This window comes from Mesorhizobium sp. BR1-1-4 (genome assembly GCF_020165375.1).
In the GTDB taxonomy this organism is placed as follows: Bacteria; Pseudomonadota; Alphaproteobacteria; order Rhizobiales; family Rhizobiaceae; genus Mesorhizobium; species Mesorhizobium australicum.
Genome location: NZ_JAIUIB010000002.1, coordinates 229,265 through 344,607, shown reverse-complemented (window position 1 = coordinate 344,607; position 115,343 = coordinate 229,265). Strand labels below are relative to the sequence as shown.

102 protein-coding genes, 1 tRNA gene and 6 pseudogenes (1 of these 109 cut by a window edge) are annotated in these 115,343 nt (G+C 61.0%); 55 read left to right on the top strand and 54 right to left on the bottom strand.

Features of this window, described 5'->3' with window-relative positions:
- Positions 1-245: the 5' portion of an Lrp/AsnC family transcriptional regulator gene (locus LB571_RS04855; RefSeq protein ID WP_224593022.1), read on the bottom strand. It extends 214 nt beyond the left edge of the window; the window shows 245 of its 459 coding nt (coding positions 1-245); the start codon lies at positions 243-245; its stop codon lies off the left edge, out of view.
- 171 nt (positions 246-416) lie between these two features.
- Here LB571_RS04855 and LB571_RS04850 point away from each other — a divergent pair, with 171 nt between their 5' ends.
- Together LB571_RS04850 and LB571_RS04845 are read left to right on the top strand one after the other, a co-directional pair.
- Complete coding sequence (locus LB571_RS04850) at positions 417-1,151, top strand: AzlC family ABC transporter permease (protein ID WP_224592595.1); 735 nt, start codon at positions 417-419, stop codon at positions 1,149-1,151.
- Entirely contained in the window at positions 1,148-1,447 is a 300-nt protein-coding gene (locus LB571_RS04845) for an AzlD family protein (protein WP_224592592.1), read from the top strand. Before LB571_RS04850 ends, LB571_RS04845 begins: the two co-directional genes overlap by 4 nt.
- Before the next feature lie 54 nt (positions 1,448-1,501).
- On the opposite strand, the gene LB571_RS04840 is transcribed toward LB571_RS04845, so the two are convergent.
- On the bottom strand, positions 1,502-2,137 hold the full coding sequence (locus tag LB571_RS04840) for an FMN-dependent NADH-azoreductase (RefSeq protein WP_015316231.1): 636 nt from the start codon (positions 2,135-2,137) through the stop codon (positions 1,502-1,504).
- Between the two features lie 107 nt (positions 2,138-2,244).
- Here LB571_RS04840 and LB571_RS04835 point away from each other — a divergent pair, with 107 nt between their 5' ends.
- Positions 2,245-3,207, top strand: coding sequence for a LysR family transcriptional regulator (locus tag LB571_RS04835; protein ID WP_015316232.1), 963 nt, complete (start codon positions 2,245-2,247; stop codon positions 3,205-3,207).
- A 383-nt stretch (positions 3,208-3,590) separates the two neighbouring features.
- On the opposite strand, the gene LB571_RS04830 is transcribed toward LB571_RS04835, so the two are convergent.
- The 3 genes from LB571_RS04830 to LB571_RS04820 all read right to left on the bottom strand — a co-directional run bounded on the left by LB571_RS04830 (position 3,591) and on the right by LB571_RS04820 (position 8,568).
- Entirely contained in the window at positions 3,591-4,205 is a 615-nt protein-coding gene (locus tag LB571_RS04830; RefSeq protein WP_015316234.1) for a TetR/AcrR family transcriptional regulator, read from the bottom strand.
- Positions 4,206-4,345: 140 nt separating this feature from the next.
- Positions 4,346-7,456, bottom strand: coding sequence for an efflux RND transporter permease subunit (locus LB571_RS04825; RefSeq protein ID WP_140665892.1), 3,111 nt, complete (start codon positions 7,454-7,456; stop codon positions 4,346-4,348).
- Positions 7,456-8,568 carry an efflux RND transporter periplasmic adaptor subunit gene (locus LB571_RS04820; protein WP_140617807.1) on the bottom strand — a complete coding sequence of 371 codons (1,113 nt, stop codon included), beginning with the start codon at positions 8,566-8,568 and terminating at the stop codon, positions 7,456-7,458. Before LB571_RS04820 ends, LB571_RS04825 begins: the two co-directional genes overlap by 1 nt.
- Before the next feature lie 85 nt (positions 8,569-8,653).
- On the opposite strand from LB571_RS04820, the gene LB571_RS04815 reads away from it, so the two are divergent.
- Together LB571_RS04815 and fabF are read left to right on the top strand one after the other, a co-directional pair.
- Positions 8,654-9,232 carry a TetR/AcrR family transcriptional regulator gene (locus LB571_RS04815; RefSeq protein WP_224593020.1) on the top strand — a complete coding sequence of 193 codons (579 nt, stop codon included), beginning with the start codon at positions 8,654-8,656 and terminating at the stop codon, positions 9,230-9,232.
- Between the two features lie 35 nt (positions 9,233-9,267).
- Positions 9,268-10,536, top strand: coding sequence for a beta-ketoacyl-ACP synthase II (fabF, locus tag LB571_RS04810; protein WP_224592589.1), 1,269 nt, complete (start codon positions 9,268-9,270; stop codon positions 10,534-10,536).
- A gap of 122 nt (positions 10,537-10,658) precedes the next feature.
- Here the strand turns inward: fabF and LB571_RS04805 are convergent, their stop codons facing one another.
- Positions 10,659-11,252 (bottom strand): TetR/AcrR family transcriptional regulator, encoded by a 594-nt coding sequence (locus LB571_RS04805; protein WP_224592586.1) that lies wholly within the window; start codon positions 11,250-11,252, stop codon positions 10,659-10,661.
- A gap of 66 nt (positions 11,253-11,318) precedes the next feature.
- On the opposite strand from LB571_RS04805, the gene LB571_RS04800 reads away from it, so the two are divergent.
- Positions 11,319-11,744 (top strand): VOC family protein, encoded by a 426-nt coding sequence (locus tag LB571_RS04800; RefSeq protein ID WP_140823280.1) that lies wholly within the window; start codon positions 11,319-11,321, stop codon positions 11,742-11,744.
- 9 nt (positions 11,745-11,753) lie between these two features.
- Here LB571_RS04800 and LB571_RS04795 read toward each other — a convergent pair whose 3' ends face one another.
- Positions 11,754-12,704 (bottom strand): S1C family serine protease, encoded by a 951-nt coding sequence (locus LB571_RS04795; RefSeq protein ID WP_140727075.1) that lies wholly within the window; start codon positions 12,702-12,704, stop codon positions 11,754-11,756.
- 166 nt (positions 12,705-12,870) lie between these two features.
- On the opposite strand from LB571_RS04795, the gene LB571_RS04790 reads away from it, so the two are divergent.
- Complete coding sequence (locus tag LB571_RS04790) at positions 12,871-13,743, top strand: S1C family serine protease (RefSeq protein ID WP_140713825.1); 873 nt, start codon at positions 12,871-12,873, stop codon at positions 13,741-13,743.
- 8 nt (positions 13,744-13,751) lie between these two features.
- A complete protein-coding gene (locus LB571_RS04785) occupies positions 13,752-14,438 on the top strand; it encodes a response regulator transcription factor (RefSeq protein ID WP_224592583.1) in 687 nt (228 codons plus the stop codon).
- Positions 14,439-14,682: 244 nt separating this feature from the next.
- Here LB571_RS04785 and LB571_RS04780 read toward each other — a convergent pair whose 3' ends face one another.
- Positions 14,683-14,949: a type II toxin-antitoxin system VapB family antitoxin gene (locus LB571_RS04780; protein ID WP_224592581.1), complete on the bottom strand. Its 267-nt coding sequence runs from the start codon at positions 14,947-14,949 to the stop codon at positions 14,683-14,685.
- Positions 14,950-15,128: 179 nt separating this feature from the next.
- On the opposite strand from LB571_RS04780, the gene LB571_RS04775 reads away from it, so the two are divergent.
- Positions 15,129-15,995, top strand: coding sequence for an SDR family oxidoreductase (locus LB571_RS04775; RefSeq protein ID WP_140665917.1), 867 nt, complete (start codon positions 15,129-15,131; stop codon positions 15,993-15,995).
- A 439-nt stretch (positions 15,996-16,434) separates the two neighbouring features.
- Here LB571_RS04775 and LB571_RS04770 read toward each other — a convergent pair whose 3' ends face one another.
- Complete coding sequence (locus tag LB571_RS04770) at positions 16,435-18,453, bottom strand: OmpA family protein (protein WP_224592578.1); 2,019 nt, start codon at positions 18,451-18,453, stop codon at positions 16,435-16,437.
- Between the two features lie 197 nt (positions 18,454-18,650).
- On the opposite strand from LB571_RS04770, the gene LB571_RS04765 reads away from it, so the two are divergent.
- Both LB571_RS04765 and LB571_RS04760 read left to right on the top strand, forming a co-directional pair.
- Complete coding sequence (locus LB571_RS04765) at positions 18,651-19,097, top strand: YcgN family cysteine cluster protein (protein ID WP_224593016.1); 447 nt, start codon at positions 18,651-18,653, stop codon at positions 19,095-19,097.
- 262 nt (positions 19,098-19,359) lie between these two features.
- On the top strand, positions 19,360-19,716 hold the full coding sequence (locus LB571_RS04760) for a hypothetical protein (protein WP_015316248.1): 357 nt from the start codon (positions 19,360-19,362) through the stop codon (positions 19,714-19,716).
- 170 nt (positions 19,717-19,886) lie between these two features.
- Here the strand turns inward: LB571_RS04760 and LB571_RS04755 are convergent, their stop codons facing one another.
- On the bottom strand, positions 19,887-20,597 hold the full coding sequence (locus LB571_RS04755) for an SIMPL domain-containing protein (RefSeq protein WP_140617816.1): 711 nt from the start codon (positions 20,595-20,597) through the stop codon (positions 19,887-19,889).
- Positions 20,598-20,732: 135 nt separating this feature from the next.
- Between LB571_RS04755 and LB571_RS04750 the strand changes: the two genes are divergently transcribed.
- Positions 20,733-20,808, top strand: a tRNA-Ile gene (locus LB571_RS04750).
- A 191-nt stretch (positions 20,809-20,999) separates the two neighbouring features.
- Here the strand turns inward: LB571_RS04750 and LB571_RS04745 are convergent.
- Positions 21,000-21,440 (bottom strand): annotated as a pseudogene (locus tag LB571_RS04745) (tyrosine-type recombinase/integrase); the annotation flags it as partial.
- A gap of 579 nt (positions 21,441-22,019) precedes the next feature.
- Positions 22,020-22,265, bottom strand: a complete 246-nt coding sequence (locus LB571_RS04740) for a hypothetical protein (RefSeq protein WP_015316530.1) — start codon at positions 22,263-22,265, stop codon at positions 22,020-22,022.
- Between the two features lie 290 nt (positions 22,266-22,555).
- Between LB571_RS04740 and LB571_RS04735 the strand changes: the two genes are divergently transcribed.
- Together LB571_RS04735 and galE are read left to right on the top strand one after the other, a co-directional pair.
- Complete coding sequence (locus LB571_RS04735; RefSeq protein ID WP_015316531.1) at positions 22,556-23,530, top strand: UDP-glucuronic acid decarboxylase family protein; 975 nt, start codon at positions 22,556-22,558, stop codon at positions 23,528-23,530.
- Entirely contained in the window at positions 23,527-24,501 is a 975-nt protein-coding gene (gene galE, locus LB571_RS04730) for a UDP-glucose 4-epimerase GalE (protein ID WP_224592575.1), read from the top strand. Before LB571_RS04735 ends, galE begins: the two co-directional genes overlap by 4 nt.
- Before the next feature lie 20 nt (positions 24,502-24,521).
- On the opposite strand, the gene LB571_RS04725 is transcribed toward galE, so the two are convergent.
- From LB571_RS04725 to LB571_RS04675, 11 genes are all read right to left on the bottom strand, one after another.
- Positions 24,522-25,742 (bottom strand): glycosyltransferase family 4 protein, encoded by a 1,221-nt coding sequence (locus LB571_RS04725; RefSeq protein ID WP_015316533.1) that lies wholly within the window; start codon positions 25,740-25,742, stop codon positions 24,522-24,524.
- Positions 25,743-25,757: 15 nt separating this feature from the next.
- Positions 25,758-26,498 (bottom strand): class I SAM-dependent methyltransferase, encoded by a 741-nt coding sequence (locus LB571_RS04720; protein ID WP_141906172.1) that lies wholly within the window; start codon positions 26,496-26,498, stop codon positions 25,758-25,760.
- The gene (locus tag LB571_RS04715; RefSeq protein WP_224592573.1) at positions 26,416-27,795 is read right to left on the bottom strand and encodes a glycosyltransferase family 2 protein; all 1,380 of its coding nucleotides are present in this window, start codon (positions 27,793-27,795) and stop codon (positions 26,416-26,418) included. Before LB571_RS04715 ends, LB571_RS04720 begins: the two co-directional genes overlap by 83 nt.
- Positions 27,792-29,015: a glycosyltransferase family 2 protein gene (locus LB571_RS04710; protein ID WP_015316535.1), complete on the bottom strand. Its 1,224-nt coding sequence runs from the start codon at positions 29,013-29,015 to the stop codon at positions 27,792-27,794. Before LB571_RS04710 ends, LB571_RS04715 begins: the two co-directional genes overlap by 4 nt.
- 4 nt (positions 29,016-29,019) lie before the next feature.
- Positions 29,020-30,810: an ABC transporter ATP-binding protein gene (locus LB571_RS04705; RefSeq protein WP_224592569.1), complete on the bottom strand. Its 1,791-nt coding sequence runs from the start codon at positions 30,808-30,810 to the stop codon at positions 29,020-29,022.
- On the bottom strand, positions 30,807-31,802 hold the full coding sequence (locus tag LB571_RS04700; RefSeq protein ID WP_015316537.1) for a glycosyltransferase family 2 protein: 996 nt from the start codon (positions 31,800-31,802) through the stop codon (positions 30,807-30,809). Before LB571_RS04700 ends, LB571_RS04705 begins: the two co-directional genes overlap by 4 nt.
- A gap of 951 nt (positions 31,803-32,753) precedes the next feature.
- Entirely contained in the window at positions 32,754-33,881 is a 1,128-nt protein-coding gene (gene pqqE / locus LB571_RS04695; protein WP_224592565.1) for a pyrroloquinoline quinone biosynthesis protein PqqE, read from the bottom strand.
- Positions 33,878-34,174 (bottom strand): pyrroloquinoline quinone biosynthesis peptide chaperone PqqD, encoded by a 297-nt coding sequence (gene pqqD, locus LB571_RS04690; protein WP_015316539.1) that lies wholly within the window; start codon positions 34,172-34,174, stop codon positions 33,878-33,880. Before pqqD ends, pqqE begins: the two co-directional genes overlap by 4 nt.
- Complete coding sequence (gene pqqC / locus LB571_RS04685; RefSeq protein WP_015316540.1) at positions 34,171-34,929, bottom strand: pyrroloquinoline-quinone synthase PqqC; 759 nt, start codon at positions 34,927-34,929, stop codon at positions 34,171-34,173. Before pqqC ends, pqqD begins: the two co-directional genes overlap by 4 nt.
- Positions 34,926-35,864 (bottom strand): pyrroloquinoline quinone biosynthesis protein PqqB, encoded by a 939-nt coding sequence (gene pqqB / locus LB571_RS04680; protein WP_224592562.1) that lies wholly within the window; start codon positions 35,862-35,864, stop codon positions 34,926-34,928. Before pqqB ends, pqqC begins: the two co-directional genes overlap by 4 nt.
- 115 nt (positions 35,865-35,979) lie before the next feature.
- On the bottom strand, positions 35,980-36,075 hold the full coding sequence (locus LB571_RS04675) for a pyrroloquinoline quinone precursor peptide PqqA (RefSeq protein ID WP_140620309.1): 96 nt from the start codon (positions 36,073-36,075) through the stop codon (positions 35,980-35,982).
- 741 nt (positions 36,076-36,816) lie between these two features.
- On the opposite strand from LB571_RS04675, the gene LB571_RS04670 reads away from it, so the two are divergent.
- The 4 genes from LB571_RS04670 to LB571_RS04655 are packed head-to-tail and all read left to right on the top strand — an operon-like array spanning position 36,817 to position 40,512.
- Positions 36,817-38,037: an ABC transporter substrate-binding protein gene (locus LB571_RS04670; RefSeq protein WP_015316542.1), complete on the top strand. Its 1,221-nt coding sequence runs from the start codon at positions 36,817-36,819 to the stop codon at positions 38,035-38,037.
- On the top strand, positions 38,025-38,987 hold the full coding sequence (locus LB571_RS04665) for a PQQ-dependent catabolism-associated beta-propeller protein (RefSeq protein WP_224592561.1): 963 nt from the start codon (positions 38,025-38,027) through the stop codon (positions 38,985-38,987). The genes LB571_RS04670 and LB571_RS04665 overlap by 13 nt, the downstream gene beginning before the upstream one ends.
- A complete protein-coding gene (locus LB571_RS04660) occupies positions 38,984-39,709 on the top strand; it encodes an ATP-binding cassette domain-containing protein (RefSeq protein ID WP_015316544.1) in 726 nt (241 codons plus the stop codon). The genes LB571_RS04665 and LB571_RS04660 overlap by 4 nt, the downstream gene beginning before the upstream one ends.
- Positions 39,706-40,512: an ABC transporter permease gene (locus LB571_RS04655; RefSeq protein WP_015316545.1), complete on the top strand. Its 807-nt coding sequence runs from the start codon at positions 39,706-39,708 to the stop codon at positions 40,510-40,512. Before LB571_RS04660 ends, LB571_RS04655 begins: the two co-directional genes overlap by 4 nt.
- Here LB571_RS04655 and LB571_RS04650 read toward each other — a convergent pair whose 3' ends face one another.
- On the bottom strand, positions 40,513-41,238 hold the full coding sequence (locus LB571_RS04650) for a cytochrome c oxidase assembly protein (protein WP_224592558.1): 726 nt from the start codon (positions 41,236-41,238) through the stop codon (positions 40,513-40,515). It abuts the gene before it with no gap.
- 428 nt (positions 41,239-41,666) lie between these two features.
- Between LB571_RS04650 and LB571_RS04645 the strand changes: the two genes are divergently transcribed.
- The 10 genes from LB571_RS04645 to LB571_RS04595 all read left to right on the top strand — a co-directional run bounded on the left by LB571_RS04645 (position 41,667) and on the right by LB571_RS04595 (position 51,517).
- Positions 41,667-41,813, top strand: a complete 147-nt coding sequence (locus LB571_RS04645) for a hypothetical protein (protein ID WP_015316546.1) — start codon at positions 41,667-41,669, stop codon at positions 41,811-41,813.
- A gap of 564 nt (positions 41,814-42,377) precedes the next feature.
- Positions 42,378-42,749 (top strand): hypothetical protein, encoded by a 372-nt coding sequence (locus LB571_RS04640; protein WP_224592555.1) that lies wholly within the window; start codon positions 42,378-42,380, stop codon positions 42,747-42,749.
- Between the two features lie 658 nt (positions 42,750-43,407).
- A complete protein-coding gene (locus tag LB571_RS04630) occupies positions 43,408-44,283 on the top strand; it encodes an amino acid ABC transporter permease (RefSeq protein ID WP_015316548.1) in 876 nt (291 codons plus the stop codon).
- Positions 44,283-45,044 (top strand): amino acid ABC transporter ATP-binding protein, encoded by a 762-nt coding sequence (locus LB571_RS04625; protein WP_224592551.1) that lies wholly within the window; start codon positions 44,283-44,285, stop codon positions 45,042-45,044. The genes LB571_RS04630 and LB571_RS04625 overlap by 1 nt, the downstream gene beginning before the upstream one ends.
- 56 nt (positions 45,045-45,100) lie before the next feature.
- On the top strand, positions 45,101-45,898 hold the full coding sequence (locus LB571_RS04620) for an ABC transporter substrate-binding protein (RefSeq protein ID WP_224588117.1): 798 nt from the start codon (positions 45,101-45,103) through the stop codon (positions 45,896-45,898).
- 234 nt (positions 45,899-46,132) lie between these two features.
- Positions 46,133-46,912, top strand: coding sequence for a polysaccharide deacetylase family protein (locus LB571_RS04615; RefSeq protein ID WP_224592548.1), 780 nt, complete (start codon positions 46,133-46,135; stop codon positions 46,910-46,912).
- The gene (locus LB571_RS04610) at positions 46,909-47,802 is read left to right on the top strand and encodes a polysaccharide deacetylase family protein (RefSeq protein WP_224588284.1); all 894 of its coding nucleotides are present in this window, start codon (positions 46,909-46,911) and stop codon (positions 47,800-47,802) included. Before LB571_RS04615 ends, LB571_RS04610 begins: the two co-directional genes overlap by 4 nt.
- Positions 47,795-49,156: an MmgE/PrpD family protein gene (locus LB571_RS04605; protein WP_224592544.1), complete on the top strand. Its 1,362-nt coding sequence runs from the start codon at positions 47,795-47,797 to the stop codon at positions 49,154-49,156. Before LB571_RS04610 ends, LB571_RS04605 begins: the two co-directional genes overlap by 8 nt.
- Before the next feature lie 7 nt (positions 49,157-49,163).
- Positions 49,164-50,552 carry an argininosuccinate lyase gene (argH, locus tag LB571_RS04600; RefSeq protein ID WP_224592542.1) on the top strand — a complete coding sequence of 463 codons (1,389 nt, stop codon included), beginning with the start codon at positions 49,164-49,166 and terminating at the stop codon, positions 50,550-50,552.
- Positions 50,553-50,611: 59 nt separating this feature from the next.
- A complete protein-coding gene (locus LB571_RS04595; RefSeq protein ID WP_411908852.1) occupies positions 50,612-51,517 on the top strand; it encodes a LysR substrate-binding domain-containing protein in 906 nt (301 codons plus the stop codon).
- Positions 51,518-52,634: 1,117 nt separating this feature from the next.
- On the opposite strand, the gene LB571_RS04590 is transcribed toward LB571_RS04595, so the two are convergent.
- Together LB571_RS04590 and LB571_RS04585 are read right to left on the bottom strand one after the other, a co-directional pair.
- A complete protein-coding gene (locus LB571_RS04590) occupies positions 52,635-52,886 on the bottom strand; it encodes a hypothetical protein (protein WP_224592540.1) in 252 nt (83 codons plus the stop codon).
- Positions 52,883-53,212: a hypothetical protein gene (locus LB571_RS04585; protein WP_224592538.1), complete on the bottom strand. Its 330-nt coding sequence runs from the start codon at positions 53,210-53,212 to the stop codon at positions 52,883-52,885. The genes LB571_RS04590 and LB571_RS04585 overlap by 4 nt, the downstream gene beginning before the upstream one ends.
- Before the next feature lie 453 nt (positions 53,213-53,665).
- Between LB571_RS04585 and LB571_RS04580 the strand changes: the two genes are divergently transcribed.
- Positions 53,666-53,980 carry an N-acetylmuramidase domain-containing protein gene (locus LB571_RS04580; protein ID WP_224592535.1) on the top strand — a complete coding sequence of 105 codons (315 nt, stop codon included), beginning with the start codon at positions 53,666-53,668 and terminating at the stop codon, positions 53,978-53,980.
- 436 nt (positions 53,981-54,416) lie between these two features.
- Positions 54,417-54,518, top strand: coding sequence for a hypothetical protein (locus LB571_RS04575; protein ID WP_015316558.1), 102 nt, complete (start codon positions 54,417-54,419; stop codon positions 54,516-54,518).
- A gap of 336 nt (positions 54,519-54,854) precedes the next feature.
- On the opposite strand, the gene LB571_RS04570 is transcribed toward LB571_RS04575, so the two are convergent.
- A complete protein-coding gene (locus LB571_RS04570; protein ID WP_224593009.1) occupies positions 54,855-55,238 on the bottom strand; it encodes a hypothetical protein in 384 nt (127 codons plus the stop codon).
- 184 nt (positions 55,239-55,422) lie between these two features.
- Here LB571_RS04570 and LB571_RS04565 point away from each other — a divergent pair, with 184 nt between their 5' ends.
- The 3 genes from LB571_RS04565 to LB571_RS04555 all read left to right on the top strand — a co-directional run bounded on the left by LB571_RS04565 (position 55,423) and on the right by LB571_RS04555 (position 57,428).
- The gene (locus LB571_RS04565) at positions 55,423-55,608 is read left to right on the top strand and encodes a hypothetical protein (RefSeq protein WP_224592532.1); all 186 of its coding nucleotides are present in this window, start codon (positions 55,423-55,425) and stop codon (positions 55,606-55,608) included.
- Between the two features lie 80 nt (positions 55,609-55,688).
- Entirely contained in the window at positions 55,689-55,937 is a 249-nt protein-coding gene (locus LB571_RS04560) for a hypothetical protein (RefSeq protein ID WP_224592530.1), read from the top strand.
- Positions 55,938-56,708: 771 nt separating this feature from the next.
- Positions 56,709-57,428, top strand: coding sequence for an SOS response-associated peptidase (locus LB571_RS04555; RefSeq protein WP_224592528.1), 720 nt, complete (start codon positions 56,709-56,711; stop codon positions 57,426-57,428).
- A gap of 244 nt (positions 57,429-57,672) precedes the next feature.
- Here LB571_RS04555 and LB571_RS04550 read toward each other — a convergent pair whose 3' ends face one another.
- The 4 genes from LB571_RS04550 to LB571_RS04535 all read right to left on the bottom strand — a co-directional run bounded on the left by LB571_RS04550 (position 57,673) and on the right by LB571_RS04535 (position 60,884).
- A complete protein-coding gene (locus tag LB571_RS04550; protein ID WP_224592526.1) occupies positions 57,673-57,834 on the bottom strand; it encodes a hypothetical protein in 162 nt (53 codons plus the stop codon).
- A 57-nt stretch (positions 57,835-57,891) separates the two neighbouring features.
- Positions 57,892-58,317 (bottom strand): hypothetical protein, encoded by a 426-nt coding sequence (locus tag LB571_RS04545; RefSeq protein WP_224528718.1) that lies wholly within the window; start codon positions 58,315-58,317, stop codon positions 57,892-57,894.
- Between the two features lie 141 nt (positions 58,318-58,458).
- Entirely contained in the window at positions 58,459-59,322 is an 864-nt protein-coding gene (locus LB571_RS04540; protein ID WP_015316564.1) for a plasmid partitioning protein RepB C-terminal domain-containing protein, read from the bottom strand.
- A complete protein-coding gene (locus tag LB571_RS04535) occupies positions 59,319-60,884 on the bottom strand; it encodes a recombinase family protein (protein ID WP_224592524.1) in 1,566 nt (521 codons plus the stop codon). The genes LB571_RS04540 and LB571_RS04535 overlap by 4 nt, the downstream gene beginning before the upstream one ends.
- Before the next feature lie 226 nt (positions 60,885-61,110).
- On the opposite strand from LB571_RS04535, the gene LB571_RS04530 reads away from it, so the two are divergent.
- Both LB571_RS04530 and LB571_RS04525 read left to right on the top strand, forming a co-directional pair.
- Positions 61,111-61,428 (top strand): YMGG-like glycine zipper-containing protein, encoded by a 318-nt coding sequence (locus tag LB571_RS04530; RefSeq protein ID WP_015316566.1) that lies wholly within the window; start codon positions 61,111-61,113, stop codon positions 61,426-61,428.
- 605 nt (positions 61,429-62,033) lie between these two features.
- Positions 62,034-62,447, top strand: a complete 414-nt coding sequence (locus tag LB571_RS04525) for a hypothetical protein (RefSeq protein ID WP_224592522.1) — start codon at positions 62,034-62,036, stop codon at positions 62,445-62,447.
- On the opposite strand, the pseudogene LB571_RS04520 reads toward LB571_RS04525, so the two are convergent.
- A pseudogene (locus LB571_RS04520) lies at positions 62,419-62,562 on the bottom strand (integrase); the annotation flags it as partial. The gene LB571_RS04525 and the pseudogene LB571_RS04520 overlap by 29 nt on opposite strands.
- Before the next feature lie 94 nt (positions 62,563-62,656).
- Here LB571_RS04520 and LB571_RS04515 point away from each other — a divergent pair.
- Both LB571_RS04515 and LB571_RS04510 read left to right on the top strand, forming a co-directional pair.
- A complete protein-coding gene (locus LB571_RS04515) occupies positions 62,657-63,058 on the top strand; it encodes an MbcA/ParS/Xre antitoxin family protein (protein WP_224592518.1) in 402 nt (133 codons plus the stop codon).
- Positions 63,055-63,573, top strand: a complete 519-nt coding sequence (locus LB571_RS04510) for an RES family NAD+ phosphorylase (RefSeq protein WP_015316568.1) — start codon at positions 63,055-63,057, stop codon at positions 63,571-63,573. The genes LB571_RS04515 and LB571_RS04510 overlap by 4 nt, the downstream gene beginning before the upstream one ends.
- A gap of 41 nt (positions 63,574-63,614) precedes the next feature.
- Here the strand turns inward: LB571_RS04510 and LB571_RS04505 are convergent.
- Positions 63,615-64,135 (bottom strand): annotated as a pseudogene (locus tag LB571_RS04505) (tyrosine-type recombinase/integrase); the annotation flags it as partial.
- Positions 64,136-64,193: 58 nt separating this feature from the next.
- Here LB571_RS04505 and LB571_RS04500 point away from each other — a divergent pair.
- Complete coding sequence (locus LB571_RS04500) at positions 64,194-64,439, top strand: TMEM175 family protein (RefSeq protein ID WP_224592515.1); 246 nt, start codon at positions 64,194-64,196, stop codon at positions 64,437-64,439.
- Positions 64,439-64,777, top strand: a complete 339-nt coding sequence (locus LB571_RS04495; protein WP_224592513.1) for a hypothetical protein — start codon at positions 64,439-64,441, stop codon at positions 64,775-64,777. The genes LB571_RS04500 and LB571_RS04495 overlap by 1 nt, the downstream gene beginning before the upstream one ends.
- Positions 64,778-65,379: 602 nt before the next feature.
- Here the strand turns inward: LB571_RS04495 and LB571_RS04490 are convergent.
- From LB571_RS04490 to LB571_RS04465, 6 genes are all read right to left on the bottom strand, one after another.
- A complete protein-coding gene (locus LB571_RS04490) occupies positions 65,380-66,852 on the bottom strand; it encodes a protein adenylyltransferase SelO (protein ID WP_224593006.1) in 1,473 nt (490 codons plus the stop codon).
- 537 nt (positions 66,853-67,389) lie between these two features.
- The gene (locus LB571_RS04485; protein WP_224592510.1) at positions 67,390-69,180 is read right to left on the bottom strand and encodes an ABC transporter ATP-binding protein; all 1,791 of its coding nucleotides are present in this window, start codon (positions 69,178-69,180) and stop codon (positions 67,390-67,392) included.
- Complete coding sequence (locus LB571_RS04480) at positions 69,152-70,405, bottom strand: beta-glucosidase (protein ID WP_224592508.1); 1,254 nt, start codon at positions 70,403-70,405, stop codon at positions 69,152-69,154. Before LB571_RS04480 ends, LB571_RS04485 begins: the two co-directional genes overlap by 29 nt.
- Complete coding sequence (locus tag LB571_RS04475; RefSeq protein ID WP_041163363.1) at positions 70,365-72,554, bottom strand: sugar nucleotide-binding protein; 2,190 nt, start codon at positions 72,552-72,554, stop codon at positions 70,365-70,367. Before LB571_RS04475 ends, LB571_RS04480 begins: the two co-directional genes overlap by 41 nt.
- A gap of 15 nt (positions 72,555-72,569) precedes the next feature.
- Positions 72,570-73,730, bottom strand: coding sequence for a UDP-galactopyranose mutase (glf, locus tag LB571_RS04470; protein WP_224592506.1), 1,161 nt, complete (start codon positions 73,728-73,730; stop codon positions 72,570-72,572).
- Entirely contained in the window at positions 73,723-74,916 is a 1,194-nt protein-coding gene (locus LB571_RS04465; RefSeq protein ID WP_224592504.1) for a glycosyltransferase family 1 protein, read from the bottom strand. The genes glf and LB571_RS04465 overlap by 8 nt, the downstream gene beginning before the upstream one ends.
- Positions 74,917-75,636: 720 nt before the next feature.
- On the opposite strand from LB571_RS04465, the pseudogene LB571_RS04460 reads away from it, so the two are divergent.
- Together LB571_RS04460 and LB571_RS04455 are read left to right on the top strand one after the other, a co-directional pair.
- A pseudogene (locus LB571_RS04460) lies at positions 75,637-76,096 on the top strand (transposase); the annotation flags it as partial.
- 283 nt (positions 76,097-76,379) lie between these two features.
- The gene (locus LB571_RS04455; protein WP_224592502.1) at positions 76,380-77,996 is read left to right on the top strand and encodes a hypothetical protein; all 1,617 of its coding nucleotides are present in this window, start codon (positions 76,380-76,382) and stop codon (positions 77,994-77,996) included.
- A 159-nt stretch (positions 77,997-78,155) separates the two neighbouring features.
- Here LB571_RS04455 and LB571_RS04450 read toward each other — a convergent pair whose 3' ends face one another.
- From LB571_RS04450 to LB571_RS04430, 5 genes and pseudogenes are all read right to left on the bottom strand, one after another.
- The gene (locus tag LB571_RS04450) at positions 78,156-78,350 is read right to left on the bottom strand and encodes a hypothetical protein (protein ID WP_224592500.1); all 195 of its coding nucleotides are present in this window, start codon (positions 78,348-78,350) and stop codon (positions 78,156-78,158) included.
- A 97-nt stretch (positions 78,351-78,447) separates the two neighbouring features.
- A complete protein-coding gene (locus tag LB571_RS04445) occupies positions 78,448-79,074 on the bottom strand; it encodes a hypothetical protein (protein WP_224593058.1) in 627 nt (208 codons plus the stop codon).
- 11 nt (positions 79,075-79,085) lie between these two features.
- A pseudogene (locus LB571_RS28945) lies at positions 79,086-79,184 on the bottom strand (hypothetical protein); the annotation flags it as partial.
- 27 nt (positions 79,185-79,211) lie between these two features.
- Positions 79,212-79,640 carry a hypothetical protein gene (locus tag LB571_RS04435; protein WP_224593056.1) on the bottom strand — a complete coding sequence of 143 codons (429 nt, stop codon included), beginning with the start codon at positions 79,638-79,640 and terminating at the stop codon, positions 79,212-79,214.
- Between the two features lie 53 nt (positions 79,641-79,693).
- A pseudogene (locus LB571_RS04430) lies at positions 79,694-80,038 on the bottom strand (DUF2243 domain-containing protein); the annotation flags it as partial.
- A 308-nt stretch (positions 80,039-80,346) separates the two neighbouring features.
- Between LB571_RS04430 and ctaD the strand changes: the two are divergent.
- A complete protein-coding gene (gene ctaD / locus LB571_RS04425; protein ID WP_224592499.1) occupies positions 80,347-82,005 on the top strand; it encodes a cytochrome c oxidase subunit I in 1,659 nt (552 codons plus the stop codon).
- A gap of 89 nt (positions 82,006-82,094) precedes the next feature.
- Here ctaD and sdhD read toward each other — a convergent pair whose 3' ends face one another.
- On the bottom strand, positions 82,095-82,484 hold the full coding sequence (gene sdhD / locus LB571_RS04420) for a succinate dehydrogenase, hydrophobic membrane anchor protein (protein WP_224592495.1): 390 nt from the start codon (positions 82,482-82,484) through the stop codon (positions 82,095-82,097).
- Between the two features lie 461 nt (positions 82,485-82,945).
- Here sdhD and LB571_RS04415 point away from each other — a divergent pair, with 461 nt between their 5' ends.
- Positions 82,946-83,170: a hypothetical protein gene (locus LB571_RS04415; RefSeq protein WP_224592493.1), complete on the top strand. Its 225-nt coding sequence runs from the start codon at positions 82,946-82,948 to the stop codon at positions 83,168-83,170.
- Between the two features lie 188 nt (positions 83,171-83,358).
- Here LB571_RS04415 and LB571_RS04410 read toward each other — a convergent pair whose 3' ends face one another.
- The 8 genes from LB571_RS04410 to LB571_RS04375 form a co-directional block, all read right to left on the bottom strand.
- Positions 83,359-83,907 carry a hypothetical protein gene (locus LB571_RS04410; protein ID WP_224592490.1) on the bottom strand — a complete coding sequence of 183 codons (549 nt, stop codon included), beginning with the start codon at positions 83,905-83,907 and terminating at the stop codon, positions 83,359-83,361.
- A 9-nt stretch (positions 83,908-83,916) separates the two neighbouring features.
- Entirely contained in the window at positions 83,917-85,092 is a 1,176-nt protein-coding gene (locus LB571_RS04405; protein WP_224587813.1) for a zinc-dependent alcohol dehydrogenase, read from the bottom strand.
- Positions 85,093-85,922: 830 nt separating this feature from the next.
- The gene (locus tag LB571_RS04400; protein ID WP_224592487.1) at positions 85,923-86,909 is read right to left on the bottom strand and encodes an ABC transporter permease; all 987 of its coding nucleotides are present in this window, start codon (positions 86,907-86,909) and stop codon (positions 85,923-85,925) included.
- 3 nt (positions 86,910-86,912) lie between these two features.
- Positions 86,913-87,908, bottom strand: coding sequence for an ABC transporter permease (locus LB571_RS04395; protein ID WP_411961426.1), 996 nt, complete (start codon positions 87,906-87,908; stop codon positions 86,913-86,915).
- A gap of 5 nt (positions 87,909-87,913) precedes the next feature.
- Positions 87,914-89,461, bottom strand: coding sequence for a sugar ABC transporter ATP-binding protein (locus tag LB571_RS04390; protein ID WP_015316587.1), 1,548 nt, complete (start codon positions 89,459-89,461; stop codon positions 87,914-87,916).
- A 60-nt stretch (positions 89,462-89,521) separates the two neighbouring features.
- A complete protein-coding gene (locus tag LB571_RS04385) occupies positions 89,522-90,502 on the bottom strand; it encodes an ABC transporter substrate-binding protein (protein WP_224592484.1) in 981 nt (326 codons plus the stop codon).
- 100 nt (positions 90,503-90,602) lie between these two features.
- On the bottom strand, positions 90,603-92,222 hold the full coding sequence (locus LB571_RS04380) for a GMC family oxidoreductase (RefSeq protein WP_224592481.1): 1,620 nt from the start codon (positions 92,220-92,222) through the stop codon (positions 90,603-90,605).
- On the bottom strand, positions 92,219-92,941 hold the full coding sequence (locus LB571_RS04375; protein ID WP_224592478.1) for an FCD domain-containing protein: 723 nt from the start codon (positions 92,939-92,941) through the stop codon (positions 92,219-92,221). Before LB571_RS04375 ends, LB571_RS04380 begins: the two co-directional genes overlap by 4 nt.
- 214 nt (positions 92,942-93,155) lie before the next feature.
- Here LB571_RS04375 and LB571_RS04370 point away from each other — a divergent pair, with 214 nt between their 5' ends.
- The gene (locus LB571_RS04370) at positions 93,156-94,259 is read left to right on the top strand and encodes a mandelate racemase/muconate lactonizing enzyme family protein (RefSeq protein WP_224592475.1); all 1,104 of its coding nucleotides are present in this window, start codon (positions 93,156-93,158) and stop codon (positions 94,257-94,259) included.
- Between the two features lie 367 nt (positions 94,260-94,626).
- Positions 94,627-94,788: a hypothetical protein gene (locus tag LB571_RS04365; RefSeq protein ID WP_224587825.1), complete on the top strand. Its 162-nt coding sequence runs from the start codon at positions 94,627-94,629 to the stop codon at positions 94,786-94,788.
- Positions 94,789-95,026: 238 nt separating this feature from the next.
- On the opposite strand, the gene LB571_RS04360 is transcribed toward LB571_RS04365, so the two are convergent.
- Entirely contained in the window at positions 95,027-95,245 is a 219-nt protein-coding gene (locus LB571_RS04360; RefSeq protein ID WP_224592472.1) for a hypothetical protein, read from the bottom strand.
- Between the two features lie 1,010 nt (positions 95,246-96,255).
- On the opposite strand from LB571_RS04360, the gene LB571_RS04355 reads away from it, so the two are divergent.
- From LB571_RS04355 to LB571_RS04315, 10 genes are all read left to right on the top strand, one after another.
- Positions 96,256-96,927: a response regulator transcription factor gene (locus tag LB571_RS04355; RefSeq protein WP_224592469.1), complete on the top strand. Its 672-nt coding sequence runs from the start codon at positions 96,256-96,258 to the stop codon at positions 96,925-96,927.
- Positions 96,928-96,934: 7 nt separating this feature from the next.
- On the top strand, positions 96,935-98,287 hold the full coding sequence (locus tag LB571_RS04350) for a sensor histidine kinase (protein WP_224592466.1): 1,353 nt from the start codon (positions 96,935-96,937) through the stop codon (positions 98,285-98,287).
- Positions 98,288-98,527: 240 nt separating this feature from the next.
- On the top strand, positions 98,528-98,794 hold the full coding sequence (locus LB571_RS04345) for a hypothetical protein (protein WP_224592463.1): 267 nt from the start codon (positions 98,528-98,530) through the stop codon (positions 98,792-98,794).
- A gap of 100 nt (positions 98,795-98,894) precedes the next feature.
- Positions 98,895-99,254, top strand: coding sequence for a hypothetical protein (locus LB571_RS04340; RefSeq protein ID WP_224592460.1), 360 nt, complete (start codon positions 98,895-98,897; stop codon positions 99,252-99,254).
- The gene (locus LB571_RS04335) at positions 99,247-107,301 is read left to right on the top strand and encodes a beta strand repeat-containing protein (RefSeq protein ID WP_224592458.1); all 8,055 of its coding nucleotides are present in this window, start codon (positions 99,247-99,249) and stop codon (positions 107,299-107,301) included. The genes LB571_RS04340 and LB571_RS04335 overlap by 8 nt, the downstream gene beginning before the upstream one ends.
- A 154-nt stretch (positions 107,302-107,455) precedes the next feature.
- Positions 107,456-109,615, top strand: coding sequence for a type I secretion system permease/ATPase (locus LB571_RS04330; RefSeq protein WP_224592456.1), 2,160 nt, complete (start codon positions 107,456-107,458; stop codon positions 109,613-109,615).
- Positions 109,612-111,141 (top strand): HlyD family type I secretion periplasmic adaptor subunit, encoded by a 1,530-nt coding sequence (locus tag LB571_RS04325; protein WP_224592455.1) that lies wholly within the window; start codon positions 109,612-109,614, stop codon positions 111,139-111,141. Before LB571_RS04330 ends, LB571_RS04325 begins: the two co-directional genes overlap by 4 nt.
- A gap of 39 nt (positions 111,142-111,180) precedes the next feature.
- A complete protein-coding gene (locus LB571_RS28940) occupies positions 111,181-111,645 on the top strand; it encodes an Ig-like domain-containing protein (protein WP_411961425.1) in 465 nt (154 codons plus the stop codon).
- A gap of 691 nt (positions 111,646-112,336) precedes the next feature.
- Positions 112,337-114,121, top strand: a complete 1,785-nt coding sequence (locus LB571_RS04320; protein ID WP_224592453.1) for a hypothetical protein — start codon at positions 112,337-112,339, stop codon at positions 114,119-114,121.
- A complete protein-coding gene (locus LB571_RS04315; protein WP_224592451.1) occupies positions 114,118-114,879 on the top strand; it encodes an AAA family ATPase in 762 nt (253 codons plus the stop codon). The genes LB571_RS04320 and LB571_RS04315 overlap by 4 nt, the downstream gene beginning before the upstream one ends.
- Positions 114,880-115,343: the final 464 nt, after the last annotated feature.

Below are 115,343 nucleotides of genomic sequence, written 5' to 3'. Positions count from 1 at the left end.
TCGATCGTGTCCTCGTCCTGTGCCTCCAGCCAGATGCGGGTGAAGAAGGTGAGGCCCTTGCCGATGCTGGCCGGATTGATCACGGCGACATAGCGGTCGATGATACCGGCTTCCTCCAGGAGCTTGACGCGCCGCAGGCAAGGCGAGGGCGACAGGCCGACCTCATTGGCCAGATCATTATTGGCCATGCGGCCGTCTCGCTGCAACGCCCGCAGGATGCGTTTGTCGATGTCGTCGAGCTTCATGGCGTTGAATTCCATTTTCCTGCGGCTTCGTAACAGTGAATGCCAAAATCTGACGAAAGACAACAATCTTCGCAACCAAATTGCGGAGAGCTGTAGGTATGTTTTGCCCCTGACATCACGGGATTTTCAAACGCAGGGCAGGGCGGCTGTGGGGCCGCCCAATGGCAGGGTATGAGCATTTCACAGGCAGTCGAGACGGTCGGCAATGGTTCGGGATCGGAGTTTCGCCGTGGCGTGGCATCCTGCGCGCCGGTGCTGCTCGGCACCATCCCCTATGCGCTGGTGCTTGGCGCCCAGGCCGTGCAGAAAGGGCTGAGCACGGTCGAGTTGTCCATGATGACGGGGCTGAACTTCGCCGGCGGCTCGGAATTCGCGGCGGTCCAGCTGTGGACGTCGCCGCCGCACATCCTGCTCATCGTCGCCATCACCTTCCTGGTCAACAGCCGCCATCTGCTGATGGGAGCGGCGCTCGCGCCGTTCCTGCGCGACCTGCCGCGGCGCAAGGTGTTTCCGGCGCTGTTCTTCCTATGCGACGAAAGCTGGGCGCTGGGCCTGGCCGACGCCAAACAGCGCGCCGCCGCCGGTGTCGTACCGGCCTTCAGCCCGCGCTATTACATGGGTGCCGCGCTGGCGATGTATCTGACCTGGGTAGCCTTCACCACGCTGGGCGCCTTGCTCGGCCCGATGCTGGGCCATGTCGAGACCTACGGTTTCGACATGGCGTTTCCGGCCGTCTTCCTGGTGCTGATGCGCGGCATGTGGAAGGGCGTCGCGGCGGCGCGGCCCTGGCTTGTCAGCCTGGCCGTCGCGGCACTGGTCTATCTCTTCATTCCGGGTGCCTGGTACGTCGCGGCGGGCGCGATGTCGGGGCTGGCCGCGGCCTGGCTGATGGCGGGTGATGCATGATCGACATGGTAACCGTCCTCACCATCGTGCTGATGGCCGGCGTCACCTATCTGACGCGGATCGGCGGCTATGTCGTGCTGCGCAACCGCGTGCTCAGTCCCCGCGCCACGGCGGTGATGGAGGCAGCACCCGGCTGCGTGCTGATCTCTGTCATCGCGCCGGCCTTCGTGTCGCGCAATCCCGCCGATCTCGCGGCATTGGCCATCACCTTGGTCGCCGCGACACGGCTTTCCATGCTGCCAACCGTGCTGATCGGGGTCGCTTCGGCCAGCCTGTTGAGGCATCTGATCGGCTAGAACGAAAAAAGCAGGCGCGAACGCCTGCCTTTGACAAACCATGGACCGAGAGTCTTACGCTGCAGCCGCGACATCACGGCTGGCGGCAACCAATGCATCGACCGTGGCCGTAGCCTTGGCGAGCGCGGCATCCACCGCGTCAGGCCCCTTGGAGACGCCCTCGATGCGGATGACGTCGACATCGGTCATGCCGATAAAACCGAGCACGCTGCGCAGGTAGGGGACGGCGTGATCGAACTGCACGGCCGCACCTTCGGAATAGATGCCGCCGGAGGCCAGCACGATGTAGACCTTCTTGCCGGTGACGAGACCCTTGGGGCCGTTCTCGCCATAGGCAAAGCTCTTGCCGGAGCGGGCGACGTGATCGACCCAGGACTTCAACGTCGAGGAGATGTTGAAGTTGATGAAGCCGGTGGCCAGGATCACCGTGTCGGCGGCGAACAACTCGTCAAGCACGACATCGGAAACGCCGACCACTTCGGCCTGGCGCGGGGTGCGGGCATCGGCCGGCGTGTAGATGCCGGTCGCATAGTCGGCATCGATATGCGGCAGCGGGTTGGCGACGAGGTCGCGCACGACCAGCGTGTTCGACGGGTCGGCTGCGAGAAGCTTCTGGGCGAACTCGGTGGCGATGCGGGTCGAGTGCGAGGCAGCGCCGCGCGGGCTCGAGGTGACGAGAAGAATGGACATAGCGGGTCTCTCCAGTGGGATGAATTGTCCCGCCATATATGGGGCATCGACCAATCAGATAAACTGGTATATTTTCGATACGATCCATCCATAAAGTAGATACAACGATGCAGCCCAACCCGACCCTCGACCAGCTCCAAATCCTTGTCGCCGTTGCCGATACCGGCAGTTTCTCGGCAGCCGGCCGCAAGCTCAACCGCGCGCAATCCGTCATCAGCTACGGTATCGCCAATCTCGAGGCGCAGCTCGGGCTGAAGCTTTTCGAGCGCGAGGGCACGCGCGAGCCGCAACTGACCGAGATCGGCCGGGCGATGCTGGAAGACGCGCGGCGCATGATTGGCGTGCTGCAGCGCATGCGCTCGCGCGTCGACGGGCACCATCACGGGCTGGAGGCCGAGGTGGCGCTGGCGGTGGACGTATCATTGCCTTCCCCCGTGCTGGTGCGGGTGCTCAAGGCATTCGAGGCGCGGTTTCCGACCGTGATGCTGCGCCTGTATATCGGCACGCTCGGTCTCATCCCCGATCTTGTCGTCAGCGGACAGGCCGATCTCGGCATTGGCGGCCTGCTGGGCGATGTCGACGTGCATCTCGTGCGCATCGGCTTCATGTCGCTGGTGCCGGCGGCAGCGCCCAATCATCCGCTGGCCCTGCTGCCGAAGCCGGTGGCGCTCGAGGATGTGCGCGAGCATACGCAGCTTGTCGTGATCGACCAGTCCGAGCGCACCAAGGGACGCGATTACGGCGTCTTCGCCTACCGCACGTGGCGACTGACCGACATGCGCACCAAGCACATACTGATGCGTGAGGGGCTCGGCTGGGGCGGGCTGCCGCGCTGGCTGATCGCCGACGACCTGGCCAGCGGCCGCCTGGTGGAACTCGACCTCGAACCCTACAAGGAAGTGAGTTCGCCCCTGTTTGCCATGCACCGCAACGATCGCAGTCCAAAGCCGGCGGCGGCCTGGCTGATCGACCGGTTCAAGCGCGGGCTCGGCTGCTTCAACGAGTTCGAGCCGGGCGAGGTGCCCGAAGAGGAGCCGGACACCGACGGTGATGCGAACGCCGGCGGCTGAATCCTGGAACTCAGCCGAAAATCATTCGATCTGCGTCACCCCGGAAACCACGAGCTGCGCCGTACGGGCGGTCAATTTTCCGCATTTGCGCAGTGTCGGTTTTTCATAGGTCCTTTTCATGTGTCCATCCCAAATGTGAGCCCGCAAGGTGGGTGAGCCAGCCATAACGGGATTGGACGGTTTCGGTTGCCTCGCCATTGCATTCTCCGCTGCGTACAAGGACACGATCACCTGCCTTTCGGAGACTGTTGGGGAACTCCACGCTTCACAGCCGGTCGCGATAATGTCCTTCCACTTTGCTGGGCGTCGCGAAACCAATGTGTCGACCTCCATCTTCTGGTCGCCTTCCATCGCCAAGCCCTGCCGGACCAACGGCACGCGCCTCAGTCGGACTTTCCCAGACCTTTCAGGATAAAGCGAATCTGCTCGCGCAGGCCAGCTTCGTCATCTTCGCCGTGTCGAAGGCGGTGCTCGATCAGAATCGGGTGGAAAAACGGCGTGAAGGCGGTCTTGACCGCGCGCGCTGCTTCCACTGGATCTTCGACCTTGAATTCCCGTGTTTGGATGCCCTCGCGGATAATCGCTTCGAGGATCGTTACCACCCGCTCGGTATGCGCCTTGATGATCGCGCAGTTGTTTTGCATGGCGGCGACAACCATCTCGTGCATGCGCCTTTCCTTGACCAGTGTGGTCTTGCTGTGATGGTGCATCGCGGTCAGGAGTTGGTCGAGTTTCTCCGGGGCCGGCGCGCTCGTGCATGCGATCGCAGAGGCGATCCCGGCGACCTCGTTGACGACCCGCCCGCAGACGGACTCGATGATCGCACCCTTGGAGGGGAAGAAACGATAGACGTTTGCCGTGCTCATGCCGAGTTCGGAGGCGATATCAGCCACCGATGTCTTATGGGTGCCGAGGCGGCGAAACTGCTCGTCCGCCACAGCCAGGATGCGCGCGCGCATCTCGTCGGGAGCAGTTCGTGTTCGAACTGGACGGTTCATGCATGTCTCCAGAATTGATGAAGCGAACCGGCCGGACTTGCGTGGACGATCGTCTGTAAGCGGCAAGTTCGTGCCGTTGGCCTGTGTCCAGGCAGAGCCAACGGGCAGGAATTCGAACCGTCTCCTGCGACAACGGAGCCCTACTCGGCCGCCATTGCTGCCGGCACTTCCGGTTCCTCCGTTGAATTCTCCTGGACCTCATCCGTGGCCGGCTTGATCCGGAACCACGCTACGTAGAGTGCAGGGAGGAACAGCAGGATCAGCACCGTGCCGGCAGCCGTGCCGCCGATCAGCGTGAACGCCATCGATCCCCAGAAGACGGAGTGCGTGAGGGGGATGAAAGCCAGAACGGCGGCAAGTGCGGTCAGGATCACCGGCCTTGTGCGTTGCACCGTGGCCTCGATGACCGCCTGATAGTCGTCAAGACCGGCGGCACGGTTCTCCTTGATCTGTTCGGTCAGGATCAGCGTATTGCGCATCAGGATACCTGCCAGGCCTATCAGGCCAAGGATGGCGTTGAATCCGAAAGGCTGGTTGAAGGCCAGCAACATCGGTACGACGCCAACGAGACCGAGAGGTGCCGTCAGCATGACCATCGCCATCGTCGAGAAGGATCGCACCTGCAGTATGATGACGATCAGCATGGCGGCGAGCATGGCCGGAAAGACCTTGCCCAGCGCTGTGTTGGCCTTGGTTGCCTCCTCGATCGATCCACCCATTTCGATGCGATAGCCGGCAGGCAGGGATTGAATCAGCGGCTGAAGGGCCGTCATGATCTGCTTGGAAACCTCTGGAGGCTGGGTCGCCTCATTGATGTCCGAGCGGATCGTGATGACGGGTGTGCGATCGCGACGTTTCAGGATCGGTTCTTCCAGACGAACTTCGGAGTGACCGATCTGGTCGAGTGGAATCTGGCGGCCCTCCCGGCTCATCAGCGAGAAATCCGCCAGACGCGATGGATCCAGTCGCTCGCCGCCGGCGCTGCGGGCCACGATGGGGACGTTGCGGATGTCCTCGCGGACCTGCGTGACCGGGATGCCGGTGAGGAGGAACTGGAGCTGCTGGGCCACTTCCGCCGGCGACAGGCCGATAAGGTTCAATCGGTCCTGATCCGGGATGAAGCGCAGTACCGGCGTGCGATTGCCCCAGTCGCGATTGGCCTGCCGCACGTCCGGTACGCCGCGCATGATGTCGAGGGCTTTTTCGGAGATGATGTACAATTGCCGCGGGTCTGGCCCCATGACCCGGAACTCGACCGGGAACGGCGTGTAAGGTCCGAACACGAGTTGCGTAACGCGGATGTTCGCTTCAGGGGCAAGCCCTGTCGCAACCGCTTCACGGAGCCTGTGCTTCAAGGCCTCGCGCGCGTCCGCGTCCGGTGTCAGGACGACGATCTTGGCGAAGGCGGGATCAGGCAATTCGGGCGCCATGGCGAAGAAGAAGCGGGGAGCGCCCTGACCGACATAGCTCGTGACGATCTTGGCCTCGGGCTGGCCGCCAAGCCAGTGTTCCAGTTTCTCGACCGTGGCGGTCGTCGTCTCGATGCTGGTGCCCTCCGGCAGGCGAACCTCGACCAGCACTTCGGGACGGTCGGATGTCGGGAAGAACTGCTGCTTGAGACCGCTCATGCCGACAACCGAAAGCGCGAAGACGATGCCGACGGCAGCGCAGGTCACGAACTTGTGGCGCACGGCAAAGGTGATGAGCCGGCGGAGGCGCCGATAGTTCGGTGTGTCGTATATGGCGTGAACGCCGCCTTCGACCGGTTTGATCGCGGGCAGCATCTTGACGCCCATATAAGGGGTGAAGAAAACCGCGACGACCCAGGAGACGATGAGGGCGAACCCCACGACCCAGAAGATGTTGCCGGCGTATTCGCCGGCCGTCGAGCGCGCGAAGCCCACCGGCAGGAACCCCGCGATCGTCACCAGCGTGCCCGACAGCATCGGCGCCGCGGTGTGGCTCCATGCATAGGCCGCCGCCTTGATGCGATCCATGCCCTCTTCCATTTTCACCACCATCACCTCGATGGCGATGATGGCGTCGTCGACGAGGAGGCCCAGCGCCAGGATGAGGGCACCAAGCGTGATGCGGTCGAAGAACCGGCCGGTTTCCAGCATGATGAGAAACACGACGGCGAGCGTCAGCGGGACGGCGGCCGCCACGACGATGCCGACGCGCCAGCCGAGGCTGAGCAGGCTCACCAGCAGCACCACGCCAAGCGCCATCGCGAATTTGATCATGAACTCGTTGACCGACGAGCCGATGTTGACGGCCTGATCGCTCACTTTGGCCAGCGTCATTCCGAGAGGCAGCGTCTGTGCGATCGCTGCTGACCTCTCCTCCAGTGCCTTGCCGAGTTCAAGACCATTCCAGCCCTCCTGCATCACCGCCGCGAGCATGATGGTCGGCTCACCCTGGTGACGGATGACGTAGGTGGCAGGATCCTCGTAGCCGCGCCGGACCACGGCGATGTCGGAGAGCTTCAACGTCCGTCCCGCGGCGACGATCGGCGTGTCGGCGATCGTCTGGACACTGTCATAGGCGCCGTCGACGCGGATGAAGACCTGCGGCCCCTCTGTGTCGATCGAGCCCGCCGGTGTGACGGTGTTCTGCCGCTGCAGGGCAGCGACGATATCCTGCGCCGACACGCCGAGGGTTGCCAGCTTGGCATAGGAAAACTCGACGAATATCTGTTCGGGACGTTCGCCGAGGATGTTGATCTTCTTGACGCCGGGCACATGCAGAAGGTCCTGGCGAATGGTCTCGGCCTGCCTGGCGAGTTCCCGCATGGGCAAGCCCTTCGCCTTAAGGGCGTAAAGAGCGAAACTCACATCGGAATATTCGTCGTTGACAAAGGGGCCGAGCACGCCGGGCGGCAGGTTGCGGGCTTCATCCCCGAGCTTCTTGCGGGCCTGGTAAAATTCCTCCTGCACGCTGGATGGCGGTGTGCTGTCCTTCAGTGTGACCGTCAAATAGGCATAGCCTGGCCGTGTCGTCGTCTCCACACGGTCGTACCAGGTCAACTCCTGAAGTCGCTTCTCCAACGGTTCGGCGACGAGGTCCTGCATCTCGCGCGCCGTCGCGCCCGGCCATACGGTCGTGACCGTCAGGGTCTTGATGGTGAAGTTGGGATCCTCCGCACGTCCAAGCATGAGGAAAGCGTAGGCGCCGGCGGCGACGAGCAGAATGATGAAGAAAAGGGTGACGGCTCGCTCGCGAACGGCGATCGCGGAAAAATTGAGGCTCATCAGTTGCTCCTGTTTTCAGAGGCAGTCCTGACGCGAGCGCCTTCCTGCAGGAGATGAGCACCGAGCGAAACGATCGAATCGCCCGAGCTCAGCCCGGAGATCACGGCGGTTTCGCTGGTTACACGAACAAGCTTGACGGGCCGAAAGTGTACGGTCGAGGTTGCGCCGTCCAAACTCCAAACGCCGGTCTTCTGACCGTCGTCCAGCACGGCTCCGAGCGGCACCTGGACTTCCGTTTGACTTGCCTGGCTTGCAAGCCGGATGGTTACCGTCGCGCCAAGCGGTGCTGCCGCGGCCTCACCATCGAGCACATAACGGGCCTCATAGGTACGAGTCTGGGGATCGGCAGCGTCCGACAACTGCCGGAGATGCGCCGTAAAATGCCGCCCATCGCCTCCATACAAGCCCGCCTCGGCTACCGAGCCGATCGCCGGCCGGATCGTTTCGGGAAGCGTGACCACCGCCTCACGGGGGCCGGCGTTCGCGATCCGAACCACGGTCTGTCCCGCGGCGACAACCTGTCCTGGCTCCCCAAGCGTTTCGACGACGGTTCCGTCGGCGTTCGCGTCCAGGACGGAATAGGCCGCCTCGTTTTCCGCGACCTTCGCTTCCGCTTCGGTGGCGGCAAGCTGTGCCGTCGCGGTATCGAGTGCTGCCTTCGCCTGCTCGTAACGCTGCGGGGTTGCGGCCAACTCCTTCTTGACCAGAACCGCATAGCGCTTTTCGTCCGCACTGGTCTGAACCAGGACAGCGCGCGCAGCCGCGACAGCGTTGCGCTTGGCGGTGAGGGCAAGGGCAAGATCGGTATCATCGATCCGCAGCAGCGGTTGGCCCGCCTTGACCTGTTCGCCGACATTTACAAGGCGCTCGATGATCTTGCCGGGTACGCGAAACCCAAGATTGCTCTGCACCCTCGCGGCAATTGTACCCGTGAAGCCGCGTTCGGATCCTGTCACCGCCACTGCCGTCACGAGTCTGACGATCGGTGCTTCCTGCCTCGGGTCAGCCACGACGGCGGCTGCCTGTGTGCGAATGGGAAGCGTGACGAATGCAGCCACCCCAAACCCCGCGACCAGAACGCTCCCCAGCCCAATAATGAGTTTCTTTTTCATGCCCATCGCCTTCTGTGAAAATAAATTGCATTCGTACTCTATAACTGATATAGATTATGAACGCAATCAAAAAAGGAGACGAATGATGCGTGTGACTCGCAGCCAAGCTGAGCAGAACCGGCAAACCGTGATCGATGTAGCGAGCCGGCTTTTTCGGGAGCGCGGATTCGATGGCATCGGCGTCAAGGATTTGATGGAGGGCGCCGGGCTGACCCAAGGCGGGTTCTACAAGCAGTTCGCGTCCAAGGACGACTTGGTCGCGCAGGCGTCCAGACGGGCATTGGAAAGCGCTGCGAACCGATGGTCGACGGCGGCCGCGGCGAGCCCTGAGGATCCGCTTGGCGCCGTGATCGACTTCTATCTCAGCACGGGGCATCGCGAGGAAAGGATGGACGGCTGCCCGGTGGTTGCGCTTGGCTCGGATGCCGCCAGGCAAGGCGCCGAGGTGAAGGCATCATTTGAGGCCGGCATCCGAGAATACCTCGAGATGCTGGGCTCATGGGTTGGCGAGGCGGACGGCGATGCGCCCGGCGGTAGAGCCATGGCCGTTCTCTCGACAATGGTCGGCGCGGTCGTCCTCTCGCGCGCCGTCAATGATCCCGATCTCGCGAAGGCTTTTCTGAGTGCCGCCACCGCTCAGGTTCGCAAAGCCGTCGCGGCTTGAAAGCCGCACGCGCTGGCCAAGTGATAGGAGAATAGATGCGACGGATCGTTGTTACGGGCATGGGAGCGGTCACGCCGCTCGCGGCCAATGTCGAAGCGTCATGGTCGCGCCTGCTGGCCGGCCGTTCGGGGCTTCGAAAGCTTCCGGACGACATGGTGCGAGACCTGCCGGCGAAGGTCGGTGGAATGGTTCCTTCCTTGCTGGAAGACCCCGAAGTTGGCTTCGATCCAGACATCGTCCTGGCGCCGAAGGACCAGCGCAAGGCCGACCGCTTCATTGTCTTTGCGCTGGCGGCTGCGGAAGAGGCGGTTGCCCAGGCCAGGTGGAACCCGGTCTCGGACGATGACAGGACCCGCACCGCGACGATCATCGCGTCGGGTGTCGGAGGATTTCCCGCGATAACCGAAGCGGTGCGAACCGTCGACCTGCGCGGTGTTCGGCGTCTCTCACCGTTCACGGTGCCGTCGTTCCTGGTGAACATGGCGGCGGGACAGATTTCGATCCGATATGGGTTCAAGGGTCCGCTCGGCGCTCCGGTGACGGCCTGCGCGGCCGGCATCCAGGCGATCGGCGATGCGGCGCGTCTTATCCGCGCCAACGAGGCCGACATCGCGGTCTGCGGCGGAACGGAAGCCTGCATCAATACGGTCAGCCTCGGCGGCTTTGCCGCGGCACGCTCTCTTTCTACATCCTTCAATCATCGTCCTGAGGAGGCCTCCCGCCCGTTCGACATGTCGCGCGACGGCTTCGTCATGGGCGAAGGCGCCGGCATCCTGGTCATCGAGGCATTGAGCCACGCGCTTGCGCGCGGCGCCAAACCGCTTGCCGAACTGGCCGGCTACGGCACGACGGCGGACGCTTATCACATCACCTCCGGCCCCGAGGATGGCGACGGTGCGCGCCGGGCCATGGAGATCGCGATTGCCCAAGCCGGTATTTCGGCACGGGAGGTCCGCCACCTCAACGCGCACGCGACCTCCACGCCAGTCGGCGACTTGGGGGAAATCGCCGCGATCAAAAGGGTCTTCGGAGAAGATTTCGGCATAGCCGTCAGCGCAACGAAGTCGGCGACCGGCCACCTGCTTGGCGCCGCCGGCGGGCTTGGGGCGATCTTCACGGTCCTGGCGCTCAGGGACCAGGTCGCACCGCCAACCCTCAATCTGAGCGCCCCCGATCCGGCAAGCGACGGGATCGACTTCGTCGCAAACCACGCCCGGCCGATGGAGATGGATTACGCGATTTCCAATGGCTTCGGCTTTGGCGGCGTGAACGCCAGCGCATTGTTCCGGCGCTGGACGGACTAGCCGCGGCTTGCGGCAATCGTGATGTCCTGGTCGGGCAGTGGCAGCCGGCGACAAGTTTACGCATGGCGACATCGTCGCCCCGCACCCGGGCGATGACTGCGCGATACATTCGCGGGGGCACTTCAGGCGCGCGACAGTCCGTCTATCAGCGCCGTCAGCACGGCACGGTAATCTTCGCCCGACGCACCGGCGTCGATGGCGAGCGCCGCGCGGTCGAAGGCGGCGGCAAGCAGCGCGGTCAGCGCTTCGGGCGGCAATCTTTTCATCGACTGCGTCCGCATCGCCGCGACAAGACCCTCGCGCAGCGAGCGGTTGCCGTGGCGGTTGTCGATCGTGTCCATGGCGGCGCGGCCGAGCACGGCGGGGCCGTCGAGCAGCAAGAGCCTCGTGCGGCCGGGCGCGCGCATGGCCGTGAGATAGGCATCGGAACCGGCAATCAGCGCATCGCGAGCGTTGAGCGAAGGCGGGGAGGCGCGGTCAATCTCTCGCGCCACCGCCGCGGCTTCCTGTTCGACCACGGCGGCGAAAAGCGCCTGCTTGTCGGCGAAATGGTGGTAGAGCGCGCCGCGCGTCACGCCAGCGGCGGCAACGATCTCCGGTGTGCCGGTCTCGGCATAGGATTTTTCCGTGAACAGTTTGCGCGCCGCCGCGATCAGGTCGGCGCGCGTTGTCTCGGTGCGATCGCGGTTGGAACGACGCGCGGATTCCTGTTGCATACATGCAGCCTGTATGTTAATTCAATTTACATGCAGACTGTATGTTAGTTGACGGGAGAAGGAAAGATGAAGACGACGAGCTACTATCCGGTGCTGATGACCGGCGATGTCGCCGGCACGGCGGCCTTCTATGTCAGGCATTTCGGTTTCCGGCCGTTGTTTGAGAGCGACTGGTACGTGCATCTGCGGTCGGTGGACAACAAGCGCGTCAATCTCGGCATCGTTCAGGGCGACCACGAGACGATCCCCGAGGAGGGGCGGGGGCGGACTTCCGGGCTGCTGATCAATTTCGAGGTCCGCGATCCCGATGCGATCCATGACCGGATCCTTGCTGCCGGCCTGCCTATCCTGCGAACGCTGCGTGACGAGCCTTTCGGCCAGCGCCATTTCATCACCAAGGATCCCAACGGCGTGCTGATCGACGTCATCAAGCCGATCCCGCCCAGCAAAGAGTTCCTGGCGCAGTATGCGCAAGGCGCCGCGGGGGCTTGAACGGCAGCCTCAGCCCGCCCGTGCCACCGGGGTCACCGTCACCTGGCTGACGCCGGTGCGGCGCACCACGGTGCACAGCGTCTCGCGGCCGATGCGCTCGGCGTCGAGCATGCGCACGAGGTCGTCGACGCCGGTCACCGGGCGGGCGTCGATGGCGGCGATGATGTCGCCTTCCCTGAGACCCGCCCTGGCCGCCGGGCCGTCCTTCTCGACGCTGCGCAGCCGTACCGCCGTGCTGGTCGAGACCTGCGACAAGAGTGCCGCGCGCCGGGGCAGGTTTACCGTGTCGGCGGAGACGCCAATGAAGGCGCGGCGCACGCGGCCGAAGCGGATGATCTCCGAAATGACAAAGTTCGCGGTGTTGGAGGCGACGGCGAAGGCGATGCCTTGCGCGCCATGGATCATGGCGGTGTTGACGCCGATCACCTCGCCGGCCGACGAGACCAGCGGACCACCTGAATTGCCGGGGTTGAGCGCGGCGTCGGTCTGGATGACGTCGTCGATCAGCCTGCCGGTCGAAGCTCGCATCGAGCGGCCGAGCGCCGAGACGACGCCGGAGGTGACGGTCCATTCGAAGCCCAGCGGATTGCCGATGGCAATCGCGATCTGGCCGCGCCGCAGCCGCTTGGAATCGCCCAGCGGCGCCACGTCGGCGAAGCTGCCGTCAGCGCGCACCAGGGCGATGTCGGTGTCGGGGTCGCGGCCGAGCACGCGGCCTTCGCTCGAGGCGCCGTCCGGCATCGAGACGCGTACCGTCCTGGCGTCACCCACGACATGGAAATTGGTGACGACCAACCCGTCAGGCGCGATGACGAAGCCCGAGCCGTGGCCGCCCGGCCCCCCGATGCGCTCGATGCGGCAGACAGCCGGGCCGATGCGGTCGACCGCGTCGGCAACCGTCGTCGAATAGGCGTCGAGCAATGTCTCGTCCGGTTGGAATTTTGGCGCGGCGAGGGCCATGGGGGCTCCGTGTTTTCAGGCTTGATCGTGACTATATGTGCGGAGCGGCCGGAACCGCCGCGACCTGACCAGATGGCCAGTCGAACCCGCAACTAGCCGTCAGGCGAGTACCTCCTGGCGTACTGCCGAGCGATATCTGGGGCATGAGAAAACCCAGGAGATCATCATGAGCGACTTCAATCTGAATGCATTTTCCGATGCCATTGCCGATATCGCCGACAAGGCGACGCCGGCAACGGCAAGCTTCGCCACGCATCATCACCGCACGGCGAGCGCCTTCCACTGGGGCGACGGCTATTTCGTCACCGCCGAGGAAGCCGTCGAGGCCGGCGAGGAGATCGAACTGACACTGGCCTCCGGCGAGACGGCGAAGGCCGAACTGGTCGGCCGCGATCCTTCGACGGGCGTCGCCCTGCTGAAGCCCGCGGATGCGGCCACCGCGCCTGTCCTCGATAGAGCCAGCCCCGTTCGGCCAGGCAATATCGCCATAGCTGTCGGCAGCAGCCAGGGCTCGGTGCTGGCCGTGTCGGGCTCGGTCGGCGAAGTCGGCCCGGCCTGGCGCTCGATGCGCGGCGGCACCATCGACCGGCGCATCAACCTGGCTGTCGGTGCCGGCGGCCGCTTCGAGGGTGGCCCGGTGCTGGACGCCAAGGGCGCGCTGATCGGCATGCTTCTGTTCGGCCCGCGTGGCCGCGCGCTGGTCATGCCCTATGAGACGATCGAACGCGCGGTGGCGACGCTGCGCGAAAAGGGTCATGTCGCACGTGGTTACCTCGGCGCCGGCCTGCATCCGGTACGCGACCGCGACGCGCGTGGCGCAATGGTGATGAGCCTCGACGACAATGGCCCGGCCAAGGCCGCTGGCCTCTCGCTCGGCGACATCATCGTGGCGTGGAACGGCGAGGCTGTGCATGGTCCGCGAGATCTGATCCGCCGGCTCGGGCCCGACAGCGCCGGTGCTTCGGTGAAGCTGGGTGTCGTGCGCGGCGGCGAACAGCGCGACGTCGTGCTGACGATCGGCGAAAAGCCGCTGAGCTGAGAGGACGGATGGAAAGCGACACGCTGATAAGGCCTGACGTGGCGCGCGGCGAACGCCAGCTCGTGGTGCTGATCGCACTACGCGATGCCGTGCGTGCCGAGCGCTTGTCGACTTCGCTTGCCATGGCCGACGATCTGCTGCCGGTCGTGGCCGGCGGCGGGGTCGCCGATGTCGCCATCGTCGATGACGCCGTCGCCAACAGCGCGGCCTCTGTCGATCGAGCCGGCGTCGGCGGCAGCACGACCCCAAAGGTACTGCTTTCGGACCGCGCGGGCCGGCCGCAAGGCCAGGTTTTTGCGGTGCTGCCGTTGGCCGCGGATGCAGCTTTGATCGCCGCTGCCGTCAGGCTGGCCGCCGCCGGCTACCGGGTGTCCGGCGAAGGGCGTTCGATGCCGGATAGGCATGAGGATTTCGACTGCGGTGATGCGGCCAATGGGGATGGAAGCCATAGCGGGTTGTTCGGCGAGGAAACGGTCGACGATGGCGCCGCCACCCGGCCAGCGCTGTCGCCGCGCGAGGCGGAAGTGCTGGCGCTGCTGGCCGAAGGGGCGCCCAACAAGGTGATCGCGCGGCGGCTCAACATCTCCGTCCACACGGCGAAGTTCCATGTCGCCGCGATCCTGATCAAGCTCGGTGCCGCCAATCGTACGGACGCCATCGCGATCGCGATGCGGCAGGGGCTGGTTCTGGTTTAGGAGTGGATGTCGGGCAAGTCTGACGATTATCTTCAGAGATTGGCGCTGCCCCTCATCCGCCTACCGGCACCTTCTCCCCGTATAGTGACAGGGAGAAGGGAGTTGCCGCGACCTCGGCGCTCCTCCTACAAAAGTGATGATTGGCGAAGGCCGCGATGAGAGCGTCTTTCTCCCCGTCACTATACGGGGAGAAATGCCCGGCAGGGCAATGAGGGGCGGCGCGACAGTGCGGACGAAGTATCCATCATCTGCTCGGTATTTCGAGTTCATCGTAACCGAGTACTTCGTCTTCGGTCATTGGGTGGTCCCGATGAGGTATCCGGCCTGCTTGCTCTGAAATTTCCATCAGCGTCGCGATCAGGTCAGACTCGTTTTGCTGAGAAGTCAGGTTTTCGCGAGCAGTTTCGTTTTCGAGGCTCTGCCGGATCGCTTCGGTCACCGGCACACCACGGCTCTTGGCAAGTTCTCGGGCCAACCGCTCCACTTCGACATTCTTGATGAACAAAGCCATTTGGTGATCTGCCATCCGGTATGGAATCATACGCCAAATCGGTTTCGGCGCCACGTCGTTTGCAGCCGACAAGGCACGGTACCCTCCGCTACGTCACCATCGCGTCGCACCACAAGCTCTTGTATCCCGCTCTGGCGCGCGCAAGGATCGCGACACAAGACAATCCAGGCGGAGGAAAAATGTCGCTCAAGGGAAAGACGCTGTTCATCTCCGGCGGGTCACGTGGCATCGGGCTGGCGATCGCGCTGCGCGCCGCGCGCGACGGCGCCAATGTGACGATCGCCGCCAAGACGGCGGAGCCGCATCCGAAGCTGCCGGGAACGATCTACAGCGCCGCTGAAGAGATCGAGCAGGCCGGCGGCAAGGCACTGCCGGTGCTATGCGACATCCGCGAGGAAGCGCAGGTGGCCGAGGCGGTCGGCAGAACCGTCGAGAAATTCGGCGGCATCGATATCTGCGTCAACAATGCCAGCGCCATCCAGCTTACCGGCACGCTGGAAACCGACATGAAGCGCTACGATCTGATGCATCAGATCAACACGCGCGGCACCTTCCTCGTGTCCAAAATGTGCATTCCACACCTGAAGTTGGCGAAGAACCCTCACATCCTGAATCTGGCGCCGCCGCTCGACATGAAGGCCAAATGGTTCAAGAACCATGTCGCCTACACCATGGCCAAGTTCGGCATGTCGATGTGCACGCTGGGCATGAGCGCGGAATTCGCCAGGGATGGCATCGCGGTCAATTCGCTGTGGCCGATCTCGACCATCGACACGGCCGCGGTACGCAACCTTCTGGGCGGAGCGACGGTCGCGGCGATGAGCCGGTCGCCGGACATCATGGCCGATGCCGCGCACGCGATCTTCATGCGGCCGTCGCGCGAGGCATCAGGCAATTTCTACATCGACGAAGAGGTGCTGCGCGCCGAGGGCGTCAGCGATTTCTCGGTCTATGCGCCTGACGCAACCGGACCGCTGGCCGGAGATTTTTTTGTGCCGGATGAGGTGTTTGCCAGGACGGACAGCAAGATCAGGAACATCTACTGAAGGGGATCCTGCCGCCGCCGCTTGCTTTCAAAAAGGACTCGACGTCGAACGGCTCCGGTTCACCTGACTGGTCGCCCGACGAAGCCGCTCAAGCCTCTGATCGCCGGTTTCTTCCGTAGGCATCAATTCGCCTCGTCCCGTTGAGCGCGTATTTCGGCCGGCAGGCACCGTTTGCTAGGTGGATCTGAAAGCAAAAAACCCCGCCGGAGAGGGCCGGCGGGGCTCAATGCGTCCCGCTGGAGTCGGGACGGGGCAGGGAACGCCCAGTCAGGAATCTGGGGTGCGAAGCCCGGTGATTCAATGAGCCGGCTCCAAGGCCTGTACAATTCTTGTTGACCCGGGCCGTGCCGTCGGCAGTTCGTCCCATCCCGGTTGATCGGGATGGGACCTTGTTGCCGACCTGATTCCAAAAATCACTGCAAGTGGCTGGAAAAGCAGGTCAGTTGTTGCTCGCCACCGGCGCCACGAGCGAGGTGATGCGGCGGATGGCGACGCGCCGGTTCTCGCGGTTGGGCGCCGAGGTGTCGACCTTCAGGTACTCCTCGCCATAGCCCTGTGTCGTCAGGTTCTCGGGCGGGATGCCGAAGGCGTTGGTCAGCGCTTCGGCGACCGCTTCGGCGCGACGGTCCGACAGAGCAAGGTTTGCCTCGGGCGTGCCGACGGCGTCGGTGTGGCCCTCGATCAGGAAGGTCTCGGCCGGGTTCTTTTTCAACAGCTTCTCCATGGCGTCGGCGACACCCTGGAGCTTCTGTACCTCGGTGTCGGAGATCGAGGACGAGCCGAATTCGAAGTTCAGCGTGTCGAGGTCGATCCGCCGTGCAATGTCACGCACGCGGGCCGAACGCTTGACCTCGTTGATCGAATACAGACGCTGCACTTTCTCCACCGGCGGCTGTTCGAGGAAGGTGTAGTAGTCGTCGGGGCTTTCGACATCTTCGGAATCGAGGATGTAGTCCCGGCGCGGGATGGTCAGCCGCATCGGCGGCAGGTCATCGCCGGGATCGCGCCAGTCATCTTCGTCCTGGTAGCTGCGCTCGTCGACATAGCTCAGCACATATTCGCGACCGTCGGGCGCGATGCGCGACCGCTGCAGGATGTCGCCGTAGCGGTTGCGTATGGTGACGATCCGGAAGCCATTGTCGCGCTCGACCGTCTCGCGCGTGCGGCCTTGCGGCAGGTCCTCGTAGTAGACATCCTTGGCGCCGCGGGTCAGGCGCGGGCGATCGTTGCTCTGGACGAACGTCTGGTCGTTGAACTGGACGATCACCCGGTCGCCGATTTCCTTGAGCACGTCGACGCCCTTGGGCCGGCGGCGGTCACGGATGTCCTCGTCAGGCGCGCGCTCGAGCCGCTTGCCCTTCTCCTGCGTCACCGGGACGATTTTTTCCGTCTTGATCGCCTCCTGGGCGGCCCTGTCGTCGGTTGGAGGCGGACCCTGATCCACCGGCGCCACTACCGGCTTCCGGCCCTGGTCACCGCCCTGCTGGGCGTTCTGCCCACCATTCTGCTGCCCGCCGTTCTGCTGTTCGCCATTCTGGTTGGCGGGCTGGGTGGCTGGGTTCCCGCCGTCCTGGCCGTTCTCGCCGCGACCCTTGCGCCTGGCATCCTTCTGGCTGTCGAGGATGGGGGCGGCATTCTTGTCGGCGGGGGCTTCGCCCTGAACCGGGTTTTCGCCCTCGACAGGCGCGGCCTTCCCATTGGTAGCGGCCCCACCGGTGGCGGGCTGCTCTCCCGTCGCCGGCTGTTCGCCGGTGGTGGGCTGCCTACCGGTCTGCGGCTGTTCGCCGGTCGCGGGCTGCTCGCCATTCGCCGGCTGTTCGCCAGCCGGTTTCCTGCCGTGCTTTTTCGTCTTGTCCAGGGATTGCTCGCCCTGGGCGGGAACCTGCTCGCCGGCGGGAGGGGATTCAACCTTCGGCGTCGCTTCGCCGGCAGGAGCCTGCTTCGGTGTCGGAGCGGTCTCCGGCACGGCGGCCGGTGCCTCTTTCTGCTGGTCCAGCTTGTGTTTCCTGCCAGGCTTGGTCGGCTGGTTGTCGTTGGCAGGCGCGGCCTCGCCGGCGGGCGCCTGCTCGATCTGCTGCTGCTGGTCGCGCTTCTTCCTGCGCGGCTGCTGCTCGTCGGTTGCGGGCGCGGCCTCGCCGGCGGGCGCCTGTTCGGTCTGCTGCTGCTGGTCGCGCTTCTTCCTGCGCGGCTGCTGCTCTTCAGCCGCGGGGGCGGGCTGCTGCGCGGCCGGAGCGGTCTCGGTCTGCTGTTGCTGCTCGTGCTTCTTCTTGCGCGGCTGTTCCTCGTCGCCCTGTCCCTGGTCGGTGGGGGTGTCCTGCGCCAGGATGATCAGCGGTGTCCCCCCGCGTTGCATGGGGCCGAACGCGGCTGTCCCCTGAAGCGGGGACGCGCCTAACGGCGCGGATGCCATCAACAGGCCAAGGGCTGTGCCTGCCAGAATCCGTGGTTGGCGTTTCATCGAAATTCTCCTTGTGGGGTCCCATCCTTGCCGAAACCGCTTTTAACGAAATTGGTTCCAGCTGCCCATCGTTAGCGGCCGTACAGGGCTATTGGCCGACCTTTTGAAGGCAACTTCATGTCATTCGGCCCCCTTGCAGCCTCATTCCGGCTGTCGCCGCGCTTGACCTTGGCGGCGGCTGGGGCCACATGCCGGAAATGGAAACCCCGTTCTGGAAGACCAAGACGCTGGAAGAGATGAGCCCCACCGAGTGGGAATCGCTCTGCGACGGCTGCGGCAAGTGCTGCCTGTCCAAGCTCGAGGACGAGGACACCGGTGAAATCTACTGGACCAGCGTCGGCTGCCGGCTGTTCGACGCCGAGAGCTGCCGCTGTGCGGACTATGCCAACCGGCTGGCGCGCGTTCCCGACTGCGTCGGCCTGACGCCGCAGAATGTGCGCACCATCAGCTGGCTGCCCAGCACCTGCGCCTACCGGCTGGTGGCCGAGGGCCGCGACCTCTACTGGTGGCATCGGTTGGTTTCCGGCAGTGCCAAGACCGTGCACGAGGCCGGCATTTCCATGCGCGGCCGGGTCAAGGCGAGCGAGACCGACCTGGCCGAGCCGGAAGACTATTTTGACTTTATGCTCGACGACGAGCCCTGACGCGCGCGGTAGACCGTCAGGAGTTGCCTGTCGGGAACCCTGCGAGGGCAAGGCGCCTGACGCGATATTGTAGAATGCCGGCAAGGATTTGGCCGGTAAGGGATTTGGCCGGCGAGAGATTTGAAAGGCCGGCGCCTTGCCGTGTGGCGCCACATGAACCGCGGATGAACGGGCAGTTCGTAAATAGTTCAGACAGGCCGGTGCATTCTCCCGCCATCGGTTTCACGAGGAGGGCGCAAGCCCGCAACAAGGAGAGAGAACCATGTACACCACCATCAAGACGGCAGCGCTTTCGGCTCTGGTCGGCCTCGGCACGCTGGCGGCCATCCCCGCCCATGCCGACAGCCTCTATCTTGGCTTCGGCAACAACCAGGATCCGCGCTTCGGCGTCTATGCCGGCGACGACGGCTATCGCCACCGCCGGGACGAGCGCCGCGACGATTGGCGCCGTGGCTGCTCGCCGGATCGCGCCCTCGACAAGGCGGAGCGCATGGGGCTGCACCGTGCCCGCATCGTCGATGTCAACCGCCGCGTGGTCAAGGTGATGGGCCGTCAGTACGGCGACCGCGTCGTCATCGTGTTCGCCAACGAGCGCGGTTGCCCGGTCATCAACCGCTGAGAATCTCAGGCGTGGACCTTCTGTGAAGGTCTGGAGCCCCTTTCCCTAGGGAAAAAAGAAGTGGCCCGAAACCCCGCGGGAGCGATTCCGCGGGGTTTTTAATGCCCGCGGCGGTCTCTCTTGAGCAGGTCCGTGGCCAAGCAATGCTCGGCCACGGCGTCCAGCGCCGCCTACTTCAGTTCGAAGGTAACGGTGACCTGGACATTGTAGGCGTTCTCGCCGGCCTGTACCGGCGCTGCGCCGGCCGCGGCGTCGAATGCCTTGGCGTTGATCGGCATCGGCGCCGGCCTGATGTTCTGATCGGTGATCTCGAGCACACGGCCCAGGCTGACCCCGGCCGCCTCGGCCAGCGTCCTGGCCTTGGCCATGGCGTCGGCGACAGCTTTCTTTCGGGCCTCTGTGACGGTGGCCGCCGGATTGTCATTGGTGAAGGCGATGCCGCCGCCTTGGTTGACGCCGAGCGACACCGCCTTGTCGAGGATCTCGCCTGTCTTGTCGACGTCGCGCACGCGCACCGAGAGCGTGTTGGTCACCTGATAGGCGACGAGTTCGGCCTCCTGGCTGCCGTCCGGCTTGTTGGTGTAGTTGTAGCGGGGGTTGATCTGGATGCCCGCGGTCTGCAGGTCGCGATCCTTGATGCCGGCGGCCTTCATCGCGGCAATCACGGCGGCCATGGCATCATTGTTGGCGTCGAGTGCGGCACGCGCCGTCTTGGCTTCGCGCATGACGCTGAGCGTCAGCACCGCCAGATCGGGGGCCACGGTTGCTTCGCCCTCGCCGGACACGATGATGCGGGGCGGGGTCGGCAGATCGGTGGCTCCAGCCATCGCCGGAAAAGCGATTGCAGCGGCGAGCGCGAGGGGCAAAAGATGTCTGGTCATGAAAATCTCCTTGGTCTGCGATCAAGTCGCAGGGGGGCGCGTAGAGCGCGATTATGGGTTGATTTGGGCGATCTGCGAAAGCCCGCCGGGAAAGCCTTGTGCCGCGATGCGAAAAACATTAATCCAGCCCGCGTGGGGCCTGTAGCTCAATGGTTAGAGCCGGCGGCTCATAACCGCTTGGTTGGGGGTTCGAGTCCCTCCGGGCCCACCATTATCTTTGTTTTTCAATGGCTTACGGGTAGGTTCGCCAACGGGTTCGCCAGAAGGTTCGCCAAGCATCGGCCTGCGGGTCACCAGCCGCACGACGCGATCCATGCCCTGAACCGCCAGACGAACCTGCGATGCCTCGCGTGAGTAGAGCTCGGCATGATCGATGTCGTCGTGGCCCAGCACATCCATGAGCTGCCTGGTCGAGGCCTCGGCCTCGGCGAGATAGACGCCGAGCGACTTTCGCAGTCCATGCAGCGTCAGCCCTTTCGCAAGCCCTGCAAGCTTGCACCAGTGCGCCATGCTCCCGGTCAGGGACTTGGAGGAGAAGGGCTGGCCATAAGCGGTCACCAGGACGGTTTCGCCGCGCTTGTCGGCGGCCCCAAGAATCTCGCCCAGCATGGGCGTGATCGGTACGAAAAGCCGCTTGCCACCGGTCCGGTTCTTGTTCTTTGCCTGGACGATGTCGAAGCCGTCGAAATGACGCTCCTGGCCATCGATCATGACCTTGCGCGTCACCCTCTGGTCCCACCGTAGATCGGCGACATCGCCGCGACGATTGCCCAGCCAGAGCGCGAGCCCGTAACAGGTGCGCGCAGCCGTCCCCAGCGGCCAGCGCTGCTCAAACTTCTGCATCGCTTCGTGAGGCCAAGCCTTCCAGCCCGTGTAGGCAGGACGCCACTCGACCGCCGCGGTAGGATCGATTGCAATCCAGTCCAGTCGCATCGCGACATAGACGAGCTTGCGTATCGCGACGAGCAGATGCTTGGCCTTGTGTGGTGTCGCGATAAAGTGCCCCAGAAGCTCTTCGACGTGGACCCGCCGCAGGTTTTTAACGGGCACGTCGCGCCATGTCAGCGGATGGTCCGGGACCACCCGCAGACCCAGAAATTCCTCGATCAGGCGGCTGTTCTTGAATTTCGTGCTGTCATCATGGGCGAGCCACTTGACCGACGCCTTCAATCTCTTTTCGGCTGCTCCGAATGTTCCTGGCAAGGCCGCACCCGGCATTGTGACAACCGGGGCTTTTCGAATGTTGCGACCCTCGACAGCAGCCCGATAGGCTTCCTTGAAACCTCTCTCGTTGGGGGCAGGCAGCGGCACCAGGCGGCCATTGGCGCGGTAGCGCCAGCGCGTCTTCCCATGACGATCCTTATAGGAGGACACACCTGGGTGTTTGTCTTTAAGACGCTGTTCCATTGCAGAACCAGACTATTACCCTCGATGATTCCCTTGCAAGAGAAAGTCGACGACATTGTCGTCATCGTCGCCGGGCAGATCCGCGAACGCAGCCTCCAGTTTAAGGCGATCCCAGATCACACGACTGTCGATTTTCTTTGGCTTGGGCATGCGCCTGTCTAAGACCATCTGGTCGAACTTTGTTACTCCAACGCCGACGTAGCGGGCAGCTTCATCCCGCGACAGGCCACGTGGAGGGTAGGAGAGGGTGTCGCTTTTCATCACCTTGATCCGCTAATCAGCTATCCGAACGCGTGGCACTTTCTGTGAATATCGCGTTCGAAATAGCAGGGGCCCCATAAAGGGGAAGCCCGATGTCCGGCTTTGATTGCGGAAGGGCTACCCTGGCGTGCAAATAGGACGCTCGAGCCGCCTGTGAGCGGTGATCGCAGCCCTGGTCCATCGAGAACAATGTCTTGCCCGTAACGTAAATTGAAAGCAGGCCGGTGGCGTATGGCCCTGCGTCAGTTTAATATATTAGTCCTGCCTAAGATTAGCCGGAGACCCTGAAGATGCAGCAGGCGAAACAAATCTTGGTGACAGGCGGCGCAGGTTTCCTGGGATCATTTTTGTGCGAGCGGCTCCTTGCTGAGGGCCATCAGGTAGTTTGCGCAGATAACTTCTTCACAGGAAGCCGCAGAAACGTCTCTCATCTCCTCGATGACCGATCGTTCGAGATTATTCGTCATGACGTGACGTTTCCACTCTACGTAGAGGTTGACGAAATATACAATCTCGCCTGTCCGGCGAGCCCCGTCCACTATCAGTCCGACCCCGTCCAGACGACCAAAACCAGCGTTCATGGCGCGATCAATATGCTCGGACTGGCCAAGCGGGTTCGCGCACACATTCTGCAGGCGTCCACCTCCGAAGTCTATGGCGACCCGGAGGTTCATCCGCAGTTGGAAGACTATTGGGGCAGAGTGAACCCGATTGGCCCTCGTTCCTGCTATGACGAAGGCAAGCGATGTGCCGAGACCCTGTTTTTCGACTATTGGCGACAGCACAAGCTGAAGATCAAGGTAGCCCGTATTTTCAATACCTACGGTCCAAGGATGCGTCCCGACGACGGTCGTGTCGTTTCCAATTTCATCGTGCAGGCGCTGCAAAACAAACCGATTACGGTCTACGGCACTGGCCAGCAGACGCGTTCATTCTGCTACGTCGAGGACCTCATCGACGGTCTGGTACGTCTTATGCAGACGGCCGACGATATCACCGGTCCTGTCAATCTCGGCAACCCGGCGGAATTCACGATGCTCGAACTCGCAAATCTGGTGATCGAACTTACCGGAAGCCGATCGAAGATCAGATTTTCGCCGCTACCGGTCGACGATCCAAAGCAGCGGCAGCCCGATATCCGATATGCTTCCCGCGAACTCAAATGGAAGCCAAGAACTGCATTGCGTGCTGGCCTTGCCAAGACCATTGCGTATTTCGAGGACGTGGTTTCATCTGGGCACATTCGGCCCGCCGCAGCCGAATGAAGACGGTCCTGGTAACTGGCGGGGCCGGCTACATCGGGTCGCACTGCTGCAAGGCATTCGCGGAATCCGGATGGTCGGTTGTTGCCTTTGACAACCTTTCGCGCGGCTGGCGCGACGCGGTGAAATGGGGACCGTTGATCGAAGGCGATATTTCCGACGCGGCGGCTGTGGCGGCCGCCCTGGACCAGTATCGGCCGGACGCCGTGGCGCATTTCGCTGCCTACGCTTACGTTGGCGAGTCAGTCGAGCGGCCCGAACTTTACTACCGAAACAATAGTTTCGGCACCCTGGTCCTGCTCGAGGAAATGCTGAAAGCCGGTCTGGACAAGCTGATCTTTTCGAGCACCTGTGCAACTTACGGGATCCCGACGCGGTCGCCGATAGACGAGACGCATCGACAGTCGCCCATCAATCCCTATGGCTGGTCCAAATTCATCATAGAAAGGATGATCGAGGATATCTCACTTGCTCATGGTCTCAACGCGGTCGTGCTTCGGTATTTCAATGCAGCCGGATGCGACCCCGACGGCGAAATCGGAGAAAAGCATGAACCGGAAACACATGTCATTCCGCTCGCCATAGAGGCGGCAGTGAGGCCGGGCCGCATTTTTAGAATCAACGGCACCGATTTTGACACCCGCGACGGAACCGCCGTGAGGGACTACATCCACGTTGTCGATCTCGCGCGCGCCCACGTCCTGGCAGGGGAGAAGCTTCTCCGCGACAAGGGCGTCCACGTCTACAACCTCGGAACCGGAGTGGGTACAACGGTGAACGAACTGGTCGATGCCGTCAGCCGGGCTTCGGGAATGCGGGTTCCGCTGGTTTACGGGCCGCGCAGACCAGGGGACCCGCCGGGGCTTGTTGCTGAGGCCGGCAAGGCCAAGCGGGAACTCGGTTGGGCGGCCGAGCAATCCGCCATCGACAGGATCGTCGAGACGGCACTGGCTTGGTATCGCAGTCGATTGTAACAGATATTGCGCAAGTGACGCTACCGCGCGGTCAGCAAGCGATCGAGAGCGCCAGCCACCGCGCCGAGCGAGAAACTTCCCTCTATCCGCTTTCGCGCCGCCTGTCCGAGGCGGTCTCGCATGGTTGGATCGTCCTTAAGTTTCTTCAGCGCGTGTGCAATTTCCGCCGACTCGTCCCTTCGAACAATGAGGCCGCCGGATGCCTCGCCGTCTGCCAAGATGTCGGGTAGGCCCTGTGCGTCGGTAGCAACGATCGGAAGGCCGCAGGCCATCGCCTCCAACGGTGCGACGGGCATACCTTCGGTGCGGGACGCAGTGACATAGGCATCCGCCGCCGAAAGCCAACGCCGTATCAAGGACCGGTCCGTGGTATAGTCGCAAAGCCATCTCACATTCGGCAGTGCGGCCTCTCTCAGCAGCCTGGCAAAAACGTCTCGGTCCTGCCCCGAGCCTATGATGACCAGTTCGGACGAAGCATCACCGGAAAAGAAGGACCATGCTTTCAGGAGCACATCCAGCCCCTTACGGCGAACGTCGATGCGTCCGTGGTTGACGACGACGAAATTCCCGCGCGCCAGACAGAGGTCTTGCCGCGCCTGCTGACGTTCGATCGCTGTCCACTCGCTGGAATCGATGGGGTTGGCAATATTCGCTACCTTGAGGGCTATACGCGGGTAAGCTTTGGCGAGGCGTTCACGCTCCGCAGCCGATGCGACGATTAGGCCGCTGCAGGCACGGAGAGATGCCTGCCTGGCAATTGCCTCTATCCAGGAGAGCGTCCGGTCGCCGCCCTGGAACGTTGCATAGAGCGGAATGCGGTTACGGACTGCCAGCCAGGCAAGCGCATCAAACCGGGTATATTCGTATTCCTGAACGAGAATTGCATCACACTGGGATCGGGCGAGCACCTCCCGGAACGCCGGGAGCGGCGTCGCGGACCAGCGCCGCAGACTGTGACCCGCTGCGGAGTGACCTTGACGCGCGCGCGCGCCGGGAACGACCCAGATCGGCGCGCCCGTGCCGGCATGGTAGTGGCATTCTATCTGCGAGGCATGCTCGGAAGCGCACACAATGACCGGCCTGTGGCCGGCCAGTTGCAGGGCGGAGACGTAACCGAACAGCCAGCCGCCGGTCATCTGTTCGACGAAATCCTTAAGCCGCAATCCTATCGGATCGAGGAATTCCTCCACGACGTCGCCCCATGGAAAGAGGGCGATGACGAGGGAAGCGCGGCGGCCCATCAAATGCCCCAAAATTCATTTACGCCAGGAAAAAGCCGTCTCCGTGCCGCGTGTCGAGCGGTGGTGCAGCACGTAGCCGACAGCCGTGATCGGCGCCGCAAGGGCGTAAAGTATCTTGCGGCGACGGCGTCCCAGACGAGAAAATGCGACGTCGTGAAAGAGTGCCGTCACCGGGTTGATAAATGTGGCGCGGCGTTCCGGCGCACGGTCGAAGAGCGCTGCGAGTTCGGGATCCCAATAGCCGCGACGAACGTGACCCCATTCCTGCATCAGTTCGCTTTCATGCGGGCAATAGGGCTTCATGACGCGAAAATACGGGTAATGCCACTCCGCATGCGGCGTCGAGACAAGAACATACCCGCCTGGGCGCACGACCCTCAAGGCCTCTTGTGCGGCACTACGGTCATCCTCAATGTGTTCAAGCACGTCGAAGAGCGTCGCCACGTCGAAACTGTCGTTCGCGAAGGGGAGGTCACAGGCATCGCCGCAGACGAAGGTCGACTTCGCCCAATCTGGCTGGTGGTTGCCCAACTCGGGATCGAGATCGAGGTTAACGACTTCAGCGTTCGGATAGAGGATACTTGCCATCCCGCTGCGCCCGCCTCCAATTTCGAGTATCCGGCCGGGCCCGTCGATCGCCGCGGGCGCGACGCGATGAATTGCGCGCATCTTCTCACGGTAGAAAAGGCCGTCCGTCAGAGCGTTTGGAAAGGGATTTCGAGACAGGAATTGTCCGAGCGGCGCCTTGCGGATCATCGATTTTCTTCCTCAACCAATTTGATGTTCGCCGTTTTCGCCAGCCGAAACGGACGAGGAATTGAAGACCAGCCAGCCAGCCTTCGACTTCTGCCGCGAGGATACTGGTCCTGCCGGGGGGGCCTTCGAAAAGCGCCTTGACGAATGTTCTCAAGAAATATGCGGGCAGCTGCTTCCAGATGCGATCGATGTTTCCGCGATTGCCAAAATTGTCATATTGCGTGACAAGAGCTGCGACGTGGCCCTTCATGTAGGCTCTTATTTGCCGTCGGAAGCCCGGCCAATCGCGGCGATGATGATGGAAGACAACGGCGCGAGGTTCATACAGGCAAGTCCCTCCTGCGGCCAGCAGCCGGTACCATAGCTCCGAATCTTCGGAACATCCGGCAGCACCGGCGCCGAGGCGCTCGTCGAACGAGCCTACCCGATCGAAGGCCGATCGCCGGAAGGCCATGTTGGCCCCGGCGCCGATTTTCCAAACATGCGCTCCGCTTGGCCGGGTCTCTTCGAAGAAGCGGTGGTCGAAGAGAAGCGGCACGAAGGTGGACCCAAAACCGCCCATGTCGAACTGGAAACGGCGTTGGGCGATCGTATCGAGCCGGGCTGGCAGCACCAAGCCGGTCAGTGCCTCGATGTCCCGTTCTTCGAAGGCGCGCGCGATTTCGGCAGTCCAGCCAGGATGAACCTCGACGTCGTCATCCGTGAACGCGATGATGTCTTGACGGCTTTCCCGGATGCCGGCGGATCGGGCAACACTCAATCCGGGCCGCGGCTCATGAACGAAACGGACCTCAGGAAAGCCGACACATACCGGCCGAGCGTTGCCGTCGCGGGAGTTATCAACGACGATGACTTCGCCCGGGGCGCTGCGTTGCCTTGCAACGCTTTGAAGGCACTCCGCCAGGGCGGGGCCGCGGTCGCGCGTGCAAATTACGACTGAGATGTGCTGGGCCGACGCTGAAGACGCAGTTGCAAGTTCATCAAGGCGGTCGACAAGGTCGTCGGCCCCGAGCGCCGCCGTCAAACAGAGCGCGGACTTTGGCGATCCTTCATAGGTCGCCCGCAAGGGGGCGCCCAGCGGGATGTTGCGGGCAGCCAATTGTGCTGCCGAAAACTCCGCCGCGAACTGCCGCAGACTTGCCTCGCTGTAGGGCAATTCGTCAGGCAAGGACGCTCGCATTCCCAGCGGCAAGTCCTTCCACCAGAAGATCGATAGCGAAGGGGTATCTCCCACATCGGGGTCCGCACAGGCGGAGCCGAGATCGATTTGCCTGACACGGAAGGCCTCGCCATTCACCGGTTTTGCTCCCGGATTCTCTGCACGCGGATACGTGAGCGATCATATTCGCCTGCCAGGCCGCAGATTCCACCCCACAACTCTGCAATGCCGAAACGAAAATCACGACCTTGAAGCTTGCGCGCGGCCCGTGCCAGCGCTTTCAGCCGATCGAAAAACCACCAGCAAACCATGGCACGGTGACGTGCCCTGAGCTCTCCGTCGGTCCGACGGCTTTTGACAAGAAAGGCCATCATACCAAGTCCCCATGTCCAATATTGCCGTCTCAATTGGTCGATCGTCTCGCGATGCTCGTGGTAAACGGCATACTCCGGTTCATAGATCATGGGCCGGCCTGAACGCAGCACGCGATAGAAAATGTCGAGATCGCCACCGCCAGGCAGCGGTGCTCCGGTATCGAGCGCTTCGTCGAAGCCGCCCAGCGATACCAGCAGCGTGCGGTCGAAAGCCATGTTGCAGCCGGCGCCGAGAATACCAGACCCTACCGGGTGCAGCGCATTATCGAATCGGGTGTTGTGGAATTCGTTGCGCCTGAAGCCGCGGCCAAATCCGCCCCTTCGTTCGAAAAAGATCTGCGCCTCGGTGTCCAGGCGAAGCGGCAGCACCAAACCCGTAAAGCCACCGGCACCCGGATTATCCCGGCAGGCTTTGGCAAGCCCGTCAAGCCAGTTGCGGTCGACGACCACGTCATCGTCCAGATAGGCAATCAAGCTGCCCGTGACCGAGCGAAGAGCGGCGTTTCGTGCAAAATCAAGCCCGGGCCTCGGTTCGAACACGTAACGAACGTCCTCGAAGCGCTCGACTGCTTCGCGTGTGGCTGAATCCACAGACGCATTGTCCACCACGACGACTTCGACGCTCGGAAAAGCGGTTGTGCGTCGGACGCTGTCGAGCGAACCCAGCAACCTCGAAAGACGTTCGGCGCGGTCTTTCGTACATATCGCGACGGAGAGGCTCGGCAGGGGCGATTGCCCAACCGGTCTTAGCCGCAGCAATTCCTTATCCATCTTCGCAACCAGGATGCGATCGGCAAAACGTTCATCGGCAACGGATTTCTGTCGCTCCGCCGACAGGATCGCTGCGGAGGCGAGCGCGATCATCTCAAAGCCGACAAGCCGGCCCTGCCAGCGGGCAATGAGACCAACGCCATCGTGCTCTGGCGCAAGCTCAATCGGGGCCAGCGGAATTGACAGTTCGACGTCGACGATCTTGTAGCCCATCGCCTTAGTTCGCACCCATGGCAACACGACCGAGCTGAAACTCGTGAAGTCTTGAAAAATGGCCCGCCCGCTTCAGGAGTTGATCCGGCGGACCAATCTCGATCACCCGTCCTTTCGACATCACGATGATCTGGTCAGCGGCCTGGACGGTGGACAGGCGATGCGCAATGACAACCACGGTGCGATTGTGCGAGTATTGCTCGAGGGCGATCTGGAACGCCTGTTCCGTCTCACCGTCGAGCGCATTCGTGGCTTCGTCCAAAAGGAGAATGTCGGGATTGCGAAGTATGGTCCGGGCCAGCGCGATCCGCTGCCTCTGGCCCCCCGACACGCGCATTCCCTGGTCGCCGATCTGCGTCTCGTAGCCCTCCGGAAGCGAACGGATGAAATCGTCCGCCTTCGCAATGCGGGCCGCTTGGCGCAGTTCGTGCTCACCGGCGTCGAAATCGCCGTAAGCGATGTTGGCCGCGATGGTATCGTTGAACAGGTATACCTCCTGAGACATCAGCGACAGCCGCTTGCGCCAACTGCGCAACTCGAAACCTAAGAGCGGGATACCGTCGGCGAGGACTTCCCCCGACGTCGGGTCCATGAAGCGAAAGAGCAGGGCCATGAGGGTGGATTTGCCGGCACCCGACTCGCCAACGATTGCTGTGGTCTTGCCGGCGGGGATACTGAAGGAGACATCCTGTAGCGCCAAAGGCTGATCGGGCGCATACCGAAAGCAGACATCGCGAAATTCGACGGCCGTCTTGAGGGCGGGCGCCGGCAGATAGCCTTGGCTGAGAAACGGCGTTTGCGTTGTGCGCAGGAACTCGTCCACATCCTCAATCGCGCCCGCAAGCCCGTCCAGCGCAATCTTCGACTGCAGCAATTCCCGTGTGGGAGCCTGGAGACGATAAAGCAGCGACAGGAAAGCGGCGAGAGCCGCGATTCCTATGCTTGCTGATTCCGCAATGAGAACCAGTGCACCGATCAGGATCGTGATCGAGATCTCCGAGACAGGCCCGGGGGTCGCCCAAAGCATGTCGAGCCTCAACAGACGACGCCTTACCCTGTCCGATGTCTGAACGAACCGGTCATGCTCGTAGGATTCCTGTGCGAAGGCACGGATCAATTGCAATGAATTGATGCTTTCCCACATCCTGAGGCCGAACTGCTTGTTTTCCTCGACGACGGCCTTGCCGGTCTCGTCAGCGCGTCGCGTTGCCAGACGAATGGCCATTGCTCCGAAAAGCAGGAAAATCATCGAAAAAAAGGTCAATCGGACTGAGATCAATAGCATCAAGAGAACGAAGACGACGAAGGTACAAAGGCAGATCATCAACCGGTAGGCCAGGCTCAGCCCTTGGCTGACCTTCCAGGTATTGTTGGCAATTGTCGTGATGATGTCCGTTCGCCTGTTCTCGACACGGTAGTCGATGCACGAACTTATCGTCTGATCGAAAACCCTGGATCGCAACCGGTGCGCGACGAGGCCGTCAATGTATCTGGTTACCCAGGTGTTGATGAGATGGACCGCGTTTTTGAGGACGATGCTGACGCAAAGCGCTCCGACCAGGAAGGCGGTCAGGTGTTGATGCGGGATGGGTGACAAGATCCTGTCAAACACCGGCTGCCATCTGCCGGGCTGAGGCGGCGAGGCTCCGAGGCTCTGCAGCAGGGGAATGAACAGGACGAGACCCGTACCTTCCAGAACCGCTGCGATCAGTCCAAGTCCCACCACGGTCGGCCCAGCCCAGGCTGGCGCCGCCGCCAGGCGAAAGAGCCGCCGCAATCGCGCGACCAGACTCACCAGATGCCCTCTGCGTAGGGGGGCTGGAACTCGGCGTTTTTGTTTCGGCTCCTTTTCACTCGGATTTTGACCCACCGAGGCACCAGTCGGGCTCGGCAGTAGATGTCCACCATTCTTGGCAGGCGAGAAATCGCCGTCCCTGGCTCCATCAGGAAGAGTTTCTTCATCAGGCCATACGCTGCCGAAAGCCGCCCGCAGATCAAGGCCCTTACGGCGAGCCAATGCAGCATGTCGATCAGATGATCGTCGAGATCGTCCCCGAACTGCGGGTACTTCTGGCGAAACTCGGCAAGGACAATTTCACAAGAACGAAGCATCTGCATGACATCGCTCGACATGTTGGCGTTCGTCATCCGGTAACCCACGAGGTACTGAGGGACGACGCGAAACTCGTAACTTTCGGCTATTCTGAGGCACATCAGCAGGTCCTCGCAGCCTTGTGCGTTCCTGGCCCTCAAGGAAGGGTCGAAGCCTCCCGCTCGCTCGAACGCGGCGCGTCGGACCAGCATTGAACTTCCGTTGCCAACAAAGTTCGTCCTGCACATGCGTTGGAGCACGCGACCCTCGGCATCGGGCCGGTTATGCAATGAGAATACCCGGCCGTCGCCGTCTATATCGGCGAACCAGCAATATGCCAGGCCTGCGGAAGAGCCGCCTTGCTGTAAGGTGCACATCTGAAGCGCGATTTTGGATGGGGCCCAAAGATCGTCGGCGTCCACAAACGCCAGGAACTCCGCATCGGTGGAAGCAACTCCACGATTGCGCGCATTCGCAACGCCGCCGTTCGACTGCCTTATCAGGCGGATACGGCTATCCTGTTCAGCATAGGAGGCCACAATCGAGGCAGAAGGGTCCGTCGACCCGTCGTCGACGACGACAATGTCCAGCGCCTGGTAGTGTTGCCCGCAGATGCTGTTCAGGGTCGCGCGAATCGTTCGTTCCGCATTGAACATCGGCACCACGACGCCCACCGTGGCATTGTCTTTGATCATGGGCCTCTGTTGTCTCCGCAAAAAGTTGGCTAGACAGGCAACCGGCGCCCGGCGAGCCTCTCCGCGACACGCACCCCCCGGCCTCGATGGCTCTGCCGACTACGCCGTCGTGCGGGAACCTGGAAGTGTGAGTCACGGCGGCATGCTGCACTGCAACACAAAATTACACCGCAATGCGCAATATTGCTAATTTAATCATCTCTAAAGTCCGGTTTGCAGGATCAGATTTTCTTACGGCCCGAAACAGCGCTTGAACCGCCAGCGCGCGCCGTTACCGTGAACGCCGCCGTCCGGCGCGGCGTCCCGCCCACCGCTAAGCTGAGATTGGCTGTTCAAGAGGCGGGCGTCTTACTACGCAGCCTTTAATCTGACCGGGATCCTGATGAGGTACTGGCGCGTCTTCACGAACCAACCTCAGCGACCGACATAAAGCTCCGACCTGCCTTGCGACGCCAATGCGCGACGGGGAAGAGATCGGCACGGCTGCAATGAGAGACAGGACTCACCCGCAGCCGCACTCAAGCCGCGACGGTTAGCCGAGAGAGGAGGAGAGGGCGCTACTGGTTATGTGCCTATCCTGCGGGCGAAGGCGATCGCCATAGCATTGTGGCTGTGTGGACTGGCGTCATTCGAATAGACGAGTAGGGTTCGCCATGGCACCGCATCAAGCAAACCCGCCGCGTGGCCATCGTTTCTGCGCGAGAAACGCGTGCGCCAGGGGGCAGCGAGGTGCGGGGCCTGCACCTAGGAGAGAGAAGGCTCGAGCCGGCCAAGCTGTCCGCGTGGCTAGAAGCGCGGAGACATCTGAGAGCACTGCATTCGCCCGAACGAGCCGAACCATCGGATGGCGACCATCCACCCCCGGATGACGGTGATCCTGGCGTCGCCCTGCGTGACCCTATGAAGGACCGGCGTTGGTTCACATCGAGTTCCTGAGATCGTTCCGCGGACCTATGTCACGCAAATGTCATTCACGATTCCTATCCGGCGATAGATGAAACCTTCGTCCCCTGCGGCATTGGCGACGTTGCGCCGGGTTTCATCGACCAGCGCAGCCATGCGCGCGTGTGCCTCCGACTTGATGCAGACCGGATCTGTCGCAGCGGCATCGCCGACAATCGCCAACGCCTGACATCTGCAGCCGCCCCAATCGATCTCACGCCGCTCGCAGCTTCGGCATGGCTCCTGCATCCATTCGGTGCCGCGAAAGGCATTGAATGCGGGTGACGCGGCCCAGATGTCGGCCAGCGGTTTCGCTCCAAAACGTTCGAAGCGAAGCGAAGGAATCGTCTGCGCGGCGTGGCACGGCAATACAGTACCGTCCGGGGTAACCACTAACGCGTCGCGCGCCCAACCGCCCATGCATGGCTTGGGATATGTGGCGAAATAATCCGGCGTGACAAAATCGATGTTCATAATGCCGGCGAGCCTTTCGCGCGCGGCTGCGACGATGTCCGCCTGCCGGTCTATCGCGCCACATTCGGGCATCAGCATATCGCGATTGGCCAGCGCCCAGCCGGCATACTGCACGTTGGCGATCTCGAGCCGGTCGGCGCCCAAGGAAAGAGCCAGATCGATGAATTCGGGTACCTCCTCGATGTTGTGACGATGGATCGGTGCGTTGATGGTGAGTGGCAGCCCGGCCGCGCGGGCGCGGTGTGCCGTCTTCAGCTTCTTTTCGTGGCTGCCGCTGTGGTTGGCGACACGGTCGGTGGTCGGCTGACGGGCACCCTGAAAGCTCAGTTGCAGGTGGTCGAGACCGGCTTCGGCAAAGGCTTCGATACGGCCTTCGGCAATGCCAACACCAGCGGTGATGAGGTTGGTGTAGATACCGCGCGACGAAAGCGCGGCGATCAGTTGCTCAAGGTCGCGGCGAAGCGTCGGCTCGCCGCCAGACAGGTGCACCTGGAGAACGCCCAGATCGGCGGCCTGCGAGAACAGATCGAGCCAGGTCCGCGTGTCGAGCTCCCGATTGGCCTTCAGCAATTCGAGCGGATTGGAGCAGTAAGGGCATTGCAGCGGACAGCGATGCGTCAGTTCCGCCAACATGCCGATCGGAGGCAGGAGAGGCTCGGTCATAGTTTCACCAGAAGGTTGTCCGACCATTCCTGCAGGAAGGCGATGACGTCGGCCGCTACCGCATCCTGACCGGCGTCATAGTCGGCCGCAAGGTCGGCGATGATGTGGCCGACCGTGGATCTCCCGTCGCAGCGGCGCAAGATGTCGAGGCTGACCTCGTCCGGCCAGAAGACTTTCTCCGGCGAAAGCACGGCGAAGGCGCGCCGCACAGGGTCGTACTGGATTCGGACATGCTTCGGCAGTGACGGCGCCGATCGCAACGACACGATGGCTCTTTCGCGCAGTCCCGTCATGAGGCCGCCTTCGGGCGGAAGGCGCCGGGCGGTATGTTTCCAGGCGCGCCATAGGCATGTTGAAGTGCGTCGAGCATCGCCCACAATATGTCGCATTTGAACACCAGCGCATCGATCGCCTGCTGCTGACGTTCGGCCGTGTCGGCATGTTCTAGCACGTAGGCGAGCGCGAAGTCCGCGTCGCGTGATGCCTGTTCGGGCCGCCAGCTGAAATAGGCCAGCGTGTCTTGCGTAATGTAGTCGTATCTGGCCAGCATCGCCGGCACTCGTTCGCCGATGATGCGGGGTGAGAACATCTCCGTGAGTGACGATGCGACCGCCTCGAGCAGCGTACGGTTGGTGCAGAAGGAAAGGTAGGCGCCCACCGCGAAACGGGTCGCCGGCAGCGCCAGACGCTCGCTCCTGACCGCTTCGGCGTCGAGCCCCAGTGCGGTGGCCAGATGCAGCCAGCGCGCGATGCCGCCGCTCCAGCCGTCGTCGCCGTCATGATCCTCGATGCGTTTGCGCCACGCGGCGCGAAACGCCGGATCTTCGGCACGCGCCAGGATCATGGCGTCCTTGCGCGGAATGACGGCCTGGTAGCAATAACGGTTGAGCGCCCAGGCCTGCATTTCGGCTTTCGACAGAGCGCCACTGGTCATACTGTGATGGAAAGGATGTCGGTTGTGATAACGTTCTTCACCGACCTGCCGCAGCACGGCTTCGAACTCGCTCCTGGACAGGCCATCTTTCGCAGCCTCGTGGAAATCGCTCAAAATTCCATCTCCATCCCATCGCTGGCGACTTCCCAACCAGCCACTCTGACCGCCGCGTGTTCGGCGGAATTCTCGTCGAGAATAGGATTGGTGTTGTTGATATGGACGAAGATACGACGGCCGATTTTTACATCGGCTAAGCCAGCAATCGAGCCCTCCTCTCCAGAGATTGCGATGTGCCCCATGCGCGCGCCGGTTTTCTGGCCGACACGGGCAATAATCATCTCGTCGTCCGTGTAGACGGTGCCGTCGAACAGCAGGCAGGCGGCATCAGCAACACGAGTGCGCAGGGCGGCATCGATGCGCGCGCAGCCCGGAATGTAGAAGATGGCGCCGCACCTGCCGGTCGCAGTGATGCGGACTCCGATTGTGTCACCCCTGTCGGAACTGAAATCGGCGCTGGGATCGGCCTTTTGCTCGAGGTAGAGCGCGATCTTCCCAGGTACGGGAAAGCTGTCGACCACAACGCCAGTTTCGCGGCCATACGCGTCGCGGATCGCCAGTTCGCCCGTTGGCCCCAGCAGGCGCCGGGATACGATCGACGGATCGAGAACGTTGAAAATCGAATTCGCCTCCAGCGTCTCCAGCACCTGTGCTGTTCCATAGATTGCGAACGGCTGTCGTTCACGCAGGCTGAGCAGGCCGGCGACATGGTCCACGTCGGCGTTGGTCAGCACCACGGCGCGGATAGGCGTCGAGCGCGGCGGCGCATCGGCTGGCGGCTGCAGTTCAGGCGTTTGCGCAATCTGCTGGCGAATGTCGGGCGACGCATTGAAGAGAACCCAGCCTGCCCCGTCACCCGACACGGCAATGGATGATTGGGTTCGTGGACGAACGCCGGGCATCCCGCTGCGAGCCGCCCAGCTCAAACGATAATTGCAATTCCACTGCGGAAAGCCGCCTCCCGCCGCCGATCCGATGATCTTCACGAGCATACCATCGCTCCGAAGCCCTATGGAACTAGCAGGACGTTCTCAAAAGCAACCGCGTCCAATTTTCCTACGGACAAGGCATTGCATGCCGCCGTTGAAGGGCACATGCAATTGCAGCCTACTTCTTGGGCGGATTTTCTGCGGGCAGGTATCGCGAAATCTCTAAACCGGCGGCGACCTGACACATGGTCGGTTTCTTCCAGATCTTCTTCATCGCGTTCTCCTCTTGCGCCAGCCGAACGGGCCGGTCACGCTATCGATGCCATTACCTGAAAATGGGCACTCTTGGAGGCTACAACGTGTTGCAGCTTCAGTTGTTCCTTCATCACCAGCCCGGTTTTCGAATGAACCCAGCCTTAACTTTCCTCGAACAGGCGTGAAATGTCGAGCCGCAACCGGTAATCCGATCGTCAAATATGAATGCGGTCACGCCTCGTGCGTTCATAGTGATGCATGCCAAAGGCCCGAGCTAGTCGGGCGGCTGGCGCATCGGTCCCCGCCAAAGAATCGCGCAATGCGCGTGTCAAAGCTTCAGGCCGGGTGGCCAGATTTCAAGCGCGCCGTAATCGCGCGTTGCCACCGTGTCGTAGTGACCGGTCAAAAGCACCGTCGACCGACCGGTGCCGAGAAGGAGCATCGCCACGCTTCATGATCGTTCCTGATAGAGTTGAAACGCTTGCAAAGCTAGACCAGCTGGGCGCTGGCCCGCCGGTAGCCGCAAGCAAGAAGCGGTGAGAGCAGGCGTGCCGCTCAGGGGGCCGGCTGCGACTTGGGAAAGAGCGCGGCCAAGGAACGATCGGAATTTCCAGCAGTTGGAGTCGGGGTCGGTCCTCCCTCTACCGGTCCAAGGCATGGAGCCCGCCCCAAATGCGGAAATGGGGCGGGCTCACTTTGTTGGAATCCAGGAACATTCCTTTGTCCAAAATATTAGGGTCGCTTCCATCCTGGAGCGCACATGCCGATTTTTGACGTCCCACTTGGCTTGCCCGCCTTGGGCCGAATGAGGCTGGCGCTGACGTTTCTCGTGCTGCTCGCTTTGGTCGCGCCCGGGCTTGGCGAGCCCCAGACGATGGTGATCGGCTATCTCGGCGAACAGCGCAAACCGCCTCTACCGCTCGGGCCACTGGACGAGGTCGTCACCGACGACGGCCTGCAAGGTGCCCGGCTCGGCATCGCCGACAATGCCAGCACCGGCCGCTTTCTCGGTCAGCAATTCCGGTTGCAGGAAATCACCCTCAAGCCCGGCGAGATGCCAGCCGAAGCGGTCAAGGAATTCGCGGCCGCCGGCATCAACTTCCTCATCGCCGATCTCGATGCCGCCCGTTTGCTGCAGGCGAGCGACGCTCCAGGCGCCGAGAGGATGACGCTGTTCAACAGTCGCGCTCCTGACGAGCGGCTCCGCCAGGAGGATTGCCGCAAGAACGTGCTACACACCATTCCGAGCCGCGCGATGCTCGCTGACGGGCTGGCGCAATATCTCGTCTGGAAGCGCTGGCAGCACTGGTTCCTGCTGGTCGGGGCGCATCCCGAGGACCGGGCGATGGCGGTCGCCTTTCGACGCGCGGCGACGCGTTTCGGAGCAGAGATCACCATCGACCAGCCCTGGACGTTCAGGCCGGCCAACGGGCGCGCCGACACAGGACATGTCACGCTGCAGACCGAGATTCCCGCTGCCACGCAGGTCAGCGACTATGATGTGCTCGTCGTTGCCGACGAGGCGGACGAGTTTGGCGCCTATCTCGAAGGCCGAACCGCATTTCCGCGGCCGGTCGCCGGGACGCAGGGTCTCGTCGCGACCGGCTGGAGCGCGGTCAACGAAGAGTGGGGTGCCACGCAACTCCAGGATCGCTTCCACAAGCAGGCCGGGCGCTGGATGCTGCCCAGCGACTACGCCGCCTGGCTCGCCGTGCGAAGCATCGGCGAGGCGGCAACGCGCCTGCACAGCCTCGATCCGATTGCGATCGGAAAGTATCTCCGCAGCAACGATTTCCTGCTCGCCGGATTCAAAGGACAGGGGCTGAGTTTCCGTCCGTGGAACGGCCAGATGCGCCAGCCTGTCCTGATCGCGGGCCCTCGGCTGCTCGTCTCCAACTCGCCACAGCCCGGTTTCCTGCACCAGCGAACGCCACTCGATACTCTGGGGATCGATCTGGAGGAGAGCACATGCAAGTTCTGATTGATCTTATCCTTGCAATGTTGATTCTCGTTCCTCCCGCCTCGGCTGAGACGATCTACGTCTCCAATGAACAGGACAACACCGTCGCGGTCGTCGACGGGGTGGCCATGACCCTGCAGACAACCATCGATGTCGGGCGGCGTCCGCGCGGGATGGCGCTTTCGATCGACAAGAAGACGCTATTCGTTGCCGAAGGCGACGACAACCGCATCGATGTGATCGATCTCGCCAAACGGCAGGTGGTTGGTCGGTTGCCTTCGGGCGCCGATCCGGAATTCTTCGTTGTCCATCCGGACGGCAAGCGGCTCTTCGTGGCCAATGAAAATGACAATCTGGTTTCGGTCGTCGATATCGCGGCAGGTAAGGTCACAGGCACCATCGACGTCGGCGTGGAACCAGAAGGCATGGCAGTCAGCGCCGATGGCCGCACGGTCGCCTGCACTTCGGAGACGACGAGCATGGTTCATCTCATCGATGCCGGCACACTCGAGCTCATCGACAATCTGCTGGTCGACACGCGGCCGCGCGCGGCGGCGTTTTCGCCGGACGACAAGCAATTGTGGGTGTCGTCCGAAATCCGGGGCACCGTCGCCGTCTTCGATACCGCTACACGCGCTGAAACTGGCAAGATCGAATTCGAGGTGCCGGGTATCCGGCGCGAGGGGGTGCAAGCGGTTGGCATTGAGATGTCGCGCGACGGCACGACCGCCTATGTGGCGCTCGGCCCGGCCAACAGGGTTGCAGAGGTCGACACCAAGACGCTGGCGGTGCGGCGCCTCTATCTCGTCGGCCAGCGTCCGTGGCATGTAGCGCTATCGGACGACCAGAAGCGTCTGATCAGCGCCAACGGCAACTCGGGCGACATCTCCTTCATCAACCTTCACGATCAGGAGGTGGTGAGATCACTGCCGGTGGGGCGCGGTCCGTGGGGCGTCGTGATTGGCCCATGAACGCCCTGTCAGTCGAGGATCTAGGTCACAGTTTCGGAAGCCGGCGGGTTCTCCAGGGCGTCTCGTTCGCGGTGGCTGAAGGCAGGATGTGTATCCTGCTTGGACGCAACGGCGCCGGCAAGACGACCTTGTTCTCGCTGATCACCGGTCTCTACCACGCGCGCGTAGGATCAGTGCAGGTCTTCGGCCAAGCCATGAATGCCAATCCTTCCGCCGCGCTCGCGCAAATGGGCGTCGTCTTTCAATTGCCGACTCTCGACCTCGATCTGACGGCCGGCGAGAACCTGCGATACCATGCGGCCCTGCATGGGCTTCCCACGGAGCTGAGCAAGGAGCGCTCCAGGGAGGAACTCAGCCGCCTGGAGGTGCTGGACAGGATCGACGATCCCGCCCGCGCGCTGTCCGGCGGCCAGCGCCGGCGCGTGGAGATCGCACGGGCGCTGATGCATGGTCCGCGCCTGCTGCTGCTCGACGAGCCTACCACCGGGCTCGACGTGCCAGGACGGCGCGCGCTTGAACAGCATATGAGAAAGCTTTGCCGAGAGCGTCGCATTGCCGTTCTGTGGGCAACGCATTTCCTCGAAGAGGTGGCGGCCGACGATGATGTCGTGGTGCTGGATCAGGGCAGGGTATGCTGGGCCGGCGGCGCGGATCGCATCGCGCCCGAGCTTAATGTCGAAACCATCGCGGGGGCATTCGCCGTGCTGACGGGCTCGCCATGAAAGTCCACCACGCATTGCGCGCGCTCGACGGCATCTTGCGGCGGGAGATGTTGCGAACGCTTCGGCAGCGCGGCCGGCTGCTCTCGGCGATCATACGGCCTTTGGTCTGGCTCGCCATCTTCGCCGCCGGCTTCCGCTCGGTGCTTGGCCTGTCAATCACGCCGCCCTATCAGACCTACGTGCTCTACGAGGTCTATGTCGTCCCCGGGCTGGCGGCCATGATGCTGCTCTTCCATGCCATGGCAAGCTCGCTGGCGATGGTCTACGACCGTGAGATGGGCAGCATGCGCCTGTTGCTGACGGCGCCGCTTCCACGCTGGTATCTGCTTGCCGCGCGGCTGCTGGCGAGCGTCATCGTCGGTCTGCCGCTGGTCTATCTGTTCTTGCTGATCGCGCGTTATTGGGACGTGCGCCCGCCGTTTCTAGGCTACCTCGCCGTGTTTCCGGCGCTGGTCCTGTCAGGCCTGATGCTGGGCGCGTTCGGGTTGCTGGTATCGTCCGTTTCGACGCAGATGGAGAACTTCGCCGGCGTGATGAACTTCGTCATCTTCCCGACGTTCTTCGCCTCGACGGCGCTTTATCCGATATGGCGGCTCGCCGAGGCGGGGCCGGTGCTGGCTACGATCGCCGCATGGAACCCGTTCAGTTCGGCGGTCGAACTGATACGCTTCACGCTCTATCTGCGCTTCGATCCCGTTTCCGCCCTTGTCGTTCTCGCCTGCCTCGTCGTGTTTTTCCTGGCGGCAGTGGTCGGCTACGACCCCGGCCGCGGCCTGTGGTCCCGGCGCGGCGGCGAGGGCTGATCATTTCAGGGCGTAGAGGTAGGCAGCGATATCACGCGCCTGCTGCTCTGTGATCCCCGTCGATGGCATTGCCGTGTGCGGATTGATCTCCCTGGCCGCTCGTATCCAGCGGATCAGGTTCTCCGGATTGTTCGCCAGCACGCCGGCGATAAAGACCCGGTCGGCAAGGCTGGAATCGAGGCGCGGACCAACCTGGCCTTGTGCCCCCGGCACGCCGGGGATCGTATGGCATCCAGAGCAGCCGTTCGCGATCATGATCGGAATGGCGCGCGCTTCCAAGCCGCCGGTCGCCATGTCCGATTCGTGGCGACCACGATCGCGCCGGTCGGACCACAAGGTCGGACCGGTGTGCAGTGACGTGAAGAAGAGATGCATGACCGCGCTGCCATAGGCCTGCTGGCGGCCGGAACGCGGCAGAATCCCCCACCAGAACAGCAGGGCTGTGCCGAGGAAGCTCGCATGCTGGGCGTAGTGCAGCACGCCCTGCTGAAGCGCTGCCTCGAACAGGACGGGAACGTGCCAGATCCAGATCGCGATACCGTGGATGACGGTTGCGTTGAGGGGGCGGCTGGCCACGGTCCAGATCGCCTGGAGAATCCTGCCGTGCGTGAGCCTTCCCGTCCCTCGGCGAAGTGCGGCCGGCAATGCCCATATCAGGACCGCGCCGGGGCAGGCGGCGACAAGGAGCGGCGCCGCTACCGCCATCAGCAGTTCATGCTCGATCATGTGGGCCGATGATGCCGACTTCGCTTTGCCGCCCTCCGGTCATGGCGGCGACAACCGACGCGATGCCCGTCTCGGGAAAATAGACATGCTCGATCGGCTGATACGCGATCTCCCAGCCGGGCTTTGAGGGCCATTTCGACGTGATGCATCGATGGCCATAAAAGCCCAAAATCCTCAGGAGTCGGGGTCTTCAAGACATGGTTGCGAAGCGTGGATTGCCGCCCTAACGGGCAAGAGCACGTACTTTTATCGTCGGCTGCACCCGCATAAACGGCGGCCGATGGCAGAGCCTGCCCGCCATTGACGCGCTTAGCAAACGATGACGCATAAAGTTCCCAACGGCTCGTTAAGGAAGGAGAGACCACGACATACAGGCTAACGGATCGTGAATGAACGAACCGGATTGGCGTCGGTTAACAGGTGCTTCCATGAGGGACCACATTTTGTTCGCGACCGCCTTCGCTTTGCTGATCTCGTTCTCGGTCAGCGTTGCCCTCGTTTCGTGGGCGGCGCCGATCACCGCGCAAGCCATTTCGCTCGACGTGCAGAAGTACATCGACGGGTGGCAATTGTGATCGCTATGATCGCTGGACCGGAATGACCGTCCTGGCCATGCTGGAAAACCCGCCCGGCGTCAGCCGAGACGAGCTCTCTCCGTTCCAGTGCTTTGATTGGGCAATCGACAGATGTCGAACTCCACAGCGCGGGGAATGTTCCTGCGGTTGCACAGGCCGGCGTGGCGACCCAGCATCGCCAGCAAAGCGATCCATTAAAAGGCAACGGCACAGCCCGAAAGGGACCTGAGGCCAACAGGAGCGCTTAGGGCCAATTGCAATTTCTGTGCGAATCGCCTCTATTTCTTCAAGGACCAATCGCAACGCAGTTTGCTGAATTCATGGTCCCTATCCTTGATGGCGACCGGCGTGTACCCCGCCCCCCAACCCGGCGTCGGTCGCCTACTCTCAGGGCAGCTCCAAATGTTAGCTAAGTTTCGAACGCGCTGCTCCTGGTCACGGGCAGAAGTTACGGAGTGGCCATTAACGCAGGTTAATGCGTCAAGTTGGTGACGGGCGAGGGTTTGTAGTTGGTGCTTCCGATCCACTCTTCGGCAGCTTCGTCGGACACGCGGAGAGAAGCATATGAGACACAAGCGTCCCCTGATCTCAGCCTTTGATTTCGACGTCATAAAAAACGCTCTGAAAGTCATAATCGCAGCGGGCGACATCCCCGAATGCGAATGGGACAAGCAAGCTCGCAACCTCGCGAAAACTTTTTCGGGCACCAAAGCAGATGAGACAATGATCAGATTTCTGCTTGAGACCTGTCGGACGACCAACGCGTCCGAAGAGGAGCGTCTTGCCACGCTTGCGCCTGGTGCTCACGTCGAAGGCGGGCGGCGCAATATTCAGCGTTCACGCGAACTGCTTGCCCGTAGCGGTCATCCTTTGTGCAAAGGAGAAGCCGAGCGTACGGGCCCAGATGGCTCGAAACGCGAAGTTCTTTCCGATTAGATCATCAGGCGTGTTGGAACGCCCACGACCTATGACTCTCTTCGTCGGTGGCGATGTCCACAACCATGTACTTTGCTCGGAGAACCCATGCCAACAGCCGAGAATGAACACGCGTGGGCTGACATCGGCACGTAAATGCGGCGTCTGGCCAGCAGCCGACCGGTGCGGCTCTTCAGAGACTTGGCAGGAGGTAGACTTGCACACTTCGCGGCGCGGCTTGGCGCCCACCGATTAGCCGGGACAACAAGATGGCGCCTTTCCCGATCTTTTTCGCAGAGGAAGTCTTTCGCTTTCGGCGATGTCGCTTAGAAAGCCAACCACTATCTTCGCCTGCTCCGACGTACAGGCATAGAAGCGCTGTTTACTTTCGGTGCGGGATCGGACGATTCCGAGTTTGGCCATGCCGCTCAATGCTGTGAAAGGGCGGCCTGTGTCCCGCCCACCAGAGAAAGTAGGTCCGACACGGATTTCTTACCATTCATCAGGTGAACGACGATCAACAATCGCTGCACGTTCGCGGCCGTACGAGCCGCAACGGATTTATGCAAATCCATCATAAATCGCATGCTCATATCTCGTTTGCGGCGATCGTGGTCGCATGGTTACGCTTGGGCATCAAAACAAAAACGAGGCGATTGAGCCTCGGGGAACCTTCATCATGCGCGAAATTGGGAGCGCTGAACCGGCACATTTCGTGATCGTGCCGCGACGCAAGACTGGGACGAAAATCCTGGGTCTCCTTGTCATTGTCCTGCTTGCAATGCTCGTCAGGGCTTTCTGGGTCGGCGACATTGCCTGGAGTTATGTCAGCACCAACCTGTTTTCGCCAAGCGTGCTCAAGGGCGTCGTCAACTCCATTATCATGACATTCTGCGCCATGGCGCTGGGCATCGTGCTAGGCGTGGTGGCCGCCGTTATGCGCATGTCGGACAATCCGGTGCTGAGGAATGTCTCGATAGGCTACGTCTGGCTCTTCCGCGGCACGCCGGCGCTTCTGCAACTGCTGCTGTGGTTCAACCTCGCGCTGATTTTTCCCACGATCGGAATTCCGGGACTGTTCTCGTTTCGAACCGTCGACATCATGACGCCCTTCGTCGCCGCGTTCCTTGGGCTGGGCATCCAGCAAGGCGCCTATACCGCCGAGGTGGTCCGCGCCGGCATTCTGGCCGTGGACAAGGGCCAGACCGAGGCCGGCCTTTCAATTGGTATGACGCCTCTACGCGCTATGCTGAGGATCGTCCTGCCGCAGGCCATGCGCGTTATCGTTCCGCCTATCGGCAACGAAACCATCGGCATGGTCAAGCTCACGTCGCTCGCCAGCGTCATCCAATATTCCGAGTTGCTGAGAAGCGTCGAGGACGTCTACTACGTCAACTCTCGCGTCATCGAACTGCTGATTGTCGCCGCCATCTGGTACATGGTCGTCGTCACTGTACTGTCCATTGGCCAGATCTTCGTAGAGCGCTACTTTTCGAAAGGCTGGGGCGGCCACGGTCAGCCCGCCGGCCAACCTCTCACCGAGGAGGCGGCGTGATGGACGCGCTGATCACGGTTGTCGGTCTGCAGAAATATTTCGGTTCTTTCCATGTCCTGCAAGACATCGACTTTGCAATTGCCAAGGGCGAGGTCGTCTGCATCATCGGCCCATCCGGCTCTGGCAAGAGCACCTTTCTGCGCTGCATCAACCAGCTTGAAAAGATCGATGCTGGATATGTCGCCATCGAGGGCGAAATCGTGGGCTACCGCCGTGATGGGAACAAACTCCATCCGTTGAGCCAAAGCGAGATCGCCCGCCAGCGGCAGTCCGTGGGCATGGTGTTCCAGCGTTTCCATCTTTTCCCGCACAAGACGGTGCTGCAAAACATCGTCGAAGGGCCGGTGGGAGTGCAGAAACGCCCCAAGAGGGATTGCATCGATGAAGCCAAGACCCTGCTCAACCGCGTCGGGCTTTCCCTCAAGGCCGATGCTTACCCGGGCGAATTGTCGGGAGGCCAGCAGCAGCGTGTGGCGATCGCTCGCTCACTCGCGATGAAGCCGAAAGCGATGCTGTTCGACGAGCCCACCTCGGCGCTCGATCCGGAGCTGGTCGGCGAGGTGCTGAGCGTGATGAAGGAGCTTGCGGCGTCCGGCACCACTATGATCGTCGTCACGCATGAACTGGGCTTCTGCCGCGAGGTGGCCGACCGTGTGCTGTTCATGGACGCCGGTCGCATCGTCGACTGCGGGACACCCGCCGAGATTCTCGAAAATCCACGAAATCCCAGAGTGAAGAATTTCATCTCTGCGGTGCTTTGAAAAACAACCTTCAGGAGGAAAAAGCCATGAAATTCATACGCATTGCCGTTTCGGCGATGGCCTTGGTCGCGGCCGGTGCTGCGCACGCCGACACCAAGCTTAACCTTGTCAACCAGGGTGAACTGCGCGTCCTGACGAACCCGATCTACCCGCCCATGGAATTCGTCAATCCCGATCAGGGCACGCTGGATGGCTTCGACGTAGACCTGATCAACGCCATTGGCAAAAAGCTCAACCTTAACGTGCTTTTCGTCACCTCCGCATTCCAGGAGCTGCAGAGCGGGCTCCAGACCGGGCGCGGCGATATGATCATCTCCGGCATGAGCGACAACGTGAAGCGCCAAGCCAGCATGGACTTCGTCGACTACATAACGAGTGGCCCAATCCTCTTCACGATGAAGGCCAACGCCGCCCAATATAAGGAAACGACGGATTTCTGCGGCAAGACCGTCGCCGGCAGCCGTTCGACCTCCTTCGGCGAAAACGTCACCGGCTGGAGCGACGCCAACTGCGTGGCCAAGGGTAAGCCTGCGATCAAGTTCGAGGGAACGGCCGATTCCAACGCCGCCCGTCTCGGCATGAAGCAGGGCCGCTACGACGCCGTGGTGCAGGGCATCGAAACGATTGCCTACCAGATCCGCCTCGAGCCGGACACCTATCAACTCGTCGGCGAACCCCTGCTCAGCAACGATACCTTCGGCATGGGCTTCAAAAAGGACAATACCAGCCTTCGCGATGCCGTGGCCGGCGCATTAGACGAACTGATCAAGGACGGCTCTTACGACGCCATGCTCAAGAAGTGGGGCTTGGTGCACAACGCGGTGCCGAAGGCCGTCATCAACGGCGTGAAGTAAGCACCGAGGCGCACCTAAATCTCCTCACTTCGCGATTTGACCGGTCATCCGGCCGGAGCGGAGAGCTTTTGTCTTTCACAATCCGCGCCCGGCTTTGCCGGGCGCGGATGAATCCCCAAACAGAATGACCACGCCATGCCGCAGTCGCCTCTTATCATCGGTTCGCTTTGGCCAGCCGGAAGACAATCCGCAGTCGGTCTCGCTTTCGACGTCGATGGGCCGACGGGAGACGCGATGCTCGACGGATCGCTGCTTTGCAACCCGCGCTATTTCACGCAGGGCGCCTATGGCCCATGGCGCGCGCTGCCGAGATTACTCGACCTGCTCGCGGCCTATGACCTCAGGGCCACCTTCTTTATCCCAACCTGGGTTGTGGAGCACTGGACCGACCGGTGCGAGCGCATCGTGGCCGGCGGGCACGAAGTTGGCTATCACGGTCACCGCCACGAGGTGTTCATTGACCTCACGGCGGAGCAGCAACTGGACGTGATGGCGCGGTCGCGCCGGATTTTTCGCGACCGGCTCGGCGTGACCCCTATCGGGTTCAGAACACCATCGGGCGATTGGAGCCACGAAACGGTGGCGCTTCTCCAGGATTTCGGCGTCATCTACTCGAGTTCCATGCGCGGCGACGACCGCCCCTACTTCCATCCTTCCGATGAGGGTCCCGGGCTCGTTGAAGTCCCGGCGCGCTGGGACATCGACGACTACACCGCGCTTGCCTACACGGAGAGGCCGGATTTCCCCGTCGGGCTTGACCGGATTGCAGACTATCGCGTCGTGGAGCGCAACTGGTGCGCGGAGTTCGAAGGCTATCACCGCGAAGGGCTGTGCTGGACGACGATCCTGCATCCGAAGGTATGCGCCAAGCCAGGGCGGCTTTCCATTCTCGAAGGCCTGTTCAAGGTGATCGCCAGCAAAGGCGACAGCGTCTGGACGGCCCGTCTCGGCGACATCGCCCATTGGTGGATTGAACGCTGGTCCGAGGCCGACAATCGAAAGCCGACGCCATGACCACGCCACAGCCTACAATCTGGCCCAAGGGCAAAAACTGCGCCGTGATGATCGCGGTGCCGTTCGACGACGGAGCCGACGCGATAGCCGCCGCTCCCGATCTTGCCAACAGATCGAAGAGCCTGTCGGTCTGGCAATTCGGCGCAACCCGTGGCGTCGAACGGCTTTGCCGGACATTCGCCACATCGAGCGTCAAGGCAAGCTGGTTCCTGGACGCCCAAACGGCGGATCGCCATGGCGACCTGGTGCGTCGGATCGCCTATGCGGGGCACGAGATCGCAAGCAGCGGTCTTGCCTTCGATCGCTACGATGCGCTCACGCCTGCCCGGTCGCTCGACAGCCTCAAGCGCTCGAGGGACGCACTGGAAACGCTGGCGGGGAGGCACACAACCGGGTTTCGCCTGCCGCAGGGCAATTGGCCCCCAGGGTTCGACAGACTTCTGATGGAAGCGGGCTACAGTTGGTCGGCCAGCCTCAATGGCGACGACGTGCCCTACACTCATCCGTCCGGCCTTGTGGCAATTCCGGTTCACATCGAGCTGGAAGACCGGCCCTATTTCCAGTTCAATTTCGCGCCCGCCTTTCCGAAGGGGCAGGGCCGGATACCCGACTACGAAGGCGTCCTTCACAACTGGGTCGCCGAGTTCGACGCATATCGCCGCTTCGGCCTCTGCTACGTTATCCAGCTTCGACCGGAATGGAGCGGAACACCTGGGCGCATCTCGCTTGTCGAGGACCTGCTGCGTCACATCCTCAGCTTCGACGATGTGTGGCTGGCGACTGGCGCCGAGATAGCGGAGCGCCAGAAGGCGCTTGGCTCGACCGTCGCGAATGATCATCCGATCCAGGTCTTCGACGCCTACCGCAAGGAGCAGGGCGTCGATGACTGAAACCATTCTGACTGCACTTGCCGACAAACTCGCTGCCACGGACTTTTCGGACTTTCCTGAAAACACGGTGCGAAAAGCCAAGCTCCATATCCTGGACACGGTGGGCGTTTCGATCGCGGGCGCGACATCCCTCGAGACGAAGCTCGCGGTCGACGCACTTGGGTTGAAGGGCGACATAGGAGAGGCGAGCGCCTGGGGACTGCCGCTCAAGACCGACGCCCGCACCGCCGCCTTTATCAACGGCGTGTCCGCGCATGCCTTCGAACTGGACGACTCCGGCGGCTGCGACCACTCCGGCGCCGTCGTCCTGCCGGCCGTCATCGCAGCACTCGAGACGACCGGACGGGCGGTGGACGGTCGCCTGTTCCTCAAATCGGTGCTGCTTGGGTATGAGGTGGGACGCCGCGTCCTGGAGGCCTGCGGCGGCTATGAAACCCACAACGGCAAAGGCTGGCATTCTACTGGCACCTGCGGGACCTTCGGCGCTGCGGCGGCCGTGGCGACACTGTTGGGGCTGGATCGAGACGGCATAGCCTCGGCGCTAGGCTGCGCGCTCTCCTATTCGGGCGGGACCTGGGCCTTCATCCATGATGGCGGCCCTGCCAAGAAGCTTCACGCCGGCCGTGCCGCGGAGGGCGGCTACGTTTCGGCCCGGCTCGCTCGGTCCGGTTTTCGCGGGCCAATTTCGGCTTTCAACGATGTTTGGGGCGGATTTTTCCGAACCTTCGGTGACGTGCGGGCGGCGCCGGAAGAGCTCAGTCGCGATTTCGGCCAGAACTGGCGGCTCAACCGCTGCTCAATCAAACCGCACGCGACGTGCCGCGGCACGCATTCAGCCATCGACGCCATCGATTTGATGCTCGGGGACAACGGGCTGGCGAGTTCGGATGTCGCTTCGGTCTCCGTCGAGATGAGCGGCTTCCAGTTCGGCATGTGCGGCCACAAGACTGTAACCTCGCGAGCGCAGGCGCAGATGAGCCTGCCTTATGCGGTCGCGGCGCGGCTGCATTACGGCAAGGTCTCGTTGGCCGAGCTCGAGGAGAAAGCCTGGCGTGATCCAGCGATCGGCAAATGGCTGGACCGTGTGACGGTTCGCGTCGACCAGGCGATGCGCGATGAGGAAGAGCCGTCCGTGCACATCCGTACCCCTGATGGGAGCGCGTTCTCGGCGAAGGTGGAAGATCCGCTCGGCGGACCGCTCAATCCGCTGAGCGATGAACGCATCATTGCCAAATACACCGACCTTGCCGGGGCAGTGCTGCCGGAAACTCGGATTGCCGCGCTCCGCGATGAGATCCTCGGCATCGATGCCGTCGCCGATGTCCGCCCTTTCACCAACCTGCTCCAACCGTGAGATGACAATGTCCGCACTTTCGAACGCAACATGGTCGCCCCTCTTCAAGGAGGCAGTCTCGACCGACTTTCGCGACTTTCACGAATGCCTCGACCAGGACAAGCGCATCGCCATCTATGACGTCGCCGCCTCCAAGGTTCATGCCCGGATGCTAATGCGCGCAGGCGTCCTGACGCCCACGGACCACGATGCCATCCAGGTCGGTCTCGACACGATCGCTGGGGAAATCGGATCCGGTGCTTTTGCGTGGAGGAAGGAGCTCGAGGACGTCCACATGAACGTCGAAAGCCGCCTGACGGCGCTGGTCGGCGACGCCGGCAAGAAGCTTCACACCGCCCGCTCGCGCAATGACCAGGTCGCGACGGATATTCGCCTTTATGCACGAGCCGAACTCGCAGCGCTCGGCCTTGAGTTGCAGGCGCTTATCCTCGCCTTCGTCGATCTCGCGGAACCCCATGCGGCTACGATCATGCCGGGCTTCACCCACCTTCAGATCGCGCAACCGGTTACGTTCGGCCATCACTTGATGGCTTATGCGGAGATGTTCAGCCGCGATGTCGAGCGCATTGGCCAGGCGCGCGAGCGCCTCAACGTGTCACCGCTGGGCGCCGCGGCGCTCGCGGGAACAAGCTATCCCATTGATCCTGATTTCAGCGCGCAGCAACTCGGTTTTTCGCGCGCCTTCCGCAATTCGCTCGACGCGGTGTCCGATCGCGATTACGTGGTTGATATCTGCTCGGCCGGGGCAGTCATCATGGGCCACCTGTCGCGCTTTGCCGAGGAGGTCATCCTGTGGTGTACGCCAATGGTCGATTTCATTGAGCTCGGCGATCAGTTCTGCACCGGCTCGTCGATCATGCCGCAGAAGCGCAATCCTGATCTTGCCGAGCTTGTCCGTGGCAAGGCCGCGCGTGTTATCGGCAACCTGACGACGTCGGTGGCCCTGATGAAATCTCAGCCTCTCGCCTTCAACAAGGACCAGCAGGAATCCAAGCCGCCGCTGACCGATACGTTGGAGAATGTGCGTGGCGCGGTTACCGTCACGACGCAGATGCTGCCGACGATTAAGGTCAAGGCCGCCAACATGCGCGCGGCTGCGGAAAAAGGCTATTCGACGGCGACAGACCTCGCAGATTATCTCGTGCGCGCCGGCATGCCCTTCCGGGATGCCCACCATGCGGTGGCCGCGATCGTGGGCGCGGCACGAGACCAGGGTTACGCTACACTTTCCGCGATGCCGCTTGCTGCCATGCAGGCTTTTGCTCCCATTATCTCGGAGGACGTGGTGGATGCCCTGACGACGGAAGGCTCCGTTGCCAGCCGCAACCATCGCGGCGGCACCGCACCCGTGCAGGTTCGCCGCGCCGCGGCCGAACTGCGGGTCATGCTCGGGTAATTAGGCGAGCTATTTACCTACGCGAGAACGCCTGTTTAATGACGGGTCCATCGCGGAGAATGGTTTTGAAACTGGCGTTCCAACAGAATCGGTTGCCGCCGCTGCAGACATTGCAGACCTTTTCCGTCGTCGCGGAAACCGGAAGCTTCACGCTGGCTGCCTCCGAGCTCAATCTCAGCCAGAGCGCCATCAGCCGCCAAATACAGCAGCTCGAGCATTACTTCGGCTGCAGCCTGTTCCAGCGCCACACGCGCAAAGTGGTGCTGACGGAGCAAGGAGAGGCGATCGTTCCCATCGTCAACGGATTGCTTATCTCGCTGCGCAACTCCTTCGAGGCAACACGGACCAGGGGGCGGTCGCTCACGGTGCGCATGCCGCCGACCTTCGCCCGGCGCTGGCTTCTACCTCGACTGACGGACCTTCATGGTCGCCATCCGGGTCTGAACATCACGATCGACACTGCCTGGTTCGCCCGCCCGACCTTCGGGACCGGCGACATCGACCTGCTGGTCCTCTATGGCAACGGCCATTGGCCGGGCATGCATGTCGAATTGCTTTTGCCCGAAAAACTGACCCCGATGTGCTCGCCCTCGTTTGCCACCTCGCTTGGCAACCCAGCGCGGATCGAAAGCCTGGCCGACTGCGTGCTGCTGCACTCCAATGCGCGACAGAGCGACTGGACGCTGTGGCTGCAGGCCGAGGGCGCCTATGACCTGACGGCGGTGCGCAACCAGATATTCGACACCCAGGATTTCGCGATGACGGCAGCGGCAAGCGGTTATGGCGTCACGATGGGCGACATGCATCTTGCACGACAGGATCTGGAAAGTGGCACGCTTGTCACCCCCTTTCGGCGCATCATCGAAAGCGGCTATGGCTACTACGCGATCTGCCCGGCGCGAGAGGACGCCAAAGCACGCGTGTCCGACCTGCTAAACTGGTTGGTAAGGGAGCGGCCAACGTAAAATCCCTGCAGCATCGGTGCGGCACTGCCGGCCCCGCTCTTGTCCGCGGCGTTGATGAGATCGTCGACCGCGCGCGTCGAGGCGCCCCCGGTACCGAACATGGGACGGGAGCGACCCACCGGCGTCACCTATGTCTATGCGCCGGACCGAACGGCGGAGCGACCGGTCGCTCATCTGGGCCGGAACCCTGCAGGTCGACGGAGATGGTGGCTGTGTCGCCATCTATGACGGACGCGACCCCAGCGATCCGAATCCGGCTTTAGGCCGATCAAGTTCGATAGATTGACATCGGGCATATCACCGCCGCGCTGCATGACGAACTGCGCGGTCAGTGCGGCGACTGCGGCAACCGTCCAGAGGACCAGCCGTTTCGGCGCGCCTGCCAGCAGACGCGCCCGCCGCCGCTGTGCGCCTTGCCGCTTGCGCCATTGTTTGGATTGATTGTCGTAGCGAGATCGATCCATAGCAGTCCCCGACGCCGACCACCCTGGCCAAGTGCTGTCGATCATGGGCTCCCATTGCAATAGAAGTCGTCGACGAACCGGCCGGTGGCCTTGTCCCGGCACCGCCACATTAGCGCATAGTTCTGTTCATAGAATTGATCCCAGGCCACGCCGTAGGCCGTGCGAGGTGGGCGGTAATATCCCCCGCCGTAGCCGTTGTTGGCCGCAACAGCAACGGCCGCGCTATTCCAGTCGCTACGCATTGTCGGCCTCTACAAGCCGCATGCACTTGTCCGCCGTCGCCCCGCGGCGGACTAGCAGGGCCGCTACTCTGCTTCGATATTGTTCGTCCGTGGAGGCCAATGTATGGCACAAGGCCACGGTATTCATTGCCGTGAGATCGCCATCAGATACAACAGGAGTGGTTGAGCAACCGGCCAGAAACAGCGCGGTGCTCGCAAGAGCTTGCAGTCTTTTCATTTGATTTTCCCCCACGTAAAATAATGGGGAAACTACGTCCCAGGAGTCCAGAGCTTGTTTTCTTCTGCTCAAGCATTGAATGCATAACCATTCGGTGCGCAACCAAATATCAACATCCGCGTCGGGGGCGCATGTCACGCCGAGCGGGCTCAATACCACAGGCGAAGCAGCCATCACCAATGCGGACTGGAAGCTTATTGTACGGGCGTGGGCTTAAAGTGGTAGCCGACAAAATCATCAATAGGTCCCGTTAAGGCGTCGGCCTCTTGTCGAATTTTCTCATCATCCCAGTTCCACCAAGCAATGGCCAGCATCTTGGCAATGATCTCATTGGGGAAGCGGTATCGGATGATCTCGGCGGGCGTTCCCCCAACGATGGCATAGGGCGGGACATTCTTGACCACAGTCGCATGCGCAGCGACGACGGCACCGTCGCCGATAGTCACTCCAGGTAGAATGAGTGCTCTTCTGCCGACCAGACATCGTTGCCGATCTTGATGCCGCCCTTGCCGCCATGTCCTCCAGGGTTAGGCTTTCCAAGCATTTTTTCATGGATGTAGCAGGTCGTCGCGCAATCTGTTGGATGATTGCCGCTGCACACGAAGACCGTTTCATCGGCAATTGAACAGAATGACCCAATGCGGAAGGGGGCGTCTGGTTCGCACCCAAAAATCTTTCTGCCGTCCTCGATCCCGCCAGTCCAACGCCCGACTTCAGCATGCTTCGGCAATGGATGGCGTCTCTTCCGCAGCCAGATAGTCAATCTTGACATCAGTGGTGTTCTTTCGCCCTGAAAACCCACCTCATCGTTTTACCTGTCCTCACAGAATGGTCTCAGATCATGACAAAATATTTCGTTGACGCAAATGCGCGTACACAGGCGCCTTCGACGGTGCGGAGCCGCCGCCTGATGCCGTTGACGTTTCTTCAGCGCAGACGACGCACGCCAGACATGGGACGGTACATCATGGAGTGCCGTGCCGGCAGTGCACCAAACAGTACCGAAATCCACTGTCCAGGCCCGCATCATCGACGCCGGAAAGATGGGTGACGCATAAGCGGCACTGACGGCGAACCCGGTCTATTTCGCCCGCTGGTTCGCGCCGGACCACCCATCCGTCTATTGCGACGATCCCGACGCGTTGGCCTCGTCCAGGCCCTGGGCCTCGACCCGTCCGTCATTCTCGCGCCCTAAGCAATCCCACACTCCACCGAGGGAAACACCATGGAGCCCAATTTCAGGGGCGCTGCCAAGCGCCTTGACGAATTTAATTTGCCCAAGCTCGGCGCAACCATCGGAGTAGGAGAGGACGAAATTCATGCTGTCCTAGACGTTGAAACACGCGGTCAAGGGTTCGATAGCCAGGGGCGGCCCATCATCCTTTTCGAGCCGCACGTCTTCTATCGCAATCTGGCACCGGGCGCGCGTTTCTTGGCGGTAAAGCAGGGGCTGGCGTATCCCAAATGGGGTGACAAGCCATATCCGGCCGACAGCATACCCCAACTCGAATTCGAACACGTGCTGGGTTGGAATGATTGAAACGAAACCCAAGACGTCTATGCGTGAGCGCGGCGCCTACCAACATTCCATATCTTGGGCCGAGCAAGGCTGTAGAAAGAAGGCCGAGCAGAGCCGGAACCACAAACACGACCACATTTACATAGTTCATTTCCGCGCCCGTCTGCTCGCGTGCGGACGCTACCCGTGACCTTTCATTCTAGCAAGGGCGCCGCAAACACCGAAGACAATGCCCCGTCGCCGAAAGGTGGCGGGCTTTTTTGCTTTTCGCTGGAACAGCCTAATCGAATGCAAGTTTGGGCCGACGCAGCGCACTCCAACGTTCCTTCGCGCTGCTGGCCAAGGGCAAACTTGGTCGGCCCGCGCTTTTCTGCCGAGGGGCGCGGGCTTCTGGTTGACAACACTCGCTTGCGCAAGGCAATTTCGCCGCCGAGGGTAAAGCGAGGGGAACACCCACATGAAGAAGACCTATTATAAGCCTGTTCTCACCAAGCGTGAACGTCTCTCGGCAGTCACGGCGATCGGCCCCGGCCCTTCCGTGCCGGTACTAAAAGAATAGATCAGCTTGCCCCGAACAGGGCATGCTTGCTGTTGACAGACAGCACGGACGCAAGGCACTTTCCCTCCCGAGGGTAAAGCGAGGAGCACCACTGTGAAGAAGACATACGAAAAGCCAGAACTGAAAAAGCGCGAGCGCCTGGGCAGCATCGCAGCCCAGGTGGTCATCGTATCCGGCCTGAGCAAGACGTGATCTGCGCGATGAAAACTTACGAGAAGCCCGTTCTGACCAAGCGCGAAGGACTTTCGTTTGTAACGGCTGGCCCCGGTCCATCGGTACCGCCGCCACCGCCACCGGTCCCCTGAGATCAGCCGAATGTGTTCAAGACCCGCTGGCTCACGCCGGCGGGTTTTTCTCATTCCGCTTTGGAAGTTCGATCACCTTCGCCTCAGGATCCGGCTCCAGCGGTTCATGACCAGGCCGTTCATGCCAGAAGACTTGCCGCAGATCGCGTTGATCGACCCGCTGACCGCAGTGCGGGCAGTTGTAGTAGTGAAGATGCTCTTCAATGTGCTGCCCTCCATGCAGTTTGCCGGGAACCGGAGGGCCAAGGTCAGATAGCTTTGTCATGCGGGTGGCAACATCCGGCCGTGCTAAATGTTCCGGAATTATTTTAGCTAAAGCTGATTGAATCGTGGTTGCGGAACAATCGCGGGGAGATCGGGTGCCGCAGTATCGGGTTGAGGTCATGGCCGCCGGATCGGCTATGTCATCGAGCATAGTCACAGCACAGTTGCCTTTCAAAGCGGCGGAGGCACAGGTTGGCGATGCCTGTCACGTTCCGGCGCCAGGAAGAAAACTGGCTACGTGTCACGGAGTTGAAGGGCGAGAAGCGGACCTTCGCTTACATTGTTCGGATGAGGGCCACATGAGCACACGCGGCACCAATTTCCTCGACCGGTGAATGGCAGAGCATCTGCCGAATGCGATCACGGACGATCCGATCGCGGCGAGCGACCTCGCCAACGAGGCGATGCGAGCGGCCGAGCGCGACGGCATCGACCCGGCGGAGATCGCCGACGAAGTCGGCAGCGCCTTCGAAGTCATTCTGGAGGCGATGCAGCACCGCGATGCCAGCTTGGCCGATTGACGATAGGGCTTGCCAACTATTCAAAGAAGGGGAATATAATCCTCCCTGTTGCGGCGAACCCCCTAAAACGGAGTTTGCCAATGGCTAGGTCCAAACCATCGAAACAGCTTTCCCAGGCTGAAATCGAGCGCTTTCTCATGGCGGCGGAAGCGCTGCACAAAAGCATCATAAAGCCGTTTATATCGCCAAACTGCGACCATTACCGCGCGACGCGCACCCTGCATGATGCGCTGTTGAAGTCCGTGCGGGAAGTGACGGGGAAGGAAGTCGAGTTCATCCAGTGGAATACCACCGGGCCTGTGCGGCCTGCGCCTTCCTCAAGCGATTGATGTGGACGGCCCAGTTGCCGGGGGTGTGCTTGGCCTGGGGCCGGCAACCGAGGAGATCACCCCTAAGCCGATGAAGCGCTAACGGGCTCGGCGCAGTCGGCGACACAGCCTGTGATAGATTGGCGAGCTATGAAGGTCTCGGGCTGCGTGCGTGAATAGCAGGACGACAAAAAGAACCACCACTGCGGATGCGAACCCGGTAACGAGAGCCATCCGCGCAAACGTCGCTGACGTCGGGATGTTCCTTACGAATCAGTAAGTCGTTGATCCGTGCAAAGGCGGCTAACCATCGGGGCCGGCTGCGAACGGCACATTTGCAGCCCGGTGGGCCTCCACCACCGAAACTAAAGGCCCGCTGCCCGCTCACCAGTAGGCAGAGGGTTTTACTAGCCACTGTATGTCCCGCCGCCACCTCGCTTTAAGCCTCACACCAGCGCCGCGCGCGACCATCTGGCCTTTGTCAAGCAATTGATGTGGGCGGCCCGGCTGCCGGGGGTATACTTAGGGCTTTGGGGGCCGCCAGCCGGGCCATGCCGGCGATCCCCCACCGGCAGAAAGGGATCATGGCTTAGTATTAGCATGAGTGCAAATACGAGCGGATCAACCCGCTACGGCGTGACCTATAGCGATTCCTAGGCCGATTGCGAAGCGAACCGATCGGCCGACGCGTCTTTGCCGTCATGGCGGAGGCTGTCAGCAATCGGGAGGGTGGCGCGATCGAATAGCCGTCCCGAAGTAGACTCTTGCTTTTCGGATACTTATCTCTGGTGCATGTGCGGACGCGTTTTCGTAAAGACCACAATCCCCGACATGGTTCGTCGGTTCGAATTCGCCCACCCTGGCGAGGTCGAACGGCTGGGCAACAGCTTCCCGCTGTGGAACGGTGCGCCAAGCCTGACCTATCCGATCATCATTCGTGAAGAGCTCTCGACCAGCATGGCCGGATTCGTCTCGGCGCGCTGGGGACTGGTCCCCGGTTGGGCTCGGGATGGTGGCGGGCGGCCGCCACCTGTCAACGCCCGCTGCGAGACCATCGCCAGCAATGGCTTGTTCCGCAAGGCTTACAATGCGCGCCGCTGCCTGGTGCCGGTCGACGGCTATTTCGAATGGCAGAAGCTGGACGCGTCGGGGAAGAAAAAGCAGCCCTACGCCATCGCGATGAAGTCTGATGAGCCCTTCGCCATGGCGGGCATCTGGGAAGAGTATGCCGACAAGGTCACCGGCGAACTTGTGCGGACCTTTGCCATTGCCACCTGCGAACCGAATTCGCTTATGGCGACCATCCACGACCGCATGCCGGTGATCCTGGCGCCGGCCGACTACATGCGCTGGCTTGGGCCGGAGCAAGACCCTCGCGACCTGATGAAGCCTTTTCCGTCCGATCTGATGAAGATGTGGCCGATCGACAGCAAGGTGGGTTCGCCGCGCAACAACACCCCCGATATCATCGACGAGATCGGTCGCGGGCCTACTGATCTGTTCGACGTATAGTTTCCGGACTTTGTAGGCCGCTGCCACGACACATAGGGCATCTGATCGTAGACCCTTTGCACCCGGCTCGGTGCACTCCGCGCGGGCAACAAGTGCCGTTTGAGCTCAGCCACTTCGCGCATTGAAAAACCTTGCCGGCGCCGAGACATTGCCGGCACCCGAACTTCCTGAATCCTGCCAAGCACCACCTGCCCGCCTACCCTGAGACGGCAAGAACGTCAGCGGCATAGAATAGTTTCACCGGCTAATCGAGGTTCAAGATTTTCCCCTTCGTCAGGTGCGTCTCGATCTTGCTGAGCGCCTGCCGAATGACTTCGACCGCCTGCAGATTGAGTGCGAAATCGAAATTGCCTTCCGCCGTCTCGAAAATCAGGACGCCGATCTTCGTTTCGTCATCACCCAGCATGCCAATGCCAATTCCTGTGGGCATATACGGTGGTCTATCTACCATGGGTTTCCTCCTTCAGAGATAGCGTTCGCCATCATCCCGGTGCTCGAAGCAGAACCAATGCGGCTCTTGGCGATGCCGAGCAAAGCCGAACCCTCCGTGCTTCGCGCAACCCGTGTGCTCGCACAGGTGCCCTAGCACTCTGGCGCGCTCGCGCGACACGGGCGTTATGGCGTCGGGAAGCCTGATTGGTTCGTCGCTCATCTGCGCAAAGATTCCATAAGGCCGCTGGACGGGCAAGGAATTTGTTCCTTTTCTGTTCTCGTGGCGCACGACCCGATCGACACGCTGGGGAAGGCGACCCGGCACAATATGCTTGTGAAGGTGGAATGCAGTTGCGGCAACGTCCGCTACTGCAGATCGGCCGATCTCATGATGGTCTATGGCGGCGGCGTTGATCCTTTGAAGCTGAAATTCGACTGCAACCGGTGAATCGATCAAGATCACGCTCCACAAGCTCGCTGCCATCGGAGTAGCTGCCCAGATCGAATGGGCGAAGGGTGTCTCGAAACCGCCTTCCCAATTTGTGTCAATTGTGAACGTCAATACGTAGCGGGCTGCATCTTGCCCGAAGGCGCCAGCTCAAAAGACGAAATGCGTGCGCCTAAGCCCGGTTTTTACCGGTTGGCTCGTCAAACCTTCCCCACCTGCTGGAATGTCCAGTATCGATTGGAACCTCCCGAGCTGCTCCGGGAAATCCCGCGCAAGGTGTCTGACCACCCGTGCATTTTCCATCAGACGGTCGAGATAGAGCCTTGCCGCCATCAACTCCAGCGCCCAGGTGCCACGAAGGCTTGCGCAGTACAGAAATTCTTCGTTCAGCAAATCAAACTCAGTTTCCATGGCGGCCAGCTGATCGGCTGTCACCCCGACAAACTTCTTTCTCGGCACGGAGGGATCCGCCAACTGCGACGCCGGAGTGAGCGTTGAGAGGAGTTGCGCATAGTGGAAGCCCATCCTCTTCAGGGCGATCATGAGCCTTGCCGCATTGAACTGCCTTTCCGGAACCATCTTGCGCAAGGACGCGAAGACCTGCGGAGGCACATTCCAATCCTGCAAAAGATCGAGAGCCTCGGGAGAAACTCCATTGACCAACGGCCTTGGCGCTGAACTGTCCGCGAGCAGGTTCAAAGTAGGCCCTTCGGTTAGGGCCTTCGGCACAGAGGCCAGGCTTTCGGCCGATAGCAGGCGACGGAACGATTCCTGCTTAATCGGATGTCGAAACACCTCTGTGATCGTCTCCAACAGATGCCGAGAGATACTCGCTTCGGCGATCATGTCCCGCGTTCTTTGGCATTCAGCCTGATAGGTTTTGCACAGCCATGGACCGGTGAACCATCTGTTGGGCTCGTGCATCTTTTCCAAAAGCGCTGCGTGTCTTGTGCGGTTATTTTGCAAAATGTGGTCGGCGGCTTCCAAGCCTAAAACTACGCGGCGCACCTTCATGCGGCGTTCCCTACGAATGCTCGCTCAGCCAGCGCAACGAGCGGATCTAGTGATCGGAAAAGAAACGCATCCAGCTTCATTCCATTGTTGACATGGAAATCTCCTTTGAACCCCACGATTTCATGCATCGGAGCGATCAGGTAATCGCGAATGATCAGATTGCCCGGCTGCATGCGGATCAAGACGAAAATATCCGCCATGGCCTCTCGCACCGCCCTCGAAGACCAGCGGGGATATGCACAATGCGAAACGCGACACCTGGCGATTGCGAGCGCTACGGTCACCTCGCCATTGATGCGGATGAGCTCCGTTTCAGGAGCCTGGGAAGCGCGGCCGCCTGCCTTGTCGACCGCGACGAGCAGGTCTTCCATAACGCGATGGCGGATAGCCGTGAGGCGCCTGTCAATCTCGATGAAATGAAACTTTCTGGGCGGCAGGCAACCGATCAGCTTGTATGCACCGAGCAGGCCCCCGAAATGCGCGCTGTAGCGATAGGCCGAAGGGCATCCGGGCGCTGCGTTAATGATGTCGGATGACAGTTTCCCATGCCGTTTGTGGAGTTTTCGTAGGGCTGACAGCATCTCGTCATCGCTCATGTGAAGGTAGAGCGCTTTTAACATCTGCTGTGCTTTGTCGAATAGTTGGCGACTGATGATTGGTTCAAAGGCGTTGTCCGCCCTGACCCATTGATCCGGAGGATTGTACACAGCCTTGGTTTTGAGCTTGGTGCAGCGTCTATTCCAAACGTTGTTGCCGATATATTTCTCATTGGTCAGGACACGGCGCACGCCATAGGCCTTCCAAGGCCTGCCGAAGTCGTTCAGGATCCCCCGGGCATTCAGGTATTTCGCGATTTGAGGTTCGTTCTTGCGTGACCTGACGAAAAGGCGAAAGATCAATCGAACAGTAGCTATCTCTTCCGGTGGCCCCGGTACGATGATCACCCGGTCTGTCTGGAAGTTCTTGTGTTCGTAGCGGGCGAGGATGAGTTTGGGCTGTCCGAACTGGTCAACCATCAGACGCCTTAGTCCGAGCCCCTGCATGCCGCCTACGTGGAAGCCCATGCGGGCCATCCTCACCTGGCCCAAAAAGACCCTCTGTGACAACATCCGGCTGTACTCTGCAGCCATGCTGCGCTTTATGGCCTTGAGTACATCGGATCCGACGGTGCCATCATTCGCGAATTGCTCGGCGCAAAACTCGATCCGTACACCCGCCATCTGACATCGATATTCGTAGGAAGCGCTTTCATCGACGCTTTGGAACCGGCCCCATCTGCTCACGTCGTAGACGACGACCGTCTCGTAGTCGGCGAGTCCGTGTTCAATGTCGAATAGCAGCTTCTTGAGGCCGGGCCGGCCTTGTATGTGCAACCCGCTACGGCCGGGATCTTCATAGGTGGCGACGATGTCGTACGCCATGACCTCGGCATAACTGCGGATTGCATCCTTCTGATTCTCAAGGGAATAAGTCTGGTGCTCGGTGGACATTCGTACATATTGAGCCGCGCGAACCCTTCTCCTCTCCTTAGGAGGTTCGCGGGCCGCAGCAACCTTGTCCATCGCCTTGCACCATTGGGACGATTGTCAATCCTAGCGCTCAGCGCATAGCAATTCCAGTCCAGTTTAATCGAATCGCCCGTCCGGCTGGCTTCGCGCTTTGAAAACCATGGCTTTCAACTCATGGGAAACCCTGACTCACTTCGTGAGAGCCCGTGCCCCCGTTCCGCCGCAATGCGCCCGCACGGGACCGTTGATAGGGATTTCAGAGTTTTAAGGGAGATATTACATGACCTTTCACAAAGCCATTGCCGCCGTGCTGTTGGCTGGCGCTGTCGCCGGCTGCCAGTCGCAGACAGAGGGCCAGCAGCGCGCCACGACAGGCGCGCTCCTCGGCGGCGCCGGCGGCGCGCTCGTCGGCCAGGCGATCGGCGGTAACACCAAGAGCACGGTTATCGGCGCCGCCAGCGGCGCGCTGCTCGGAGCCGTCGTTGGCTCTGCCACCACCCCGCAGCGCCGCGAGGACCAGCTCTGCCGCTACCAGGACCGCTACGGCCGCATCTACACCGCGCCGTGCGACGACCGCTATTACAACGGCAATTATTGAGGCCCGCGGGCGCTGCGGAGGCCAATATACGGGCGGCTTGCCGGCTGTCCGCCGAATTGAGGAGCGTGCCGGAACCTTCAGCGCCGGAGCGTCCTAACGCCCCGCCAAACCCGATCGTGGCGCTGCGGTTGCGACGTCGCCCGCTTCGTGATCGACGTTCCCAGCGACCTGGCCAAGCCAACGCAAGGCCGACTAGATGAGGAGGTCGAGAGCGTTTTTCCCGTCACGCTCGCGCCGGACAAGGCAGTCATGATAGCGTTCCAGAACGAAAGGGACACCGGAATACGTGCCTCAAACGCGACTAGCCCTTGGACGGACAGGCGGTTGTCCGCGGACAACTGAAGTGTGGCAGACAAGGCCCGACGCGGGGTTAGGGAGGCGGACGCGTTTGCTTGGTCATGCAAGATCTCAACAGGGAGGGGCGAAGAACGCGTGCTGGTCGGCCTGACTCGACGTCTCATCGCTGACGGGTAGACGGAGGACGAGTCCACTGATTTCGCCTGCGAGCAGCTACTGCCATCTGATTATCTGGGAACTGGCTTCGGTTTCAGAAGTTCGCCCTTGAGGCATAGGCGAGATTGACTTCATCCGGAGCGCTGACAACGATGCCCGTTCGAATCCGTGTGGTGGAAGGCAGGACGGTGCGTCTTGAAACCATTCCGGAAATTATCGCCAAGAAGGTCTATTATCGCGGATCGCAAGCCAACCCGCGCGACATCTCCGATATCGCCGCTGCAGGCCGGTCGCAATTGGGCGAGAACCTCAACGCCCCGCGCGCGCTTCCCGAACAGGTCGCTCGCACCAAAGAGCGAATGGAAAAGCCCAACCCGGAATTCGTCAGTCGCTCCATTGCGCAACTGATGATAATGCCCGACTACGAAGCATCGCCCGCCGACAGCCTGATCGCAGCGATTGCTTTGCTCGACGACGTGTTGTCATCACCTCAAGCACTTAACCGCCTCACGGCAGCGAACAATCGGGAGCGGTCTTTCAGAGCCCGGATGCCTTGGTGCGGTTAACCCGAACGATCGCGACGCCGCTGGTACTTGCGGGTCATCTCGGCGCTGGCGTGGCTAGCTGCCTTTGCACATGGCGTTCATCAATCTCCGCCGAGGACGCGAGGCCTGCGCGCAGCTAGGCGTTGGCAACAGCTTGAATTGGTTCAATCCTTGAAAGTTGTCGAGAACTGCCATACCTTTTGCACAGGAAATATGACTCTCGATATGGTATGGTGAATATTGTGGCCCATGCACTCAAGGAACCCGAGCAGAACGGATCTCTCATCTTGTCCTATATGGACCGGAACGGGAAGATTGCGATCGAGCAGGTCGCGGACGGTTTTGGCATGTCCAAAGGCCAATTAGCCCAGACCGCCGGTCTTGCGCGCGAGACCCTTTATCGATCAGAGCGTAGCGCCACGGTAAAGACCCAGGGGCGTCTACGGGAAATGCTCGAGATCATCAGCCGCGTGTCGGATTGGGCGGGCGGCAAGGAGCAGGCGATGGCTTGGTACCGGGCTCAGCCGCTTCCAGCGTTTGGGGGACGCACCGCTGAGGCGCTGGTGAAGGACGGCAAGGCAGCAGCGGTCCGTGATTATCTCGATCACATGGCCGTTGGCGGGTTTGCGTGAAGTTCGTCAGAACCTGCTACCGCGCACACGATCCACGTTGGGCATTCAAGCCGACTTCCGGCGAAGGAGCGGCGAGCCGAGGCGCCCGATTCAATCCCAAAGGCGTGCCGGCACTCTATCTGGCACTGACCATCATGACTGCGATCAAGGAAGCCAACCAGGGCTTCGCACAGCGTATCGATCCGTGCGTGCTTTGCTCCTATGAGATCGATTGTGACGACATTGCCGATCTGACAACGCAAGAGGGGAGGGAAGAGTTTTCTGTGACGCTCGAAGAGATGGCCTGCGCCTGGGCAACGGCTCTCAGCGACGGAGAGCGCCCGGCGTCCTGGTCCATTTACGACCGGTTGCGCCCTCGAAATATTGCCGGCATTGTGGTCCCAAGTTTCGCGCCGGGCGCAGAGATTGAGGATCGCAACCTCGTCCTTTGGAACTGGGGTCCGGATCTGCCGCACAAGATAACCGTATTCGACCCGAGCGGCCGGTTGCCGAAGGACCAGCTGTCCTGGCCATAACGCAGTCTCGGCATCCCAAGGCAGGGGAGGACGCTTGCGCCCTACAGTCCACTGGCCTCGGTGAGATTGACACGGAAACGATCGCGCCGGCGCTGATAGCGGCGAGTCATTTCAGCCGAGGCATGGCCGAGTTGTTTTTGCACATAGCGCTCGTCGACTTCAACCGAGGAGGCAAGCCCTGCACGTAAGGAATGGCCCGAGAATTTTGTCGCGCGATCACCTTCGGACAGGTCGCCGCGGACACCAGCGGCCAGAGCGGTGCGCTTGACCCGTCGCGCCACTTCCTGGTCATTGAGCCGCTCGGCGCCGACCGTCTTGCCTTGGCCGGTGACGCGCCGGAAGAGGGACCATGGGCGATCCGCGCCAGCTTCAGCCAGGTCTGCAGGGCGACAACCGGGCAAGTGGCACCGGACGAGCCGCGGCCGATTTCGACCTCGCGCCAGCCGGTCTTTCCGCGCAAGGTCCCCGAAATCCCTTTGTCGGGAAAGAACTCGATCCAGCCGGAAGAATCCTCGGTCTGATCGCGGCCGACGTCGAGCCAGACGATTTCGGAGCGGCGCAGAAGCCGGGGTGTCTATTGAGCAGCGACTGGAATGCGTTAGCATTAGCTCAGGAATAAAATGGGGGCGCACGTGCTACCTTCACCTGGCCTGGAAAGGCTGAACGCATTTTCCGATGGCGTGTTCGCCGTACTGATCACAGTTCTAGTTTTGGACCTGCGCCCGCCGGAAGTGCCGACTCTCAAAGCCCTTCTGGCATCATGGGAAACCTGGCTTAGCTACGGTGTAAGCTATCTCTTCATTGCGATTGTCTGGGCGACCACCATCATCTCTTGCGCTACGCGAAAGAGAGCACGGCATCCTTAATGTGGTACAATTTCGCGCACCTGTTCTCAGTCTCGCTGCTCCCCCTGGCCACGGCATGGATGGCCGCAAGCGAGTTGGCACCGCAGCCGGTCGCCTTCTATGCGACCGTATTCTTCCTGGTTAACCTGACATATCTATTGTTGATCCGCGAACTCATTGATCCGTTGCCAGAGGAGGAGGTGTCACCACAAGTGCGGCGGCTCATGCGCCTACGTGCCATGATTACGCTCAGCCTTTTTGGGCTCGCCGCTATCTTGGCATTGAGCTACCCGATCGTCGGACTGGGGATCTGTAGTTGTTGCCTGGCAGTCTATCTGAAGCCCCAGGCGCGCGGGTGATAAGGAACGGACTGAATGCGGCGCGGCCACGCGACGACCTTTTGTACGGCGTCGCGCGGTGCCGATCAAGTTTCAACTCGAAAAGCCCCCCACCTTGCGGCATGGAGAGGTTCTGGAGGGTGCTGGATCAAACAGTAAAGGCTCAACTTGCCGGCGCCTGTTTCGACGCGATCACGCTGGCGGCGTTCGGGACTGGGCAGGCGACAGCTCTCGGGCGCTGCGTCGGCCTCCATCATTCCTTTACAATCTTTGCCGGAACCCGCCTGCAACTTTGCAGCGGCCAAAAGAATGCTATCCGGTACCGGATCGGGGAGGATCGGCCTTTTCATGGCCTGCGGCTAATTGCCGAAAGACGGAAAGACCTAAATCTCTTTCATCACCCTGGCTGCTCGCACGAGCGATGTCCAGTCAGCGCCCATCGCTGCGACAAGGTCACGAGCATCTTCATCGGATATTCCAGTGTGGTCTACTAGCTTCCGTGCCAGCAATTCGAATGCTAATTCTATAATTGTCACAGGTCGGACCCTTCCGAAAACAGCACGACGATAGCATGCGAAAAGGCCTTCCGCATTTGCACATGTTAGATGGCCATCATGGATGTCTCATGTGCCACAGAATGTCTGTAGGACGCGTTCATCCGGGCGTGGCGGGTCAGCATAGCGTTCCATTTCCGGCTGCTCATCGAAGGGATGGCTCACGACCCCCAGAATCTCATCGAAGGGTGTGAAGTCGCCGTCCAGTGCCGTCTGTATCATCGCCTCAATGCGATGGTTGCGAGGGATGAATTTGGGATTTACGGCATGCATGACCGCCCGGCGCGTGGCTGTATCGGCTGTTTCACTGGCGATCCGCTCGCGCCACCGCACCGACCAGGCGTCGAATGCGGCTGGATCCCTAAACAGCTGCCGCGCCGTGCCCTGCCCTTCCGAGGCGTCGAGATCGTCGCCTAGGCGTCGAAAGCCGAGGGTAAAGTCGGCTTCGCCGCGAGCCAGCACATCGAGGAAATCAGCCGCGAGCTGCAGGTCCGCCTCCGCCTCGGTCAGCAATCCGAGTTTTCTGCGGAACCCGCGCTGCAACATGGCCTCATAGGAGGGCTGAAACGACCTCAGCACCTCTTCGGCTTCTGCGACGGCTTCATTCTCATCCGTGCTCATGAGCGGCAGCAGCGTCTCGGCAAGGCGCGCAAGGTTCCATGTGGCGATGCGAGGCTGGTTGGCATAGGCATAGCGGCCGACGCGGTCGATCGAGCTGAACACCGAGCCGGGGTCATAGGCGTCCATGAAGGCGCATGGGCCATAGTCGATGGTCTCGCCCGAGATCGCCATGTTGTCGGTGTTCATGACGCCGTGGATGAAGCCGACCAGCATCCAACGCGCCACCAGATCCGCTTGTGCTGTGACCACGGCGTCCAGCAAAGCGCGGTACCGCCGTGCTTGCCCTAACAAGTGCGGGAAATGACGCTCAATGGCATAGTCAGCGAGGATCTTGAGCCCCTCGGTGTCGTGGCGCGCGGCGAAATATTGGAAGGTGCCGATCCGGATATGGCTTGCCGCCACTCGTGTCAGCACGGCGCCGAGCAGCCGGACCTCGCGATGCACGGGGTCGCCGGTGAGCACCGCCGCCAAGGTTCGCGTCGTCGGGATGCCCAGCGCCGCCATCGCTTCGCTGACCACATACTCACGTAGGACAGGACCCAGTGCGGCGCGGCCGTCACCGTTGCGCGAGAACCGCGTCGGCCCCGATCCCTTCAGCTGTATGTCGCGGCGGATGCCGTTGACGTCCACCACTTCGCCAAGCAGGAGGGCGCGACCGTCGCCGAGCTGAGACACGAAATTTCCGAACTGGTGGCCCGCATAGGCCAAGGCGACTGGCTGCAGGCCTTCCGGAAATCTGCTGCCGACAAGCATCTCCACTCCGTCCGGGCTGGTGAACTGGTCGGCGTCGAGCCCTAGTTCCTCGGCGAGGGGTCGGTTGAAGCGGATCAGCCGAGGTTCGGACACCGGCTGCGGACCTGTTTGCGCGAAGAAGCGCTCGGGCAATTGTGCATAGCTGTTGCGCAGGGCGGGAAGCTGCATCTGGGTGCCTCGGGATTGTTCAGCAGTGGCAGGCAAGGTCACGGCGAGCTGGCTCTCAAGTGAAGGGGCCGGTCGGCCCCGTTCGGGGGGCATTCGTCGATATAGGGACGCAACGTCGCTGGTGCCATCGGATCCTCGGCTCGGCACCGGATAAGAGTTGGAATCAGACCCGGCCCTTAACAACCCGAGGCGAGGCCTGGGACCAGCATGCTGCCCCAACACGGTCGCAGCAACCCGAACATCCCGCCGAGCAGCTGAGAGCCAATGTTTCAAAGTCCAGGCCACCGTCCAATGATCGCATTCTCAACGCATTGTCGTACCGCGCCTCGAGCGGTCCCGGTCGGCGCGATCGGTTGCCGAAGGCACGTGAGATGGTGGTGGTAAGCGAACTCGGGCGCATCGGTTTGAGGTACCGGTCTGCGAGATCACGGTTTGAGTTTGGTGTTCTGATTTCATGAAGGGGTTAGCAATGCGGGGTTGCCTTACAATCGAATGCTATAGGGTCTGCTGCATGCTTTGAATTCGCCTAAAAGGCGTTCATTCAGCCGCGTCGAGGGTGAGGCCTTCGGCCTGCAGCCTCCACATGCGGGCAAATAGACCGCCCTGAGCTCTGAGCTCCGCCGCGTCTCCATCCTCGACAACGCGCCCTCCATTCATAACCAGAATGCGGTCGAAGCTGGAGAGCGTCGAAAGGCGATGCGCGACGGCGATCACGGTGCGATCGCGGAACATCTTGACCAACGATGCCTGTATCACCAGTTCGGACTCTGTATCCAGGGCAGACGTGGCCTCGTCGAGAACGATCACCGGAGCGGCTTTCAGGAACGCCCGGGCAATGCCGATCCTTTGCCGCTGCCCACCGGAGAGCTTTATCCCCCGTTCACCCACCAGAGTGTCATAGCCCTCGGGCAGCCTTGAAATGAAGGCTTCGCAGTGAGCGGCCCGGGCAGCGGCGTGGACTTCTTCATCGCTGGCCTCAGGCCGGGCGAACCGGATGTTCTCCATGACGGTCCGGTGAAACAGCAGGATTTCCTGCGGCACCACGGCCAGCGCTTCGCGAAGGCTATCCTGCGTGACCGACGCGATCGGCTGACCGTCAACCAGGATCTGGCCGCCCTGAACGTCGTAGAGCCGTTGAAGCAGGTGGACGAACGTCGACTTGCCCGCTCCGGACGGACCGACGATCCCGACCTTTTGACCAGGGGGGATGGACAGGTCAAGATTGTGGATCGCCTCGACATCGGTGCCGTAAGTGAAGGACACCTGCCGGAACTCGATGGCCCCGCCACGCGGACGAATGGCCGGCGCCTGCGGCCGGTCGACGACAGTTTGCGGCTGGCCGATGATGCGCAGCGTGTCCTCGATGAAGCCGAAATGCTGGACCATGTCAACGAGCGACAACGCCATATCGCGGGACCCGTGAAGGATGCGGAACGTCAAAGCGCTGACCAGGACCACGTCGCCGGGCGTGATTTCCCCCCGGCTCCATTGCCGGACCGCCCAGGCGAGCATGCCGCCGGCCATGACCCAAAGTGCAATGTCGTGGATGAGGCGCGCTTTTTCCGTGTACATCCAGCTGTCACGCTGGGCATCGGCTTCGGCTCGAAAGCTCGCCGCCAGCCTTGCGTGCTCGCGTGACCGGGCTGAGAACGCCTTGATGGACCACATGTTGGTGATGACATCGATCAGGCTTCCACCGACTTCGTTCGCATAAGATGCATATGTGCGGTGCAGGTGCTTTCCACGTTCCCCGAAGGCAAGCAGGCCGCCCATGATAACGACGACTGCGGACGCCAGGGCCACCGCCATCCGCCAGTCGACGACCGTGAACACGATGACGGTGCCGATGAAGTCGACAGCCGGCGGCGCGACCCGCCAGATGACGATGTTGGTCAGGGCGCCGAAATTGCCCGCGGTCGCGGTAACCCGCTGGCCAAGCGAGCCCGCGAGGTTCTCGGCGAAGTACTTCATCGGCTGACCGTTCAGGAAGTCGAACAGGTCGAGCCGCATCTGAACGCCGATCGCGAGCGTCGCTTTGCAGCCGAGCCAGCCGCAGAGACGCCAGAGGATGCTCTCCACCGCGACGAGGCTGATGAAAATGGCGAGCGCTGTCTGCGCGGCCGAGCCTTCGCGTGGGCCCGCCATCGCGTCGACGAGCACCTTCATCACGTACTGGATGGCGACAGCGCAGGACGCGGCCGATATCACCAGCACGGCGAGGATGATGAATTGCGGCAGCTGCCTGCGCACATAATGCCTTATGAAGGCAGCCGACCCCTCCAGGAACGGAGGCAGCGGGCTACTTGCTTGTGGCTTCAGATACCGCATAGGTCCCTCCGGCATATGGCCCTGACGTGAGTTCGCGCTGAAGCGCCAGCAGTTTTCGGCTCTGCTCGGCCAATTCATCCTCCATGCGCTTGCAAACTGGACGCCTGCCGTGCTCCCCCCTCGGGCCGAGCAGGCCGACATCGCACATCCGTCCATTGTCCCATCCGGGGTAGTCGATGATTGGATAGAGGCAGATTCCCTCTATCTGGACGCCCCGCTGCATGGCCTCGAGGACTTCGGCTACGACATAGTGAACCCACAATGGCCTGGCCGTGCGCTCGGCGCCCGTTTCGGACATCGAGAGGGGTCGATTGTAGCGTTGTGCGACTTCAACGAGCATGTCGGCCAGAGGCTTGTAGGCGTGATGTCCGAACGGGATCGTCGGGCCGTGCAGGAGCCATTGATTGTCGGGATAGAAGTTCAAGCCGACGATATCGAGGTATTCGGGCCGGCCGCCCAGCTCCGGTTCCTGAAGCCCGGCAAGCATGTCGAGCGCTTCGAACTGACAGAGCCTGTAACGCTCCGCCTCGAGCTGATGCCCGACATCGTGCGGATAGCCGACCACATTGATCAACGGTTCCGCGGTGATGAAGCGGGCCCGGGAATCGATTCGTCGGATCGCGTCTATGGCAGCGATGGCGGCTCTTACCAGGATGCGCTTCAATTTGCCTCCAAGGCCGTTCGCGAATGGGTTGATCCGGCCGGTATCGCCACCCGCCCATGACCAGTATGAAATCTCGTTCACCGGACAGAAGTACGGCACCGAGCCGATCTCGGCGTGGATGACCAGGGCAGCGGCTTCCGCGAAGCGGGCGAAGCGCTCGACGAATTCCGGTGAGAAGATGTCGATATGGTCGGGCCATCCGTAGTGGCAGAGATCCCAAACCACCTGTGTCCCTGTGGCGTCGGCGGCGCGCAGCATTGGCAGAAAGCTCGACCAGTCGTAGTTGCCGGGCTCTTTCTCGATGAGGTGCCAGCGCAGCCCGTCGCGCACGGTGCGGATCCCCCGACGCTGGAGTTCGCGATAGTCGGTCTCGGACGCTTCGTCATGGCTGGTGGCGCGAAGCAGATCGAGGCGGACGCCATCGGCCCGGCGATGGCTCGAGCACTCGAATCCACCAAGGAAAAAGCTGTTAAACGCTGTCGGTTCTCTCATCTCGGCCTCTAGGACTTCAGTCGCTTTCTCAGCTGCCGAGGGCAGCCGAGGTCTTGTTCCAGCGAACATCACACTCCCGGAGGAAGCGTCCCATGCCGCTTGCCAGGGAGGGCATGAGTTGACCCCGTTCGCTTGCCAGGGCGGCAGGGGCGAGAACCCCGCGGCCATGATCGCCCAGCACCAGGCGCGCATCGAGACCGGCCGACTGGGCGACCTCTCTTGCCCAATCGGACCAACTGACCGCGCCGTCATTGGCGAGGTGCCATATTCCCGTCTCGCCATCGATCAACAGGTCGAGCGCGGCGTGAGCCAGGTCCGGCAGGTAAGTGGGGGAGCACACTGCGTCCGCCGGCAAGCGGAGCGAACGGTCGGCTGCGATTTCATCCAGCAGCTGCGAAAGCACGTCTGCGGTGTTCCAGGGTCCGAAGACGGCGCTCGTGCGGATGACCAGCGCGGCGGGATGATGCTTCATCACCATCGTTTCGGCTGCCGCGTTGAGATTGCGTATGCCCGATGCCGGGGTGATGGGGCTGCTCTCGACCAAACGGTCGGTGAGCGTCTTGCCGACCAACGCATCCGACGTCACGGTCATCAACGCAACACCGGCGGCGGCACAGACCGACGCCAGCACCGCGCAATCTGCCGGCCCGTTGCCCGTCCCAATCGAGCCGACAGGACCCGCTTCGGCCCGTTGCGGAGTGGCGGCGTGGACGAAGGCCCAAGGCCGATACTTAAGCAGCAGGCGGCGCATGGAATGAGGCTCGGTGATGTCCAGCTGATTGGCGGGAAAAGCAATGAATTCCAGCCCTCGGTGGGCAGCGATCCGGCAAAAGGCGTTACCCAGCGCCGCATCCTTGCAGAGGATGAGCACCTTGCGCGCGTCTCCGCCCCCGCTGCGTTCGGCGGTGGTTTCGAAAGGTGGGCTGAAGAACCGCGTGTCCCGGCGCCACCAACCGGGACTGTCGAGAACCGGATGCTTCAGGCCGGCGCCCCCGGCCATTTCCCGTACCGCACTTCCCAGGGCGGTCATGCGCGGCGATGGACTGCGGACGTCGAAGGCTCCCGCCTCATAGGCTCCATCTTTGCGCAGCAGCAGGCTGTTCCAGTCGACGCATCCGAGCAGGGCCCAGACGGTGACGGCGGCAATGTTCTTGCCTTCGCCAGCGAGCCGATTGGCAGCGCTCCAGACTTCGTTCAGCCAGCGAAGCTGTTCGTCGCGGCTGCAGCCATGGTGAACTTCGGTTACGGCGACCGGCCGGTCATAACGCGCACAGACCTCGCGCAGGCGGGGTTCCGGCCCGTCCGATCCAAGCGGAAGATGCATCCGCACGGCGTCGAGGTCGGCATAGTGATGCCGGCCATTGCCGCCGACCGAGGCTCCAGCTGGGAGCTTGGAGCAGCGGTGGTCAAGGAAACGCTCGCTGGTCGGATAGTAGTTGACCCCCACAATATCGGGAGGGCAGGGCTCGTCGACAAAGGCCTGGAGCTCCTGCTCCGGTATCCCATGATCGATCAGGCGGGAGAACCATGGATGGCCGCGGTCGACACGGCCAAACAGCAGGTCGAACGTCAGCCAGCGGCGTTCGTTCTCATAATCCGCCTGGTAACCAAGCAATGGTGTGCTGAACGTCTTGCCGAGATCCTCGGTCTGGACGAGAGCCGCGTGCGGCGTCACCTCGCGGATCGCCCGCATGGCAAGCGCCACACCGCGGCACTGGTTGATCAGCGCACGTGCGAAATCTGGCAAGTGCCGGCGGTGGGGATACCAATGTCCATACAAAGCGCTGAAACGGGCTGTGGTCAGCGGCTCGTTCACGGGGGTGAAGCGGCGGATCTCGGGGTAGCGTTCGGCGACGCGCCGGGCATGCCGAGCCAGGAGCTCGGGAAAAGCCGGATCGAGCAAATTGGTGTAGCGGGGGCCGCTGCCATGGTGTAGCAGTCCGGCGATGACCTCGATGCCTAGCTCTTTCAGCCGCGGCATCCGTTTGTCGTGCCAGGCGAAATCGGCGGTTTCGATATTGTCCGGCGAGATCGATTCCCACAGCAGCGGGTACCGGAGCGTTCGTATGCCAAGCTGCCGGATGCGGTCCAGATCGTCCAGCCTGCCGGCATGTCCCGTCTCCGATAATTCGTCACGCCATCGGTTCCTCAACCGAATGATGCTGCACTCGACGCCTCCCCAGATCTCCGGCGTGGCCTGCATGGTCTCGGTCCGCATCGTCGCCGCCAATCATTAAATCGCTTGCAGAATGCCGCTTATCTTGGACACCGCGGTCTCAAGAGGGGCGCGGTTGTCACTGGGAACCGAGGCTTCGATTCTCCGGTAGGTGGCGAGGGCCTGACCGACGACCTGGTCCATATTGTAGTAGCGGTAGGTAGCCAGCCTGCCGACGAACCAGACGTCTTCCGTGGTACGCGCCAGGGCCTCGTACCTCCGATAGCGATCGGCGTTCTCCGCCGTCGGTACGGGGTAATAGGGGTCGCCGTCCGCCGTTGGGTATTCAAAGGTCAAACTGGTCCAGGGATGCTGCTGACCCGTTAGGTGCTTGTACTCAGTGACGCGCGTGTAGTCGTGCTCCATCGGGTAGTTCACGACGGCCACCGGCTGGTGCCATTCCTTTTGCAGCGTCTTGTGCTCGAAGCGCAGCGAGCGATAGGGCAGCCGGCCGTAGCAGTAGCCGAAATACTCGTCGACCGGTCCCGTGAAGATCAGCCGCTTGTAGGCGAACTCTTCGCGCATCTGCGAATAGTCGGTCTTGAGCATGACCTGGATGTTCGGGTGATGAAGCATGCGCTCGAACATGCGAGTATAGCCGGCGGCAGGCATGTACTGAAGCTTGTCAGTGAAATAGCGGTCGTCGCGATTGGTCCGGGTCGGCACGCGCGCGGTCACCGACTTGTCCAGTTCCGAGGGGTCGACGCCCCATTGCTTGCGGGTATAACCGCGGAAGAATTTCTCGTAGAGCTCACGCCCGACACGACTCACCACCACGTCTTCGGACGATCTGATTTCCTTGACCGGCTCGGCGCGCGCAGCGAACCACTCCTCGAGCTGCTCCGGCGTCAGATCCAGCCCGTACAGTGTGTTGATCGTTTCGAGATTGATCGGGACCGGCACCAGCTTCTTGTCGACTTCGGCCAGGACCCTGTGCTCATACGGACGCCATTCGGTGAACTGCGAAAGATGATCGAAGACCTGCTCGGAGTTGGTGTGGAAGATGTGTGGTCCATATTTATGGATCAGCAGGCCGGCCTCATCGTAGCAGTCATAGGCATTGCCGCCGACATGCGGACGCCGGTCGACCACCAGGACCCGGTCTCCCCGCTGGGAGGCGAGGCGCTCGGCGAGCACACTCCCGGCAAAGCCGGCGCCGACAACCAGCCAATCAAACATAGCTGCTCTCCGACGCATGTATCGCTTGGGGACCGGACGTGCGCCGCTCTCGCGTCTCCGTGATAAGCGAAAGCATTTCCTGCCAGGTCGACCTCCAGGACATGCCCGACAGGTGTCGATCCACCTTTGGCAGCCACTCGTCCTTCGGGCGAGCCAGCAGATGTTCGGCACGCTCTATGAATTTCTCCGCAGTATCAGCGATTTCGACCAGGCCGAGCTGTCCGTACGGCCGGACAACATCCCGGACCGAGGTCGAAATCACCGGTACGCCGGCGGCGAGGAATTCCGGGGTCTTGGTCGGGCTGATGAACTGGGTCGACTCGTTCCTGGCGAACGGCATGATGCCGACGTCCCACCCGGACAGATAATGAGGAAGCTGGTTGTAATCCCTGCCGCCCAGCCAGTGAACGTTCGGCCGGCGCGGAAGGTCTGCCGGGTCGATCTTGACCACCGGGCCGATCATCACGAACTGCCAATCCGGCCGCAAGGCTGCCATGCGATCCACCAGGTCCAGATCCATGCGCTCGTCGATGACGCCGAAGAAACCAAGCCTGGGGCCGGGGATCCTGTCCTGATCGAGAGACGGCGTACCGGCAAGGCGGGCCTTGCCGAAATGAGCCTTGTCGATGCTGCTTGGAAATGGGTGGATGTTGCGATGACGATGCTGCTTGGCCTCATAAAGGCTCTGACCACCGGTGAAGACGACATCGGCGCGCCTGAGAAGTTCGCGCTCCAGCGCCATCATCCGGGGCGGCGCCGCGCGGAAGCTCGAAAGCTCATCCATGTTGTCGTAGACGCAAAGCTCAGCGGAAATGTGCCGGCTGAGAGGCAGGGCCATGGGCGTATAGTACCACAGCAGTGCTGGCGTTGCTTCGAGGCTTTCCACCAAGCCGTCAACCAGCTTGCGTTGCGCACGCGTGATCTGCGGTCCGTTGAGATGTCTGGGAATGTGCGGCATGACCACCGTCACCCCGTCAGTGCTCGTATAGCTTTTCTGGTAGGCAGTGGTTTCTTCCGTAAAAATCGGCTCTTCGAAGAAAAATACATCGTAGCATTGGCTTGCCTGGGTTAGAATGTGCTGCGGTCTTTGAAAAACGAAGTTCCATCTAAGGTGAGAGAAGCACAATAAGCTTCTGCGGATTTGTGGCAGCCTGTGGTTGTTTTTACGCTGAAGATCGATATCCATCTTGGTCCTTAGAAATATTATGAGAGGCGTTCAGTGCCAGCCAAACCTCGCCGTCGCGCGGATGTTCCGCACGATGTATTAAATGATGCTGGCAGTGATGTTGAATTATGGTTTGCAGCCGGCATACCGCGCCGGCAGCTCTATCTCCTGACGTGCTGAGGTGGTACTCACAGAGCGGCCCCGGCCGAACGTCCCATGCAGCCGTTCGCCCGTGTTCAGGCGAGGCATCGAGCCGTAAAACGTCCAGCGCCCATGAAACATGTTCGCTCAGTCCCTCCGGATGAACTCGCCGAACAATAGCAAGCGTTGCGGCGGCGGGTGTACTGCAGGCAGAGCGAGGGGCAGAGCCAACAATAAGGGTAGCAACCCAGCTGATCTGGACGCCAAGCAAACACGCGCAAGTGGCTGCAGTACACCGGCGTTGGAGCGCTGCCCTGAGATAATCCTGGCGCGACCGTCACGCCGGATGCAGACACTGCGGTGCTACCACTCCGGCACCGCGGAGGTTTGTGGATGGTTGCGTGCCGCGTCCGCGATTTCTGGAATGAACTTCGTGTCGTCGGGTCGTGTCCCATCGGGTGGTGTAGCTCGGCGGTTACGAAGCCACTCACGAGCGCGCCGTTAGTAGCGCTGTAGCGAGTGAGCGGCGTGTCGGTGGTCATCGGCGCTTTCCGGTAGAGTTTGGTTGTTGACACCAACCCCACTTCGGAAGGACCACCGATGACCGACGACATGATGAACCTGCGCACGCTCGTGGAGAAGACCCCGGATGCCGATCTGCTGCGGGAGATGATCGGCTTTGCCGCCGAGCGGCTGATGGAAATGGAGGTTGGGGCTGCCACCGGAGTGGCTATGGCGAGAAGAACCCGCTGCGGCTCGCCCAGCGCAATGGCTACCGCGACCGGGACTGGGAGACGCGGGCCGGCACGGTCGAGCTGCGCATCCCGAAGCTCAGGAAGGGAAGCTACCTCCCGGGTTTCCTCGAACGCGCCGCATGGCCGAGAAGGCGCTGACCGCCGTTATCCAGGAAGCTTATGTGCAAGGCATCTCGACCCGATCGGTTGACGACCTGGTCAAGGCCATGGGGATGAGCGGCATCTCCACGAGCCAGGTCTCGCGGCTGTGCGAGGAGATCGACGGCAAGGTGAAGGCCTTCCTCGAGCGGCCGATCGAGGGCGATGGTCGGAGCGCGTACGGAACGTCAATAAGGCTCCGGCTTTGGCGCGCACAATCACGAACCCTCGACCATTCCGACACATCGAAGCGCTGCCGGAGGAGGAACTTAGCGGCGAGGTTGCAGTTCGGCCCGGGGACCTGAAGTCCTGAGGCCTAAGTGAGCAGCAGAAAGACCATGCCCGTACGATCATCCGGCATTAAACTGGCTCCGTCGGACACCTGCCTGAGTTCCGCCGCCGCGTTGCTCCTGTTGTTTTCTATCAGTCTCGCCCAAAGCTGGGCAGCGCTTGCCGGGGGTCACGGACACCGCGCTCATCAACTGGGCAAGAGCGAAGACCCTTCTTGTCGAGCAACTCGACCGGGAGCCGCGATCGGTAGATGCCCAGTTCAATGAGCCGACCCTGATCAGTCGCGCCGTGACACCGGTCGTTGCGCCATCAGCCGACGAGCGCGCGCGGAATGCGGCGACTAGCGACTTATACGTGCAGATATATGGGCGGCCGTCGCTTAAGAGCTTCCTCTGGACGGGTGTCGAATCCGGCAATCCCTTGACCCGCGACGAAAGCTACCGCTGGGATTCCCTCGACGACCAAGGCCTCTTTGACCACGAGCGGCGGCGTGTCTTAGCTGCCCGTCTGCTTTATCTCGGGATCCTGAACGTCAGGCTTGGCCTCTCGAACCACTTGATTGATCCGGAGCGGGACGAGACCTGGCTGGCGCATGACGGGCTGATCGACGACCTCGACCGCGCCGGCCTGCGGGTCAGCCTCGACCTGCACCATTTCGGCATCGAGGATCGGTTCCGGGTCGCCGGACCGGACGGTCGCACCAAGGGCCGGGCCAGCTACTACCTCAATCAGGACTGGCCAGCCTATTTCGCCGCCTTCTCGCGGGCGGCGATCAATCGCTATGGCCCAAGGATCAAGGCAGTGACCTTGATCAACGAGCCGGAGACGACCATCGGCTTCAACAGCGAGATGTGGAACGGGGCATTTCCGCGTTGGCAAAGCCCGTTGCACACCACCTACTACATCGAGCGTGCCGTGCAGGTCGCCAAGGCCGCCGTGCTGGCGCGGCTTGCCATAGAGGAGGAACTGGCGCCAAGCAAACGGCGCATGCTTTACATCCACCCCGAGGCAGCGGTCTTCAAGCCAAGATGGGATGAGTTCAACCGGCACATACGCTTTTTCGGCAGCGACCTGATTCTTGGAGAGGACTGGCTGCTCGAAGCGGATTTCGAAAAGCTGGAGCTAATGACGCCCGCCGAGCACCTCGCGAAATGGAACGCGACCGCGCCCTCGTCGCGCACATCCCTGGATTGGGCCATCAAGCATTATCTCGACGGCAGCCCGGCGACCGGCCGGCCGCTGCCGGACAGCCTGCAGCGGGTCCTGCATATGCTGAAGGAAGTCCAGGACCTGCATCGAAAACTAAACAGGGAGTTCAAGGTAACGATGAAGAGGGACACCGTTTTCGGGGTCGACTATTACGCTCACAACGAGGACTTCGACACGAAAGGAAAACACCTCAGTGCCGAGCCCCAGAATTATGCCGGCGAGGTCAGTTCAGGCGCGCGCGCGGGCCTCGAGGCGGTGATCACCGACTACTACAATCGCCACCACCTGCCTATGATGGTCACCGAAACCGGAACGCCCTATTTCAACTATGGCGCGCGCTGGCACCAGGAGATGCTGCTAGAATGCGCTGCGGCGGCATCGGCTGGCGTCCCGTTGCTTGCTTACTCCATCTACCCGCTGCTCGATAGCTGGGGGTGGGAAACAGCCCTGTCGGTGTCCAGGCCGCAAACCCTCCTCAACCCCTCCGGCATTTTCACGCTGGCTCTTGAACCACGACCGTTTGCCGGGCGTCTCCTGAGATCGCTGAAGGCTGGTTTTCAACCCTGAGCGCAGCCCGGTGAGCCCCGAACGCACGCGCTATAATCTCATGGTGGCGCGCGGACAATGCCGGGGAGGGCGCCCGCATCCCTGGCAACGCCTCTCTCGGGGTTGGCTGTTCCGCGACGGGCGACGATGGTGAACCCGGTTCAACCCGTTCCTCGGCGATCAGCCTGGCGCCGCAACGCCTCGCCGGTATCCACCCGGCGTGCCAGTGCCCTGCCGAGGTGCTCGCCCTCCTGCTTGGCGCCCCTGTGAAAGGTCCGGCAATGGCTGGCCGTTCTCGTCGAGGAACAGCGCCACGTCGCCAAGCGCGAAGATGTCGGAACGGCCGATTACCTGCAGGTCGGATGCAACCTTCACCCGGCCGCCGCGGAGCCCGAAACCAAGCCGGGCCGCCAGCGGCGAAGCGGCCACTCCGCGGCCCAGAGCGTCAAGGCCACCGGGATGACCTTGCCGCCTACCGTGATCTTCTGTGCTTCGACCGCCTCGACGCGATTGCCGAGGGGCGACCTCGACGCAGAGCCTTTCCAGGCGCAGAATCCGCCAGCTGCAGACGGTCGCCGGCATCGGCGAGTATGATGCTTGTCTTCTCCGGCCGGATGTTACGGAAGTCGCGCGCCAGGGTGTGCCGGCTGAGTTCTGCGATCGAGCCCGCGAGTTCCACGCCGGTCGGGCCGCCTCCGATGATGGCGATCGTCATTAGCCGGGATTGCTCGACTGGATAGGTTATCCGTTCCGCAAGCTCGAACGACAGCAGCAATCGCGACCGGATCGTGCCGGCATCCTCGATGGTCTTCAAGCCCGGACAACCTGAGCCCAGCTGTCCTGGCCGACATAAAACGGCTGCGAACCGGTTGCCGGACCAGTATGTATAGGGAACCGTGGTTCCATCGGCCAGCACAAGCATCCCGCCCTCGGTGCCGATCTCAGCGACATCGCCGAAGAGGAACTGAACCGAGGGACAGCGGCCCAGTATCTTGCGGATTGGCTCGGCGATGTCAGGCGCCGACAGGGCGGCGGTTGCACCTGATAGAGCAAGGGCTGGAACAGGTGGTGATTGTGGCGGTCGATGATCGTCACCCAAGATCTCCGCCTTCCGAGCGCCTTGGCAACCTTCAGACCGGCAAAGCCACTGCCGACCACGACGATGCGCGAATTCAAGATTCGCCCATGCCTGCTCTTGGCGAGTTGCATGCTTGATGCTCCTGTCCGGTTCGAAAGTCATAGGCTGTCAGGTATGGCTCGCAGCGATCTGAAGTCAGGGCTCGCTCCGGCGGGATCGGTCCAGGCGAGGCATCCGGCAATAATTGGCGTCGTGCTGACGACTAGGGCGCCGCGCACGTAAAGGATCACCAACCCGCGCCACGAGACGCGGCCGACCGCCCAGACGGTGCCGCTGCCGTCGACCCATTTCAGACGGGCGTCGGCGACTTGAATGGCCCGCATCATCGTCGCTGGTTCCATGCCGCCCCGAAAGACGATGACCGAATTGGCGGCACCGTTGAAGAGCGGGCCGGCGCCCGCTGCCAACCCTGCAAGCAAGACGATGCTGGTAAGCGCTGCCGACGCGCCGCGTGCCGGTCCGCCGCGGTTGGGCAGCACCACCACCATAAGAAGGGGCACAATGCCGAAGATGACGAGCCACGCCATTCCCAGGCGAGCGGCATGTCGCTGTTCATCTTGATCCGATGCAGCCCTAGCAGCCAATGGAACAAAACGGCATCAAAAATATGCCAGACGCCGAACCCGACCAAGGCAACCCGCAGGATCTCAGTCGTGGTCCCAGGCCGCGCGCCGGCCGCCCTCGCGGCCACAAGCAGCACTGCGCCGGCCACCGCGAGCACATACATGAAAAGGTGAAAGAGGCCGTCGGCCATGATCTGGAAGCGCAGGTTGGAGCCCGCCGGGTCGGCGAGGCCCGAGAGAAGATGATGCCATTGCAGGATCTGATGCAGGACGATGCCGTCGAGAAACCCACCGAGCGCGAAGCCGAGCAGCAGCCACCCTGCTCGGATTCTCCGATCGAACGTCTCGGCAATCGCATCCATGTCAGGACCACTGCCTCCAGGCCGGGGTGGGCCGTCGCGTAGGCGTGGACTGGTCTAGCGTGGGGTCGTGGAGGCCGTGACGCGCCTCGATCGAGAAGGCGGATATCAGCCCACCAACCACCGTCGTCAGAACCATTGCCGCAGCAATTATCGCCAGCATGAATGCTGATCCTCCTCCGCAGGGTGATGCTGCGCTGAGCCAAACCATGGCTTCCGTTGAATGTTCCAGACGCAGGTCTGTGGGGGGAACATTCAACTGCCAGCACGGTTCGGGTGCTGGTTGACGGACGGCCCAAGCGGAGACGGTCATGAGTGAACATATCGCAACAGATCTGGGCAGTCGCGACGACCACAGGCCAAGCGGCATTACCCGGTGGCTGTTCTCGACCAACCACAAGGACATCGGTACACTCTATCTGATCTTCGCTTTCCTCGCGGGCGTCATCGGTATGCTTTTGTCGGTGAGCATGCGAATTGAGCTGCAGCAACCCGGGATCCAGTTTTTCCCCGGACTGGCGTCGATGATCTACGGCTATCAAGGCGACGAGGCCATCGATGCGGGCAAGCAACTCTATAACGTCTTCACGACGGCCCACGCGCTGATCATGATCTTCTACACCGTAATGCCCGCCCTGATCGGCGGCTTCGCCAACTGGTTTGTTCCGATCATGATCGGCGCCCCCGACATGGCGTTCCCACGTATGAACAACGTTTCGTTCTGGCTGCTGCCACCGGCATTCATGCTGCTTTTGTTGTCGATCTTCGTGCCCAGCGTGCCGGGCGGCTATGGCTCCGGGACCGGCTGGTTTCTCTACCCGCCACTGTCGACCTCCGGCCATCCCGGTCCCGCGGTCGATCTGGTTATCTTGTCGCTGCACATTGCGGGTGCCTCCTCTATACTGGGGGCTATCAATTTTATTACGACCATCTTCAACATGCGCGCGCCGGGGATGACGCTTCACAAGATGCCCCTGTTTGTGTGGTCGATCCTCATCACCGGCTTTCTGCTGCTGCTAGCTCTGCCGGTGTTGGCCGGCGCCATCACCATGCTCCTGACCGACCGCAATTTCGGAACCACGTTCTTCGCGCCGGACGGCGGAGGCGACCCGCTGCTTTACCAGCATCTCTTCTGGTTCTTCGGCCATCCGGAAGTGTACATCATGATCCTGCCCGCCTTCGGCATCGTAAGTCAGGTGATCTCGACTTTCTCGCGAAGGCCGATCTTCGGGTATCTCGGGATGGTATACGCAATCGTGGCGATCGGGGCGATCGGCTTCGTCGTCTGGGCACACCACATGTACACAAGCGGAATAGGCCTCGACACTCAGCGCTACTTCACCTTCGCGACAATGGTGATCGCAGTGCCTACCGGGATAAAAGTGTTCTCCTGGATCGCGACTATGTGGGGCGGTTCAGTCAGCCTGCGGACGCCGATGCTCTGGGCGCTCGGCTTCATATTCCTCTTTACTGTTGGCGGGGTGACGGGCGTCCAACTCGCAAATGCCGGCCTCGACCGTGAATTGCACGACACATATTTTGTCGTCGCGCATTTCCACTACATACTTTCACTCGGAGCGATCTTCGGCATATTCGCGGGCTGGTATTACTGGTTCCCGAAAATGACGGGATATCTGTACAACCCACTCGTAGCTGGAATCCATTTCTGGACGACCTTCGTCGGTGTCAACCTCGTCTTCTTCCCCCATCACTTCCTTGGCCTGGCGGGCATGCCGCGTCGCTATATCGACTATCCCGACGCATTCGCCGGCTGGAACATGATTTCATCGTACGGATCATATTTGTCGGCCGCGAGTGTCGTGGTTTTCCTCTTCGGCATCTTGGAGGCTTTCTCCCGGCGAAGGGCGGCCGGCATGAACCCATGGGGAGCAGGAGCCACCACATTGGAGTGGGAGTTGACCTCTCCACCCCCTTTCCATCAATGGGACAAGCTCCCGAGAATCGAATGATGGCGGCTGCCGCGCGCGACAGATGACGGGACGGTGCTGAGTTGGAAGGCGCGCCGCGCAGGCCGTGATCTTGAAGGGAGAACCTCCGCCTATCGGAAGCTGATCACGAGCACGGCGAAACAGCTGACGAGGGCTACCGCCCAGCAAAACAACCAGTTGGCGATCAGCAGAACCGATTTCAGCACGGTCGCGTGGCAGTAGTCTTCGATGATCGATTGCATGCCCAGCCGCATGTGGATGCAGTTGACCAAAATGAAGGCGATGAGGGCGGGTGCGACATAGATCGACCCGATGACACGCACGACGACATCTCGAGGCTCTCCGATCAGCCTGATAACGACCGCGACGATGTAAATGACCAGGATCAACAGTGCAGCAGATGTCAGCCGTTCCAGTATGAACGCTCCGGTTCCATGTTTAGCCGATCCAAGGCCCCGCACTCGAGCCAGCGGAGTTCTGATTGAGCGCCTGTCAGCCATATTGCTTCCCGCAAATCACTTGGTGCGTTGCGCATCACCCGAGCTGTTGCTGTCCAACGCCCGATGGGTGCATAGGTTGCAAGCACGCTCTCAAGTCCAGCGAGGCGGGCTTTATAGGCTGTTAGCTGATACCCTGAACGCCATCAAATGTTCCTGCGACTGCCAGCTTTCCACAACTCGCTTTCAAGCAGCGAGATGCTGAGGCGGACCCGCATCGGTCTGCTTGACCAGCGGGGCCTTCACCGGTTCGACTCTGCGCGGCTGTAGTTCCGTTGCAACGGTGGCGCTAAACACAGGAATTTCAGCGAAACTTGGAACGGGGGAGGGGCATCGCCTGATGCGGACGGGCAAAACGAAACCGGGGTCTAGCCCGGAACAAATCATCGACGATCCGGTTCGGCAGGGTCCGACGATACTCATTCCAAATGTCGGTCATGTTGGCAGACGAAGGGAAGCTAAAGATGTCGAAATCTCTCGACTGCGCCGTTCCGAACAAAGGCAAGATGGAAACCGGCCCGAAAACATCTCCGCAACAGGATCCGGTGGAAGGCTCGCGCGAGGCAATCGATCGCGAACTTGAGCGGACTGACGACGAAAACAATTCCGACGAAGCGGAACGCTTGCGCCGAGATCTGCGAAAAGAGGTGGCGGAAGAGACCGACTTGCCCGAACGCGGCTCGGCCTGAGGATCGCCGGAACCTTGCCAAGAGACATTGCGGGCTACCGTGCCCCGATGCTTCCGACGCACAGAACGGCCACTCGACGGTCATGATCACGGCCTAGCCTGTTCTATCAACGTAGGGTCGCCGAGACCAACCCCCTCTGGGACACGACCTGTCGCGGGTCGCATGCCGCCACGGTTTCGGCAACTCTGTCAGGCTGCGCCGGCCTCCCGGCCGCGCTGCGAGCGGGCAAGGTCTCGGGCTACTGCAGCGCCTCGGGGAAAGCCGCTGCGATCGCTGTAGTCGCGTGGCTTGGTTCCGTTGCGTGAGTGGCGCCCGGTCACGCCTTTCGCACCGATGATGTCGAGCAGTGCAAGACCGGCGACCATGGCAAGCGCAAGGCCCACATTGTCGCGCTTTGGGTTGTCATCCCGATACGCCGTCAGCAATGTCGCGATGTCCAGGCCGTCGCCAGCTACCCGACTCCACAACGCGGCCTGCTTGTCCACCGAAAGCGAGAGTATGCCGCTGCTTATTTCTCGCGCCCCATACGCGCGGATCAGCCCTTCCTTGCCGCTCATGCCGAGCGCGCCGGCAACCCGCTCGGCGCCAAGCAACTCGACGGCACCAAGCACGATGCTGAACCAGCCGAGCTTGCGGGCAAGGCCGTCGGAGGCGCCGACCACACTCGGCCCAGCCTTCAGCACTTTGGGATCGCCAGGCGATCGGGTGATGTTGGAAACTTTAGCAACCACGGTCATGACGATTTCCTACGGTTTCAGTACAACCTTGATGCAGCTGTCCTGCTTGTCGCGAAACACCTTGTACATTTCGGGTCCCTGCTCAAGCCCGACGGTATGGGTGATGACGAAGGACGGGTCGATCTGGCCATCTTCGATGCGGCGTAACAGATCCTCGGTCCAACGGTTGACATGGGTCTGCCCCATGCGGAACGTGAGCCCCTTGTTCATTGCCGGTCCCATCGGGATCTTGTCGACCAGGCCGCTGTAGACGCCGGGGATCGAGATCACGCCGGCCGGCCGGCAGACATAAATCATCTCACGCAGAACGTGCGGTCGATCATTTTCCATGAGCATCAACTGCTTTGCGCGATCGTAGAGGGTATCGGGCTGGGCCAGCGAGACGTGGCTTTCCATGCCGACGCAATCGATGCACTTCTCAGGACCCATACCGCCGGTGAGTTCCTGCAGCCGTTCAACGACACTTTCCTCGGCGAAATTGATGGCAATGGCGCCGCCTGCTGCGGCCATCGACAGCCGTTCCGGCAGGCAATCGATCGCCACCACCTGTTTCGCGCCGAGCAGCAGGGCGCTGCGTATCGCCATCTGCCCAACTGGGCCGCAGCCCCACACCGCAACGGTATCGGTGGGCTCTATTTCGCACTGAGCCGCGGCTTGCCATCCGGTGGGAAAGATGTCGCCGAGGAAGAGGACCTGCTCGTCGGTAAGGCTGTCGGGCACCTTCACGTGCGTGGCGTCGGCGAACGGCACCCGCATGTACTCCGCCTGTCCCCCGGGATAGCCGCCGGTCAGATGAGTGTATCCAAACAGACCCGCGGTGGTGTGCCCGAACACCTTGTCACCGAGATTTTTCTTACGGTTCGTGCGTTCGCAAACAGAAAAGTTCTGTCGCTTGCACTGGTCGCACTCACCGCAGATTATGGTGAACGGCACAACGATCCGGTCGCCTTTCTTCAGAGCGCCGTTGACTCCCTTCCCGACCTCCACGACCTCCCCCATCATCTCGTGGCCCATGATGTCGCCGGGCAGCATGGCCGGCACAAAGTTATGGTAGAGGTGAAGGTCGGAGCCGCAAATCGCACAACTCGTCACCCTGATGATGGCGTCACGCTCATCCACAATTTCCGGATCGGAAACCTGATCGCAGCGTATGTCTTCCTTGCCGTGCCAGACCAATGCCCGCATAGCTTGCTCCTCCGTCCGCAAGATCTGTGGGGTGGGACCTCGCGCCTGTCGTAAGCGGGCCGATGCTTCTTTGGATCGACTGTGTCCGCTGCCTGTCGAACCGCAACGGCGGACCGATGTTCCGGTGCGTGGAGAGAATTTTGGGGCCATTCCAGACCGGGCGCCTGGGAACGATCCGTCGAGGCAAGCAGCGGAGCGCTTAGATTGGAGCGAACAGCGTGGTGAGGCCTCTGGAGCGCTTGCAAGCGCACGTTGCGAAATTGCTCAATTGGGCAACGTCTTCAACTGGGGTTCTCTACGGTGAAATCTCGCGGATCATGTCTCATCTGCTGAATGTGACAACTCAGGAGTTCTCCTGCTATGGTCGAGGCTGCATTTAAGCGCACATCTAAGCGTTAGTCAGAGCCGACATGTGGGGGCACCAATTTTCGGCGATGGGCCCGGAAGCTGACGACTGCAGCGGAGCTACCGGAGAACGGGCTTCGACAGGCGCGCTGAATGTGGGTGAAAACACACATGGTTACAGCCGCACCACCACCAGGTTCAATGCGTGCGCGGCAGCCGGAGGGGGCGCCCCGGTTGCGAGCCCTGACATAACACAAGCCCAGGCAACCACGAGCTCATTTCGGTACAGTCCTCAAGGTACCGGGCTGGCGGCGATTGCTTGGCGGAGACCATAATCCCCCACAGAGACAGCATGGGAGGGTTGTGGAATCTGCTCTCTCTAAAAGAGGCTTTGGGCCGGCGGCCGCTGGCTCGCGCCCGCGAGACTTCTTCGGCAACGGGGCAGATGCCACAAACGGCAATTGGCGATTGGACCCGTGCGGCGCTCATACGTCACCTCTCGTTCCGGGCCGGGTGCCGCGCCTTCCGGTAAGCCGCGCCTGAAGCAGCACTACGACCAGCAGGAAGAGCCCCCGGATTACGGACTGCCAGTAGGCCGAGAGGGAGATCCAACCCATCCCGTTTTCAAAGTTCAGGATGTTGAAAAGGATGCCGAGCAGGAGCACGCCGGCGAGCGTGGTCAAGACCGATCCGGACCCGCCCGTAAGCAGCGTGCCGCCCACAACCACGGCAGCGATGGCAAACAACTCCCAGCCGACGCCCTCGATCGGCTGGCCGGCCCCGAATTGCGAAGCAAGAACGACGCCGGCGAGCCCGGCCAGGCACCCGCTTGCGACATACACGAGAAACTTGACGCGATCTGTGCGCAGGCCCATCAGCCGCGACGCATCCTCGCCACCGCCGATTGCCAGCACCGTCCGTCCCGTGCTGGTGTAGTTCAGGACGACCGATCCGAGCACGTACGCGACCAGGGCGATGATCGCCGGAATCGGGAAGATCCAGAAATTTCCTTGACCGATGGCGGTGAAACCAGAATCGTAGGAAACCGACACCGTCTGGTTCCCGGCAAGAAGCAGCGCGGAGCCGCTTGCGGCCAGCATGGTGGCAAGCGTGGCGATGAACGGCATCAGGTTCCCGCGCGTAACCAAAAGCGCGTTGATCAGACCGGCCGCCAGCCCGGCGCCCACACCCGCCGCAAGGCCGGCCGCTATGCCGTGCGGGCTAGCCAGGGCCGAAGCGACGCTGCCCAGGGCAGCAACCGAACCCACGGACAGGTCAATGCCGCCCGTCATGATGACAAAGCACATGCCGAGCGCGACGAGCGCGAACATCGAATTGTAGCGCAGCACGCTCACCACATTGAAGAAGCCCAAGAAGCGGTCGTAGCGCAGGAATCCGAAGAGGACGAGCGCTGCAAGCGCGATGACAACACCGTAGGTGCCGATGATGCGGACCAGTCGGGCGCTGTTCATGGATTACACTCTGTGTTGCTGCTGCAGCCAGACGGCGAACGCGATGATGCCTGCCTTGACCACGAGTGCAGCGGCGTCGGGCACGCCATTGGCAAGCAGCGTGTAGCGCACCAGCTGGATGGTCAGCGCGCCGAGCAGCGTGCCGAAAATCGTTGCCTTGCCGCCGCTGAGCAGAGTGCCGCCAACCGCGACGGCCGCGATGGCATCGAGTTCCATGCCGAGCCCGACCAGATTTGCGTCGCTGGAGGAGTTGATTGCGATGACCACCAGGCCGGCCAGCCCTGCGCACAGGCCGCTGATCGCATAGACCGCGAGCTTGATCTTCGATACCGCGATGCCCGCGAGTTCCGAGGCCTCTTCATTGCCGCCGACCGCCAAGATGCTTCGTCCAAACACCGTGCGGTGAAGCGCCCACGCCGCCGCCGCGACCAGCACCGCCATTATGATGACCTGCGCAGGGATGCCGAGCGGACGGGCAAGCCCGATCCATTGGAATTGCGGCACGCGGAAGGTCTGCAGATTGCCGTTTGTCATCACCTGGGCGATCCCGCGCCCGGCGATGAACAGCACCAGCGTTGCGACGATAGGCTGGATGCGGAAGCGGGAGACCAGCCAGCCATTGAACAGTCCGAACAGGCCGGCAACGAGGATCGAGGTGATCATCGCGACGGCCACCGCCAGATAGATGTTCCCGACCGGGAAAATCGTCCCCAGGAAGATCATCGGTGCCAATGCGCCGGAAATCGCCATCAGCGACCCAACCGAAAGGTCGATCCCGCCTGTGGCGATTACCAGCGTCATCCCGACCGCGACGATAACTATCGTGCAGACCTGGGTCAGGTTGACGTTGAGCGTCTGCAGCGTCGCGAAATTGCGCGTATAGGCAAGATTGAAGGCGATGAGCACCACCAGCGCGATCACCGTGCCGTAGCGCGCCAGGAAGCCGAACAGATTGAAGCCGCGGGTTCCGGCGTCGTGGGCTGCGGATGGCCTGGTCAGATCGCTCACGCTGCCGTCCCTTCCGCCGAACTCCCATGCGCCATCGCCGCGAGCACGTCCTCCTCGCTCGTTGCCTGGCCTTCCAGTTCGGCCACGCTCTCCCCCTCGCGCAGGACGAATATCCGGTCGGCCCCTTCCAACACTTCCTCAAGTTCCGAGGAGATCATCAGCACGCCGAGCCCGTCATCGGCAAGTGTGCGGATGAGGCGCTGGATCTCGCCCTTCGCTCCGACATCGATGCCGCGTGTCGGCTCGTCGAGAATGAGCAGCTTCGGGTTCATCGCCAGCCAGCGGGCGAGCAGCACCTTTTGCTGGTTCCCGCCGGAGAGTTCCCGGACCTTCTGGTTGGGACCAGAGCATTTGATGCCGAGTTCGCGAATGAAACGCTCGACGATCTCCCGCTGCCGGGCTTCGTTGAGGATGCCGTTGCGACTGATCTTTGGCAGCAGTGCCAGTGTTATGTTCTCCGCCACCGTCATCTCCGGCACGATGCCCTCGGCCTTGCGGTCCTCTGTGCAGAAGCCCAATCCGGCCGCGATGGCGTCGGCGGCTCGCGCGGGGCGGTAGGATGCCCCTTCCATCGTCATCTCCCCGGCCTTCAGGCGGTCGGCGCCGAAGACAAGCCGGGCTGTTTCGGTGCGGCCAGCACCGAGCAAGCCGGCAAAGCCGGCGATCTCGCCTCGGCGCACGTCGAAAGTCACATCACGAACCGACTGGCCAGCTGCCAGCCCCTGCGCGGCAAACAGCACGTCGCCGATCCTGGATCGATCGCGCTCGCCGAATGCGGTCGCATGGCCCTCGACCGCCGCGACATCGCGGCCGAGCATGGCCGCGACCAGTTCCAGCCTGCCGATGTCGCTCATAGCGGCGCTGCGCACCGTGCGGCCATCGCGCATGATCGTGACCCGGTCGCAGACCTCGTAGAGCTCGTCGAGCTTGTGGCTGACGAATAGAACCGAAACGCCCTCGACCTTGAGCTGCCGGATGACGCTGAACAGAACCGAGACTTCACGCTCATCGAGCGACGACGTCGGCTCATCCATGATCACGAGGCGGGCGGAAAATCCGATGGCGCGGGCGATCGCTACCATCTGCTGCGTGGCGGTGTTGAAGTCGCTGAGTGGGTGGCGCACGTCGATGTGCATCGAAAACCGGCTGAGCAGGCGCTCGGCTTCCGCATGCATCGCCCTCCAGTCAAGCAGGCCGCGGCGGCGGTTCTCGCGTCCGAGGCAGATGTTCTCGGTCACCGAGCGAAGCGGGACGAGATTGATCTCCTGGTAGATGGTGCTGATGCCGCTGACCTGTGCCTGATGCGGAGAGCCGACCTCGAACGGCTTCTGCTCGAACAGCACCTGGCCCGCATCCCGGCGGTAATAGCCGGTGAGCACCTTGATAAGCGTCGACTTGCCCGCGCCGTTCTGGCCGATGAGGGCGTGGACCTCGCCCGGCCCAACCTGGAGCGACGCGTCTGCAAGGGCAGGGATGCCGGCAAAACGCTTCTGGATGTCACGCATGTCCAGGAGCAGCGCGGCTGGGTCCGGCTGAGCGGTCATCGGCGAACTCCGAAACCCTACCCGCCGGAGCGGGTAGGGAAGATGGCAGGAGAGTGGATATCAGAATGCAATAGCGAAGTCTTTCTTCGCATTCGTCGCGTCGAAGAAGGCATCCTCGTTCTTGATGAAGGGCGGGATCTTCTTACCGGCGGCATAGTCGGCCATCGTGGCGAAAGCCTTGGGCCCGAACAGCGGGCTGCAGGCGCAGATGGCGCCGATCTTGCCGTCGATGATCGCCTGGACGCCTTCCTTCTCGCCGTCGATCGACAAGATCAGCACATCCTTCCCGGGGGTCTTGCCGGAGGCCTCCAAAGCGGCGATCGCACCCAGCGCCATCTCGTCATTATGCGCGTAGATGATATCCGCATCGGGATGCGCCTGAAGCAGCGTCTCGGCCACCTGGCGGCCCTTGTCGCGGGCGAAGTCGCCCGACTGGGACGCCAAAATCTTGAATTCCGAGTGCTTGGCGATGAAATCGTCGAAGCCCTTCTTTCGGTCGGTCGCTGCCGACGCGCCAGTCGTGCCTTCGAGTTCGATGATCTTCGATTTTCCGTTGGCGTTCTTGACCAGCCATTCGCCGATACGGGTTGCCTCCTCGATGAAATCGGAACCGATGAAGCAGACATAGTCCTCGCCGGGCTTTGCCATAGTGTGGTCGACGTCCCGATCGATCAGGAAGACCGGGATGCCGGCATCGCGGGCGGCCAGGATGACGGGGACCAGCGGTTTGTCCTCGCGCGGAGGCAAGAAGATAGCGTCGACGCCTTGTGCGATCATCGAGTTTACGTCGGCGGCCTGCTTTGCAGACGACCCTGCGGCATCCGTATAAACCAGTTGATGGCCTAGCTTGGCGGCTTCGTCCTGCATGCTCTTGGTCTCGGCAAGGCGCCACGGATTGTTGCTTTCTGTCTGGGCGAAGCCGACCTTGTACTTGTCCTTCTTGGCCAGCGGCGGCAGCGCCGCAGAGGCGCGTGAGCCGAGCGTAAGCGCGACAGCGCCTGCGGCGGAGCCTACGAGTAGTTTTCGACGGGTAATGATCATGCTCTTTCCTCCTTGATTGTCGCTTTGTGCGACCGTGGACTTTCCTCACGATTTCGGCCTGACGGTCTTTGCATGCTCCCGCCGGCAACCTGGATCACTTCTATGCCGCCTCCAGGATGAAGTCGGCGCAGCGGTCGCCCAGCATCATCGCCGGCGCGGCAGTGTTGCCGGCATTGATGTTCGGGCAGGCCGACATGTCGGCAACCCGCAGATTGTCTATCCCGCGCACGCGCATCGCTGCGTCCAGTACCGCCATCCGGTCGCTGTCGGCGCCCATTCGACATGTACCGGCCGGATGATAGTTGGTCTTGACGAAGCGCTTGCAATGTTTTGCCAGCGCCTCATCGCTGAGATCATCCTGACTCGGCACGGCGATGGCCTTGACCCGATCGGCGAGGGGCTTGGTCTGGAAAGCCTGCAGGAAATAACGCTGACCAGAGATCATGTCCCGCATGTCGTCTGGATGTTTGAGCAGATTGGGCGAAACGACTGGCATGTCCTTGGGGTCCGCCGAACGCAGCCTCACGAAACCACGCGACTTCGGCTTCACCACAACCGTCGTGACGGTAAGCCCATAGGTGTTCTCGACCAGAGTGAGGATATCGCGGTCCAGATAGACGTGCGGAACGCAGAAGGCCTGGATCGTCGGTTCACCATCCGGATCGGCCGGATTGACGAAGGCGCCGGCCTCGACGCCGGCCGACAGGATCGTGCCGGTGCCGAAGAGTTTAAAATGCAGGCCGTTCCTGATCATTCGCCAGCCTTGGCCTTGCCTGAAATAGCCGTAAGGGCCGTTTGCCGTGGCGATGATCGGGACCTCGGGATGGTCGATCAGATTCTCGCCGACCCCGGGAAGGTCGGCGACGCAGGCAATGCCACACCCGGCAAGCGCGTCGGCTGGACCGATACCGGACAGCATGAGCAGTTTCGGCGAGATGAGGGCGCCGGACGAGACAATTACGTCGGCATCCGCATAGGTGGTATGCTCGGCGCCCGATGCATCGGAGTAGACGACGCCGGTAGCCCGTCCGTTCTCGATCAGCAGCCGGTTGACAGTGCAGTTGAGCTTGAGGGTCAGCTTAGGGTCATTCGTCAGCGGCTCGATGAAAGCGTAGGCGGCGCTGCTGCGCTTTCCGCGCCGGTTCATGAACTGGTAGAAGCCGACGCCGCGCTGCGAAGGCCCGTTGAAATCATGGTTGTACGGCAGTCCCAGCCCCTGGACCGTCTGCACGAACCAACGCGAAACATCATCGATGTGGCCTGGATCCGAGACCAGCAGCGGACCTTCGATGCCGTGCAGTTGGCCGCCCAGCCGATTGTTTCCTTCCATGCCGGTGAAGTGCGGAAGCACCGCCTGCCAATTCCAGCGTACGCCGGCATTGTTGCCTCGCAGCATCTCGTCCCACTCGTCGTAGTCGGCCGAGCGGCCTCGCATATACACCTGCGCGTTGACCGAGGTGCCGCCGCCCAGCACGTTGCCTTGCGAGATTTCATGAACGCGGCCGTCGAGGTGGGCTTGCGGCTCGGTGCGGTGATAGCGCATGAACTTCGAGCCGTTGATCATCTTGAAGATGCCGGGCGGCATGTCGAGCAGGGGGTGATGATGGGAATGGCCGGCCTCCAGCAGCAGGGCTCGCCTTCCTGCTTTGACCAACCTTGCCGCCGCGACGCATCCGGCTGCCCCGCCGCCCACCACGATATGATCGTAGGTCTGCGTCATGCCTCAGGCGCCTCACGGCTTTCGAATGTACCGCGGACATACTCCCACGCCGCCGAAAGATGGTTGAGCAGTGCCCGCTCAGCGCCGTCAGGATCGCGCTCGATAATGGCGATGCAGATTTCCCGATGGCTAAGGAAATTCACTTGGTTGCGCTCGGGCGATCGGGGCATGCGCATCCACTGTGGCGACAGCCAGGCGGTGAATGCCTTGTGCACTACAGGCAGCACTGGGTTACGGGCAGTGTCGTAAAGCACGGCATGGAAAGCCACGTCGGTTGCGTAGAATTGCTGCGAGTCTGGAATAGCCGCTTCGTTCATCGCCAGCGCGGCCCTGAGCGCTGCGATGTCTTCCTTGCGAGCATGGATAGCCGCGTTGCGAGCTAGAGATCCCTCGAGGAAGACGCGCAAATCATAGAGGTTCTTCACGCCTGCCTGGTCGCTCAGCAGATGGCCGACAATTCCCTCGAGGGCGCCGAGCGCGGCGTCCAGACCGGGCCTGCGTGCAATTGGCCTGAAGCGTGGACGCGCTTCCACCAGCCCGCGGCTGGCCAGCCGCGCAATCGCCTCACGCACAACGCCCCGGCCCACGCCATATTCGATCATCAGTTCGCGCTCTGCCGGCAGGTAGCTGCCGTCGCCAAGTCTTCCCGAGGTGATCTCGGCCTCGATGCCAGCCACCATCGCGTCGGCCGCGCGGGCGGCAGTAATTGCCACGGGCATCTCACGACGGTCTCCCGCATCCAGCAAGCTTTCTTCCTCCCCAGCAGTGATGCCATTAGAAAGCAAATCGGACTAAAGCACAAGCTCATGCATGGTTTTGTAGGACCAAATGAATGGCCATGCTCAGTAGTTGGCTCGAAGGCGGTCGAATCGGTTGCCAGATGGCAAGCTCGGTGCAATTATGGTCTGACGAAAAAGATGATTGGGAAGAAGCATGAACGGCACCGAGATCAAGGAGGTCGAGACCCGGCTGTTCCGGGTCCCGCTGCGTGAGGTGATGACCGATGCCAAGCACGGCGCGCACACGCATTTCGAGCTGGTGACCGTCACGTTGAGGCTTGCCGATGGAAGCGAGGGCACGGGCTACACCTACACCGGCGGCAAGGGCGGCTATGCCATCAAGGCAATGATCGAGCATGACCTCGCGCCGTTCCTGCAGGGACGCGACGCGACCGGAATCGAGACGCTCTATGACGGCATGCTGTGGCACATCCACTATGTCGGGCGCGGCGGCATCGCTTCTTTCGCGATATCAGCGATCGACATTGCGTTGTGGGATATCAAGGGCCGGCGCAGCGGATTGCCGCTGTGGCAAATGGCTGGCCGGGCAGGGAAGACCGCCAAGGCCTATCGGGGCGGCATCGACCTGAACTTCACCCTCGATCAGCTTCTGGCCAGCATCGATTCCTATCTGAAGGCCGGCTTCACAGCGGTAAAAATCAAGGTCGGCAAGGATAATCTCGCCGATGATGTCGCCCGTGTGAAGGCGGTGCGCGAGCGCATCGGGCCCCAGACCACCTTTATGGTCGACGCCAACTACGCGCTGGACGTCCCGCGAGCGATCGAAGCAGCGAGAGCATTCGCGCCATACAATCTGCTGTGGTTCGAGGAGCCCATCATACCCGACGACTTTGAAGGTTACGCCAGCATTGCCAAGGCAACCGGTATGCCGCTGGCCATGGGGGAAAACCTGCATGTCATCGAAGAGTTCGAGCATGCCTTTGCTTGGTCTAAGCTCGGTTACATCCAACCTGACGCCTCCAACTGCGGCGGAGTGACGGGCTGGCTGCGCGTGGCAGCGCTCTCCCGCAAAGCTGGCATTCCGGTCTGCAGTCACGGAATGCAGGAACTTCACGTCAGCCTCGTTGCAGGTCAGACAAATGCCGGCTGGGTAGAGGCGCATAGCTTCGATATTGACCAATACACACTTGAGCCGCTTAGACTTCAGGATGGTTTTGCGATAGCACCCGACGAGCCTGGCGTGGGCGTGGTCTTCGATTGGCAGAAATTGGCGACCTTCACGGATACGACCGCCTGAACCGCGGCACACGGCAAGACTTCGACGGCGTCAGTTTGCCTGGGCACCGTTCGTGCCTCTCATTGTGCATGTGTTGCGCCAGGACACGTCGCCGAGCACAGTGCCTTGTCGCTCCGCACGACTACGAGCTCGGTCGGCAGCAGGGAGCTATCTTTGGGTACGATGAGGGCCAGTTCTGAGGAACCAGACAGTGATCCTGCGCGGGTTGGAATCGGAATTGCGACCGGCTCAGGCTTTCAGGCGTCCACTTTCATCACTGAACAGCAACGGCAGCTGTTCGGCGAAATCTGAATTGGGCTGTTATCACAGTTAATTGTCAGCCTCCGGCAACTTGGGTAACTGGTATGCAGCTTTTCAGGAGAGCCGCATGTTTTACCCGGGCCGTTTTCTGGAACCGAACGACATTGAAATGCTTGCCCGAGTTGCTGAGACGATCAGTAACGAGCGCGGTGTCGCGTCCAAGTCGCCACAGCGGGAGCGCTTGGCTGCACACCTACTCAAGCTGTTCATGAACGGCTTAGCTGGGTAGTATGAATTGCTGGACGCCGAGAGAAACAGGGCTCGACCTCAAGGGCACGACTGTTCCGAAGATCTCTGACAGCGCCATTGCGATCAGCGGAGCTGATTTGGCATGAGCCCGCATCCATCGCGGTGACTGCTTGGCAAGGCAGGTCGCATTCACTGCCTTTCCGAGCGCTTTTGGCGCCGCCTCCGCTGCATTCCCACTCGAGTGTCGCCGGTAATTGGCCTGTCCGGTCAGACAACTGCTACTCCAGACCATCGGTGGCGGAATTCAAGGTGCTTCGCAGGGAACTTGGGCGCTCGTCACAGCTGTCATTGCGGTCACCGGTGGCCGCCTGATGTAGTCGGTGCAGCCGTCGCCGGCCCGCCACCAGATGCTGAGTCGGGGGCGGCTCCCAGCGTGGGATCGGCAAAGAACGATCACGTTTGGCCATGGCGACGATGATCATCAAGAAGGCGAGCATGTGATCATACCCATCATGTCGTCACCAAACTTTTTGGTGATGATGATCATCCTGCCGCCGATGTTAATTGCCGGGTTTCACACTGAGGCACAGAGAACTCACGTTTGGAACCTCAGCAGCCTTCCATCTCGCATGGGCGACAGCGGCGCCGCCATTCCAAGCAGGACTCTCCGCCACAAATATGCTGAGCGGATCAGCTCACTATGTCGGTTGGCCAATTGCGCACCATGATCCATATCCTTCCGGAACAAGTTGGATTAGCCGAAGTTCGACCCGCAGGCGCCATACTCATGCTCCCCGCCCGTGGCGCACCGGCCCGCTGCTTTCCCCTCGTGGCAGCGGGCCATTACCCAAATCAACATCTACCTGCTTCTGTTGCTAAACGCCTGCGTCGCGTGCTCCAGCTTCCAAAGCGGTCAACAATGTAGTCGAAGCCAGCGAACGGCAGCTATACATGGCTACTCTGCGGAACCAGCCAGTCCGGAATCGGCCCCATTCCAGCCATTGCTAATGATCACCGGAACTGACGGAATGGGCAGGCCTATTGACGTTATAAAAACACACAACGCGCGTTCAATGTTCACTCTTTGTATTTGAAAAGTCGCATAATTGGCAGTCTGGAATTTGCCAAGTAGGCGTCGCACGAGCCTTTTCTGACATCCAGTCTGAGCATGCGGCGAACCGCATTTTGGCGCGCAATCCCCGCGCGGCCATTCACCGCTTCAAAGCAGGCATCATGGATAACCACGCTTAAGATCGTTGCTGTGCACCATAAGCCAGGCACACGGCGAATGATGGCCAGCACAGCCATCAAGCTGCAGGCAGTTGCGCCAATAGGGTATCCCTTAGCAGAATGAAGGCTTCGGCTTGTGGTATATTACCGCAGCACCCCACGAGGTAATTCACGGATATTTGTCCGCTGCCCTTGTTCCAAGTATCAGCCGAAGCTCATAACACCGTTGGCTGAGTGCAGGGTCCTTTCAGCTTGCCTGCTTGGCGGAGGGCGGTACGTGGCGCGGCTTTTGGTCGTTGAGGATGAGAGCGTTCTGGCGCGGCATATCCAAGTCACGCTGGAGCGTGCGGGCTATGCGGTCGACATCGTCCATAGCATCGCCGACGGTATGCATGCTCTCGGCGCGGCCGCCTTTGATTTACTGGTTCTCGACAGGCAATTGCCGGACGGCGACGGCTTGCTGCTACTGGACTTTGCCCGACAAACCAAACTGGCCATTCCAGTGCTATTCTTGACAGCGCGTTCGAGCCTTGACGACCGCGTCGCGGCGCTCAATCGGGGGGCAGACGACTATCTTTGCAAGCCTTTTGAAGGCGCCGAACTTGTTGCGCGTGTGGCTGCGCTGCTGCGTCGCCCGCGCGAGGTAGTCGCCGCGACGGTTGAGGCCGGAAACATCGTCCTCGACAAGGCAACGCATTCGGCGATGGTCGGCGGCAAACCGTTGATGATTGCGCGGCGCGAAAGCATGCTTCTCGAGCAACTGGTCTGCCGCTCTGGCCAGGTCGTCAGCCGGGAAATGTTGGACGCCAAGCTCTTTGGCTTCGGCGACAGTGCCTCGCCCAATGCGATCGAGGCTAGCGTCTACCGGCTGCGCAGCGCGCTCGGCAATCTCGGCGCGGACCGACAGATACACACCGTCCGCGGCATCGGATATTGCCTTGCGCCTTAGCGAACGCATGTTCGGCTCGATCGGGTTTCGCCTGAGCCTTCAGCTCTCGCTGCTGTTCATACTCTTCGCCGCCGCCTGCGCTGTCCTGATCGGCTATCAGTTGTCCAACATCGACGAGACTGCGAGGTCGCTTCGCCTGCAGCGCCAGGCGCATGAAATCAGGGCGGCCCTGCGCCTCGGCAACGGCGCTACCCCAACCGTGGATCTGCCCGCAGATCGCATGGTCCGATATCAGGGGGAAGCACCGGCATTCTTTTACGCGCTCCGCGACGGCGCCGGCAATCTCGTCATGACCTCCTCGAAGGCCCTGCAGGACAGATTCGGCGCGCTGTTTATCCGCGAGGTGCCGCCTGGCGAGACCGACACGGAAGGCAAGGATGGGCTCGACGATGCCTTCTACTTCCTGACGCAGCCGGTGAATGCGCCGGGCGAGAGCCTGCTTCTGATCGTTGGGCAGCATGCCTCGCCGGTAGACGCGCTGCTGCGGGAGGTGGAGTGGCGTTTGCTGACAGGCACACTGCTCGCGGCCATCCCGATCTGCCTTATTGTGTTCGCGGCCAGCCTGGCGATCGTCCGTTCCGGCTTCGCACCGGTGCGAAGACTGTCTCAAGCAACCGACAGGATCGGGCCAGGCGATCCGGCGGCGCGCATCGCCGAGGCCGATCTGCCGATGGAGTTGCGGGGCTTGGCCGAGGCTGCCAACGCTGCGGCGGGCCGGCTGCAGCAGGCCATCACCAGCCAGCGACGCTTCACGGCGGACACAGCCCATCAGCTTCTGACGCCATTGGCTCTATTGTCGGCGCGGATCGAGCAAAGCGCGGTACCGTACTCGGACCCCGGCGTGCGCGGCGATATCGTGCGCATGCAAAACCTCGTCAGGCAATTGCTCAACCTGTCGCGGCTTGCCGTGGCGCCGCGGCCTCGAGAGAAAGTGGATCTCAGAATCGTTGCCAAGGATGTCGTGACAGCGATGGCTCCTCTGGCCATCTCCGAAGGAAAGAGCCTCTCCTATGAAGCGTCCGAAACACCTTGCCTGACGACAGGAGACGCGTCGGCGATCGGCGAGGCGCTTGCCAATGTCATCCGCAACGGCCTGCGCCACACGGCTCCCAGCACCTGCGTCGACATAGCGGTCGAATTGCCGGCCAGCATCACCGTCGCCGACAAGGGAGACGGCATTGCCGAGGCGTATCGGCAGCGTCTGCTGGAGCCATTCTTTACCACCGAGGCCGACAAAGGCGGCTCCGGTCTTGGTCTGGCTATCGTCGATGAGATTATGCGTCAGCATGGCGGTGTCGTGGGGGCCGAAAATGTTCCGGAAGGCGGCGCCCTGTTCCGGCTCAGCTTCAAGGCGACTTAGAGATTCTCGGTAGGCGAGTGCACTCGGTCCCGGTTGACGTCAGCCCGGCATAATAAAAGTTCGTAGAAAGCGCGTATCGGGCGAAGTTCGTCAGGTTGTCGTCAGGTTCTTCTTGTAGCGTGAGCGTGTGAGCACCCAACAATATCGCTTCTTGGCCAGAACCTCGCCCTTCAATGGCGGGGAATCACTAAGTGTGAAGCGCGAGATTATTTGTTCTTGCGAGCAGAAGTGAGCGAGGAAATGGCTGAAGCGAGTAATGCGAACGAGCCGAATGAGGCCGTGGTAGACATCGATAAGCATGGCGAAGCAGTACAGCGGTCGATCAGCATTGTTCATTTTTGGGATAAGAACCGGCTGGTGATGCCTTGGATGGAAGGTTACCTTCCTAGTAATCGAATGTGGGAAGATGGAATTGCAACGGTATTCAGCTTTTTTGCTGCCTTTTGTATATTTGGAACGATTTTTCACGTCATCCTAAAATCAGATAAGGTATTTGCGGCGGTTTGACTCGTTGCATTTGCATATATTTTTGGCAGCTTTAACACAAGAATGGCGCGCTCACAGCGGAAATTCTTTGTAGGCAATAAAAACGAAGGAAATATCTGAAGTGTCGAACACGAATATTTCGGATGATGATTTAGATGACGGCGGTCAAAATGGCGATGCGGCGCGGGAAATCATCCGGATTGAGCAATTCTGGGGTAGGAACCGATTAGTTTGGCCTTGGATGGATACTTATCTCCCTCGCAACCGTATGTGGGCCGATATTATTGCAACGGTAATTCAGATAGGGATAGCTTTTGCGGTGTCTGCAATATTATTTCATGTAATATTTAGAATAGATAAGGCTTTATTTATATTTGGTCTTGCTTGTATTTCATATGTCTTCGGAAGTTTTAATATCAGAATGGCTCGCGCTCAGCAACAATTCATTATAGCTAAGAGAAATGGGGCAAAAAATGGCTGATGCGGATAATAAAACGAATGGCTCAAATGAGGGTATCGTTCATCTGGGCACGGCTGGCGAATGGTTGGATTACGCCATGTCAGCACAGAACAGTGCTTTGGAGGCTATCAGCAAGACATACGGCGAATCCGTAGGGCTTGCTCTCGAATCTGTGACAACAGTGACCGACGACGGTCTTCGTTTTTTGGGATCAGCTACAGGATTGATCCACTACTATTATGAAGACAACATGTCTCCCCTTGGTGCTCTTTCTGCGACAGCTACGCAAGTAGGTGCAGAAGTTGTAGGAGCCGGTGTCGGAGAGGGGTTGCTTCCTATAGGAGGGGGCTTCCTGGGAGAAGTCGCCGCAGGCGGGGTGACGCAGAAATGGATCGACAGCGATTTCGGTCCTGGTGCGACTGCCGCAGCCAGCGACCCCTCTTTTCTTTCCGACATGGCTCAGCCGGGCAATAGCGCATTCCTTATGGGGTCGGGTCTGCCGGCCGAAACGTGGCAGCCCGGCGTGACCTATTTAAATCCGCAATTCGCTTACACTGCGACTGCGGTGCAAAGTTTGCAAGACGGCACACTACAAGATTGGGCAGGATACGATTCGCCCAAGGAACAGATGACGCCTGCCGATTGGGCAACTCAGGGGAATGGTGCTGTCAATTCAACTCTATTACCCTATATCGGCACAGACAGCACCAATGACGGGAGCTATTTCGACGGCGCCGCCCCGGGTGCCATGCTGGGCGGGGTTTCCTATCCGGACGACAACAGCCCCTATGCGAGCGCTTCTTCCGTTTCAAATTATTCGAGTATCTTCGGTGCGGGGTTTGACCCTACCAATCTCGATGATCCGAGCGATCTGAGCCCGACGGGCGATTCCATTTCAAGCGACGAGGGTAGCTACGAACCGAGCGGTTACTACCCTGACCCGACTGGCGGCTACAATGCAAGTTCGACCGGCAGCTATCCGAGCGCGGATAACTCGGGTAGCAGCAGTGGCGGTTCGAGCGATGACACCGGCGATGTCGGCGACTACTATCCGTCTAGCGACGACGACTACCCCGTTTACAGTGATGGCGGCGACGATTTCGTACCCATCCTGCTTGACCTGTCCGGCAAGGGGATCAAGGTCACCGAACTGACCCGGTCGAACACCTTCTCCGACACAACAGGTTCGGGACTTTCGCACAGAACGGCCTGGGCCGGGGCGGGGACGGCGGTGCTGTTCTTCGATCCTAACAATCTGAACCAGATCGTCGATAAGAACCAGTACATCTTCACGCAGTGGGATCCGACCGCCAAGGACGATATGCAGGCGCTGCGGGACGTCTTCGACAGCAATGGCGACGGGGTTTTCAATGCCTCGGATGCCAAGTGGTCGCAGTTCAAGGTGATGGTCACGAATGCAGATGGAACGACGACAGTCGAGACATTGGCGCAGGCCGGGATCACGTCGATTAACCTGACCGGGGATACGACCGATATCCAATATGCGGACGGCTCAGCTATCACGAGCGAGACGACGTTCACGAAGAGCGATGGCACGACGGGCACGGTAGCCGCAACCAGTCTTGCATCTGACGCAAGTGGCTACGCGGTCAGCACCAGCACCAATACGTCCACGGTGGGCGGCGTCACCACCACGGCGATCACCAGTACCGGCACCAACGCCGACGGCTCCGTCGCCTTCGTGGATGTGCAGACGACAGTGGTCAATGGCAGCAGCGTTACAAGAACCACGACCTATGACGACAATGGCGATGGGGTCATCGACCGCAAGCAGGTGATCGCCACGACGGTGGATGGCTCGGGCAACACGACGGAACTTTGGACGAACCACAATGGCGGCGGAACCAAGCTCTCGGCGGTGCAGACGGTAACCTCGGCCGACGGCAAGACCATTACGATCTCGCGGGATGCAACAGGTGGCGGCTGGTTCGGCCAGTTGGAACTGCAGGCCACGGCTGGCGACGGCTCGCGCACCGATACGATCACCAATCTCAATGCCGATGGCAGCGAAATCAACAAGAGCACGACCAGCTATTCGGCCAACGGCCTGACCAAGACCGTGGCTACCGACATAGACGGCAATGGCACCACGGACCGGACTGTTACAGACAGCCTTGTGGTCAACGGCGACGGCTCGCGCAACGAGACCGTTACCACCACTTCGAATAATGGATCGGACCTGGGGACGGTGTGGACGGCCACAAGTGTGAACGGCAAGACCCAGACGGTTTCGACCGACTATATGGGAAGCGGTACAGTGGATCGCGTTGTCGACACCGCAATCACAATCAATGCCGATGGAACTTCGACCTCCACACTTCAAAACTATGGTGGCAACGGCAGCTATATCGATGGTCAGACCGTCACCAAGAGCGCCGATGGACTGTCCACCACCACGGTGCAGGACCTAAATGGCACGCATGGCGCGGACCGTACCACCACCGACACGATGACGCTCAATGCCGATAGCAGCCGCGACGAGGTGGTGACTGTCACTTCGCTCAATGGCAGCTTGGTCAGCCAGATCACCACCCATTTGGGCGCCGACCAGATCAGCAAGACAGTCTCCATCGACGGCATGGGCATTGGCCACGCCACGAGCACCGAGACGGTGAGCATTAACGGTACGACCGGCGTCAAGACCGACACGACCTCCAACCTGGCCGCCAATGGCTCGCTGCTCAACCAAAGTGTGGTCACCACCTCGTCGGATGGCTTGTCCAGGACCACGACAACGGATGTGAATGGCGATGGCGCCATCGATACCAAGGTAACCGATGTCACGGTCAAGAACGCCGATGGCAGCGCCACGGAGACCATTGGAAACTATGCCAGCAATGGCACCCTACTGGATCAGACCATCATCACCACCAGCGCCGATGGCCTGACAGTGACCACGGCCACTGATGTCAATGGCGACGGGGTGACCGATACCACGGTCAAGGACCAGAAGGTCAACAATGCCGATGGCTCGGTGACAGAAACGGTGACCGAGACCAGCGCCAATGGCAGCCTGCTGCATCAGGCGGTGACGGTGACCTCGGCCGACCGGCGCACGCAAACGATCACCGACTATGGCGTGCATACGGTGAGCGGAACCAATACGGCCTATGTCGATGAGACCGAGTCCATCACCACGGCTTCCAGCGGGACGGTGACGGATCTCACCAGTCGGTTTGCCATCAATGGCAGCCTGGTCAACCGGGTTGAGACGGTGACCTCCGCCAATGGGCTCACAACCACCACCAATATTGACGCGACCGGCCATGGCAATGCCTGGGACAGCACGACAACTGAGACCACGACCTACAATACGGACGGTTCGATCGGGACCGACCAAGCGGCCTGGGCACCCAATGGCACGCTGCTCGATCGTGCCGATACATCTGTGAATGGCACCGGAACGTCGAACAACGCCACCAAGGACGTTAATGGCGATGGCAGCAACGATCTCGATACCAAGAGGTCAGAAACCTATTCGACGAATGGCAGCCTGACCACCACCGTTGGCAACTACAATGGCTCAGGATCGACACTGCTCGACCAAACCCAGACTCTGATCTCCGCGAACGGTCTGAGCAAGACCATTAGCCATGACTTCAATGGCGATGGGACCATCGACCAAACCACGACCGACAATTTGCAGTACAATGCCAATGGCAGCACTACCGAGACTGTCACCGACTATAACGGCACCAGTTCGGGAACAGTGCGCGATGTCAGCACCACGACGGCCAATGTCCTGGTGTCCGGCGTCGGCCGGCAAACCACGACCACCTTGCAGTCCAATGGTTCGGTGCCGTTTTATTCGACCGATACCGTGACTCCTCTGGCCACCGGCGAGGTGGACGAGACTGCGCAGATCTATGCCTCGCAAGGTGGCGCCCTGCTACGGCAGACCAAACAAGCGGTAAGCGGCAACGATCTGACCGCCACGCTCTATACCGATGTGAACGGGGATGGCGCCTGGGACTTCTGGAATACCGACACGAAGACCATCGATGCCGACGGCAGCGACACGGATACGGCTTCACTGAGTAACGCCAGTGGCCTGGTCTCGGAGAAAGTCACGACCGTCTCCGGCAATGGTCTTTCAACCACCACGTCCTATGACCAGAATGGCGCGGTGAGCGGCGGTGCCGCAGTGTTCAACAAGATTGTCACCGATGTGACAGCCGTCAATGCCGATGGCAGCGAGACGCAAACCGCAACCGCCAAGGCCCAGAACGGATCAACCGAGACCCAGTCCGTCGCCACCATCAGCGCCGACCGGCTGACGGTGACCACCAACCGCTATCTCGATGAAACGGGAACGATCACCCATCTGGACCAGTCCGATGTCGACCAGACCAATGCCGATGGCTCGCTCACCGAGACCTTGACCAGTTGGGGAACCACTGCCGTGCTCCTCAGCACGATCGTGACGGCGACCACCGCCAATGGTCTGGCCAGCACCATGACCTACAAGAACGGGTCAGGGACGGTCACCGATACCCAAAGCACCACCAAGACCCTCAACACCGATGGCAGCGCGACCACAGTCTTCAGCGACAATGATGTGGTGGTTTCGGGCACGACGCTCGCTACATCCCGCACCACGACTGTGAGCGGCAATGGTCTCACGTCCACCACGGCCCTTACGATCAGCGGCCGCTTGAATTCGGCCATGGCGGCGAGCACCACCGCCTCCGAGACCAGCAGCACGGTGATTGCGGCCACCGGTACTGAAACCACCACCAATGCCGATACGGTGGGTGGCACGGCAGCTGACACCGAGACCATCACGGTCTCCGGTAATGGTCTTTCCACCACCACGTCGCTGCAGCAGCAGGGCGCGGCCAGCGCCCTCTATACAGACCAGAAGACCATCAATCTCGACGGCTCTACCACCGAGACCGAGACCTATTACGACCAGAGCGCGCTTAGCCTGATCCTGGCGCAAACCACCACGAATGTGAGCTGGGACGGGCGCACCACCACGACGACGACCAAGAGCGCCTATGATGGGTCCGGGCAGACCATCACCGCCGATGCTAGCGATCTGGGGGAAGGGGATTCTCCTCCTGCCACCTATACGCCCAGCTTTGCCACACCCTACAATCTCACCACGGATGTCTATGTTCGAAATGCAGATGGCACGACTACCGAGACCAGGAGCGGTACTGGTGCTTTCGGAGCTCCTGCTTACGAACAGACCTTCAACTGGTCGACCACGGTCGATGCCGGACAGCTGCTCGCAATCACCAATCAGGACCAGCGCGGTGTCACGGTCAGCCAGAGTGCGCAGGAGGTCTCGTCTGCGGGCCTGAATACAGGCTTTGCCTTCGACACGACCGGGCTTGAATCCAAATCGACACTGACCACGGCAGCCTCGGATATCAAAACCGGGGCCAGCCTGCCTGGCTCCATGCTGGCCACCGACATTATCGGTTCGGGCGCCACCGTGCTCAATGCTGATGGCAGCCAGACCACGACGACACAAAGCGCCTTCGGCAACAGCTTCAGCAATCTGCGCCAGAAGATCGTCACGACGGTCAGCGCCAACGGGCTGGTGACTGTCAAGCAGGTCGATAATGATGGGAATGGCGTCGTCGAACAGGTTGATACCACAACCGTCAACCCGGATGGCTCCTCCACCACGATTGACAACTACTACAGCAATACGACGGGGCCGGGCGGAGCCGTCACCGGCAGCAATACCTATACCCGCAGCGCCAATGGCCTGGTCACGACCCTGGTCGCCTCGAGCGGCATTACCGATACCACGGTGGACTTTGCCAATGCCTATGGCAGCTATCAATGGTCGCGGAGTGTGACAGCAGGCAGTGTGGCCGCCAGCAATGGTTCGGCCTCTGGTTGGTCAGCCCATAGCATTGATGCCAACGGCATGGACACCTGGACGATCAATGACGGCTTGGGCGATGCCCAGAAAACCATCACCATCTCGGTAGGACTTGAAAACCAATATATCGCCCAGGCGAACGAATTGTACCGCGTGATGATGGGTCATGCGATGGACGATTCCCAAACCCAATACCTATCGGAATACATCCCCAACGGCGTCTTCAACGAAGAACAACTGGCCTATAAAATCTACCTTGACTCACCGGAATATCACGCGAACTTCGCTTTATGGCAAACCTATCAAGGCATAGCCGGATATATGAACAGCCCTATTCCATTCTATGAGAATGCTTTAGGTCGATTGCCAACGGCGGAAGAAATGGCCAATACGGGGTATTATATCGCGCAAGAAAACTCCCAAGGCGTGCAAGGCATTTCTGATGATTGGGCACAAGCAGCCGTGCAGGTGGCCCAATATGCGGCGGACTATGACTTCAACACCAGTCGCACCGCCACGGATCCCAATGTCAGCCTGCTCTTTGCCGGTGCGGGTACCAGTGCGACCTCACCAAACTGGATCAGTCCGGGTTCAAGCTCGATCCAGGTCGGAACCGCCGGCACTTATTCCTATTCGCATGACTTCATTGTCGACATGAATGCAACGTCTGGTAACGCGGTGGCGATGACGATCAATGGCAGCGACGATCTCGTCCAGATACAGGGAGAGGGCGGCAGCGTCACCATGAACGGCTTCAACGATTCGGTTGAAGTCATGGGATACACGGTAACGGTGACGGCCTCAAATGCCGATGTTCTGCTTGATTATAACAGCATCGCCACGGTGACCGGCAATTATGACCAGATCGCCCAAGCCGGGCCTTCGAAACTGACGCTTAATGCGGGCTCCACGAACGACGTCATCGCTATTGGTGCTGGACCGTCGGGCTTTGGGGACTATCCAAACAGCGATACTTATTCGACCACCACCGCCTCGAATGCTTCCATCACGCTCGCGGCCGGTGCCGCGGACGTGCTGACCGGTTCGGGCAACCAGATATCGCTCGCCAACGGCGACACGTTGACTGCCTCGAGCAATACGATTGCCATTGCGGCGGGTACCACTGTGACGCTCACCGGCAGCAGCGACACGATCAATGTCAGTAGCGGCTCGGTCATCAACTTCGGAGCGAGTTCAACCGACACTTTGTCGACCACGGGCCTTACGCTCAATCTGACGAACGGCGATGTGATCACGGCGAACTCGGAAGCGATCGGTGTCGCCGCATCCGCCACAGTGACGGTGACCGGGTCTGGCAACACCATCACCCTCGCGAATGGCGCCAAGCTTACGGCATCAAACGATGCAGTTTCAGCTGCTGCAGCGGCATCAGTGACGGTGACGGGCAATGGCGATACTATTACCGGCGGTAGCGCCGCGGTCATTAATCTCGGTGCCAGTTCGACCGATACGGTCGCAACGACGGGATTGACCGTGAAGCTGGTGGCGGGCGACAGTCTGACAGCGTCAAGCGATGCGGTCAGCGTTGCAGCAAGTGCCACCGTTACCGTTACCGGCAACAGCGACACAATCACAGGTGCCAGCGGCACGGTGATCAATCTTGGCGCCAATTCGACGGATACCGTATCCACCACCGGTCTGACTGTGAAGCTGGTCGGAGGCGACAGCCTGACAGCGTCTTCCGACACGATCAATGTTGCCGCCGCAGCCTCCGCAACGGTTACAGGCAACAGCAACACCATCACTGGCGGCTCCGGCTCAGTCATCAATTTCGGAGCCAGTTCGACCGACACCGTCTCGACGACAGCGCTCGCTCTCAATCTCGCCAACAGTGATACGATTACTGCGAGTTCCGAAACCGTGGGCATGGCAAACGGCGCGACGGACAAAGTCACCGGCAATTCGAACGTGTTCAATGTGGGCTCCAGTGACACCCTGACGCTGTCCGGCACATCCGAAACTGTTCAATATGGCACCGTGACGGGTGCTGACACGCTGAGCGGTTTCGCCTCCAGTGATATCATCCAGCTCTCGCATCTCGACTTTGCCAACTGGACCGCATTGCAGGCCGCAATGACTCAATCGGGTTCCAACACGGTGATCAGGCTCGATGCCAGCGACACGATCACTTTGACAGGAGTCACCAAGACAAATCTGACCTCGAGCGAGTTTCGCTTCGCCTAGATCTCGAACGGATGGGGATTGGAGCGACTATGAGGGTCGGTTTTGCGCGGGAACAGAGATGTTCCTCCCCTGCAGGATCGCGCGTGCTGGGCGACATCCCCGGCGCGGGCTGGTGTTCATTTCAGTTTGATCTGCTCAAGGCGGGTTTGATCCTGTGAAGCACGCTGACGCGCCTGAGGCTGGTTCTGCTTTCGATATTGGCTTGGCCAATCTCTGCCTGATCGCAGGCTATTACCGCATTCCCGCCGACCAGGCCCAGCTTCGCCACCAATTGGCGCTATCGATTCCCTCGGAGCCTGAGGATCTGATCCGCGGCGCCAAGCTGCTGGGTCTGAAAGCCCGTACTGTGAAACTGGCCAAGCCTGAGCGCCTCGGAGCCATTCCGTTGCCCGCCGTGCTGTTCCTGAAGGACGGAGGCAGCGCGGTATTGGCGGCTGCTTCGGAAAAAGGGAAAGTGCGGCTGGTCGATCCCTTGCGCCGTTCGGCCCATGAGGCAGACCTTAAGGAGGCATTTGAGCTTTCCACAGGCAAGGCGCTTCTGGTCACCCGCAGACTGGGAGGTGCTGGCAGCGATCCCGACCATTTCGGGTTCTTCTGGTTTTTGCCGTCGCTGTGGCGCTACCGCAAGGCTCTGGCGCAGGTCTTCACCGCCTCGCTTTTCATCCAGGTTTTCGCTCTGATCACGCCGCTATTTTTCCAGCTCGTCGTCGACAAGGTGCTTGTGCACAAGGGCATTTCCACCTTGACGATGCTGGTGATTGGCCTTCTCACTTTGGGCTTATTTGAATCTATCCTGCAATTCCTTCGAAGCTATACTCTCAACCATACGACCAACCGCATCGACGTCGAGCTGGGGCGGCGGCTGTTCCACCATCTGTTTCGCCTGCCAGTTGGCTATTTTGAAACACGACCCGCCGGCCAAACGGTAGCGCGAATGCGCGAACTGGAAACTATCCGCAGCTTTCTGACAGGGCAGGGGCTGACGGCGGTGCTGGATTTTCTGTTCACCCTCGTCTTCGTTGGCGTGCTCTTTATCTACTCCAGCACGTTGACGTTCGTCATTCTCGCTTCCGTCCCGGTCTACCTGCTCATTGCCCTGTTGCTGCGACCTCTTCTGCGGCGTCAGATTGACGAGAAATTCAACAGGGGTGCAAGATCCCAGCAGTTCCTGGTCGAATCGATCGTTGGCGCCCAGACGCTGAAGTCGGCCAGCGTGGAACCGATGATGCAGGCGCAATGGGAGGAGCGCCTTGCCTCTTATGTCAGCACGTCGTTTGACGCGACAGTGACGGGTTCTCTGGGCCAGGGACTTATCCAATATGTGAGCAAGGCGGTTAATGCGCTGATCCTCTTTCTCGGCGCAAGCGAAGTTATGTCTGGCAACATGTCGGTGGGCGAACTCATTGCCTTTAACATGATCGCCGGCCAGGTTGTCCAACCCGTGCTGCGGCTTTCGCAATTGTGGCAGGACTTCCAACAGGTTCAGGTCTCGGTGGCGAGATTGGGGGACATTCTCAATGCCCCACCCGAGCCCAGCCCGCAGAGTGTGCTGACGCTCCCGCCCATTCGCGGCGACATCGAGTTCCGAAATGTCACGATGCGCTATCGTCCCGATGCGCCGGACGTTCTGCGTAGCGTCACACTTGGCATTCAAGCCGGTGAAGTAGTCGGGGTTGTCGGTCTTTCGGGCTCCGGTAAATCCACACTGTCCAAGATGGTTCAGCGTCTCTACGGCCCCGCTAGTGGGCAGATTCTCCTGGACGGCATCGATATTGCCCAGCTCGATCCTGGCTGGCTGCGTCGGCAGATCGGCGTGGTGCTCCAAGAAAATGTCCTTTTCAATCGCACCATTCATGAAAATATTGCGCTCAGCGATCCTGCGATGTCACGTGCCCAGGTGATAGAGGCTGCGCGTCTTGCAGGCGCGGACGAGTTTATCGCCCAGCTGCCGCAAGGCTATGACACAATGATCGAGGAGAGAGGTGCTAATCTCTCTGGAGGGCAGAGGCAGCGCATAGCGATTGCCCGGGCCCTTTCCACCAATCCGAGGATCTTGATCCTCGATGAGGCTACGTCGGCTCTCGATTACGAGAGCGAGCGCATCATTCAGGACAATATGCATGCGATCGCGCAAGGGAGGACTGTGCTCATTATCGCCCATCGCTTGGCGGCATTGCGGCCTTGCAACCGGATCATCGGCATGGCCAAGGGCGAGATCATCGAGAGCGGCACGCATAGCCAGCTCGTGAACAATCCCAAGGGGCTTTATGCCGGGCTGTGGACGTTGCAAATGGAGCAGGCAAGACCAGCATGAAGCACGCTCCGGGAACTGCGGACAAGGAGAGAACCGGCCAAGCGCACCAGTCAGGCCAGATAAGGGGGCGTGATCTGCAGTTCCTGCCAGCCGCTCTGGAAATTCTGGAGACACCGACGCCGCCAGTGGCAACCGCGTTCATGATGACTATCTGCGCGTTCGCGGCGGCTGCCATTCTCTGGTCTTTCATCGGCCATCTCGATGTCGATGCCGTTGCCCCGGGCAAAATTGAGGCCCTGGGGCATGCCAAAGTCATTGAAGCCATCGATCCGGGCAAGCTCGCTTCCATCCATGTCGAGCCGGGATCAAATGTTCATTCTGGCGATCTCCTCGTGGAATTCGACCCAGCTGAGAGCCGGGCCGAGCTCGACGCGGCCCAAAGCGAACTCTATGCAGCCCAGGCTGAGATCGCCCGCAGGCGATTTGCCATCGGGCAGATTCAGGGATTGGCGGTGAAGTTGCAGTCTGATCCATCCCAAACGGCGCCTTCGGCACCTTTGGTTCCAGTTATCCAAGCCTCGGCGGATGTGCGGTGGAACGCCTCTATCCCATCGGAAACTCGGCAACGCGAGCAGACGGAGCTTCAAGCCGATTTTGCGGTTTTGGCCTCGACATTGGAGAGCCTCGACAAGCAGTCAATGGGCAGACAAGCCAGTCTGTCGCGTCTGCATATGAGCATCGGTCATGAGAATGACCTGATTGAAACCCTTTCCCAGGCCGCTGCAATGCGCCAAGAATCTGTGGTTAGGCAGGTCGATAGCAAGATCAACCTTTATGATGCCCAAGCGGAGCTGGAGAAATCTCAATCACAACTGGCTTCCGACACAGGACAGTTAGCCGAGGCACAAGCGGCGCTTGACGAGACTTTCAGCGACAAGCGCAAGGCGGTGGAGCAATTCCTAGCCGATTATGCCGGCAAGTTGGCTGACGCTGAGAAGCACGGCGATGACGAAGCCCAGGCCGTCAACAAGGCCGAAGCGCTTTTGGCGCACACAAAGCTCACCGCGCCGGTCGACGGGATCGTTCAAGATCTCGCTGCCACCACGCTCGGTCAAGTCTTCACCACCGGCCAGCAGATCATGACCATAGCCCCCGCGAAGCCCAGCCTCCAGGTGGAGGCCCTGGTTCCCAACACCGACATCGGATTCCTGAAACTTGGCCAGTCCGCTGTCATCAAGGTGGATGCCTTCCCGTTCACCCGCTTCGGCACCGTGCGCGGTCATATCGTCAGGATCGCGGCCGGAGCCGTTGAAGAACAGGAGGCCAAGCGGCAGTTGGCCGATGCGGTCGCAGCCGCCAACGAGGCTACAACTTCCGCCGGCGCATCGCCGGGGGCCGCCCCAAACTTTGTGTTCCCCATCACCTTAGAACTCGATCAGAGCAGCATTGCCGTTGATGGTACCGATATCCCGCTCGCCTCCGGCATGAGCGTGGTTGCCGAAGTTCGTACAGGCGAGCGCCGCATCATCGATTATCTGGTTTCGCCTTTGGCTAAGATTTCCAGCGAGGCGTTCAAGGAGAGATGATGTGGCAGCAGCGGCAGCACGCGTCTCCAACATTCGAAAATGCCAAGCGCGAGGTCCGGTTACCCACAAGCGCGAGCCCGCGAAATCGTGAGCATGTCCTCCAACGCCAGCCAGAAAGTGTCTATTTCCATGAGATCTAACACGTTTGCTGTCCTCCTTTTTTCTAGCCTTCTAAGTCTGGGCATTGTACAGCCCGCGAACGCGGACCCGTGTCCGTGGCGACTGCGCTTCTATTTCGGACAAGACGGTACCGGCAGCGCAATGGCACATAGCGGCAAAAAATGCGCATTTCCCGTCTACGCCCATGGAACCAGTAGCAACTCAAGTCTGAAAATCATTTCCGCTCCTCAACACGGCGTCGCTAGTGCCACAAGCCGATCAGGCTTCACTTATCAATCTCAAAGCGGTTACAAAGGTAGCGACACCTTTGTTTTCACTGTTACGGGAAAAAGCGCCGAACGCTCAGGTACCTCGAAAATCACCATGAACATCAAAGTTGACTGAGGCAGTGGCCGGTTCGGTCCTTGATTGCGCCCTCACGTGATTCATGCAAGGCCGGTTTTGTGGCAAATGTCTCCGACAGCGCACATTCCGCTTCAGCCATTCACAAACCGTCGGTTCGCCGGATGGAACCGGAGCTGAAGCATCGAAAGACGTAAGCTATGCCGGATGTTCGCTTTTTGTGCTCCGAAAGTTGCACAAAAGGGGCAGTCTGGTGTGATGTCCGGAATTATCAGGCTTTTCGTGGGGTTTACCAGTCCGGAACTATGGCTTGCGTGTGTGTGGCCTATGCGATTGAGAACAAGAGGGTTTTCAGGCCGAGGGGAGGGGTTTCCGACCGTAAGACCAGGTTTACCAATGGCCTCAATGACAGTTAATTCTGGACTGGCATTAAGTGATTGGATTAGCATCGAATCTGTCCGCCTTGTTGGTAGCCCCCGCTTACTGTTGGCAGCCGATTGGTCAACCCAAGACCCCAGGATTGGTAAACCAGGGCGTGGCCCTATCGGTCAAAGCCCATCTCTCCCTTCCACTGTCACCGGCCACCTTCCACACCCTCGCGAAACTGCGGCCAATGGCTGACATCCGTACGGCTTCCTGAGGCTGCGTGGAGATCCAAGGTGTGCCTGTCACGCCAGGGATAACTCGAGCTGCTACCCGGTGGTTTCCGTTCCGCCGCTAGGACTAGCGCACGATGTCGAGGAAAGAATTCGTCCCACTCAATCTGCTCGCCAAGTCGGCAGGAATCTCGCGGCAGGCAGTTTGCAAGGCCTGCCAGCGTGGCCACTGGCGAGGGCACGCCCTGGATATGCGCGTTGTTCAGGGTAAGGGTGGCAACGCGGGCAAGCATTATCTCGTGAGTTTGGCTTCACTCCCACCCGAGTTGCAACTCCGGTTGAAGCCCATTGAAACGACGGTTCAAAATGGTCCGAAGCCGATTGCATGCCGGGACCGGCACGGCCGAGCCGACAAAGGCAAGAAACGCGTAGTCATCAGTCGGCAGTGGGATGCTTTGGTACCCTTCGACGCTGGCACAAAAGCCAAAATTGCAGAGGACCTAAAACAGGAAATCCGAGGGCTTTTGGCAGCCGGCGCAGCTTGGGGACACGTCAAGCTATTGGCTCGTAACTTCCTGGTCGAGACGACCAGGTCATGGGGGTTCCGCCCTAGCGATTTTTCGAGTTTCGAGCAAGCTTGTTCGATCCCGTGGACGCTCGTTTCGGAAGAGCTACATTATCGGAAGGTCCACCAGTTCCGCACCAACCGCAAAGCCTATGAGGACAGCCGCCCGCGCGGTCGGCGCTCTATCGAAGGCATGCGCCCGATGGAGTTGGTTGTCGGAGACGTGCACCCGATCGACATCCACCTGACGCGGGCTGAGGGCTCGATTTGTACAGCGAAGTTGATCGCGTTTCTCGATTGGGCGACTGGCCGCGTCTGGTGTGATCTGATCGCATTTGACAAGCGCGGCGGCGTCAACAATCGTGACGTGATCGAAGTCTTCGGGGCCATGGTGGAGCATCCTGCCTTTGGCCTGCCTGAAGCCCTCTACATAGATAACGGCAAGGAATATGGGTTCGCCACGTACCTGGCCCCCGCAACGACATTGACGGTGCCCGGGTTCCATGGGCCGGCTCGCACGGTGAGGGTTATCAACGCCTTGCCTTACAACGCCCCGGCAAAGCCAATCGAACGCTGGTTCGGTGACTTCGAGTCTCGCTATCTGAGTTCAGTACCGGGTTGGATTTCCGGCAATCGTATGAACAAGCGCCAGGAGGCGATCGGCCGGACGGTTGCGGCCTATGGCACCTTTGAAGATTTCGTTCCGGCGTTCTTCGGTCTCCTGAAGGCCTATCACAGCGTGCCCACGGGAAAGCAGAGCGGCCTCAAGGGGCTTTCGCCCAACGCCATTTTTCAACAGCACGTTGCTACAGGGTGGTCAGCGATCACCATGAGTCGGGATGAGGTCCGCGCGTCTGTAGCGCGCCGCGTCGAGCGCACTGTGATTCAAGGCGCGTTTCAGATCCGTGGGCGTAGGTGGTCCTGCGAAGAGCTGTGGCAGTATACGCACGATAAGGCTCTGGTCTGCGAGCCGGTCTATCATGCGCCGGCCGAGCTGCTTGTGCTGGACATGAAGGGCAACAGGCTCGGGATCGCCACCCCCGATGTTGCACTTCATCCGCTTGATCATCGGGGCGCCCAAAGCACGGCAGCACGGGCGAGGGCGCATCGCAGTGCGATCGTGGACATGGCTCGCTCGGCCCCGAAAATCGACGTTGCAGCTCGGCTGATAGCGCTTGGTCAGGCTCAACCTGAGATCATCCCCAACGAGCCGGCGGGCAAAGTGTTGCTCGATCCGTCGGATCGGCCGGCGCGGATGGTGATGCCGAAGAAGCCATCGAACTCCGAAGAGCGCCGACGCGAACAGGACGAGCGTATAGCCGCTCAGATGGACCTAGTGAAGAGGATCGTCGGATGACGATGTTTGTTGAGACTCGCGCTGCGCTCACTGTGCGCGCCGCCTTCGACACCGCGGTCAAGATGCGATATCCGGTGCTTGCGGTCGGCAAAGCCGGACTCGGAAAGACTGTAGCGCTCAACTGGATAGCCCAAAGCGGAGCTGCCTATTGTGAGGTTGCGCAGCATACCAAGGCTATCAGGCCGATGTTCCTGATGCTGCACGACGCCTACGGCGTCCAAAAGGACAGCAAGCACACATACGACCTTGCGAAGGATTGTATGAACTTTCTGGGCTCCCGATATGGCCCGACGCGTCCGCTGCTGGTAGACGAATATCAAAACTTCACACCCACTGTTTTGCGTGAGCTGCTGCACCTTCAGGAGCACTGCGGTTTCGCTTTGCTGCTTGCCGGCAACACTCATCGGTTAGCGGGGACGCGGCGTGATACCCACGCTATGGATCAGATCGAAAGCCGCATCGGCATGCGTTTCGAGATCGGGCAGCCGACGCGGGAGGACTGCGAGAGGATAGGCGCCGAACACAACGTTCAGGGAGCTGACGCCTACGAGGCAATCGCCACCTATGGTCAGAACACCTCCCTTCGCGCGCTTTGCCACCTGCTCCAGAACTGCGCTGCCGCTACCAGCGGCGAGGACAGCATTCGTCTTCCTCGGATCGAGACCATGCTTCGCGGCATGTCGTGCGGCAGCGACGCGCTCAAGCTTCTACACGAGCCCCGAAAAGACTTCGCACACGACGTCAGCGGCCCCACTTAATTCCGGACGACGACAGATAATTCCGGACATCACACTGGAACCCTTGGTTGGGAATTCGGCGTGTTCGTACGGCGCTCCTCGCCGGGGGCAGTCGGTCCCGCGTCCCGCCTTCGGCGGCGCTATGCTGACGCTCCTTCGGCTACCCTTTTAACCGGTCTCGTCGCCGCAGTCGGTCCCGCGTCGCGCCTGCGGCGCCGCTATGCTGACGCTCCTTCGGCTGCTTCATTCTTGGAGGGAAGCCGGGCCAAGGTGCTCTTTGCGCATGAGGATATCCAACACGGCCAAACAACCGGACGACACTCACACGCGAGGGGAGAGATGGTCTTGGCCATCCCTCCCCCGCGAATGCCGTCTGCGCAGAGCGAAGCCGCCCGCTCGCAAGGCGGCAAATGATCCCCATCACTTAAATTGATCCGAGCCGCCCCGCTCGCCGCGCAGCCCAGCTCCGCTCGTCGGCATTCGCC

Excerpts from the sequence above, each read along its gene's own strand:
- LB571_RS04850 (WP_224592595.1), top strand. The coding sequence starts at position 417 with ATGAGCATTTCACAGGCAGTCGAGACGGTCGGCAATGGTTCGGGATCG.
- LB571_RS04845 (WP_224592592.1), top strand. The coding sequence starts at position 1,148 with ATGATCGACATGGTAACCGTCCTCACCATCGTGCTGATGGCCGGCGTC.
- LB571_RS04840 (WP_015316231.1), bottom strand. The coding sequence starts at position 2,137 with ATGTCCATTCTTCTCGTCACCTCGAGCCCGCGCGGCGCTGCCTCGCAC.
- LB571_RS04835 (WP_015316232.1), top strand. The coding sequence starts at position 2,245 with ATGCAGCCCAACCCGACCCTCGACCAGCTCCAAATCCTTGTCGCCGTT.
- LB571_RS04830 (WP_015316234.1), bottom strand. The coding sequence starts at position 4,205 with ATGAACCGTCCAGTTCGAACACGAACTGCTCCCGACGAGATGCGCGCG.
- LB571_RS04825 (WP_140665892.1), bottom strand. The coding sequence starts at position 7,456 with ATGAGCCTCAATTTTTCCGCGATCGCCGTTCGCGAGCGAGCCGTCACC.
- LB571_RS04820 (WP_140617807.1), bottom strand. The coding sequence starts at position 8,568 with ATGAAAAAGAAACTCATTATTGGGCTGGGGAGCGTTCTGGTCGCGGGG.
- LB571_RS04815 (WP_224593020.1), top strand. The coding sequence starts at position 8,654 with ATGCGTGTGACTCGCAGCCAAGCTGAGCAGAACCGGCAAACCGTGATC.
- fabF (WP_224592589.1), top strand. The coding sequence starts at position 9,268 with ATGCGACGGATCGTTGTTACGGGCATGGGAGCGGTCACGCCGCTCGCG.
- LB571_RS04805 (WP_224592586.1), bottom strand. The coding sequence starts at position 11,252 with ATGCAACAGGAATCCGCGCGTCGTTCCAACCGCGATCGCACCGAGACA.
- LB571_RS04800 (WP_140823280.1), top strand. The coding sequence starts at position 11,319 with ATGAAGACGACGAGCTACTATCCGGTGCTGATGACCGGCGATGTCGCC.
- LB571_RS04795 (WP_140727075.1), bottom strand. The coding sequence starts at position 12,704 with ATGGCCCTCGCCGCGCCAAAATTCCAACCGGACGAGACATTGCTCGAC.
- LB571_RS04790 (WP_140713825.1), top strand. The coding sequence starts at position 12,871 with ATGAGCGACTTCAATCTGAATGCATTTTCCGATGCCATTGCCGATATC.
- LB571_RS04785 (WP_224592583.1), top strand. The coding sequence starts at position 13,752 with ATGGAAAGCGACACGCTGATAAGGCCTGACGTGGCGCGCGGCGAACGC.
- LB571_RS04780 (WP_224592581.1), bottom strand. The coding sequence starts at position 14,949 with ATGGCTTTGTTCATCAAGAATGTCGAAGTGGAGCGGTTGGCCCGAGAA.
- LB571_RS04775 (WP_140665917.1), top strand. The coding sequence starts at position 15,129 with ATGTCGCTCAAGGGAAAGACGCTGTTCATCTCCGGCGGGTCACGTGGC.
- LB571_RS04770 (WP_224592578.1), bottom strand. The coding sequence starts at position 18,453 with ATGAAACGCCAACCACGGATTCTGGCAGGCACAGCCCTTGGCCTGTTG.
- LB571_RS04765 (WP_224593016.1), top strand. The coding sequence starts at position 18,651 with ATGGAAACCCCGTTCTGGAAGACCAAGACGCTGGAAGAGATGAGCCCC.
- LB571_RS04760 (WP_015316248.1), top strand. The coding sequence starts at position 19,360 with ATGTACACCACCATCAAGACGGCAGCGCTTTCGGCTCTGGTCGGCCTC.
- LB571_RS04755 (WP_140617816.1), bottom strand. The coding sequence starts at position 20,597 with ATGACCAGACATCTTTTGCCCCTCGCGCTCGCCGCTGCAATCGCTTTT.
- LB571_RS04740 (WP_015316530.1), bottom strand. The coding sequence starts at position 22,265 with ATGAAAAGCGACACCCTCTCCTACCCTCCACGTGGCCTGTCGCGGGAT.
- LB571_RS04735 (WP_015316531.1), top strand. The coding sequence starts at position 22,556 with ATGCAGCAGGCGAAACAAATCTTGGTGACAGGCGGCGCAGGTTTCCTG.
- galE (WP_224592575.1), top strand. The coding sequence starts at position 23,527 with ATGAAGACGGTCCTGGTAACTGGCGGGGCCGGCTACATCGGGTCGCAC.
- LB571_RS04725 (WP_015316533.1), bottom strand. The coding sequence starts at position 25,742 with ATGGGCCGCCGCGCTTCCCTCGTCATCGCCCTCTTTCCATGGGGCGAC.
- LB571_RS04720 (WP_141906172.1), bottom strand. The coding sequence starts at position 26,498 with ATGATCCGCAAGGCGCCGCTCGGACAATTCCTGTCTCGAAATCCCTTT.
- LB571_RS04710 (WP_015316535.1), bottom strand. The coding sequence starts at position 29,015 with ATGGGCTACAAGATCGTCGACGTCGAACTGTCAATTCCGCTGGCCCCG.
- LB571_RS04700 (WP_015316537.1), bottom strand. The coding sequence starts at position 31,802 with ATGATCAAAGACAATGCCACGGTGGGCGTCGTGGTGCCGATGTTCAAT.
- pqqE (WP_224592565.1), bottom strand. The coding sequence starts at position 33,881 with ATGACCGAGCCTCTCCTGCCTCCGATCGGCATGTTGGCGGAACTGACG.
- pqqD (WP_015316539.1), bottom strand. The coding sequence starts at position 34,174 with ATGACGGGACTGCGCGAAAGAGCCATCGTGTCGTTGCGATCGGCGCCG.
- pqqB (WP_224592562.1), bottom strand. The coding sequence starts at position 35,864 with ATGCTCGTGAAGATCATCGGATCGGCGGCGGGAGGCGGCTTTCCGCAG.
- LB571_RS04675 (WP_140620309.1), bottom strand. The coding sequence starts at position 36,075 with ATGAAGAAGATCTGGAAGAAACCGACCATGTGTCAGGTCGCCGCCGGT.
- LB571_RS04670 (WP_015316542.1), top strand. The coding sequence starts at position 36,817 with ATGCCGATTTTTGACGTCCCACTTGGCTTGCCCGCCTTGGGCCGAATG.
- LB571_RS04665 (WP_224592561.1), top strand. The coding sequence starts at position 38,025 with ATGCAAGTTCTGATTGATCTTATCCTTGCAATGTTGATTCTCGTTCCT.
- LB571_RS04660 (WP_015316544.1), top strand. The coding sequence starts at position 38,984 with ATGAACGCCCTGTCAGTCGAGGATCTAGGTCACAGTTTCGGAAGCCGG.
- LB571_RS04655 (WP_015316545.1), top strand. The coding sequence starts at position 39,706 with ATGAAAGTCCACCACGCATTGCGCGCGCTCGACGGCATCTTGCGGCGG.
- LB571_RS04650 (WP_224592558.1), bottom strand. The coding sequence starts at position 41,238 with ATGATCGAGCATGAACTGCTGATGGCGGTAGCGGCGCCGCTCCTTGTC.
- LB571_RS04645 (WP_015316546.1), top strand. The coding sequence starts at position 41,667 with ATGAGGGACCACATTTTGTTCGCGACCGCCTTCGCTTTGCTGATCTCG.
- LB571_RS04640 (WP_224592555.1), top strand. The coding sequence starts at position 42,378 with ATGAGACACAAGCGTCCCCTGATCTCAGCCTTTGATTTCGACGTCATA.
- LB571_RS04630 (WP_015316548.1), top strand. The coding sequence starts at position 43,408 with ATGCGCGAAATTGGGAGCGCTGAACCGGCACATTTCGTGATCGTGCCG.
- LB571_RS04625 (WP_224592551.1), top strand. The coding sequence starts at position 44,283 with ATGGACGCGCTGATCACGGTTGTCGGTCTGCAGAAATATTTCGGTTCT.
- LB571_RS04620 (WP_224588117.1), top strand. The coding sequence starts at position 45,101 with ATGGCCTTGGTCGCGGCCGGTGCTGCGCACGCCGACACCAAGCTTAAC.
- LB571_RS04615 (WP_224592548.1), top strand. The coding sequence starts at position 46,133 with ATGCTCGACGGATCGCTGCTTTGCAACCCGCGCTATTTCACGCAGGGC.
- LB571_RS04610 (WP_224588284.1), top strand. The coding sequence starts at position 46,909 with ATGACCACGCCACAGCCTACAATCTGGCCCAAGGGCAAAAACTGCGCC.
- LB571_RS04605 (WP_224592544.1), top strand. The coding sequence starts at position 47,795 with ATGACTGAAACCATTCTGACTGCACTTGCCGACAAACTCGCTGCCACG.
- argH (WP_224592542.1), top strand. The coding sequence starts at position 49,164 with ATGTCCGCACTTTCGAACGCAACATGGTCGCCCCTCTTCAAGGAGGCA.
- LB571_RS04595 (WP_411908852.1), top strand. The coding sequence starts at position 50,612 with ATGGTTTTGAAACTGGCGTTCCAACAGAATCGGTTGCCGCCGCTGCAG.
- LB571_RS04585 (WP_224592538.1), bottom strand. The coding sequence starts at position 53,212 with ATGTCAAGATTGACTATCTGGCTGCGGAAGAGACGCCATCCATTGCCG.
- LB571_RS04580 (WP_224592535.1), top strand. The coding sequence starts at position 53,666 with ATGGAGCCCAATTTCAGGGGCGCTGCCAAGCGCCTTGACGAATTTAAT.
- LB571_RS04575 (WP_015316558.1), top strand. The coding sequence starts at position 54,417 with ATGAAGAAGACCTATTATAAGCCTGTTCTCACCAAGCGTGAACGTCTC.
- LB571_RS04570 (WP_224593009.1), bottom strand. The coding sequence starts at position 55,238 with ATGCTCGATGACATAGCCGATCCGGCGGCCATGACCTCAACCCGATAC.
- LB571_RS04565 (WP_224592532.1), top strand. The coding sequence starts at position 55,423 with ATGGCAGAGCATCTGCCGAATGCGATCACGGACGATCCGATCGCGGCG.
- LB571_RS04560 (WP_224592530.1), top strand. The coding sequence starts at position 55,689 with ATGGCTAGGTCCAAACCATCGAAACAGCTTTCCCAGGCTGAAATCGAG.
- LB571_RS04555 (WP_224592528.1), top strand. The coding sequence starts at position 56,709 with ATGTGCGGACGCGTTTTCGTAAAGACCACAATCCCCGACATGGTTCGT.
- LB571_RS04550 (WP_224592526.1), bottom strand. The coding sequence starts at position 57,834 with ATGCTGGGTGATGACGAAACGAAGATCGGCGTCCTGATTTTCGAGACG.
- LB571_RS04540 (WP_015316564.1), bottom strand. The coding sequence starts at position 59,322 with ATGAAGGTGCGCCGCGTAGTTTTAGGCTTGGAAGCCGCCGACCACATT.
- LB571_RS04535 (WP_224592524.1), bottom strand. The coding sequence starts at position 60,884 with ATGGACAAGGTTGCTGCGGCCCGCGAACCTCCTAAGGAGAGGAGAAGG.
- LB571_RS04530 (WP_015316566.1), top strand. The coding sequence starts at position 61,111 with ATGACCTTTCACAAAGCCATTGCCGCCGTGCTGTTGGCTGGCGCTGTC.
- LB571_RS04525 (WP_224592522.1), top strand. The coding sequence starts at position 62,034 with ATGCCCGTTCGAATCCGTGTGGTGGAAGGCAGGACGGTGCGTCTTGAA.
- LB571_RS04515 (WP_224592518.1), top strand. The coding sequence starts at position 62,657 with ATGGTGAATATTGTGGCCCATGCACTCAAGGAACCCGAGCAGAACGGA.
- LB571_RS04500 (WP_224592515.1), top strand. The coding sequence starts at position 64,194 with ATGGGGGCGCACGTGCTACCTTCACCTGGCCTGGAAAGGCTGAACGCA.
- LB571_RS04495 (WP_224592513.1), top strand. The coding sequence starts at position 64,439 with ATGTGGTACAATTTCGCGCACCTGTTCTCAGTCTCGCTGCTCCCCCTG.
- LB571_RS04490 (WP_224593006.1), bottom strand. The coding sequence starts at position 66,852 with ATGCAGCTTCCCGCCCTGCGCAACAGCTATGCACAATTGCCCGAGCGC.
- LB571_RS04485 (WP_224592510.1), bottom strand. The coding sequence starts at position 69,180 with ATGCGGTATCTGAAGCCACAAGCAAGTAGCCCGCTGCCTCCGTTCCTG.
- LB571_RS04480 (WP_224592508.1), bottom strand. The coding sequence starts at position 70,405 with ATGTTCGCTGGAACAAGACCTCGGCTGCCCTCGGCAGCTGAGAAAGCG.
- LB571_RS04475 (WP_041163363.1), bottom strand. The coding sequence starts at position 72,554 with ATGCGGACCGAGACCATGCAGGCCACGCCGGAGATCTGGGGAGGCGTC.
- glf (WP_224592506.1), bottom strand. The coding sequence starts at position 73,730 with ATGTTTGATTGGCTGGTTGTCGGCGCCGGCTTTGCCGGGAGTGTGCTC.
- LB571_RS04465 (WP_224592504.1), bottom strand. The coding sequence starts at position 74,916 with ATGGATATCGATCTTCAGCGTAAAAACAACCACAGGCTGCCACAAATC.
- LB571_RS04435 (WP_224593056.1), bottom strand. The coding sequence starts at position 79,640 with ATGGCGTGGCTCGTCATCTTCGGCATTGTGCCCCTTCTTATGGTGGTG.
- ctaD (WP_224592499.1), top strand. The coding sequence starts at position 80,347 with ATGAGTGAACATATCGCAACAGATCTGGGCAGTCGCGACGACCACAGG.
- sdhD (WP_224592495.1), bottom strand. The coding sequence starts at position 82,484 with ATGGCTGACAGGCGCTCAATCAGAACTCCGCTGGCTCGAGTGCGGGGC.
- LB571_RS04415 (WP_224592493.1), top strand. The coding sequence starts at position 82,946 with ATGTCGAAATCTCTCGACTGCGCCGTTCCGAACAAAGGCAAGATGGAA.
- LB571_RS04410 (WP_224592490.1), bottom strand. The coding sequence starts at position 83,907 with ATGACCGTGGTTGCTAAAGTTTCCAACATCACCCGATCGCCTGGCGAT.
- LB571_RS04405 (WP_224587813.1), bottom strand. The coding sequence starts at position 85,092 with ATGCGGGCATTGGTCTGGCACGGCAAGGAAGACATACGCTGCGATCAG.
- LB571_RS04400 (WP_224592487.1), bottom strand. The coding sequence starts at position 86,909 with ATGAACAGCGCCCGACTGGTCCGCATCATCGGCACCTACGGTGTTGTC.
- LB571_RS04390 (WP_015316587.1), bottom strand. The coding sequence starts at position 89,461 with ATGACCGCTCAGCCGGACCCAGCCGCGCTGCTCCTGGACATGCGTGAC.
- LB571_RS04385 (WP_224592484.1), bottom strand. The coding sequence starts at position 90,502 with ATGATCATTACCCGTCGAAAACTACTCGTAGGCTCCGCCGCAGGCGCT.
- LB571_RS04380 (WP_224592481.1), bottom strand. The coding sequence starts at position 92,222 with ATGACGCAGACCTACGATCATATCGTGGTGGGCGGCGGGGCAGCCGGA.
- LB571_RS04375 (WP_224592478.1), bottom strand. The coding sequence starts at position 92,941 with ATGCCCGTGGCAATTACTGCCGCCCGCGCGGCCGACGCGATGGTGGCT.
- LB571_RS04370 (WP_224592475.1), top strand. The coding sequence starts at position 93,156 with ATGAACGGCACCGAGATCAAGGAGGTCGAGACCCGGCTGTTCCGGGTC.
- LB571_RS04365 (WP_224587825.1), top strand. The coding sequence starts at position 94,627 with ATGTTTTACCCGGGCCGTTTTCTGGAACCGAACGACATTGAAATGCTT.
- LB571_RS04360 (WP_224592472.1), bottom strand. The coding sequence starts at position 95,245 with ATGCTCGCCTTCTTGATGATCATCGTCGCCATGGCCAAACGTGATCGT.
- LB571_RS04350 (WP_224592466.1), top strand. The coding sequence starts at position 96,935 with ATGTTCGGCTCGATCGGGTTTCGCCTGAGCCTTCAGCTCTCGCTGCTG.
- LB571_RS04345 (WP_224592463.1), top strand. The coding sequence starts at position 98,528 with ATGGCTGAAGCGAGTAATGCGAACGAGCCGAATGAGGCCGTGGTAGAC.
- LB571_RS04335 (WP_224592458.1), top strand. The coding sequence starts at position 99,247 with ATGGCTGATGCGGATAATAAAACGAATGGCTCAAATGAGGGTATCGTT.
- LB571_RS04325 (WP_224592455.1), top strand. The coding sequence starts at position 109,612 with ATGAAGCACGCTCCGGGAACTGCGGACAAGGAGAGAACCGGCCAAGCG.
- LB571_RS28940 (WP_411961425.1), top strand. The coding sequence starts at position 111,181 with ATGCCAAGCGCGAGGTCCGGTTACCCACAAGCGCGAGCCCGCGAAATC.
- LB571_RS04320 (WP_224592453.1), top strand. The coding sequence starts at position 112,337 with ATGTCGAGGAAAGAATTCGTCCCACTCAATCTGCTCGCCAAGTCGGCA.
- LB571_RS04315 (WP_224592451.1), top strand. The coding sequence starts at position 114,118 with ATGACGATGTTTGTTGAGACTCGCGCTGCGCTCACTGTGCGCGCCGCC.